Origin of the sequence: Psychroflexus gondwanensis ACAM 44, assembly GCF_000355905.1 — a bacterium.
In the GTDB taxonomy this organism is placed as follows: Bacteria; Bacteroidota; Bacteroidia; order Flavobacteriales; family Flavobacteriaceae; genus Psychroflexus; species Psychroflexus gondwanensis.
In genome coordinates this window covers 57,672-173,014 of the sequence record NZ_APLF01000001.1, presented here as the reverse complement: position 1 = coordinate 173,014, position 115,343 = coordinate 57,672, and the positions used below count along the sequence as shown (strand labels likewise).

The following is a 115,343-nucleotide window of genomic DNA, read 5'->3' as shown; positions in this document are numbered from 1 at the left end:
GATTGATTTTGCCTTTGGGTTTTCCTGAGGTAAAAATGCTGTAAGCTGCAGTAAAAATGATACTCACAGGAATTAGGAATTCGATAATTGAACTGTCGACCCGAATTAAATCGTAAGCAGAAAGGGCTAAGGATAAGACATGTCCAATGGTAAATAAGGTAACTAGCCAAATTACTTTTTTGCTTTGCTGAAATGTATAAGAAGCCACTAAAGCTGTGAGAAAAAGAACATGATCGTAAGCATTCCAATCTAAGACATGATCGAAACCAAGCTTAAGATATAACCAAAAATCCTCCATACGCTATCCTGTTTGTTTTAATTGACAAATCTAATTAAATATTGCTTCTGAATAAGGTCTAGAACCTCTAAACGAAAAAATAATAGACCTATGATTTCTACAAGTCTGAAATTTGTTTATTTTTGTCACCAAGGGGGATTAGCTCAGTTGGCTAGAGCGCCACGCTGGCAGCGTGGAGGCCATCGGTTCTCCCGAAGCGTCGGGACGATATTCTCCATTTTCCATGTTTCAAAATATATTTTTCAACACATATTATGAAAATAAAATTGATGCGAATTTTTTTCAATTATATTTGTACTTAATTAATACGGGGGATTAGCTCAGTTGGCTAGAGCGCCACGCTGGCAGCGTGGAGGCCATCGGTTCGAATCCGATATTCTCCACTCTTAAAATCCCTGAAGTCTCTATTTATAGGGCTTCAGGGATTTCTTATTTACCAATTTGTACGATTTTTGTACGATTGTTTGTCCTAAGTAAAAAATTCATTGCTTTATAATTGCTATTTTGATTTAAAAAAATTAACCATAATCAATTGTAAAATTAAATAATAATTTCAATTTAAATCAATCAGGACCAAACATTAACTTCAGTCTATTGTGATTCCAATAGATACTATAAGCCTAGCTTGTCAATAAAAACAAGTACATTTTTGTACAAGTCGAACTAATTGAATTGGGTAAGTCTTGTTTGATAAAAACTATGACAAATTCAGCTTTTTAATTTATGCTACACTATTGATTTTTTATCTTTAAGCTCTCTGTACCCTCTAAGCTTTTATTATCAGACGACTAAAACTCAACCTTCAACTTCAGTTGATTCATCACCAAGTCGTTGTAAGGGATAAGCTTTACACGCTGTAGTTGTGAGACTATGATACTTTGGTTAATCTTTAGCTTGCTAGCCAATGACTTAATAGCCTTTTTCTTCTCAATAGTATTGAGGAGTTTAAATTTTATTAATTCATCAATTGGGATATCTAAGTATTTTTTGGCAAACTCATCAGCTTCGGCTTCTTTATCATTGTCCTGTTTGATATCCTTTAATCCTTCCAAGAACACATCACTCTTTTTGTGTTTTAGGATGTGACCAAGCTCATGGAAAAAGCTAAACCAAAATGAATTATAATCTTTGTTCCTGTCTGTAAGTTGAATCATTGGAACTGACTTGTTGTTTATCCAACGTGCTGCACCATAAACGGGTGCTTTAGGGACAGAAGGAACCAAACATAGAGCTATACCCATTTTAGTACAAAGATGCTTTAAATCGTTTAACCACTCGTTGCTGGGATTACGGCAGATTTCTAAAATTTCCTCAATATGTTGAATTGTCCTTTTTTTATCAAATTCTTTTAAGTTTATTTTTTTGGCATCTAACTCTCCTAGACGTAACCATGTTGAAACAGCTTCTGGTGTAGAAGTGTACTTCAATTCAATTTTGAAACTTATAGACTCCTCGCAATAAATATCTTCCCACTGCTTTGGAGATGCTACCCCAAAAAACTTTAATAAAGCTTCGCTTAATATTGCCTTGTCTTTTGTGTCTGGTAAAAGTTTGTATTTTTTTAAATGTGCTGTTGGAAAATTTTTAATCCAATCCTTACAGTTTTCTAAAAATTCAAGGGTTTGTATTTCCAACACTTCTTGTTGATAAGATTGCTCCAAATTCAACCAAAAACTAGCAGAAACTCCTAAAACCATTTCCAACCTTCGAGCTGTTTCGTTGGTTATAGTAGTTTTACCGTTGATGAGTTCACTCATCTTACCTTTATTCTTACCCAAACGCTCTCCTAGTTCAGTTTGAGAAATTCCGAGAGTTTCAAAAGTTTCTAATATAGTGTCACCTGGTACTGTTAATAATTCTTTTTTGGCTTCTAAAATTGAGAGTTTCATCAGTTTTCTTTTTTTAATGAGGGTCTTCTACAGACTCGATTCTAATAATAGTAATATTTATTAAATCTACTCCACCATCTTCTAGGGTGGGAATTGGCTTATGGTCAAGACTAAATATTATTCTCCAATTATCTTTGATGTCTATAGACCATTGCCCCGCTCTTTCTCCCTTGTAGGGATGTAATCTTAATTGTGGTAATTCAGAAAGTACTTTGAGGTTATCCGCATTTACTATTTCGTTCTTTCTTTGCTTAATTTTTTTGGCTAGTTGTCCATAAGCTTTAATAAGCTTACGTTCATCATTGAAGGTTTTTTCAAGTTTTTTTGTTTTGTAGTTTAATTTCACCGCAAATATATAATATAGTTACCTATTTAGGGTAACAGTTATTTTTATTTAACTTTTCGCTACTGCATTTAGCCTACTAATACATTTCTAACTATTTTCCACAATCTCAATTTCCTCTTTCGTTAACCCATACAATTCATAAACCATCTGGTCAATCTCTGTATCTGTAGTGTCGATTTGAGCTTTAAGTGCAACAGCTTTTTTTTGTTCTTCAAGGAAGTAGTCTTCCCACTCAGCTTCTTGAGATAGGCTGAGTTTTATCTTTTTCTTTTTTAGTTCTTTTACAAATTCAGCATAACCTAACTCATGCCAATCTTGCAGTTTCCCAGGTAGTTTTTCTAATTCTTCTTGAAATTGACGTTGTAGCGAACGTTGGAATTTTGATGAAAGCTCTTGTAACTCTTTGTTCAAGGAAAGTATCAAGTTTACTATTTCAATATATGGTTTTGGATTTGATGGGATTTCAGGTAAAGGAAATGGCTTTAAATAATTAGTTTTGAACCTAAAATAGCCACCTCTCAACTCTGTGCCTGTATTTTTAAGAAAAAACCACATGACTTTTGAATTAAAAACCCCTAGATAGAATTTATCGTCTATTTCGAATTTTTCCTTTTTTACAAACGAGTAAATTGTAGTTGGATGATAATATTCACCCCTTTCATCATATGTCATATTACAACCTTTTGAAATTTCTTGCGTCATAATTTTTGGAGATTCAACACCTGAAATCCCTTGCCGTCTGCTAAATAAAAACCATTCATCATCATTATCAAATCTTCCCTTCTCTCTTTTTCGAAGAAATTCTTCATTGTTTTTCAAATAAATAGTTGCTAATGGATATTTGGCTTCTACTTCTTTAAATTTTAAAGGAACTGCTTTACTTTCTATAATTTTATAAGGGAAAAGTGTAAATAAACTATTTTTTATGTACTCATACTTTGAAATTTGGTTACCCTTGACAAAAGGCTTTAATATCCCAAACTCAATCTCAACTACTTTGTTTAGAATAGCTGAAAAGAATAAACCTGTTTCCCCATTATTACTAATAAACTCTAAGGTGAATAATTTATCTCCACCACTTGCTATTCCTTGAAATATTCTATCAAAAACGTCATTAACACTGTATGGCTGTTTTTTCATTTTATCAATAGTATCAAATACTTTTTGACTTTGTAAATCCCAATTGTTATTACTTAAATTTTCATATAGAATATAATCCCAATCAAATGGATTATTTATTTCCATTGGAGTGACTTTTTTGAAATGTACTTTGTCTTTTTTAGATTTATCTAAGTTGATTATACAGGTATAAGTGGAGGCATCTGCAAAAACCATTTCAGAGCCAAAGTGTAAAATACTTTTTACTGCTAGGTTTTCCATAAAAAATTGTCTTATACCTACTCCAAAATCAGTAACTAAAAATTTATGAGGTAAAATATATGATACAATCCCCTTCTTATTTATAAGGTCAAAGCTCCTTTCAATAAAAAGAGCATAAATATCATAGTTTGAAGTTGCAGATTGATATTTATTCTCATAAAAATCACACATTTCAGGATAACTTTCTATCAACCCCTGTTTTCTTAAATATGGTGGATTACCAATTACCACATCAAAGCCACCTTTAGCAAACACTTGCGAAAATTCTCTTTCCCAGTTAAAAGCCTTATCTCCTGCTACTTCGGGATCATCTATTAAGGAGTTACCGCATTTAATGTTATTGCTTAAGTCGTTAAGCTTACGGTTGGGTTGAGCTGTGCGTAACCACAATGAAAGCTTGGCAATTTCAACCGATTCATTATTAATGTCCACTCCAAACAAATTATTTTCTAAAATGCCTTTCTCCACATTGGGAAAGACTAAACCACCGCCCATCAGTTTAGTTTCCAATTCATCAAGGTACTGGTGTTCTGCAATTAAATAGTTTAAGGCTTCATTTAGAAACGCCCCAGAGCCACAAGCTGGGTCTACAACGGTAAGTTGTAATAACCACTCTCGGTAAGTGTTTAGTTTCTTTAATAAGTCTTTTTTAGTTTTAGTCTGTCTATTGGTATTATAGTCTTCTTCAACAAGATTAACCTCGGTTTTCTTTTCTTCACAAAGCTTTCCAATGGTATTTTCAACAATGTATTTGGTGATGTATTTTGGAGTGTAAAACACACCATCTTTTTTCCGTTTAGATAGTTTTACCTCAGTTGGATTTTCTTCCAGTTGAGTTTGAATTTCTTCAATCTCATTCAAAGAATTTTCAAAAATATGTCCTAGAATATTGACGTCAACTTCACTGGCAAAATCATATTCAGAAAGTTTAAGCGTGTACTTGTATAAAAGTTCATCATCAATCTTTACAAGATCTAGAACTTCATCTGGTTTAAATAGTCCCCCGTTGTAAGGATAAACATCATATTTCTTGCCTTTGTGTCCTGTGTTAAGATACCCGAAATATTTCTTGAACCTTTTATAAAGTGGAGCATAAGCATCCATTTCCTGAAGCTGTTTCCATTGCTTTAATATCATTCTTACCGAATTGGGTGGTAGTAAGTGCCTGTCTTCAGCAAAGAACAAAAACAAGAATCGATCAAGTAGTTTTTGAGATTTTTTGAATAGGAGTAGGGGTTCAAATTTTGGATTTAGCTCTACTAAATTATTAAATAGCTCTCTTTTGAATAGACTATAGTCTTTATAGAGCTGTTTAGTTGTAATTTCTTCCTGGTTATGAGAGTCATTCTTAATCTTTTTAGGAAGGTCACGGCTTATATTATCATAAGCCAAACACAGATAAAGCAAGCTAAATTCAGTTTCACTAAGCTCAAACAAATTAAAGGCTTGATGCTCTATAGCATTGTCTATATAGAATCTAAGTTTTTCAAAATTGGAGGTAATAACATACGTACAACCTGATTGATTGTTTTTATAACCAAAAGCTTGCGTTTCAACTTTACTTAGATCGGTGGTATTTGTGCCTTTAAGCTCAATGACACCCACTACTTTGTCCTTTACAACAATTCCGCCGTCTGCCTTTTTGCTGTCTTTAACGTTTTTAAGCTCCGTGGTTAAATTATAGTCGTTGGCAGGATTAAGAGTATAACCCAGAATGTTGACGAACAAATCCCTTAGGAAGCCCTCTTGATATTGCTCCTCTTTAGCATTTCTTATGTTCTCTTGAATGTTGGGGTCATGGAAGTGTACCTTATAAGCTTCCCACTTCTCTTTGAGAACCTTTTGATCTTGAGCATTAATATATTTTTCAATAACAGTGCTTTGGAATAACGCCATTGGATATTTAGTATTTCAGTATAGATTGAACCTCTAAAATACTAAACTTATTTAGCATAAAATAAGTGGATTTTTGTTTTGTGCAAAAACCCATGCTGAAACAAATAATTTAAATTTTTGAATAGCAAAACAAGTACCCTCAATTCTTTTATTAACTAGCCATCGTAAATCGTGATAGTAAAAGAGTATAAGAACGGTCTGCGTCTGAAACGCAGTCCTATCAATTGAAAATAAATAATATTTAATAATTAACATAAATAATTTTATATATAATAAAGTTATATGTGACCCTACTTTTATATATAATTCCCCTAAGAGCTAATGAACACTAGTGTTTAGAATGATTAAAAACGGAACATAAATTCAATTTATTTTAAATTAAAATTATTAAATAGAAAATTATATTTATTTTTTAACAACAAATCATTTTTTGAATATATAACATATACACGAGTTTTTATGGTGCTATATAAAAAAGAAAATGAAAGTAATAATTCCAGTTGAGGTTGAACAACAAATTAGATTATCGATTAATAATTATCCAAATTTTGATAATAATACAGAAATACAAAATATTAGACTATATAAATTACTGATTAGTCTCTGGTTCTTTATTTATGAACGACAGCAGAGAGACGACACTATTTTAAATTTACGAGGTTACACCAATATACACGTAAAGCACCTGAAAAAATTTAAAATCAATATAAATAAAAAGACTTATTCTTATAACTATCTATTAGGAGTGCTTATTACTTCGAAGCTGGTTAATAGGAATGGAAAATATAAAGTTGGGAATTTTACTCAATCTTATAAAATAAATACAAATGTATTAAATGGAAATTATGAGGAGGTTGAGGTCAATTTCGATAAATTAATTCATAAGCTTAAAAATAGAAAACATTGGGTCAGAAAATACTCTTCTTACAAAAAGCATATTAGAGACTGTTATGACGTTAAAGTTGATTTATCAGATTACGCATTGTGGCTAAGGAAGAACAAGGGTATAAAGCTTAAACCTATCATAAAAGAGGGCCTTGTATATCAAAGAACATTGAATGAAGAAAGAATTTTTGATTATTTGAATACCGCTTTAAAAGTGAATTTAGGCAACTTTTGGTTTACGATAAGTGAAGAGGGTAGGTTTTATAACACATTAACAAACATGAGTTATACAGCATTGCCTTTTATAAAATTAAAAGGTAAAAAGGTAATAGAAATTGATGTAAAAAATTGCCAACCCTTGTTATTGGCTACTATAATTAATAACGTAAAATATAAAAAAAATGTTGAAGAAGGTGTTTTTTATGATAACATGGCAAAGAAATTAAATATGAAAAGGGATAAATTCAAAGTGCTGAGCTACAAATTTATTTTCTTTTCAAACAAGAAATTAAATTCTGGAAAAATATATAATGCACTAAATAACCTCTATCCAGGTTTCATTGCTGAAATAAATAAATTGAGAGAAAAAATTAATATAAGCAGAGAATTACAGAAATTAGAATCACAAATAATGGTAGATGCAATTGGGAATATGGATTGTAAAATGATGCTACGGCATGACGCTGTGTTTGTATATAAGGAAGATTATAAGCATATACGTAGTCAAGTTAAAATGGAATTTTCTAAATTAGGTTTAAAAGTACAAATAAAGTGAAAAGAGTAAAACTTAAACTTTCCAATGCTCAAGTTTTGAGAGATACCAGATAACATTAATTAGATATGTTTAACATTATTAATACATCTTTAAGGCCACTATTTTTAAAACAATAAAAATTACCTAGATTTATACTTTGAACAAAATGGTGATAATACAACTTGTTGTTTTATCACCTCGTTGGTGGTAATAAAAACACACACCATATTTAAACTAAAATAACTACTTTTGCACAATGGAAAAAAATGTAAACATAAAAGTATCTGAAAAGCAATCTGATTCTTTTTCTCGTGAGTATGAGCACATAATGAAAACTTCTGAAAATACGGTTATTGTCGATGTTCAATGGGCTGAAAAAGGAGATTATTTCCAAAAACTTTCTATGTATGATAATTATACACCAGTTAAAACTTCTGGAGATACAACTTTAATTTCCGAAATTTAATATGCCAAATTGGAATGAAGTACTACTTGAAATCCATCAAGAACAGCAAAACGACCCTAACAAAAATCCTTTAGATACAGTTAGAAGAAAGTATTTAAAAAAAATATCCAACATAACAGATAGAAATACTATTGCTTATTATTCTGGCTGGTTGCAAAAACCAACTGCTCCTGATACTGCTGTAAATGACAAAGACAAGTCTGGATTTATGTTAGCTATTAACAAGTTAGATAAATCAAAAGGGCTTGATTTAATTCTTCACACTCCTGGAGGAGATATTGCAGCTACGGAATCGCTTGTAGATTATTTATATTCAATTTTCGGTAAAGATATTAGAGTTATCGTACCACAAATTTCTATGTCTGCGGGTACGATGATTGCACTATCTGCTAAAGAAATTCTAATGGGCAAACATTCAAATCTTGGGCCTATTGACCCACAAATGGGTGGATTAGCTTGCCAAGCTGTATTAGATGAGTTCAAACAAGCCAAAGAGGATATTAAACAAAATCCGCATTCCGCTTCATTATGGCAAGTGATAATCAGCAAATATCATCCAACATTTCTTGGAGCTTGTAAACAGGCAATTGAATGGTCGGAAAAAATGGTTTCTAAATGGTTAGAAGAGAATATGTGTTCTTCCAAAAAGGAAAAGGTAAAAGAAATTTTAAAAACTTTTGCAGACCATAAGAAACAAAAGTCTCATTCTCGTCATATTTCAAAAAAGGAATGTGAAGACATTGGATTAACAATAAGTTCATTAGAGGACAATCAAGATTTACAAGATGCGGTGTTAACAACTCACCATGCATTTATGCATACTTTTTCAAATACTCCTTCCGTAAAAATGATTGAAAATCATAATGGTGTAGCGTATATTGAAAATTCATTCCCACAACCACAAGCGAAATAATACTACCGCCAGTCGAGTAGATGAAGGGGAATTTCACTCCTAAACATCTCACAAAGTCGTATGTGAACCTCTCGATTCATTCGGCTCTTGTTATACACTCGATAAAGTCTTAACAAATTTAGACCAGTGTGTACCTCAAATTCCAAATGATAGAACAAATTTGAATAAGACTTTGTAATAAACCTAAGCCATTTTACAGCTTTGGTTTTGCTTCCTTTGAAGCGTTTATGACTGTTAAATATCAACCTGTTTATAAGATTATGTAAGATATAGTTATTTATGATGTGGTGGGTTTTTCGCAAATTCACAATCATTTGTTCAATTTAATATTATTCCTAATTTGATTTCTTAAAAATTCAACATTGAATACTCAATCTTTTTCTTTTCAATATACTTTTCCTGATTTGTATATATTTTAGGGTGATAAAGTCACATACTTTTCTATATTATATATTGTTTTTTTAATAATCTTACAGCAATTATCACTCGACGGACTACTAAGCAAAGTTTGCATTTATTTTTCACAACATCTCGACAGGGTCATAACTTTAGGCTATACGTTCTTAACGGTTAAATACCTTTAAATGATTAAAAAAGTAGTTTTTTAAAGTCTGTTTTAACTAATTTAGGTGACTAAGGCATAATTAATTTATGACTAAAAATAACGAAAGCAACTAAAGATCAAAGTATGTATCGCAAAGCTTTAAAAGCACCAACGGTAAGCCTTGGGGTACCCCAACACTTTACGTCATAGTTTTGCCACACACCTTATGGAACGGGGGACAAGTTTAAGACACATCCAGGCCGCTTTGGGTCAAAATAGCTCAAAAACCACAGAAATTTACACTCGAGTTTTAGCGATTAATAACAAAACAATAAAAAGTCCCTTGGATACTATGTATGAAAGTGTTAGTTTAGATGAAAATAAAACAACGTCCTAAATAGATATATACCCTATAATGAAGATTTGAATATGGTGTATACGGATGTTGGTAACAAGCTAAAAACAAAAAAATGAAAAAAAACGAATTCAAAGAAAAAAGCTCAGAGCAGTTAAAGTCAACTTTAAATATGTTTAAGGTTCTTGTAATATTTTTAGTTATAGCATTATTATTTTTAGTTGGAGTTTGTGTTTATGGGCTTTTAATGAAAGAAGATAAGTCTACATTTACAGCTCTTGCTGTTGCAAGTGGTGCAAGTATTACTCTGATTGCACCAATAGTAAAAATGAAAGAAATAAAATCTGAACTTAGAATGCGAAAGGAAAATAATTAAATTAATTTTAAGATTATAAATTGTTATTTTAATAAATCATAATTAGGGACATTTAATGAATTTTAAAGATATATTTCACTATGTAAGTTATTTGCAATATCCTTTAATGTTAGTCGCAATATTTTTTGCGATAAAGCCTTATTTAGAAGGAATTGAAAATTTTCAAGAAAATCCTGATATTATTTTTCAAAACACAAATTCTTTGTTGATTTTCATGGGACTCGCAATCAGCTTTTCATCATTGCAAGACACTACTAAAACACAAAATAAACTGTCAAAAAAAATCTGGGAAAATCCAAAGAAAGGGAAAATATTTATAGCTTTTATAAGTTCAATAATTTTACTATTATTAATATTTGGATTAATCGGATATTTCGCTAGTGAAACAAGTTTTTTAAAAGAAATATCCATTGGAATCATCGTTTTTGGACTTGGAATGTTTGGTTTTTTAAAAGCAGCAATTGAAATGTTCGAGAATCATAGAATCGACAAAAAATTAAAATCAATTAATCTAAATGAAAAAACGAAAATTGAAACTTTAGATAAAAATAAAGTAAACTATTAAAAATTTGACTGGAAAAAGCCAGTTACCAACATCTAGTATAGCCAATAGCTTCTATGCGCTAAATCCAAAGTTTTGGTACATTTATTAATGTAAAAAGATAAACTGAAAGGTAATCTTGTATTTGCACGCTACTGGCCATACTAGAGAACCGTTAGCAAACATTAACAACGAAAATCAGAATGGAAAGAAAATTACTATTATTTTTAACATTAATCACATCTATTATAATCAATAGTCAAGAAGTTATTTTTAATGAAAGTAGCGTGAATAATACTTCAGGATTAGCAATATTTGAAAATCAACTTTACGTTGCTGGGAGATTTTCAAACAATATTTACAAAATCAATCTTACCCCACAAAATGAAAATCCAGTAGTAATTTTAGAAGGCATAGATGGACCAAGCGATATTGAAATAAGTGAAGGAATTCTTTATATTTCGTTAAATTCAAATAACTCTAATTTAGATAAAATAATAAAGTTAGATTTAAACGAAACTAATCCAAATCCAGTGGAAATTGTTTCGATTGCAAATCCAGATGGAATTACAGTTTACAACAACAAAATTTATGTTAGTTCTGGAACTGATATTTTTACAATTGATTTATCTGTAAATAATCCAAGTCCAGTATTATTTTTAGAAGATGTGACTTTGTCTTCTGCGACTAACGGAGTATGTATTTATAATAATTCACTATTTGCAACTAATAATGCAATAGGAGAATTGGTTAAATATAACTTAAACTCTTCAACACCTTCAAAGGAAATTATATTCAATAATTTTAAAGGAAGAGGACTGACTGTTGGAAATAATAAAATATATTCAACGGGAGATTCGCCAACTAAAATATTTGAAATTGATCCAATAAATGAAACATTTACAGAAATAGCACAATCTAATATTCCTACAGGTTGGGACATTGTAACAAATTCTAATTCTATATTTATATCAAATTTGGAAGGCGGAGAAGTTGTCAAATTTAATTTTGCTAATTTGAGTGTTGAAAACTTCATAAGTGAAAGATTAATTATTTACCCAAATCCAACTTCTGAATTCATTGAGTTTAATGCAATATTTCAAAATTCGGAGATTGTAATTTATGATTTAAACGGTCGAATAGTAAAAAAAGTCAAACTAAAAAAAACTAACAAATTGAATATTTCAGACTTAAAAAACGGAATTTATATTATCCAAAAAGATAACGAAAGCATTGGGAAAATTATTAAGAATTAAAAAACGTTTGCTAATAACTAAGCATATGGCGTGCCGATAGGCCAACGCTATATGATTTGTTGACTGATCCGGGATTGCTGGTAAGGGGGAATTCGATGAGTTGGCAGGAACCTTACAAGAGGAGAAGGTTGTTTTTAGAGTGCTTTGCATCCCTTTATATTCAGTTGCTTATCTAAAGGAGATTCTTTTTAGGGAGATTGTTTTTTGTTATGTTTTTATTCTACCAATATAGGTGAAACAGAAACTTATGTTTCATAATAGGGTAGCCCTTATTTTACGATAACAAAATATTGTTTAAGTAGCTTGTTGGCTACGGCGACCAAGGCAAGCTTCTTTCTCGTGCCTTGTTAACAATACGCTCGCAGAGCTCTCTACAGGCCTTATTGTGTTTATAAGCATTGAAGGCAAATAAGAAGAGTAGGTTATGTAGTTTCTTGGAGAGATGAGAACCAAGCGAGGCCGTGATAATGTTTGCTTTTGTGTTAGATATAAAAAATTTAAAATAGTACTCCAAACTTATTGGGGGATAAACTATGTAAAGTCGAGTAGGAAAAGAAAAAATGCACCCCGAAACCTCTCGATTGTTCTACAGACAACAAAACATTAAATTTTAATGTCAAGCAGTTTTTTTCAACATCGCCATTTGTTCATGTATTTCCCTTGCGTAATTCATTGATTTCGGTAAATAATTTCTATACATTTTTTCGGTTGTATGCCCCGTGATTGATATAATGTATGAAGTCTTTATTTTGCCATAATAATTTGTAGCGAAAGACCTTCTGCCCACATGAGAGGAGATAAGATTATATTTTTCATATTCACCCTTAACTCTTCTATAGCCATCAACTCCTTCTATTTTTTGTAGTATTTTTCCTGGGATTTTTTGGTTTATCCCTGCAATTTTACAAAGTTCTTTAAGCTTTTTATTATACTTTGAATTCTGCATTTTTTTAGGAAAATTATTATTATATCTTTTTAGTATATTTATTACCTCTTGAAAAAGGGGTATCGTCATCCTTTTGTCTGTTTTTTGTTGAATAAAATTCATGTATCCAAAGCCGTCTTCCCACCATGTTTTTGAAAAGTCAAATTCCATAAAGTCTGAAACCCTCTGGCCAAGATTACAACTCAGCAATAGCCAGTCCTTGGTGGTTTGCATATCATTAGATAAATTTTTCATTTCTCTTATTGAATCTAACTCAGAATCATTTAAATATATAACGTCAACTTCTTCTTGTTCCACCTTCAAAAAGTCTAGTTGCGGATGTGTTTCTAGCCCATATTTTCGGGCATGCTTGCAATATGTCTTAATTAAGCCAATATCCCTGTGGATGGTGTTTTGTGCATATTTATTTTCTTTTTGATATTTCTCGAAATCATCTTTAAACCGCTCTCCTATATTTTTAATCAAAACTGTTTGATTTCTCTTTTCCTCATATCTTATGATTTTATTCTTCAGAACTCTATATTTTTTTTTAGTCGAATCTTTTAAATTATCACTTCTTACTTTAAGATAAAACTCAATATATTCAGTTAAAGCCCTTGGAATATAGTCATTAGAGTTAAAATAATATTGACTTATTTCTGTTTCAATCCAGGCTTTACTAAGTGACGTTTGGTCAGGTTTATTTGTAAATTCTTTTAGTATATGTTTTTTTATCTTGTTTAATTCTGATTTAGTCTCAAGCTGAAAATGTTCCATGTCGTAGTTTTCGATTTCACTTTTCGTATGATAATTTTCCCAGTAGTACTTAGATACTTCAACTTTAGTTTTTACCCAATATTGGAAATTTTTGCCTTTGTGAGAATGAAGGAATTTGAAGGATAATGGTCCCCTATCCTTAGTAGACCTGTAATAAAATTTAATTGTTGCCATCTTCTCGCTTTGAGACTTATATGGCTGTCACTTTAAAAGTTTGAGTTATTTTATAAGTTTAAGAGTTTTTAACAATGTCATTACTTTATTGTAAAATAAATACTCTTCAATAAAACAAGCATCAGTATTTACTCCCTTTCAAGTTCCATAGAACTATTTAAAAATATTTGCTAACCTCTACGGCTAAATCTTTGTTGCTTTTCCCCATATAGTTTAGGAACATTTTTTCAGAACTATGTCCTGTAATAAAGATAAGATAGGTTGTTGGGATTTTACCATAATAGTTGCTTGCAAATGACCTTCTCCCCACGTGAGAGGTAATAAGTTCATGCTTTTTATATACCCCGTCTTTTTTTCTATACTTAAATTTACCTGTACCTATTTTTTTCATTCTACTTCCTTTTACTAAATCATCTATTTTAGCGATTTTACATATAGTTTTGATGAGCTGATTGTACTTGTGAAAAAATATTGCTTTAGGAAATTCCCCATACCTTTTGTCTAAAATGTCCAATATTTTATGATGTAATGGTACAGTCATAATCTTATTTGTTTTTCTTTGGGTAAACTCAATAAATTTCTTTCCATTCTCTTCCCTTATCATTTCTTTATTAAATCGCATAAAGTCGGATATCCTTTGTCCACAAAAACAGCTTATCACTAGCCAATCTCTGGCTTCATCTAAATCTTGTGGTAAGTTATCTAATGATTCAATTTTGCTAAGCTCTTCAATGTTAAGATATATTTTCTCGATATTTTCTTTTTCAGTTTTCAAATTATCCATTTGGCTACTTACTTCAAGTCCCATATAACGTGCCTGTTTGCAAAAGGTCTTAATAAAAGCTAATTCCTTTTGAATAGTATTTTTAGCGTAACCTTCTCTTTTTTGATAATCAACGAATTCCTTTTTGAAGTCTTCATTTATATCTTTGACCGATAGTGATTCCTTCCTATAATTTTCTAGCCTTATTAATTTATTTTTGATAACTCTATACTTGTTTATTGAAGTAATTTTTAATTCATTTTTTCTATAATTGATGTAAAATTCTATAAAGTCAATAATATTTTCAGGAATATTTTTTATTTCCTTTGGATAATAAAAATCGTGAATAATTTTCTTTAACCAATTTTTGTCAATTTTTGAATTTTTGTTGTCATTAAACAATCTGATTACGTGGCTTTCAATATTGTTTAGTTCATTTTGAATTCTTGATTTTTCAAACGAGGAGTCTAAATCTTTAATCCTTTTTTTGAAGTGAACTTTTTCCCAGTATTTTCTTGTGATAATTAGTTTTGTTTTGGTTGAAAACACATAATCTTTTTCTTGGTGTCTAAACAGAAAACGCAATGTTAGAGCTGCTTCATTTCGATTTGATCTGTATAGAAAATTTACCGATGCCATTTTTGTCAATTTTGAATTTAATACTACCGTACAAAAAATAAAAAATGTACGATTTCTGTACGATTAGATTGAATTAACTACTATTAATAGCAACAAAATTGAATTGAAAAACAAGAGTGATTTAGGATAAGATACAGTAAAACAGGGGTTTAAACCGCTTCTGCTATTTATAGGAGAATGTCAATTTACTAAAAAAGTAGTCCGATATTCTCCACTTTATCTCAAAACCGCTTTTTTAAAGCGGTTTTTTATTTGATTTAAGGGAGAGTCATCAGTTTCCTCCGATGCTCTGGGGTTATATTTTTAAGTAAAGGGATATAATTATCCTCACCAAAAAAGATATTCCTTAAAGATTAAAAGCATTCCAACAGAAAGCACAAAACGATCTAGTTCAGAAATGATATACTTGCCCTCTGCAAAGAGTCTAAAATTATCTTTTGTAAACAGTTGAGCACCAAGTCCCAGATTGACTCCTAAATTTACAACTGCATTTCTTTTGCACCTATGCAAAACCATACTAATGACGATGTTTCTTAAGGTTCTTAAGCACAAACCTCCTAAGCCGTAGAATTTTATATTATTTCCTTTGGTAAGATCCAGATGTAAATTTGCAAGCCTAGATCAATACTATAAAAATTAATTATTGAAGAAAAGTGTTGTTTTTTATCTAAGTTCTTTCTGAAGTTTTCATGCTTGTTACAGGCGTTGAAATTAAATTCAAAATTTCACTTTTTAAGAAAAAAATAAAATTATTTTTATGAAAATTTTATACAATGAAGAAAATCGTTACAATTCTAATAGTGTTGGTGGTTCAAAGTTTAGTTTTTTCCCAAAATGATTATCCAGATATAGAACAATATACCAATAGACTGGAAGCTTTGGGTAAAGATTCCAAAGTAAAGCTTTCATCGATCACCAAAACTGACGGAGGACATGATATCTATGTTCTTAAAATAGGTACAGGAGATCTTGATAACAAACCTGCCTTTGCTGTTCTTGGCGGAGTGGAAGGGTACCATCTTCTTAGTGTGGAATTGGCACTACAATTTGCTGAACGTCTCATAAAAGATGAGTCTTCGGCCCTAGAAAAAACTACCTTTTACGTATTTCCTAACCTATCACCAGAAGCCTATTCTCAATACCACAAGCAACTAAAGTATGAGCGTAGAGGTAATACGGCAAGTTTGGATCACGATCGTGATGGAACCTCAAAGGAGGACCCTTACGAAGATCTTAATAAAGATGGTGTCATTACTCAAATGCGTGTTGAGAGTCCTTTAGGAAAATACACCTCCCACCCTCATGATTCTAGAGTCATGATACAAATGGACACCAGCTCTCAATCAACAAAACGTTACCTAGTATATTCAGAAGGAATTGATAATGATAAGGACGGGGAATTTAATGAAGACCTAGAAGAAGGCGTAGCTTTCAATAAAAGTTTGACTTATAACTTTCCTGCTTTTGAGCCGCTTGCAGGTGATTTTGCTGTTTCTCAAAAAGAAAGTAGAGCACTGCTCGATTATCTTTTTAAACAATGGAATATTTATGCGTTTATAACTTTTGGCCCTGCTAATAATCTGTCATCCCCACTTAAGTATAATGCCCAAGATGCTAAAAAGAGAATAGTGTCTTCACCTTCAGAAGGCGACGTTGCTATCAACAAAATGGTTTCAGAACTCTATAACAAAACCATTTCACAAAAGCCTTACCTGCAAGAGAATATGGGAACTGATGGGGATTTCTTTCAGTGGGCCTATTTCCATTTTGGGAGATTAAGCTTTAGTACCCCTGGATGGTGGGTTCCAGAAGCAAAAAAAGATTCTACAGCCACTTCAGAAACAAAAATTAAAGAGACAAAGGTTTCTAACTTTTTAAAATGGGCAGAACAAGAAAATCTAGATAACGTGTTTGTAGATTGGGAGAAAATTGATCATCCAGATTTCAAAAATCAAACGGTTGAAGTTGGCGGTGTAAAACCCTTTGTTATGGATAATCCTCCTTTTGGTAAAGTAGACAGTATAGCCATAGAGCACTCTCGTTTCATTTTGAAGTTAGCAGAGCAACAACCTCAACTAGAATTCCATAACCTAAAGGTCGAAAACCTAAAAGGAGGCCTTCAACGAATTACTGTAGATTTGTTAAACAATGCAAACCTTCCTACTCATTCCGATCTTGGTGAACGATCGCGATGGCTCAAAAAAATTAGGATTGAAATTGATGCCCCTAAAGACGATATCCTTGCTGGAAATAAAATTGAATTAGTGAAAAAAATGCAGTCTTTAGAAAGTAAATCCTTGTCTTGGATTGTGAAAACTAATGGAAAAGTAAACATAAAAGCGGGTGCTCCTCATACTGGCTTTACCGAATTGAACCTAAACTTATAAGCTATGAAAACGATTAATTACACCTCCATACTATGCTTCATTATAGCGATGACAATGGGTTCCGTGAGCGAAGCACAAGAAAAGTTTTTTAGAGCTATTGGCACCCCTCATGAACCCAAAGTAGAAGCTAGCTGGAATCGTTACAACACTTACGATGGGGTGGTAGATATTATGAAGAAAATAGCTAAGGCTTATCCAAAATTGGCCCGATTGGAAAGCATAGGCAAATCCTATGAAGACAGGTCTATTTACATGTTAACCATTTCTGATTTCAATACTGGAAATCCAGATGAAAAGCCTGCTATGTATATAGATGGAAACATCCATTCTAATGAAATACAGGGCGCAGAATTTTCTTTATATACCGCTTGGTATCTCACTGAAATGTTTAATGATTTAGAATTTATAAATCAATTATTAAAGGATAAAACCTTTTATATAGTCCCAACCATCAACCCCGATGCGAGAGATAACTATATGAAAGAACCTAACACGCCTCACTCTCCAAGATCTGGAATGCTAGTCTTAGACAACGATGGCGATGGCGAGGCTGGTGAAGATGGTTTTGATGATCTCAACGGAGATAATCATATTACCTATATGATTCGGAAATCGCCTACAGGCCGATTTATTAAAGACCCCCAAGATGAAAGACGATTAATAAGAGTTGCTGCAGAAGAACAAGGAGTCTATGAAATGCTTGGTTTTGAAGGAATAGATAAAGATGGCGATGGTGAGGTTAATGAAGATGGGATAGGTTACTATGACCCCAATAGAGATTGGGGTTGGAAATGGCAACCAGATTATGTACAACGTGGCGCTTATAAGTATCCTTTTAGTTTACCAGAAAATAGGGCTGTCGCAGATTTTGTGATGAAACACCCCAATATTGCAGGAGCACAGAGTTACCATAATTATGGGGGCATGATTTTGAGAGGTCCAGGAGCTGAAGAAGATGTCGATACTTACAATAAAGAAGATGTAAGAATCTACGATGCGATAGCAAAAAAAGGAGAGGAGATGATTCCAGGCTATCGATATCTAACCGTTTATAAAGATTTATACTCCGTATTTGGTGGTGAGTTGGATTGGTTTTATGGCGGCAGAGGAATTTACACTTACACGAATGAACTCATGGTCTCTTATCTTTATTTCCATAAAAATGAAGGAAGAGCCAACCAAGAAGAAGAGTTAAAAGTAGACAAGTATCTTACCTTTGGAGATGCCTTTGTAGATTGGAAGGAGTACAGTCACCCTCAATATGGCAGCATAGAAGTAGGTGGTTTTAAAAAGAATTTTGGCAGGGCTCATCCTGGTTTTCTTCTTGAACAAGATGCCCACAGAAATATGGCCTTCACTATTTATCATGCCTATCAAACTCCCAAATTAAGCATTACAGATGTTAAAGAGAAGAATCTAGGTAATGGTCTTAAAGAGGTGACCGCTACTTTATATAATGAAAGATTGATGCCTACACATAGTGGTCAAGATTTGAAATTCAAAATTGAAAGACCAGACCTGGTTAGTATTACCAATGCCAATGTTGTAGCAGGAATGATTGTAGAAGACGACGATTTTAATAAAGTTAAAGAGCAAGTCCATTCTCCTGAAACAATAAAAGTTCCAAATATTCCAGGAATGGAAACCGTAAAAGTAAGATGGATCATTTCGGGCGGCCGTAATTATAAAATAAATGTAGATTCTGCAAAAGGAGGGAAAGCAAGTTGGAGTAAATAATGCTAATCTAAACTTAAGCCACATCCTTAGAAGATTTGGTTTCATTACTTTTAAAATAAAAAATTAAGATGAGCATAAGCAAACCCTTTAATTTAACGAAATGGATAAAAGACAATCGAGACTTGCTAAAGCCACCCGTTGGTAATAAAAACTTATACAAAGACTCTGGAGATTATATTGTTATGATAGTTGGTGGACCAAATGCCCGCAAGGATTACCATTATAATGAAACTGAAGAGTTGTTTTATCAGTTGGAAGGACATATTGAAGTTCATATTCAAGAAGATGGGAAAAAGAAAACTATGGCTTTAGGGCCTGGCGACATGTATTTACATCCTGCTAAAGTTCCACATTCTCCAGAAAGACACGAAGGCTCTATAGGTTTGGTGATAGAGCGCAAAAGAATAAACTTGGATATACAGGATGGCTTATTATGGTATTGCGACCACTGTAACCACAAATTGCACGATGTTTATTTCCCTTTGGAAGATATTGAAAAGGACTTTTTGAGACACTTCAAAGATTTTTATTCCAATACCTCGCTAAGAACCTGCAATAATTGTGGGGAAGTAATGCCTGTAGATGAGCGATTTACAGTCTGAGCTATAGAGCTAAATTAAATTTACTAAATTCGCTACAAATCTTAAAAATATCAAAATAGTTATGAGTCATATTTCAAAAGAATTCGGCATCGATGAAGCTTTAAAGCAACTCGATGTGCAAAAGGAAAATAAAGGAACCTCTATAGGAAAAGATTTTTTTGCCAGTGGAGAAATGATAGAGTCGTTCTCTCCTGTCGACGGAGCTTCCATTGGAAAAGTACAGGCGACTTCGCAAGAAGATTATGAAAAAGTGGCGAGTACAGCTCACAAAAGTTTTAAAGAATGGAGGACTTGGCCGGCACCCGCAAGAGGAGAGGTCGTTCGCCAATTGAACGATGAGTTTAGAAGACTTAAAGCTCCATTAGGAAAACTGGTATCTTACGAAATGGGAAAATCCTATCAAGAAGGTCTTGGAGAAGTACAAGAAATGATAGACATCTGTGATTTTGCGGTTGGACTTTCTAGACAATTGCATGGTCTTACTATGCATAGTGAACGCCCTGGACATAGAATGTATGAACAATGGCATCCTCTTGGAGTTGTTGGTATTATTTCTGCCTTCAACTTTCCTGTAGCTGTTTGGTCTTGGAACACAGCTTTGGCTTGGGTTTGCGGAGATGCCTGTATTTGGAAAGGATCAGAAAAAACACCTTTAACTTCTGTGGCCTGCCAAAAAATAGCAGCAAGAGTATTTGAAGCTAACGGAGTCCCAGAGGGTATTTCTTCACTTATTACAGGAGATCACAACGTCGGGGAATATATGACCCAAGACAAACGTATCTCACTTGTTTCTGCCACAGGATCCATTAGAATGGGTAAGATTGTTGCTCAAGAAGTCGCTAAACGCTTAGGAAAATCTTTACTAGAGCTTGGAGGGAATAATGCCATCATTGTCACTCCAGATGCGGATATTAAGAATACCGTGATCGGTGCTGTTTTTGGAGCTGTAGGAACTTGTGGACAAAGATGTACCTCAACTCGACGTATCATCATTCATGAATCGATTTATGATAAAGTGAAAAATGCCATAGTTGATGCTTATAAGCAAATCCGAATTGGAAATCCTTTGGATGAAAATAATCACGTTGGTCCTTTAATAGATAAGGATGCCGTCAAAAATTATCTACATGCCTTAGAAGAAGTGAAAAGAGAAGGAGGAAAAATACTGGTTGAAGGTGGAGTTTTGGAAGGTGAAGGTTACGAGAGTGGTTGTTATGTAAAACCTGCTATCGCAGAAGCTGAAAATCACTTTGATATTGTTCAACATGAAACTTTTGCTCCAGTACTTTATATCATGAAATATACTGGAGAAGTTGATAATGCATTAGACCTTCAGAACGGAGTTGTGCAAGGATTATCTTCTGCAATTATGACTAATAATCTCCGGGAAGCTGAAATGTTCTTATCTGTTGAAGGCTCAGATTGTGGTATCGCAAACGTAAATATTGGCACCTCTGGAGCAGAAATTGGAGGCGCTTTTGGAGGAGAGAAAGAAACAGGTGGCGGAAGAGAATCTGGCTCTGATGCTTGGAAAGTATATATGAGAAGGCAAACCAATACCATCAACTATACTAAAGATCTGCCTCTAGCTCAAGGTATAAAATTTGATTTGTAAATCAATATATTCTTTTTCAGGGCTTTCATTATGATGAAAGCCCTGAAATTTTTATAAATTCAAATTTCTACTGTCACTTTTACTAGACTTATAAAGTTGTCCTTCATAAATTGTTAATTAAATGTTGTGAAGGTTTTTTTGTCGGCAACCAAAAAACAACTTAATTTGCATACTTATACATGCTATTTTGATTCAATTATTTCAGAAGAAAGAAGAAATTTATTTTTATGAGTGATGTGAAAGCGGCCATCACTGCCGTAGGTGGATATGTTCCAGACTATGTTCTTACCAATAAGATATTGGAGAGTATGATAGAGACAAACGATGACTGGATTACTTCCAGAACTGGCATTAAGGAAAGGCGAATACTGAAATTACCCCATCAAGGATCTTCTTTTTTAGGCATAAAGGCCTGTGAAGATTTGTTTAGTAAGGCTACAACTCGACCAGAAGAAGTAGATCTCGTTATTTTTGCAACGGCTACACCAGACATGCAAATAGCTTCTTCAGCTGCATTTTTGGCGACGGAAATTGGCGCCGTTAATGCATTTTCCTTCGACTTACAATCTGCTTGTTCAGGTTTTCTGTATGGTATGTCAGTAGCCTCTTCATATATTGAATCAAAGAAATATAAACACATTCTTCTAGTAGGCGCAGATAAGATGTCTTCCATCATAGATTATACAGACAGGAGCACGTCTATCATCTTTGGAGATGGTGGTGGTGCGGTATTATTTTCTGCAAATGAAGAAGGTTTAGGTGTTCAAGATGAGATTTTGAGAACTGATGGTGCTGGTCGCCAATTTTTAAAAATAGATGCTGGAGGCTCGTTATTACCTGCATCTGAAGATACCGTTAAAAATAAACAACATTTTGTGTTTCAAGATGGTAAAACTGTGTTTAAGTTTGCAGTATCGAAAATGGCAGATGTAAGTGAAGAAATTATGTTTAAGAATAACCTTACTGTAAAAGATGTAGATTGGCTAGTACCACATCAAGCAAATAAAAGGATCATTGATGCTATATACAAACGAATGGATATAGATTCTCAAAAAGTACTGATGAATATACAACGTTACGGAAATACAACTTCCGCAACATTACCATTATTATTAAGCGATTACGAAAAACAACTTAAAAAGGGAGATAATATTATATTTACTGCGTTTGGTGGAGGCTTTTCATGGGGCTCCATCTACTTAAAGTGGGCATATAATTCGTAACCCTAAAAAACCTAGAACTATGGATTTAAAGGAAATTCAAAACTTAATTAAATTTGTTGCAAAGTCTGGAGCAAGCGAAGTCAAACTCGAAATGGACGATATTAAAATCACCATCAAAACAGGAAGTGAAGATGATGGAAAAACCTATGTCCAACAAATGCCTATGGGCATGCCTCAGCAACAGATGCACCCGCAAGCACCCGCTTACAACCAACAGTCTCCTGCCCCTTCTTCTGAAGAAGTAGCACCTGCAAAAGCCAATGATGATGATAAGTACATAACCATCAAATCACCAATCATAGGAACGTTTTACAGAAAGCCCTCTCCAGACAAAAAAGTATTTGTAGAAGTAGGCAGTGAAATAAAAGAAGGAGATGTTCTATGTACAATAGAAGCTATGAAACTTTTCAATGAAATTGAAAGCGAAGTTTCTGGTAAGATTGTAAAAGTGCTTGTTGATGACTCTTCACCTGTAGAGTTCGATCAGCCACTTTTCTTAGTAGATCCATCGTAAATATTTTACGATTTGGATTTTATCTTTAACTAAAACAAACGTTCATGTTCAAAAAAATTCTCATAGCCAACCGTGGAGAGATTGCTTTACGTATCATCCGTACTTGTAAAGAAATGGGTATTAAAACGGTTGCAGTTTATTCCACAGCAGACAAAGAAAGTCTTCATGTAAGATTTGCAGATGAGGCTGTGTGTATAGGACCGCCACAAAGTAGCGAGTCTTATCTTAAAATACCAAATATCATTTCTGCTGCAGAAATCATTAATGCAGATGCGATCCATCCTGGTTATGGATTCTTATCTGAAAATGCTGCATTTTCAAGAATTTGCGAAGAACACGATATCAAGTTTATTGGTGCTACGCCAGAGATGATTGATAAAATGGGAGATAAAGCTAGCGCTAAAGCTACCATGAAAGCTGCTGGTGTCCCTTGTGTTCCTGGATCTGAAGGCATCCTTAAAAATTTCGAAGACTGCAAAAAGACTGCTAAAAAAATTGGCTATCCAGTTATGCTAAAAGCTACAGCTGGTGGTGGTGGTAAAGGTATGCGTGCAGTTAAAAGTGAAGAACAGCTAGAGACAGCATGGGAGTCCGCAAGACAAGAAGCAAAAGCAGGTTTCGGAAATGACGATATGTATATGGAAAAGCTTATTGAAGAGCCGCGCCATATCGAAATACAAATCGTAGGTGACCAAACAGGAAAAGCCTGCCATTTGTCTGAACGTGATTGCTCTATACAGAGAAGGCATCAGAAATTAACGGAGGAAGTCCCTTCCCCGTTTATGACAGACGAACTCCGAGAAAAAATGGGGAATGCTGCTGTAAAAGCTGCTGAATATATCAAATATGAAGGGGCTGGGACTATAGAGTTCTTGGTGGATAAGCATAGGAATTTCTATTTTATGGAAATGAATACACGTATTCAAGTAGAGCACCCTATTACAGATGAAGTGGTAGATCACGATTTGGTGAGAGAGCAAATTCTAGTTGCTTCTGGAGTTCCTATTTCAGGTAAAAATTACTACCCCAAATTACATTCTATAGAGTGTAGGATAAATGCTGAAGATCCCTTTAACAATTTCAGACCTTCCCCTGGAAAAATTGATACGCTTCATTTGCCTGGTGGTCACGGTATAAGAGTAGATACTCACGTATATAGCGGATATGTGATACCACCAAACTACGATTCTATGATTGCTAAGCTTATAGCAACTGCTCAAACCAGACCAGAAGCAATTAGCAAAATGAGGCGTGCATTAAGTGAGTTTGTGGTAGAAGGTGTAAAAACTACCATCCCTTTCCACGCTCAATTGATGGAACATCCAGATTATATTGAAGGGAATTATACCACAAAATTCATGGAAGATTTTGTCCTTAAAGATATTGTCAATGAAGATGAAGACTAACTATAGTTTAAAATCTAAAAAGGCTGCTTTTCTCAAAGCAGCCTTTTTTTATATCCAATTTTTTGGGCTCTGTAAAACCTTAAGTAAAATGTCCTCTTCAGAACCAGATGCTGGGTGGTAATTGTATTGCCACTGGACGTGTGGAGGAAGACTCATCAAGATACTTTCTATTCTACCATTTGTTTTAAGACCGAACAAAGTGCCTTTATCATGCACAAGATTAAACTCTACATAACGGCCTCTTCTTATCTCTTGCCAATTTCTTTGCTCTTTTGTGTAGGCTAGTGTTTTTCTAGCTTCAACTATTGGAACATACGCCTCCAAAAAGCGATCACCACAAGCAGTGACAAAATTATAAATCTCCTCTAAACTTCGCTTTGAGGTTGGTTTTAAATAGTCAAAAAACAAGCCTCCTACACCTCGAGCTTCATTTCTATGAGCATTCCAGAAATACCGATCACAATTGTCTTTATAATCCGAATACAGATGCGAACCAAAAGGATCGCAGGCCGATTTTGAAACTTTATGAAAATGGATGGCATCCTCTTCAAAAAGATAGTAAGGGGTTAAATCTTGTCCTCCTCCAAACCACTGGTCCACAACTTTACCGTGCTTATTATACATCTCAAAATATCTAAAGTTGGCATGGACAGTGGGTACCATTGGGTTTTTTGGATGAAGAACTAAACTAATTCCACAGGCAAAAAAATCACAGTCCTGAACATTGAAATAATTTTGCATAGCTTCTGGCAAATCTCCGTGAACTGCAGAAATATTGACCCCTCCTTTTTCAAAAACAGATCCATTTTCAATTACACGCGTTCGTCCTCCCCCTCCTTCTTTACGTTCCCAGATATCTTCAGAAAATGTTGCTGAACCATCTACAGTTTCCAATTTGCTAGTAATTACGTCTTGAAGGGCTGCTATATAATTGTAGAATTTATCTTTCATTTTGTGTTTTTAAAGTAATTGCAAAATAAAGATTTTAAAACCGAATTCATTGGTGTTTGTTAAGAATAGGATAAACTAAAATTCGCAGTTGCGATTAAAGGCAACTACCTTTACATTTATTGTAAACTATTTTAATATGAAATTTAATACCAAAGCTATACATGGAGGTCAACAAGATATTGATCCGGCTTATGGATCTGTTATGTCTCCAATTTATCAAACGTCTACCTTTAGTCAAAAGACACCTGGAAGCCATAAAGGTTTCGAATACTCTAGAAGTGGAAACCCAACCCGTTCTGCTTTAGAAAAATCGATCGCCTCTATTGAAAACGGTAAGCATGGGCTTGCCTTTGCTTCTGGACTTGCCGCAATAGATGCTATCATAAAAACTTTAAAACCTGGTGATGAAGTCATTTCTACCAATGACTTGTATGGTGGAACTTATAGATTATTCAATACAATTTATAAAGATTTCGGTATAAAATTTCACTTTATAGGGATGCAAAGTATGGACACTATTGAATCTTATATAACAAAGAATACAAAATTGATTTGGGCGGAAACGCCTACAAATCCAATGATGAATGTTGTGGATATTGAAGCCATCTCCAAAATCGCTAAAAAACATAAGGTGCTTCTTGCCGTAGATAATACTTTTGCAACCGCTTACTTACAAAGACCTTTAGATTTTGGTGCAGATATCGTTATGCATAGTGCTACAAAATATCTAGGAGGCCATAGTGATGTAATCTCGGGCTCTATAGTTGTGAATGACGATAAACTTGCAGAGCAACTGTATTTTATACAGAATGCAAGTGGAGGTATAGCAGGACCAATGGACAGTTTTTTGGTGTTGAGGGGTATCAAAACACTTCATTTGAGAATGCAACGCCATTCTGAAAATGGTAGAGCTGTGGCTGAGTATTTACAAAATCATCCTAAAGTTGAAAACGTATACTGGCCAGGACTTAAAGACCACCCTAATCATGACATTGCTAAAAAACAAATGAAAGATTTTGGAGGAATGGTTTCATTTACGACTAAAGGCAATTCTTATAAAGAGGCCATTAAATTTGTTGAAAACATAAAGGTTTTTACGTTAGCTGAATCTCTTGGAGGAGTAGAATCTCTTGCAGGACATCCTGCTAGCATGACTCATGCCAGCATTCCTAAAGAGGAAAGAGAAAAAATAGGTGTTGTAGATTCTTTAATACGACTTAGTGTGGGTATCGAAGATAAAGAAGATTTGCTAGAGGATCTAAAGCAAGCTTTAGGTTGATTTTTCGTTGAACGAGGATTAAAATTAAAAGACTTTTAATCAATACTGTAGCTATAACCAACAGTAAACCAAAACATCCAATCGTTGTATTTATTTTGCGAGCCAATAGGCTCTAGACCATCTACAAAATCTGAAACATAATAATGCCATCTTAATTCTGCAAAAATATCTGACTTTTTAGTTATTTTATATTTAGCCCCAGCTTGAAAATTTGCAGATAAGGTAATACTAGAATCATTAGAAAAAGCGGGATCTTCTCCTGGACCCGCTAAGAAAGTAGGAAATGTTGTTTCTGGTAAACCAAGTCCATCTTCTAGGGAAGTTTCAGCAACAGGAGAATAGAAAACGAAATTCAATCCAATACCTCCATAGGGCGTAAAGGTTCCAGATCCTCTTTCAAAGTCTCTTATTCGCATAAGATAATATTCTAAACCGGATCCTATTTCTAGAACATTAGCTTTCCCAGTCATAGATCTGAGTTGTAGACCTCCTAGATTATCTTTATCTGCAATAGCTCCAAAATGATTTAACGTAGTAGTGTGATATATTAAGGAAGATCTAACTTTAAAATGTTGCCTAGTATATTGAGAAATAAAATCTGAATAAGCGAAATTCATATAGTGATTAATCCCAAAACCAAAGCCAATATTTTCTCTTAAAGCCTCCCTATCACCTCTAAGACCATAATCCCCCCTAAAAGAAACAGGGCCTGCCATAATACCAACTTCATGATATATCTGTGCCTGGTTTTCGTGGGTTCCAAGGATTGAAAATAATAGAAAAACAATAATAGGATAAAGCTTGATTTTCATATACTGAAGTTAATTGCAAACAAATATAGAAAAACAAAACTTAAATGATAAAAAAAGTTTAATACAAGAGATGTAAGCTCTTAGAAGTCAAACAAATATTAATCAATTTTTATGTTATCTCTAAAATCGAAATTATATATTTGCGGAAACATTGAAAAATCATCTCTACAATAAGAATAACAAAATGAATAAAGAACTCGAAGAATTTTTAAATACTGTGTCTGATAGAAATCCAAATCAACCTGAATTTTTACAAGCAGTCCACGAAGTCGCAGAAGCCATCATCCCTTTTATGGAAGATCATCCAAAATATAAAAATCATAAACTTTTGGAGCGAATGGTTGAGCCAGAGCGCGTAATCATGTTTAGAGTAACGTGGATAGATGACGAAGGCCAGATACAGGTTAACAGAGGCTATAGGATTCAGATGAACTCTGCCATAGGACCTTATAAAGGAGGGCTTAGGTTTCACCCTTCTGTAAATTTAAGTATTTTAAAGTTTTTAGCTTTTGAACAAGTCTTTAAAAATAGCCTCACTACTCTGCCAATGGGAGGTGGTAAAGGTGGAGCTGATTTTGATCCTAAAGGTAAATCAGATAATGAAGTGATGCGCTTCTGCCAGAGCTTTATGACAGAATTATACAGACATATTGGTAACAATACAGATGTTCCCGCTGGAGATATTGGTGTAGGAGGTCGAGAAGTGGGTTATCTTTTCGGTCAGTATAAACGCATTCAAAATGAATTCACAGGTATTTTGACCGGTAAAGGTCAGTCTTATGGAGGGTCTCTTATACGTCCAGAAGCTACTGGATACGGGAATGTATATTTCACTAAAAACATGCTGGAAACTCAAGGAACAACATTGGAAGGGAAAACTCTTTTGATTTCTGGTTCTGGTAATGTTGCTCAATATTCTGCTGAAAAGGCTATTGAGTTAGGAGCAAAAATTCTTACCATGTCAGATTCTGGCGGTTACATTTATGATAATAATGGTATAGATAGAGAAAAACTTGATTTTATCATGAATTTAAAAAATGTCAAACGGGGAAGAATAGAAGAATATATAGAGAAGTACCCTTCTGCTAAATATGAAGAAGGTAAAACGCCTTGGCATGAAAACGGGGACATTGCAATGCCTTGTGCCACTCAAAATGAACTTCTAGAAGATGATGCACAAGCTTTGGTTGATAATGGTTGTATGCTTGTAGGTGAAGGAGCCAACATGCCATGTACGCCTGAGGCTATTGAAATATTCCATAAAAATAAAATTTTGTTTTCTCCTGGAAAGGCATCAAATGCTGGAGGCGTTGCAACATCAGGATTAGAAATGTCACAAAACTCTATGCGTTACAATTGGACTGCAGAAGAAGTAGATGCTAAACTCAAGCACATCATGAACGATATCCATGAAGCTTGTGTTACCTATGGTAAAGAGGAAGATGGTTATGTAGATTATGTAAAAGGGGCTAACATTGCTGGTTTTGTAAAAGTAGCTGATGCTATGATTGCACAAGGCGCCGTATAATCTAATTTTTTTATATATTATTGAGCCAGTTGAGGATAACTTCAACTGGCTTTTTTATTCAGAACTGATTTTTTTACAATAAATTCACCTTTTAATAAGTTTTAAAGCCCTAGACTTTATACCAATGAAGAATTTTGTTTTAATCTTTCTTATTTTTCCCTCTATCGTTTTATGTCAAGACTTTTCCGATCGGTGGAAAGGTTACTTCTCCTATTATAATATTACAGATTTAGATGAAAGCGGTAACAAGGTTTATGCTGCTGCAGAAAACGCCTATTTCATTTACGACATTCCTACTCAAACCCTCCAAACAGTCACCTCAATTGAAGGCTTATCGGGTAATAAAATTTCCAAAATATACCATTCTGAAAACTATGGCTTAACCTGTATAGGTTACGAGGATGGTCTTATTCAAATTGTGATGGATAACAACCAAAACATATTTTCGGTGGTTGACATTAGAGATAAAATTTCCATATCACCAAACAATAAACGGATCAACAATTTTTTTGAATTTGAAGGCAAACTTTATATTTCTACCGATTTTGGGATTGCTGAATATAGCCTTCAAAATTTAGAGTTTGAAGATTCTTTTTTTATAGGAACAAATGGAAGCCAAATTCAAATCAATCAGATTACCATTTTAGAGGGGAAAATCTACGCAGCCACAAGTCTAGAAGGCATTAAATCTGCAGATATTACAAGTCCTAATTTGATAGATTTTGAGGTCTGGCAAACCGAGTATACCGGGAATTGGAAAGGTGTTTTAAATTTTTCTAATACTATTTTTGGATTAAGAAATAACAATACAATTTCTACATTACAAAATGGAACTGCTTCTATTTTTAATGCTGTCGGTTCCAACGTTACTGGCTTCAACGTAAGTGGAGAGCAACTTGTTATCACTGCCGCCAATCAAGTCTCAGCTTATAATTCTGAACTTAATCTAGAAGCGTTTATTGACCAACTTCAAGATGCAGAGTTTTCCATTAACACTTCAGTATCCAGTAATGGACAATATTTTTTGGGGCATAGTAGTCTAGGCCTTCTCAATTTTCAAGACTCCAGTACAACCGTATTTTCAGAATTGAGTCCAGCTGGGCCTTTATTAAATAGGATTTTCAGTCTAGAAGCCACGGCAAGTGATCTTTGGGTCACTTTTGGGGAATACGATCAATTTTTAAACCCTTTCCCTTTAAATTCTAGAGGCCTTAGCCACCTTACAGAAGAGGAATGGATAAATATTGATGTGGAGAATTTAAATAATGCGAGAGAGCTTTCTAATGTCTCAATTGACCCGTCTAACCCCAATCGTGTTTTTGTAAGCAGCTTCTTCGATGGGCTTTTAGAGATTGAAAATAATGAACTTATCCAACAGTATGATTCTTCCAACAGTATCATTGAAGGAGTTCCTAGCAACATCAACGATAATAGGATAGGCGCTAGTGTTTTTGACAGTCAAGGTAATTTGTACTTTACCAATTCAATTGCAGAAAATCAGCTGAAACGCTTGAATGCTAATGGGGAATTTGTAAATATCGACATGTCGGACGGTTACTTAAATCCAACAGAAACCTCATCTTCAAAAATGGTCATCGATAATAATAACAATATTTTTATAGGAACTCTTAAAGATGGAGTAGTCGCTTACAGTCCAACTACAAACACCTCAGCTTTGATTTCTAGTAACATACAAGGCGTTGAATTTCCTGACACTTTCAATGCGAATCCTAACATTACAGCTTTAGAAATAGACCAAAATTCTCGTTTATGGATAGGTACTCAAGCGGGTTTAAGGGTGATGTCGAATCCAACTGCTATTTTTAATGAAAATCAAAATGTAAGAGTCTCTCCAATTATCATAGAAGATGTAGACGGTCTCCCACAAGAGTTACTTTTTGAGCAGTTTATAACCGATATTACTACGGATGGAGCTAACAACAAATGGATTTCTACGGCAGATTCTGGAGTGTTTCAAGTTTCTGCAAACGGTCAAGATATTTTAAATATTTTTAATGTCGATAATTCCCCGCTTCCTACAAATAGTGTAAGAACTGTGAGCATCAATCAATCTACAGGTGAAGTTTTCTTTGGGACTACGAGTGGGTTATTATCTTATTCTAGCCGAGTCACTTCAGGAAATGAAACTTTAGAAAACCTGAGAGCATATCCCAACCCCGTAAGACCGAACTACACAGGGCTTGTCATTATAGATGGCCTTACAAATGGTGCCAATGTGAAGATTACAGATGTAAGCGGTAATCTTGTGTTTGAAGAGTTTGTGGATGGGGGATCTCTTCAATGGGATACTAGGGCTTTTGGGAAGCATAAAGTAGCGTCGGGTGTATACTTTATTGTGGTAACAGGTGAGGATCAAATTGAAACGAAGGTTGGTAAAATAATGATTATACGATAGCCTAAAAAATGCAACTTAAAACTAAAGCCATTGTCATTTCAAATGTAAAATTTGGTGAGGCAGATTTAATAGTAAAATGTTTTACGCTTGAAAAAGGAGTGGTTTCCTTTATGCTCAAAGGAATTCGGAAATCGAAAAAAGGAAGAATGAGAGTCTCTTTATTTCAGCAATTGACTCTTTTAGAAATTGAAGCTACTTATAAAGAAAACAAAAATTTACAGTATTTAAAGGAAGTAAAAATAGATCATCCTTTACAAACTTTACATACAGATATTTTCAAATCTACCATTGTGATGTTTCTGGCTGAAGTTTTAAAAAGCAGTATCCAGGAAGAGGAAAAAAACGAAAGCCTGTTCCAGTTTCTGAAGGAAAGTCTTATATATCTAGATCAAGTAGACTCTATTAAAAATTTCCACCTACATTTTATAGTGAAACTAACTAGTTTTTTAGGATTTTCTCCAGATCAAAGCAGTACAGACTTTCCCTATTTTGATATGTTAAATGGTGTTTTTCAGCTGAAAGAATATAATATGTATTCTTTCAACAATACAAATTCAGTATTATTAAAAGAATTGATAAAACTCGAAAACTATGGTGGAGCTGAAAACCTAAAGCTTAATCAAGAGAGAAGAAAGAGTTTTCTAGACTTTATGATGCTCTATTATGAACTGCAATTGCAAGGGTTTAGAAAGCCCAAATCTCTGGAAGTCTTACAACAACTCTTTTAAACTATAAGCCCCTTTCTTTCTGAATTCGTTCATAGGCTTCTTGAACCTTATTGAACTTCTCTTGAGCACCCTTTTGATAGGCCTGGTCCATGTGTTGTAATTTATCCGGATGGTATTTCTTAGCCATAGTTCTGTAGGCTTTTTTAACTTCGGAATCTGAGGCAGATTTCTCGATTTCCAAGATTTTATAAGCATCGTCCGCAGATTTGAAGAACATGGCTTTTATACTTTCAAAATCGGAATGAGCTACACGAAGATTCTGAGAGATAGAGAGCAATACCTGAAGCTCTGCTTCAGAAACATGCCCGTCTGCATTGGAGATATTAAAAAGAAAATGAAGGATTTGAAGTCTCACTTCATAACGAACTCTTGGTCTAAGGTATTCACAAATTCTAGGAACGGAAATCTCTCTGTCTTTAATGACCTCATTAAAAGTTCTAAACGTTGCATTAGCTCTTTCTTTTCCATAAGCTTGAACAAAATACAACCTCACATAATCCATTTCTTTTTGGGTAACTTTGCCATCTGCTTTTATGACTAAAGAGGCCAACGAAAGGAGATTAAGTTCAAAATCTCCAGGGGAGACTTCTCCCTTTTGTTCTTGAAATACTTTTCCAAAGCCTCCGCCTCCCCCTTTGGAAGAGCTAGAAAAAATTCTGTCTAAAATAGAACCGATGATAAAGCCTAAGATCGCACCACCAAAACGCATGTAAAAAAAGCCAAGAATGGCACCTATCCACTTCAAATTATAAAATATTAGATTGCAAATATAAAATCATCGTTGTATTTATATCCAAAAAGTTATTGTTTTTAAGATAGATTAAACGATCACTAATAGAATTGAAATCATTGTGTTAAGACCAATAGAGATAGAAGACATTTTTTATACATTTGTATTTATAATGAATATAAATTAAAAATTAAGCATATGTATCCACCAGAATTAGTAAAACCAATGCAGCAAGAACTTACTGCTGTAGGTTTTAATGAATTAAGAAGCAAAGCTGATGTTGATATGGCTTTAGCCAAAGAAGGAACAACTTTGGTTGTGGTCAATTCAGTTTGCGGTTGTGCTGCGGCAAACGCTAGACCCGGAGCTATAAAATCTTTGAAAAATTCTAAATCTCCAGATCACCTCGTTACTGTTTTTGCAGGAGTAGATAAAGAAGCGACAGATGAAGCAAGATCTAAAATGATACCGTTCCCTCCAAGTTCGCCATCTATGGCACTTTTCAAAAACGGAGAGCTCGTTCACATGCTAGAAAGACATCATATCGAAGGCAGACCTGCAGAATTGATTGCAGATAACCTTATGGATGCTTATAACCAGCATTGCTAAAAAAATCAAATTTCTAAAAAGCCATTTTCATTGAAAATGGCTTTTTTTATAGCTGAATTTTAAATTTAGTTTAGCCAGATATTTATAAGTAAATCGTAATTTTAAGCCTTATACATTACAGCATTCAATTGATGAAAAAAGTCTTCTCCTATAGTCTTTCCGTTATATTCTATTTGTTTTTTGGTTTAACCCTTGTAGTTTTTCATGCCTACCAATGGATCGCGTTTAATGCCTTTGGTTATCAAGCTCACAAAAAAAGTGTAGATATTTTAAACTTTTTTCTACTGCGTTGTTTGAATATTGTGGGAACTCGTTTTCAGTATAATAATAGTTTTACTTTTGAAACAGATCGCCCACATATTATTGTTTGCAATCACCAAAGCATGTTCGATATTCCTCCAATTATTTGGTACATGAGGAAATTACATCCCAAGTTTATCAGTAAAAAAGAACTGGCAAAAGGTGTTCCCTCTATTTCTTATAATTTAAGACATGGAGGTTCTGTCCTAATAGATAGAAAAAATGCTGCGCAAGCTTTAGGAGAAATTAAAAAACTAGGAAAATACATATCAGAAACCAAGCGATCTGCTGTCATATTTCCTGAAGGTACCCGAAGCAAAACAGGGCAAATCAAAGAGTTTGCAAGCAAAGGTCTTACCGCTTTACTAGAGGCCTGCCCAGAAGCTGTAGTCGTTCCAGTTTGTGTAAACAACTCGTGGAAACTTCAACAAAACGGGATGTTCCCTTTGGGTGTCGGCGTGTTTTTAAAACTTGAAGTCCTGAAACCTCATGAGGCCAAGAATTTTAAAATCCCAGAGTTAATTGCACTTTTAGAAGAACAAATATCCAGTCAAGTCCAACACAATTAGATCTCAATTTATGTCAGATGCACTAGTTATTTCCAATACCAAAAACTTTGTCCAAGACAGTCTCAAAGATGCTGAAGGTGGTCACGATTGGTTTCATATTTTACGAGTTTATACCAATGCCAAACACCTTTTAAAATCTGAAACGGCGAACTCATTTATTGTAGAAGTAGCCAGTTTGCTTCATGACATTGCAGATTCAAAATTTCATGGAGGAGATGAGGAGATTGGACCACAAAAGGCACGCGTTTTCTTAGAGACTCAAACTATCGAGCAAAAAGATCTAGAGCATGTTATTAAGATTATAGAAAACGTCTCCTATAAAGGAGGGCATTCCCATAGTGACTTCCATTCTAAAGAACTAGAAATTGTTCAGGATGCAGATCGATTGGATGCTCTTGGAGCAATTGGTATCGCAAGAACTTTTAATTTTGGGGGATTCAAAAACAATCCAATTTACGATCCCAGTGTTCCTGCTCATCCCGAGCAAAGTAAGAAAGACTATAAAAAGTCTAATTCTCCAACCATCAATCACTTTTATGAAAAATTATTATTGCTGAAAGACAAGATGAATACAAATTCTGCGAAAGCAATTGCTGAAAAGCGACATAATTATATGGTTAGCTATCTAGATCAGTTTTATAAGGAATGGCATGGTGAGCTCTGAAGTTATCTAAGCGATAACACCTCATTTTCTGCAAGGATAAAAACATCTTCATTGTCTTCTGGCTCAATCAAAAAATGACCCGTAAAGGCCCCGAAGGCTGGTAAAATTAATTGGTATTTTTTTTTATAAAAACAAGATAGTTTTAGCTGTTGCTTTCCTTGACCTCTTAATCTATAACCAGGATGTAGATGTCCGCAGATATTCCAAAACCCCTGTTTTTCTTCAGGATGATGAGACAGAAATAAAGTATCTATGTTTAAAGATGGGACAACCTCAATCCCTAAATCTTCAAAATAGTAGGAAGGGATAATATCGTGATTACCCACAACCAAAGTCATCTTTATGCTTTGCTCCTTTACCCAAGCAGTAAATCTATCCCAATCTCTATTCTGAGTAGAATGGAATAAATCGCCCAAAAAAATAATGCCTTTCGGTTGAAATTCGTCAATCACACGATCTAATTTTTTAAAATTTTCCAGACTGACTTCATTTGGCAAGGCACTTCCATTTTTGCGAAAATGATCGATCTTCCCAAAATGAACATCTGCAATAAGAAGGACTTCCTTGGAAGGCCAATATAAGCTTCCACTGGAGTGCATGATAAACTGAGAATTGCCGTAGTTGAGATGCAAAGTTTAAGAATTAAGAATTTCAATAATTTGTGGTTTTCCGGAATACATAGCTTTTATTTTATCTACTTTTTTAAAGCTTATTTCCATTGACTTTTGGGTCAATTCATCTAAATTATTTTTTATTTTTAATATAGCAATGTCATGTTCTTTATCCTTTGATATGTATTCTATTAAAAGTGTTTTACTACTAGTTTGTATAATTTTATACTTAGAAATTATTGGGAAATGCTCAAAAATACCAGTAAAACTATGAACTATTAAGTTTTTACCGAAAGGGGTTTTAATAACATCAGTCTCCCTACCTATAATTTTTTTTAGTAATGGATAGTTGAATTTTTTATCTTTTGGATAATTAGATTTTTCTAACTTTATAGCTAGATCTCCTAGCTTATATCGTAAAAAGGGTTGAGCATAACTTGTTAGACAAGTAACTAAAACATGTCCTAGCTCCCCTTCATCAACTTCTTTACCATAATCATCCACAATTTCAATATAAACATGCGGCGAAGTAATGTAATAGAAAGGAGTGTCATATTTAGCGGCCATCAAAAACCCTTCTGCACAACCGTAAGTATCTAATATTTTTGGAGAAATAAAAACCTTGCTAAAGACACTTTCGTAGTGTTCAAAAAGCTTGTCTCCTAAAGAAATAATTGCATCGATTTTATGTTTTTTGTTATTTAAATCCATCCATTTTGCTAATTCGAAAATAGCAGATGGATAACCAATAATAAATTTTACTTTTTTACTCTTCAGTTTAAAATTTATGCGCTCAAAATCTTTATCGTCTAAAGAAAAAGCACTTTCATAGTTAATATTAAAAAAAAAGTCTTTTAAAGACTTAATAAAACCTCGGTCTGGTGAAATACCAAATTGAAGTGTAGGAATTCCCTCTTGATAACCTGTCCACTCAAACCAATGCCTTTGAATGGCCTGGTTATAATAAGTTAATTTATGCGTTGTATAGCTAAAAGACTGTTTGCCAGTACTACCACTACTGAAATTTTTTTTCAGTTTTTCTTTATCAAAATCTTTTGCAATTAGATCATCATGATTACTGTTGAGTAACTCTTTGGTTAAAACAGGTATTTTTTTTAGGGCTTTATAAGGATCTTCAAAATCAAGATCTAACTCAGTTTTATAATAAGGAACCTTTTCTGTAGAATATAGAAGAATTTCCTTAAGTCGTTCTTTTTGAATATACCGAAGTTCTTTTTCAGAAAGTTTGTCGAATTTTCTCCACTCCTTAAGATGAAGATTATAATTTCCTCCAAAGGCCAAGTCACCAAGAGGTACTATAACTTTTCTAAGTAATTTTGGATACATTTTCTTATAATTCGAATTCATCTTGATAATAAAAATAGTGTTTAATTAGTGAAGCAATTTACAAACATTTACTTTTGAAGCATAATCTTAGTTTATAAACTCATGAATGTTTTAATCCTTGGTAGCGGTGGTCGTGAACACACTTTAGCTTATAAAATAGCACAAAGCTCTTCTTGTAAAAGTTTATATGTTGCTCCTGGTAATGCTGGAACTGCTCAATGTTCTACAAATCTCGAATTGGATATTCTCAATTTTGAAGAGGTAGCTCAGGCCGTGAAAAAGAACCAAATTGATATGTTGATTGTTGGTCCTGAAGCTCCATTAGTGGAAGGGATTAAAGATTATTTTGACGATAGAAGTGAGTTCTCTTATTTGAAAATTGTTGGCCCTTCTAAATATGGAGCTTTACTTGAGGGAAGTAAAGAACGCGCTAAGGAGTTTATGAAAGCCCATAATGTCCCCACAGCAGCTTACCAAAGTTTTGATAAAGAGAGCTTAGAGGCTGGTAAAGTGTTTTTAACAACCATGAAGCCTCCTTATGTGCTAAAAGCAGATGGACTTGCAGGGGGAAAAGGAGTCCTCATTCTAAGTAGCCTTAAGGAGGCTCAAGATGAACTTGGAAATATGCTAACCAATAATAAATTTGGTAAAGCTTCAGAAAAGGTCGTCATAGAAGAATTTTTAAAAGGGATAGAACTAAGTGTTTTTGTATTAACCGATGGTAAACATTACCTCACTCTACCCAATGCCAAAGATTATAAACGTATAGGAGAAGGAGATACAGGGTTGAATACAGGCGGAATGGGGGCCATTTCTCCTGTTCCATTTGCCGATGATGCTTTTATGAAAAAAGTAGATGAAAAAGTCGTAAAGCCTAGTATAGATGGCTTAAACAAAGAAAGCATAGATTATACCGGATTTTTATTTATTGGTTTGATGAAAGTTGGCGATGAACCCTTTGTTGTAGAATACAATGTAAGATTAGGTGATCCGGAGACCGAAGTTGTTATCCCAAGAATTAAAAACGACTTACTTGACCTACTTTCAAAAACCTGTGAAGGGTCTATTTCTAAACTAGAGTTGGGCATAGATCCTAGATATGCTTCAACTGTTATGCTGGTGTCTGGAGGCTATCCTGAAGCTTATGAAAAAGGGAAAGTTATAACCGGTCTAGAAGAGATTAAAAATACAGAGGATCTATTTATTTGTCATGCTGGTACCAAAAGCAAAAACGATCAAGTTATAACTAACGGCGGTCGTGTAATAGCAGTTACTGCTTTTGATGATAATTTTCAAGCCGCTTTACAAACAGCCTATAAAAATGTAGAAAACATCAATTTTGATAAGAAATATTTCAGAAGAGATCTGGGACAAGACTTAGTTTAATTCCGCATCCTTTCCTAAAAATGAATGAGCCTTAATGCTTTTGTCTTCTTTATCGTTTTCATCAAAGTTTTTCAGTTGTTTCATCCAATAGAGAAAAGCAACAAAAACGATGAGTATGAAGAAGAAATTCAATCCATTAGCGGCCCACCAAGAATCCTCCTGTAGTTCTCTAAGAGCATCTAAAGGTAAAAACAAAACATCTTGAAATAAACTTGCAATACCTTCAAAAAAATCCTTCATGTCTGTAGTATATTATATTTACTTTGCAAAAGTAACAAATTAGACTATGCTAACAAGGTTTTTTAGTCATTCAAAACCCATTGCTTTTGTCATCATAAGCATCCTGTTTGCTGTGGCTTTTTTTATTGAAAATTTTCTATCGAATTCTGAAGAGGTGAGTACAAGCTTTGCGATTAATAAAATTGGCATATTAGCTGTTTTCTTATTCATCATTTTCTTACTCAATTTTTTGGTAAAACGCAATAAGATTCATAAATCAAATAGCTATGCAGTATCAAGCTTTGTCTTTTTAAGCATTGCCTTCCCAGAATTGTTAAGATCTTCTGAGTTTATTTTAAGCTACTTATTTTTACTCTTATCGATGAGAAAAATTTTAAGTTTAAAAACAAATAAAGCTGTAAAACAGAAGATTTTTGACTCTGGATTTTTATTGATGATCTCCATTCTCTTCGAACCTTTTCATCTCTTCTTCTTAATTTTCATTTATTTTGGAGTCATCATGTACGCCTCACAAAATTATAGACACTTCATCATACCTTTATTCGGTATGATTGTAGCTTTTGTACTTTATACCTCCTTTATTCTTATAGTTGAAAATAGCTTCGTCAATTACTCCATTTATCTCCCTCACTTTGGTGGTATAGAAAGTCTATTCACCAATTTTAAGTACAGTATTTTATTAAGCTTATCCCTATTGTTTTTATTATGGGTTATTATTCAATTTCCGAAGATTTACAATCGCTCAAAACTCCATGAAAGTGAGAGTATAACTCTTGTATTGGTTTTCTTGGTAGTATCTCTTGCAGTCCTTTTATTAAACAAGACTTTAATTTCCGTGGATATTATTTATCTTATTTTTCCTTTATCTATTTTAATAGGGAATTACTTCCAGTTAAAAACTACCAAAAAGTGGACAAAGGAGATTTTTTACGCTCTTATGTTGAGTGGTGTAGTTTTTTCTGCCATATATTAATAGAGTCAAGAACGTTTAAGCAAGTTTGTTTTAAAAACACTTGGTATATTTGCCTTAATTATTAAAAAGTCATCTTATGTTTTCAGAAAAATCAAATAGAATATTCATTCAGGTTATCGAAACTTATCACGTTAAAGACGAGGTCCATCAAGACTTTACCAATCCATTCGACAGGAAAGACTCCCTTATAGAGCATTTGCTATACAGAAAATGCTGGATAGATACGGTTCAATGGCATTATGAAGATTTAATAAGAGACCCCAATATTTCTCCTGAAGATGCTTTGGTTCTTAAAAGAAAAATTGATGCTTCCAATCAAGATAGAACAGATACCGTAGAATATGTGGACAGTTATTTTTTGGATTTATTTGATAGTGTAGAACCTAAATCTGATGCCAAAATCAATACTGAAAGCCCAGCCTGGGGAATTGACAGGCTTTCTATTTTAGCCTTAAAGATTTACCATATGAATGAAGAAGCTAACAGAACTGATGCTTCAGAGAAACATCAAATGACGTGTAAAGCAAAACTCAATATTTTATTGGAGCAACGAAAAGACCTGTCGCTTGCCATAGATCAACTTTTGGAGGACATAAAACTAGGCGATAAGTATATGAAAGTCTACAAGCAAATGAAGATGTACAATGACGATGAAATGAATCCTGTCTTGAGAAGTAAACGCTAACATGAAACATCCAAGCCACATTTTAGTCATACGCTTATCTGCTATGGGAGATGTGGCTATGACTGTACCAGTCCTAAAACAACTCCTAGAAACCTATCCAAAATTAAGAATCACTGTTCTCACAAAACCATTCTTCGCTTCCCTTTTTGAGCATTTAGATAGAGTTCAAGTGTTAAAAGCAGAAGTAAAAACTAAACATAAAGGGATTTCTGGACTTTGGGTATTGGCTAAAAGCCTTCATCGTCTAGAATTTGATTCTATTGCAGATTTACATAATGTTTTAAGGTCTCGCATTTTATGCGGATTTTTAAAAGTAAAGGGACATGACTATTACAGGATAGACAAAGGTCGCCCAGAGAAAAAAGCCTTAACACGCTCAGATAATAAGATTTTTAAGCCATTGAAATCGACACACAGGCGTTATGCAGATGTATTCAAGAAGCTAAATTTACCTTTAGATAAAACCTTTAAAATCGATAAGCAAAGACTCGCTCTTTCTAAGTCTATATCTACTTTTAAGGAATTAGACACCACTCAAAAATGGATTGGTATTGCCCCGTTTGCAGCACATTCTCCAAAACAATACCCTTTAAAACTTATGAAGCAGGTTATTGCAAAATTGAATGAAAAAGGCGTACAAGTTTTGTTATTCGGAGGAGGATCAAAAGAAAAAAAGCGCTTGGAGTCTCTCGCTAAAGATTTTAAGAAGTGTTATTCTATCGCAGGCAAGTTTAGTTTTCCTGAAGAATTACAGCTCATTTCTAATTTAGAAGTTATGCTTTCTATGGATAGTGGGAATGGGCATTTGGCAGCTATGTTTGGAGTAGACGTTATCACTTTGTGGGGGGCAACTCATCCGTATGCAGGATTTGCTCCCTATGGACAAACCGAAGATCAACAATTGTTACCCGATTTAAAAAAATATCCCTTGTTACCAACTTCCGTATATGGGAATAAAAAGCTAAAGGCCTATAAAAAAGTAATGCACGACATCACTCCTGATGAGGTCTTTCAAAAACTAAAACCTTATTTGGACTAGTCTATTAAAACAAAAAAGCTGCTTACAGATGTAAGCAGCTTTAAATAGTTGTAAGGCTTATTTATTTTCTGAATAGCGTTTTGCAACTTCTTCCCAGTTGATGACATTAAAAAATGCATCGATGTAGTCTGGTCTTCTATTTTGATAATTCAAATAGTAAGCATGTTCCCAAACATCCAATCCTAAAATAGGTGTTCCACCATGGCCTACATTAGGCATCAACGGGTTGTCTTGATTTGCTGTAGAGCAAACTTCTACTTTACCACCATTATGGACAGTTAACCAAGCCCATCCAGAACCAAATTGACCTGCAGCAGCTGTAGAGAAAGCATCTTTAAAAGCCTCGAAAGATCCAAAAGAATCATCGATAGACTTTGCTAATTCTCCAGATGGTTTTCCACCACCTTTTGGAGACATCACTTTCCAAAACAAACTGTGGTTATAAAAGCCACCTCCGTTATTTCTCACTGCTTTGTTGGATAGATCCAGATTGATAAGTATGTTTTCTATAGTTTTACCTTCTAAATCTGAACCTTCTAAAGCAGTATTTAATTTTTTGGTATATCCAGCATGGTGCTTACCATGGTGAATTTCCATCGTTTTTGCGTCAATATGTGGCTCAAGTGCATCATGAGCGTAATCTAATTTTGGTAATTCAAAAGCCATAATCTGATTTTTTTGTTAATATATTACAACCAAAAGTAAGTATTATGACTTTGTTTTTGGTTTTTTTGATGTTATTATTTACTTAAAACAGATTATATACGCTAAATCAAGAATCTTAAGTCAAGCCTCTGGGGAATGAAACGCTCTATAAGGTATTAAAAAGGGTTTTAGATTTTTAAAAGACTTTAGAATCAAATTTAATACCTTCCCATTAAAATTTAAATGATGTTGACAACGTCCAATTTTAGGATTTACAATGCTTCTGCAGGATCTGGTAAAACCTTCAAATTAGCAGAGCGCTACCTGAGCTTGCTTCTTTCTTCTCCCAAAAATAATAGCTTTCAAAATATTTTAGCCATCACTTTCACCAATAAAGCTGTTGGGGAAATGAAATCTAGGATTTTGGAGTATCTCTTGAGTTTTTCTGAAGGTAAAACCACTATGGAAGGTGACCCTATGCTCCTATTAATCCATCAAAGCACAGGCTTAACCAAGGAGCAAATTCAGAAGAAATCTAAAAAAGTTCTTAACGAAATTTTGAATAATTATGCCGCTTTTGAGGTCTCCACTATAGATGCATTTACTCATAGAATCATAAGAACTTTTGCGAAAGATTTAGGCCTATCTATGAATTTTGACATAGAGATGGATACCAAGCAAGTTTTGGAACTGGCTGTAGAACGTGTTGTTGAAAAAGCAGGAAAAGAGGAAGAGCTTACCAAAGTTCTCATTGATTTTGCTACAGAAAAAGTAGAGGATGATAAAAGCGGAAACATAAGTTTAGATATCATCAATGCCTCAAGCCTTCTTTTAAGTGAAAAGGATGAAGCATACATCAACCTTTTAAAAGAGTATAGTCTGATGGACTTCAAACAATTTAAAACTAAGCTTAAAAAAGAAGTTTTGTCGATCGATGAACATCTGCTTTCCATTGGAAACGCCTTTCTAAGTGAAATGCAAGATAATGGACTAGAGGCAAAAGATTTCAAAGGGAGTTATATCCCGAAATTCTTTAAAAAACTCACCGAGGATAGGGCTACGCTTACTTTTACTGCACAATGGCAAAGCACACTAGAAGATGAAGACACCTATGTCACCAAAAAGCTTAACGATGAGGTAAAGGCTAAGGTCTTTTCTATGAAAAGTTTTATTGTAGAAAAATTTGAAGCGGTTAGATCTCTTTATTCCAATAAGAAACTATATGAGAAAGTACACCGAAACATCACCCAATTATCTTTACTAGGTGCCGTAAAGGGGGAAATGGAACTCCTCAAAAACGAGCAAAACATAATGTTGATTTCAGATTTCAACAAAAAGATAAGTGAGGAAATAAAGAAACAACCCGCTCCTTTTATTTTTGAACGCTTAGGAGAGAAATTTCAGCATTATTTTATAGACGAGTTTCAAGATACCTCAAGACTACAGTGGAATAATTTGATTCCGTTAACGGGAAATGCCCTTTCCGCTTTATTTGATGACGAAAAACCCGGCACTTTAACTCTTGTGGGAGACGCCAAGCAATCCATCTACGCTTGGCGAGGCGGAGATGCTCATCAATTTATAGATCTTTCTCAGGGGAATTCTCCATTCTCCACAGATCCAAGCGTGGAAACCTTAAGTAGCAATTTTAGGAGTAGTAAGGCTATTGTTTCTTTCAATAATGATTTTTTTGAATTTGTTGGCCATCAGCTTAATGATGAGAAGCTAAAGATTTTGTTTAGCGAAGAACACCTAAAGCAAAAGGTGCATAAAACTGAGGAAGGATACGTTAATCTTAGATTTTTAGAAGCCTCAAGCAATGAGGAAAGAGCTGAAGTATACCCAGAAGAAATTCTAAAAATAATACTTCAAAAGAAAGAACAAGGTTTTCCACTAGGGGACATTTGTATTTTAATTCGACAAAAATCTGAAGGCATTGCGATTGCAGAATATTTAAATCAACAGAATATTCCAATAATTTCTTCTGAAACTTTACTGATTAAATCAGACGATCAAGTTCAGTTTGTTTTAGCTCTTTTACATGTTTTAAATGATGATAAAGATGAGCTGTCTAAAGCTGAGGTTCTAAAGGAAGTCTTGACAAGATTATCGTTTTCAGAAGAAGAGCATTTTACTATTTTAAGAAACACACTCCATAAAGAGAAGGACGTCTTCTGGGAAAAATTAAAGCAGTTCGGCTTCACTTTCGACCCCAAACACTTTCATACCCTACCCTTTTACGATGCCGTAGAATATCTCATCCATAAATTTCAAGTTGAAAGATTTGCAAGTGCATATCTCCAGTTTTTTCTTGATGAGGTTTTTGAATTCACGCAAAAGCAAAATGGAAATCTAAATGCTTTTCTAGGCTATTGGTCAAACCAAGGTAAGAGTAAAAGCATTGTGAGTACAGAAAGTGAAAATGCCGTACAAATCATGACCATTCATAAAAGTAAGGGACTTCAATTTCCGGTTGTGATTTTTCCTTATGCTAAGCAACAGATCGATTATACGGGGACTAGTCATCTTTGGGTAAAACTGCCAGAAAAATTCCAAATCCCCTTTGCTCTTATCACTAAACCTGGAAAAGATATAGATAACCCTAATTATACAGACAGCTATCTTGACTTAGTAAACGGATTAGAAATGGAAAACATCAATATTCTTTATGTGGCTTTAACCCGTGCGGCATCGGAGTTGTTTATCCTTTCAGAAGATGATAGAGATAAAAGTGGGAAAATAAAACTTAATACCTACTCAGGTTTACTTATGAGTTACCTAGAATCTAAAGGTGAAACCGTCCAGGTCTTAATTGAATATGAGTGGGGTAAAAGTACTCTACCTAAAAAGGGGCGAGTTTCTGAAGTAGAAAACATCAGTTTTAAATTTCATTCCCCTTCCCCGAGTCTTAGTTTAAATCTTGTAACAACTGCTGGAAAACTATGGAATGAGGATCTTGCAGACGCCCTTCAAAAAGGAAATTTGATTCATTCCCTTTTATCCAGGATACATATTCAAAGCGATATTAATGCATCATTAGAATGGCATTATACCAATGGATTTTTTGAAGAGGAGAAACTAGAAGTTTATAGAAAATCACTCAATAAAATAGTCACACACGATAAGCTTAAGGATTACTTTTATAGCGAATATGAGGTATGGAATGAGAAAGATATTTTTTTTAGAGATCAACTTTTAAGACCCGATAGGGTAAATATTAAGGACGGAAATGCTGTTCTGATCGATTATAAAACTGGAAAAGCATCAAATCAGCACATCAATCAGATCAATATGTATGCTGAATCTTTGATAGCTTTAAAATATAATGTTAAGAATAAACTGCTCGTTTATCTAAATGAATCTATTGAAGTAAAGATTGTTTAAATTTGCAGTAAAATGAAAATATATGTATTCAAATAAACTAAAACATCAACTTGCAGAAGAAATACAAAATATAAAAGATGATGGGCTATATAAAAAAGAGCGTATTATCACTTCTCCACAAGGAGCGGAAATCACTTTAGATTCTGGTAAAAGCGTTTTGAATTTTTGTTCAAATAACTACTTAGGCTTATCTTCTCACCCAGATGTGGTTAAAGCTGCAAAAGACACATTAGATACTCATGGTTTTGGGATGTCCAGTGTAAGGTTTATATGTGGAACTCAAGACATACACAAAACTCTGGAACATGAAATTGCTGAATTTTATGGTACCGAGGATACTATTCTCTATGCTGCTTGTTTCGATGCGAACGGAGGTGTTTTTGAGCCCTTGCTGGCCAAAGAAGATGCAATTATTTCCGATTCGCTCAATCATGCATCAGTCATTGATGGAGTGAGATTATGTAAAGCTGCTAGATATAGATATCAAAATGGGGACATGTCAGATCTTGAAGCACAATTAAAACAAGCCAAAGAAGACGGTGCTAGACATATATTAATTGTAACCGATGGTGTCTTTTCTATGGATGGCTTAGTTGCTCCATTAGATAAAATTTGTGATTTAGCAGATAAGTATGAGTCATTAGTTATGATTGACGAATGTCATGCTACTGGTTTTATAGGCGAAAAAGGAATTGGAACCCTAGAAGAAAAAGGTGTTTTAGGTCGTGTCGATATTATAACAGGAACCTTAGGCAAGGCCTTAGGTGGTGCTATGGGTGGGTATACAACTGGCAAAAAAGAAGTCATAGATCTTTTAAGACAGAGATCTCGTCCTTATTTATTTTCGAATTCTTTGGCGCCATCAATAGTAGGAGCTTCCATAAAAGTTTTTGATATTCTCAAAAATGACAATACTTTAAGAAAAAAACTTACAGAAAATACATCTTATTTCAAAAAACACATGAAAGATGCTGGATTTGATATTATTGATGGAGAATCTGCTATAGTTCCTGTTATGCTTTATGATGCTAAATTAGCCCAAGAAATGGCTGCTTTGCTACTAGAAGAAGGTATTTATGTGATTGGGTTTTTCTATCCGGTAGTGCCAAAAGGTAAAGCAAGAATACGTGTTCAGTTATCCGCTGCACATGACCAAAAACAGATCGATAAAGCAATTGAGGCCTTCGTAAAGGTTGGTAATCACTTAAAAATTATCGAAAGTTAATGCTTTTAGCGATTTTAATTTTACATTTGTTAACTATTGATAGATTTTATAATAAACTAAAACTAAAAAAACATGAAAAAATTGAACAAACTTTTTTTGCTACTCGCACTTTCTTTAGGAGTGTTCAGTATGCAAGCACAAGACGAGAAGAACCCTTGGGCTATTGTTATTGGAACTAATGCAGTAGATTTTTATGCTGCCGATAATGGAAATATTCCGGGAGAAATCTCAAGTGGAAGCTTATTTAGTGAATATTTTAACGCGGAGGATAATTGGAATTTTTTGCCATCAGTGTCTTACCTTGAAGTAAAAAGATATGTTGGAGATGGTTTTTCTGCTACATTAAACGGTTCGATAAACCAAATAGATCGACTAGGAGGTACTTCAGCTGCTGATTTAAGTTTTTATAACTTAGGGGCTGGCGTTCAATATAATTTCAAAAACCTTTTAAACACTACTGTTATTGATCCATTTTTAGGAGTTGGTGCAGGATATTATTGGTTAGATGACAACGGAGCTTCAACATTTGATTCAGATTTAGGTATTAACTTTTGGTTTAGTGACAACATTGCTTTCACAGTTAAATCTTCTTTTAAAACTGCTTTTGAAGATAGTAACTTCGACTATTTTCAACATTCTGCTGGTGTAACTATCTCATTTGGTGGAACTGATTCTGACGGAGACGGTGTTTACGATAAAGACGACATGTGCCCAGATGTACCAGGTTTAGCTGAATTTAACGGCTGCCCAGATTCTGATGGTGATGGTATTGTTGATAAAGATGATAAATGTCCTGATACTGCTGGATTAGAAGAATTTGACGGTTGCGCAGATTCTGATGGTGATGGTATTGCAGATCCAAATGATGATTGTCCAAACGAAGCTGGTTCTGAAGCTTTAAATGGATGTCCAGATGCAGATAAGGATGGAATAGCAGATAAGGATGATGAGTGTCCAAATGAAGCTGGACCAAAAGCAAACAACGGATGTCCTTATCCTGATTCTGACGGAGACGGTGTATTAGACAAAGATGATATGTGTCCAGATGTTGCTGGTACTAAGGCAAATAACGGTTGTCCAGAAGTCACTGAAGAAGTTCAAAAAGAATTGAATGAATATGCTAAAACCATCAATTTCGATACTGGTAAAACAACAATTACAAAAGATTCTGAAGAAGCTTTAGCTGCTATTATTTCAATTCTTGACGAATATCCTAATGCTAAATTTACAGTGGAAGGACATACTGACAGTGTTGGTAGTGATCAAAACAACAAAAGACTTTCTGAAGCTAGAGCGCTTTCTGTAAAATCTTACCTAGTTGAAAATGGTGTAGATGAATTTAGATTATCATCTGCTGGTTTTGGAGAAGAAAGACCAGTCGCAAGTAACGATACAAGATCTGGTAGAGCAGAAAACAGAAGAGTTGAAATTAACTTGAAAAAGTAACTTATTTAAAAAAATAATTTTTAAAAACACCCCATATCGGGGTGTTTTTTTATTTTTAACCTATGGAAAGTTTTATAGCTCATGTGGTTTCTCAATTACAAAATGTCAACTTAGACCATTGCCGGTTTATCCTACCCAGTCGAAGGGCTGCTCAAGCTTTTTCAAAAGAATTGTTACAGAGAAATCAAGGCGAAAGCTTTATCGTTCCACCAGTTCAAAGTATTGAAGAATTCATTGAAGATGTTTCTGAAGTAAAACTGATTAACAATTTAGAAACTTTATTTGAATTTTATAACATCTACAAAGACCATACAGACCCAAACCATCAAGAACCCATAGATCAAGTCTACAATTGGGGCCAATCTATTATTCAAGATTTTAATGAAATAGATCGATATCAAATAGATGCAAATCAGTTTTTTGGCAACCTTAAAGCTATAAAAGATATTGAACATTGGTCGAAATCGGATGTGAAAACAGAATTGGTCAAAAATTATATTCAATTTTGGGAGAGATTACCTAAGTATTACCAAGAATTAAAGGCTGACTTAAAGTCCAAAAACAAGGCCTACCAAGGTATGGCCTATCTTGAAGCTGTCAAAAACATAGAAGCTTATACCAAAAACTCTTCAAGGAATTTTTATTTAATAGGCTTCAATGCCTTAAATACCTGCGAAGAAGTCATTTTTCAGACCATTCTCAACCAAAATAGAGGGAAGGTTTTTTGGGATATCGACAATTATCTTTATGATAACCATATTGCTGGCATGTTTCTAAGACACTATTCAAAAACGTGGCCACATTATTCTCTAGAAAGTTTGGCCTCCTCAACCAATTCCTATCTAAATAAAAAAGAAATAAATATCTATGGAGTTCCTAAAAAAATAGGACAAGCAAAACTTGTAGGTGACCTTCTATCCAAAATGAGTGAGGATGAGCTCAATGAAACCGCTTTGATTTTAGGGGATGAGACCTTACTCCAGCCTATCCTAAATTCACTCCCAGAGAATATAAAAAAAGTAAATGTCACCATGGGTTTGCCTTTACACCAGACCAATATGGTCTCCTTTTTTGAGGTCTTATTCACAATAAGGTCTCAAAATGAAGATCGATTACATTTTAAAACACTGTTGGAGCTATGCGGGCATCCTGTTCTTAAAAAAGCATATCAAGAAGAGCTACAATCTATTGAGACCCGGATACATAAAAACAATATCATTTTTCAATCTAAAGAAGACTTCTTAGAGTCTTGCCAGTCTTTTGATTCTGATTTGCTAACAATTTTCAAGCTTAGTATCTTTATAAAAGATGGCTCTGTTAATGAATTTCTCAGTAATTGCCTAAAAATCATTGAGATTTTGAAACCAAATTTCTCTTCTGATGTCCTTCAAATGGAATATTTATTTGGGTTCAAAAAGCTATTCACAAAATTAAAGAATTTGATGGAGTCTTCAGAGTTAGTCAAAGACTTTAAGGTATTTCATCTCATTTATCTAGACATATTATCCTCAGAAACTCTAGATTTCGAAGGGTCTCCATACCAAGGGCTGCAAATAATGGGAATGCTGGAAAGTCGAGTATTAGATTTCAAAAATATTATTATTACCTCTTTAAATGAAGGCGTTTTACCTTCTGGAAAATCTCAAAACAGCTTTATCCCTTTCGATCTGAAAAAAGCCTATAAGCTCCCTACTTATAAAGAAAAAGATGCTATTTATGCTTACCACTTCTTTAGGCTTATACAGCGCTCTAGTCGGTGCCATTTTATTTATAATAATGCTACCTCAGGAATTGAAAAGGCAGAAAAAAGTCGATTTCTGACTCAATTGGAAATTTTTAAAGCCCCTCAACATTTGGTAAAGAACCACACTGCAGTTTCTAACACAGAGCAAAAGAAAACTGTTCTGAAAGAGGTTCGTAAAACGCCTCAAATGATAGAGAAATTGGAGTCACTTTTTCAATATGGTATTTCTCCATCTGCCCTTACAACTTACATCCGGAATCCCATTGACTTTTATCGCAGGTATGTTTTAGGCATTAAAGAGGTAGACCAAATCGAAGAAGATATTTCTTACAGGACACAAGGGACTGTTATTCATGATTGTCTGGACCTTTTGTATAGGAATTATATAGGCAAACCTCTAGACTCTAAGGATATTGACCAGATGCTTAAAGCATATCCTAACGTTATCAAGACTTTATTTGAAAAAAAGTTTCCTAAAGAGGCTCTTCAAAACGGTAAAAATTTAATTGATTTTGAAATTGCTAAACAACAAATCAAGCGTTTTTTAGTTCAAGAGAAGGAGCTTGTAAAGTCAAATCAAGTAAAAATTTTAGAACTAGAGAATGAAGCAAAAAAATTAATAACGATTGACGATATTGATTTTCCGATTAAATTGAAAGGAACCGTAGATAGAATAGATTTGTGCAACAACCAACTGAGGATTATCGATTATAAAACGGGCAGAGTTGAGAGTAAAGATCTGAAAATCCCCGAAAATTGGACTCATTTTGTCGATGATTATAAATATTCAAAAGCCTTTCAAGTCTTATTTTATTCTTTACTGAAAGAAGAAGACTTAGGAGAAAACGGGACGGCAGGAATCATTTCGTTAAGGAATTTAAAATCCGGATTTATGACGTGTTCTCAAACCAAAACAAATTTAAACTTGAAAGCACTTCTTCCAGATTTTAAAATTCAATTGGAATCTTTAATTTTAGAGATATTAAATCTCGAAACCCCATTTAAAGAAAAACTTGTTTAATCAAAATCTATCATGCGTTGGACTTTAACTCAAGAAGCCGATTTTCAGAAAGCTGAACACCTTCAGAAAGCTATTGGTGTGAGTCTGCCTATCGCAGAACTCCTCATTAAAAGAGGAGTCGAAACTTTTGAAAAAGCCAAAACCTTTTTTAGACCTAGTTTAGACGACCTCCACGATCCCTTTTTAATGAAAGGTATGGAAAAAGCAACTTCACATATTCTAGAAACCTTAGAAAGCAACAAACCTGTAATGGTATTTGGTGACTACGATGTGGATGGAACTACCAGCGTTGCTTTAATGACTACTTACCTCAAAAAATTAGGGTTTGATGTGCTAAGTTATATACCCGATAGATACGAGGAGGGTTATGGTATTTCATATCAAGGAATCGACTATGCCAAAGCACAAGGAATAGACCTAATCATTGCCTTAGACTGCGGTATAAAAGCTATTGATAAAATTGATTACGCGAAGTCGATAGGCGTCAATTTCATTATCTGTGACCACCATAGGCCGGGAGCTACTGTTCCAAACGCTATAGCTGTTTTGGATCCTAAACAAAATGATTGTCATTATCCTTACGATGAATTATGCGGTTGCGGAGTAGGCTTCAAACTCGTGCAAGCTTTACAAGCAAAACTCAATAAGCCACAACAACAGATTTATATTTATTTGGATCTTGTGGCTACGGCAATAGGTTCTGATATTGTCCCCATAACTGGAGAGAATAGAGTTTTAGCTCATTTTGGATTAAAAATCATTAACTCGAGAAACCGCCCTGCTTTTAAAGCTATTTTAGAAAACACAAAGAAAAGGGAACTGACTATTACCGATGTTGTTTTTATGATTGGTCCTCGTATAAATGCCGCGGGGAGGATGAAGCACGGTCTTTTAGCCACCGAACTCCTGTGTGAAACCGATTACGAAAAAGTAAAGGTCTTGGCTAAAGATATTGAGTTATACAACTCTAGCCGTAAAGAGACAGACAAGTCAATTACCAAGGAGGCTCTCGACATGATTAGGGAGCAAAAAGAAGAAGCAAGAAGCACCACAGTCGTTTATCAACCCCATTGGCACAAAGGAGTGATTGGTATTGTCGCTTCAAGGCTCACAGAAACTTATTACAGGCCTACATTAGTTTTCACAAAAAGTGGAGAAAAACTAGCGGCCTCCGCTAGATCTGTAAAAGGTTTCGATGTTTATGATGCTTTAGAGAGTTCTTCTGAATTTATTGAACAGTTTGGTGGACATAAGTATGCCGCTGGTCTAACTCTAGAAGAGAGACATTTTGAAAATTTCAAAAATAAATTCGAGGAGGTCGTAAAATCAACTATAGATCCTGAGCTTCTCATTCCAGAAATTTTATATGATTCTGAAATCGCTTTTGAAGACATCACCCCTAAACTTATTAGAATCCTCAAGCAGTTTGCCCCTTTTGGACCAAGAAATATGAAACCCACATTTGTCACTAGAAATATGTCAACAACAGGATTTGTAAAGGCCTTGGGAGAAGAAGGCTTACATTTGAAGGCGAACTTAATTCAAAATGGAATTGTATTTACAGCGATAGGTTTTGGATTGGGAGATAAAAAAGATCTGATGAAAAAAGATGAAAAATTTGATATTGTATATACTATAGAAGAGAATGAGTGGGATGGAAACATCACGGTACAACTGAATCTAAAGGATATAAAAAAACCAAGTTAGACACAATTTGCTAACTTTGAGGAAACTTATAGACATAACTAAATGTTGCAAGATATACTTTCAGGAATCCCTTTAGGTTTTTTTTTAGCCTTTATGGTGGGACCCGCTTTTTTCATTCTGTTAGAGACTGCAGCCATAAGGGGTTTTAAAGCTGCTTTTGCCTTTGATATAGGTGTTATTCTTGCAGATATTGTTTTTATATTTATCGCTTATTTTAGTACAAATCAATTACTTCGCAGTATAAAAGACGACCCTGGCCTGTTTATATTTGGAGGAGGGGTATTAACCATTTACGGACTTATCGCCTATATAAAAGCTAAAAACGCAACCTATACCAAAGCCGATTTTGAAGTCCAAAAGCTGAAGCGCAAAGACTATCTTGGAATTGTCGCTAAAGGGTTTTTGCTCAATTTTATCAATATAGGGGTTTTAGGATTTTGGCTAGGACTGCTTATCATATTCGGCCCCTCTTTAGAAATGGAAGCATCAAGGCTAGTTATTTTCTTTACAAGCATAATTGTGACGTATTTACTCGTTGATGTTTTAAAAATACTGCTAGCTAAAAAACTGAATAATAAGCTAACGCCTAGGCGAATCACATTATTTAAAAAGGGAATCAGTTTTCTGTTAATTATATTTGGATTGATTTTAATACTTAGAGGTCTCATTCCAAAGGAAATAGAGGAAATTGAAAAAAATTTAGAAAACGTTTCTTATAAAGTCGATGAGTTTTAGATGAAAAAAGCCCAATACTTATTGGGCTTTTTTATATCAGTTAGAAGAGGTGTCGAGCGGATTCGAACCGCTGTAGATGGTTTTGCAGACCACTGCCTAGCCACTCGGCCACGACACCTTTTTCGAAGACTGCAAATTTAAGAAATTTTTTTTATCCCCAATGCTAATCTAGGAATTAGATTCAATCCCTTTTTTTAGATAAAGTAATGTTGACATCCTCCACATCGCCTCCCAATGGTGGATTTACTTTTGCAACTTTTACTTTTGCCTTTTTCACCATCTCGAGTTCAGAGAATATTCTGTCTATAATGCGCTTAGCGACATGCTCCAGAAGTTTAGAAGCTATAGCCATTTCTTCCTTTACGATTTTATTGAGATGAACATAGTCTACTGTATCAGAGAGCTCGTCTGATTTTGCTGATATATCCAGATTTGCATCAACGCTTATATCCACTCTATAATCACTTCCTATTTTGGTTTCTTCTGGTAAACAGCCGTGATAGGCATAAACTCTTATGTTGTTTAAATTGATTGTGTCCAAAGGTTTTTTAAACAAATATAACCCTGCTTTCAATTTATCTAAACCATAAACGTATCTAGTTTCATAAATATTATTTAAATTTTAACACTTTAATAACAAGCCGCTCTGTAACATTTCTAACATTTACATGTCTTAATAGAAGTAACTACTCAATTATGATAGAAATTAAAGATTTGCATAAGTCCTACAAAATGGGAAAGAACTCTCTTCACGTGTTGAAGGGAATAAATTTTAACGTAGAAGAAGGAGAATTAGTTGCTATCATGGGATCTTCTGGGTCTGGCAAGTCTACTCTTCTTAACATTCTTGGAATGCTTGATGAAGCAGACCAAGGTTCATATACGTTAGACGGTGTGCCAATCAAAAACCTTAATGAGAAACTTGCCGCTCAATATAGAAATAAGTTTTTAGGATTTATCTTTCAATCTTTCAATTTGATTAATTATAAATCTGCTTTAGACAATGTAGCTCTTCCTTTGTTCTACCAAGGTATGAAAAGAGCAGAACGGATGGAAAGGTCTATGGCTTATCTTAAAAAAGTAGGTCTTGCAGATTGGGCGACTCATAAGCCTAATGAACTTTCGGGAGGGCAAAAACAAAGAGTTGCCATTGCAAGAGCATTAGCGAGTGATCCAAAAGTTCTACTTGCAGATGAGTTAACCGGAGCTTTAGATTCGAAAACATCTTATGAAATCATGGATTTAATCCAAAAAATAAATGATGAAGGTAGGACTATTTTAATAGTTACTCACGAGAAAGATATTGCTCAAATGACTAAGCGAATAGTGAACCTAAAAGATGGAGTCATTATAGATGATAGAAAAATAACCCAAGTAAGAGCAATGCAAGATGTTTAGTTTAGAACGTTGGCAAGAAGTGTTTGAAACCATTTCAAAAAATAAACTAAGAACTTTTCTTACAGGAGTTTCTGTAGCTTCTGGGATATTCATTTTAGTAGTATTATTAGGCGTAAGTGTAGGATTTCAAAATGGAGTTGAGAAACAATTTCAGAATGATGCTGAGAATATTATTAATATTTATCCAGGTTCAACCAGTATTGCTTATAAAGGATTTAATAAAGATCGGCGCATCCAACTTACAAATGAAGACTACGCTTTGGTCAATAGAGAAACCGATCAAGAAATTGAATTTGCCTCTTCTTTATATCAGATTTTTGCTGGTTTAGTATCTTACGGAAACGAATCAGGAAGTTATCGTGTAGAAGGAATTTTACCAGATTATCAATTTTTGGAGAAAGCAGATATTATAGAAGGGCGATTTATCAACATGAACGATGTAAAGGCTAAAGAAAAGTATGCGGTTATAGGAAACAGAGCCAAAAAAGACCTTTTTAAAGACAAGTCACCAATAGGCGAATACATAGAAGTATCAGGACTTAATTTTAAAGTTATTGGTGTATTCACGGATCCAGGTGGGGATAGAGAAGAAACTAGAGTCTACGTTCCTATTTCAACAGCTCAAATTGTTTTTGGAGCAGGAACAGATATCAGATCTATGGGCTATACTCTCCCTAAAGAAGAGAATTACGACCTAGCCTTAAAGCAATCTAATGCTTTTGCAGCCCAGATCGAACAAATGTTAAAATCTAAACTACAGATAGACCCTAAAGATGAAAGTGCATTATTTATAAGCAACAATATAGAAAACACTAAAGAAATATATCTGCTAATAAATGCTATGAAAATATTTTTCTGGGGTGTTGGTATTGCCACTTTACTAGCTGGGATTATTGGTGTAAGTAATATTATGCTCATTATCGTAAAAGAACGTACCAAAGAAATTGGGATTAGAAAAGCTCTTGGAGCTGAACCCCTTTCCATAGTAGGTATGATTTTGCATGAGTCTATATTTGTTACTTCCGTGTCTGGTCTATTTGGATTGATATTTGGCCTTGCCCTTTTAGAAATTGTAGGACCTTATATAGAGTTAGATTTTATTAGAAACCCAAGTGTAAACTTCAGTATTGCAGTTTCCACATTGATATTATTAATAGCAGCCGGAGCAATTGCTGGTTTCTTTCCCGCTTGGAGAGGAGCAAGAATTAAACCGATAGATGCATTAAGAGACGAATAATATGTTTAATAGAGACAAATGGAATGAAGTCATTGAGTCCTTAACGTCTAATTTATTTAGAACGATACTGACTGCCTTTGGAGTATTCTGGGGTATTTTTATTCTTGTGATTTTACTGGCTGCAGGGAATGGCCTAGAGAATGGAGTCAAACAGATATTTGATGGGATTTCTTCTAATTCCATGTTTATGTGGTCTCAGACAGTTTCTAAATCCTACAATGGCTTACCAAAAGGACGTCGATATAATTTTGAACTTAATGATGTTGCAGAAATTAAGAGAGAAGTTAATGGTCTAAAGTATGTTTCTCCAAGAAATCAGCTTGGAGGTTTTGGCGGAGATAATAATGTTGTAAGGGGCCTTAAAAGTGGTGCGTTTAACGTTTATGGGGATTATCCAGATATCCAGTTTCAAGAGCCAATGAAAATCTTAAAAGGTAGATTTCTAAACCAGAATGATATCGAAAATAAACGTAAAGTAGCAGTCATTGGGGAAGGTGTTATTAAAGGGCTTTATGATTTTGACGAAGATCCAATAGGTACTTATGTGAAAGTACAAGGAGTGAACTTCATGGTCATAGGCGTCTATAAAAAAAGAGGTTTAGGAGGAGGTAATGCCGAGGAGGACCAAAAACAAATTTATGTTCCATTCACAGCCTATTCTCAAGCCTTTAATATGGGGCAAACAGTAGGTTGGATGGCTATCACCGCAGAGGATAATAACTCGATTACCAAACTAAAGTCTCAGGTATTTGATATTATAAAAAGAAATCATAATATCGCTCCAGAGGATGATAGAGCCATTGGAAATTTTGACCTATTCGAACAATATTCAAAAGTTTCTGGACTTTTCATTGCGTTAAATGCTGTCGCCTATTTTGTAGGGATCCTTATTTTACTTTCAGGTGTTATAGGGATTAGTAATATAATGCTTATCGTGGTGAAAGAAAGAACAAATGAAATTGGAGTTAGACGAGCCCTAGGAGCAACCCCTTGGCAAATAAGAGGACAGGTTTTATTTGAATCTGTATTCTTAACAATTATTGCAGGTATGACGGGTATAATATTCGCAACTGGAGTGTTAGCAATAGTTAATGCACTCCTTCCCAAAGGTGCAGATATTCCGTTTGCCAACCCTAGTGTAGATTTAGTTACCGTCATTATAGCATTAAGTATACTCATCGTCTCAGGTCTTTTAGCTGGGTTTATTCCTGCTCAAAATGCAATACGCGTAAAACCTGTGGATGCCTTAAGAACCGAATAAAAAACAAACTTACCTAATAGTATTTAAACATGAAAAAAGTTGTCACCATTATTGTATTGCTAGTTATTGTAGCTCTTTTTGGAGGGTCTTTATATTACCTCTACCAAAAAAATCAAGAGAGTCCGGAAGTTTTTAAAACGGAAACTCCTACGACTCAAACCATTGTTAAAAAAACAATGGCTACGGGAACTCTTGTGCCAAGGGAAGAGGTTGATATCAAACCCAATATCTCTGGGGTTGTGGACAGACTCTTTGTAAAAGCTGGAGATAACGTGGAGGTTGGAGATATGATTGCTCAACTTAAAGTGGTTCCCAATATTACAAACCTGAACTCTGCAAAAAACCAAGTTAGACAGTCTAAAATCAATCTTGAAAACGAGAAAAAAGTTTTTAACAGGCAAAAAGAATTATATGAAAAGGGCGTCATCTCAGAAAATGATTTTGATCTTGCCAAGAATTCGTACGACAATTCATTGCAAACTGTAAAAGCAGCCGAGGAGAATCTTGAAATCATAAGTACAGGAACTACTCAGGATGCTGGAAATGCGGCTACTACAGAAATAAAGGCGAGAATATCTGGAATGGTCTTGGACGTACCTGTTGAAGTGGGAAACCAAGTTATTGAAGCCAACAACTTTAATGAAGGAACCACAATCGCTACTATTGCTAAAACAGATGATATGATCTTTCAAGGAAAAGTTGACGAATCTGAAGTAGGTAAAATAAAAGAAGGACTTCCTTTAGAAATTACTGTCGGAGCTATTGAAGATGAAACCTTCAATGCTATATTAGATTACATTTCCCCTAAAGGAACCGAAGAGAATGGTGCTGTTCAGTTTGATATCGAGGGTAGTTTAAAAGAGACTAAGGGGATTTTTATAAGAGCGGGGCTTAGTGCAAATGCTTCTATTATATTAGAACGATCTACAGATGTATTGGCGATAAGTGAATCTTTGGTGCAGTTTGAAAAAGAAACAAAAGAACCCTTTGTTGAGATCGAAGTTGGGAATCAGCAGTTTGAGAAAAAAATGGTAGAACTAGGACTAAGCGATGGAATAAATGTTGAAGTGATTTCTGGTGTTGAAGAAAGTGATAAAATAAAAGTATGGAATAGAGTTGAAGAACCTGTTGCTGGAAACCCTAGAAGAAGATAATTAAAGATGATGAAAATGAAACTTACCTTATCAATATTAAGCGTTATACTTTTAGGATGTTTTTCTGGTCTTAAAGCGCAAACCGATATACCTGCAAGTTGGACTCTTGAGGCTTGTGTAAAATATGCCATGGATAATAATATATCCATTAAGCAATCGATGCTCGCTCTAGAAACTGCAGACATCAGTAAAAGTGAAGCTATAGGAAACTACCTGCCTTCACTTAACGGGAATTCTAACAATACCTGGAACTCTGGTTTAACTCAGAATATAACCACAGGAGTGCTGGAGAGCCAAGTGACACGTAACTTTTCTGTAAATGCAACCTCAGGAATAACCATATTTGACGGTTTACGAAATTTAAGAGTATTCCAGAGAGCTAAACTAGAGCAGTTAGCAAGTCAGTATTCACTTCAATTGATGAAAGATGATATTGCTTTATTTGTCGCAAATGCTTATTTACAGATCCTAGTCAATAAACAGCAACTTGAAGTTTTGATAGAGCAGAATAATGTGACTCAAGAGCAAATTGAGCAAACACGAAAAACTGTAGAGATAGGGACTGCCCCTCAGGGAGACTTGTTAGAAATTGAAGCTATAAATGCAGACGAAGAACAGCAAATCATTGTCGCTGAAAATAATTTAAGAATCTCAAAAATCAGCTTAGCGCAAACACTACTTATAAAAAATTATAAAAATTTTGATATTGCAGATGAGGAGTATAATGTCCCTATCACAGATATTATGTCTAACACACCTGAAGAGATTATTGCAAAATCAAGGGAAGAGCGTTATGAAGTTAAAGTGGCAGAGCAAAATGTAGACTTAGCTATAAAAGATGTTCAAATAGCTAGATCCCAGCTTTACCCGTCATTAAGCGGTTTTATTAACTACAACACCAGGGAAACAGATAGAGAAAGAACAGTTCAAGCTGGTATAGATCCAAACAATCCCACCAGACAAATTGGAATTGTTGAGTCTACAGGAGGAGCTGTAGTCACTCCAAATTTTCAATTCGAAACGATAGGCCCAAGAGATTTTATAAACCAATTGTGGAGAAACGACGGTTTAACTTATGGTGTACAACTCGATATTCCCATTTTCAATGGTTTTGCAACAAGAAATTCTATTAAGAGGGCGGAAGTGAATACCAAACGTGCAGAATTTCAGTTGGAGCAAGCTGAGTTGGATTTGGAATCTAATGTATATCAAGCTTATGTTGATGCTCAGGGATCTGCTAAGGCCTATGAGGCAGCCTTAAAAGCTGTCGAGTCTCAGGAATTAGCTTTTGAATATGCTCAGCAACGCTTCGAAGTGGGTATATCTAACGCGTTTGAATTAAGTCAGTCTAAATTCAGATTAACCAACGCAGAGAATAGATTAATTAATTCTAAATACGACTATATCTTCAACTTAAAAGTCTTAGAATTGTTTTTTGGAATTCGAATTGTTGAATACTAAACCTTTATCTATTGAGTTTAATTCTTTGTATTGAAACCTCTACAACCAATTGTTCTATAAGCATTGGAAGAGATGGACAGCTGTTAGCCTTAAAGGAAATAAACAGTAAAAACTTTTCACATTCTGAACAGTTACATACATTTATCAAGGAGCTACTAAACTCCGAGGATATATCTATTAAAGAACTTAGTGCAGTTTCTATAAGTAAGGGGCCTGGTTCTTATACAGGTTTAAGGATAGGTGTTTCTGCAGCGAAAGGTTTAGCCTATGCCCTAAATATTCCTTTGATTTCTGTATCGACCTTGTTGTGTTTAGCAAAGCAGGTTGAAATCACTAAAGGACTTATTATCCCAATGCTAGATGCTAGAAGAATGGAAGTCTATTCTGAAATCTTTGATGCTAGTTTTGAAAGTAAGCGAGAAATTAAGGCTGAAATATTGGAGGAAACCTCTTTTCAAATTGAATTAGAAGCTAGTGAAGTTCACTTTATAGGAACTGGAGTGGAAAAATTTCAAGAAATCTGCCATCATCCCAATGCCCTTTTTCACAAAGAAAAACTTCCGTCTGCAAAGGAGCAATACCCTATAGCGAAACGGAAGTTTGATGATAATATTTTTGAGGATGTGGCTTATTTTGAGCCTTATTACCTTAAAGATTTTGTGAGCAACTAATTATTTTTCTTTACTCATATCATATAAATGTACATCGCGTTGTGGAAATGGGAAGGAAACTCCTGCATCTTCAAGTTCTGTTTTTAGCTTTTCGATCGTATCAAAGTGCAAACCCCAGTAATCGGCTTGATTAGCCCAGAATCGCAAAGACAGATCAACAGAGTTATCCCCTAGACCTTCTACATAAACGACGGGAGCAGGATCTTTTAAAACGCGCTCATCAGAATTGACAATATTTAATAAGACTTCTCTAGATTTTTTAATATCGCTATCGTAAGAGATTCCAACGGTCATGTTATTCCTCCGAGTAGGCTCATAAGAATAGTTGGTCACTTTATTATTACTCAATTGACCGTTAGGAATAATAACACGCTGATTATTAGTTGTTGTTAGTATAGTATAAAAAATACTGATATCGGTAACTGTACCTGATTCACCTTGTGCTTCTATAAAATCACCAACTCTATAAGGTTTTAAAACTATGATCAGTACTCCTCCCGCAAAGTTAGAAAGCGATCCTTGTAGAGCAAGACCAATAGCCAAAGCTGCTGCTGCCAATATCGCTGCAAACGAAGTGGTTTCTACCCCAAGTTTAGTAATGATGACAATAAACAAAAGGATATTGAGAACTACGCCCAAGATACTTAAGGAAAAACCTCTTACACCTGGGTCTACCTCGCGTTTTTCCATTATTTTTCTTAAACGCCCTATAATCAATTTGATAACCCATAACCCAAGAATCAGGATGACCAAAGCGGCGATTATACTAGGCAAGTAAGACAGAATCTTGTCTAAAAAATAGTTGGCGTATTCGCCCACACTGTCAATTGAAATGTTTTCCATAGTTTATAATTCTTTGCTAATATCAAATATATTAATTAATTGTTGAACCATTTTTAACCTCTCCCGATGGATCTGGATTCACGAAGGTTAATTTTCCAGAAGAATCTTCTGTCATTAAAATCATCCCTTCGCTTAAAGTGCCTTTTAGTGTAATAGGTTTAAGGTTGACAACGACACTTACTCTACGACCAATGAGCTCTTCTGGCTTATAATGCTCTGCAATTCCAGAAACTATAGTCCTATGATCTAAACCTGTATCTACTGTTAGCACCATCAGTTTTTTGGTCTTTGCCTTTTTCTCAGCTGTTAATATAGTTCCTACTCGCAGATCAAGTTTGGAGAAATCTTCAAAGGTAGCTACTTCTTTTTGAGGTTCTAGTTCAGACCCTTCTTTTTCGTTTGCTATTTTGGAAGCTTCAAGTTTATCCACTTGCTTTTGCATCTCCTCATCTTCAATTTTACTAAAGAGAAATTCAGCTGTATTGATGTAATGATTAGTAGGGAGTAATTCATCTAGCTTAGAAATATCATTCCAAAGTAATGGATCAGAAAAGTCTTCAAAATTGAGCATGGTTTTCAATTTTAAAGCGGTAAAAGGTAAAAAGGGCTCACTTAAGACCGCTAAAGCACTTGCAACTTGCAAAGCCACATACATAATAGTAGATGTGCGTTCTGGGTCTGTCTTTTGGAGTTTCCAAGGCTCTTCATCGGCTAGATATTTGTTACCAAGACGAGCCAGATTCATCATAATCCCTTGGGCTTCCCTAAAGCGGTACTTCTCGATAGAAGCCGCAATTTGTGAAGGAAATGTTTTAATATCCTCAAATACTTTGAGATCAGTTTCGCTAAAGTCAGAGGCTTTTGGCACTACTCCTTCATAATACTTATGCGTTAGAATCACCACTCTATTGATAAAGTTCCCATAAATGGCAACTAACTCACTATTGTTTCGGGTTTGGAAATCCTTCCAGGTAAAATCATTATCCTTGGTTTCAGGAGCATTTGCTGTAAGCACATACCTCAACACGTCTTCTTTACCTGGGAAATCTTTTAAATAGTCGTGCAACCAAACTGCCCAATTTTTAGAAGTGGATAGTTTACGGCCTTCTAGATTCAAAAATTCATTGGCAGGAACATTATCCGGTAAGATGTAGCTGCCTTCTGCTTTCAGCATCACAGGGAAAATAATACAATGAAACACAATATTATCTTTGCCTATAAAATGAACAAGCTTAGTGTCCTTATCCTTCCAATAAGGCTCCCAATCTTTGCCTTCCCGTTCTGCCCATTCTTTGGTAGAAGAAATATAGCCAATTGGAGCATCGAACCAAACATAAAGGACTTTACCTTCACCTCCTTTTACAGGAACTGGTATACCCCAATCTAAATCTCGAGTAACTGCTCTTGCTCGTAAACCTTCATCTATCCAAGATTTACATTGTCCGTAGACATTAGACTTCCAATCCTTTTTGTGATCTTTTAATATCCAATCTTTTAAGAAGCCATCATATTGATCTAAAGGTAAAAACCAGTGCTTGGTTGACTTTAAGGTAGGTACGTCTCCTGTAATAGCAGATTTTGGATTTATTAAATCTGTAGCATTTAAAGAAGAACCACATTTTTCACATTGATCGCCATAAGCTTCTTCGTTGCCACATTTTGGGCAAGTCCCTGTTACAAATCGGTCGGCTAGAAATTGATTGGCTTTGGCATCGTAAAGTTGTTCTGTCGTTTCTTCAATAAACTTTCCCTTATCGTACATGGTCTTGAAAAACTCAGTCGCCGTATCATGGTGGATTTTAGCAGAAGTTCTTGAATAATTATCAAATTGTATCCCAAAATCTTGAAACGATTGCTTGATGATAGCATTGTATTTATCGACCACATTTTGAGGACTTACCCCTTCTTTTTTGGCTTTGATAGTAATAGGAACGCCATGCTCGTCACTTCCACAAACAAAAGCAACATCTTCTCCCTTAAGTTTCAAATAACGAACGTAAATATCTGCTGGCACATAAACCCCAGCCAAGTGTCCTATATGTATAGGCCCGTTGGTGTAGGGTAATGCTGCGGTAACTGTATAGCGTTTTGGATTCTTCATGAGTCTAAAATTTCTAAAGCACAAATGTAATAAACCCCTTTACATTAAAAGACTAAGGCTATTGTATAATATGAGTGAAAAAGCCATTGAATTATATAGAAATAAATATATTTGAATCTAATCTAAAACGTCCAATTATGAAACTTATCTCAAAACTTTGCCTTACGGCGCTAATCCTAACGTTCTCTTTTTCATGTAGCAGTGATGACGACGCTACTCCTCCCATTGAAAATGAAAACTTTTTAAAAGTTGGAAATCAAGAATTTGAACTCAAGTCTGGGTTATATCAAACCGATACCTTAGAAGATGGGCTTTATGCTTTTGGAATTATTTTATACGACACCAACGTAAGTATAATAGATGGTGAGCCAACACCAGAAGACAATATAGTTAATGGTATTTCTTTTGAAATTTATACAGATAATAGTACTAAGCCAGACCTTGGTGAATACATTTTTACAGGAGCTTCCAATCCAGGCGTAAACACGCTTGCCGCAGCATCCATTTTATCCAATATAAATATTGAAAACCAAACAGGGCAGATTGTTGAAATTGAAGTTGGTATACTAGAAATTGTAGAAAATGCTAATGAGTATGTCCTTAATTTTACGGGTATTGATGAGGAGGATAATGAAATCTCGATAAACTTTAGAGGTCCTCTAACTTTAGTTGAAAATTAAACTATTGTTTCCTGATTTTTAAACTTCATCAATAACCCTCCACACTTATTATGAAAACCATTTTTATCACATTTTTCAGCCTCCTATTTGTATACCAAATATCCGCTCAAGATCAAAGTAACTTGGCCCCTGCAAGCGTGGAAAAATCAATTTACGGCGTCCAAATTGGGTTTCTAGGGGCTTGGCTGTATAGCGAAAGCCGACTTAATGATGAATTTGCCTTAAGAAGTCAAGTAGGTTTTGATTTTAGAGTAGAAGGTTTTAGAGAATTTGAGTCGTTTGGACCCAATAGTGACTTTTATGGAATATTCCATTTAAGCTTAGAACCCAGATGGTATTATAATTTAGACAAAAGACTAAAAAAAGGAAAAAACATCGATCGTAATAGCGGGAACTTTGTTGCTTTACTAGCCTCTTTAAACTTGGAAAGTGTGTCTTTTACAACCAATGATAGGATAAGAAGTTTAGATCAAATCAGATTTGTTCCCAAATGGGGAATTAGACGAAGTTTAGGTAAACATATTTCTTATGAAGCTGGTTTTGGATTTGGTTACGCTTTCTTCTTGAATAACACAGAAAGAACTGGGTTTTTTCCATTTAGGAATGAAAGAACTGGTGATTTTACAGCAGACATTCACTTAAGAATTGGATTTGATCTATAAAATTTACTACTTTTAAGTGATGGATTTATAACTTCTCGATACTTTTTTATGGCTTCAATTAAACCATAGAATTACTAGAGGTGATAAACAATTTACGAATTCGAATATGAGTCTTCCACCACCACTCCAAACTGGCGACCAAGTCGCCATTATAGCCACTGCAAGATGTATTTCTAAAGCAGAGATACAGCCTGCGATTGACCTATTAAAAAGTTGGGGGCTCAAGCCTATTTTAGGCTCTAGCATTGGTCTACAAGAGCACCAATTTGCGGGAAGCGACCAAGAGCGGGCTAAGGATTTTCAAGACCAACTGGATCATCCAGACATCAAAGCGATTTGGTGCGCAAGGGGCGGGTATGGTTCTGTAAGACTCATTGACCATATTGACTTTTCTAGTTTAAAAAAACAACCCAAGTGGATTATTGGTTATTCAGACGTGACGGCTATTCATCTGCATTTGCAAAGTTTAAGCTTTGCCAGTCTTCATGCCCAAATGGCGCTAGGCATTGAGATCAAATCCAGCTCTACCTCAATTCAGCTTCAAAAGGTGTTATTTGGAGATGATGCTAGTATCTACTCAAAAAATATTCATCCCTTACAAAAGAATGGAGTAGCCTCTGGTGAAATCATAGGTGGAAACTTATCTGTACTCTATTCCATATTAGGGAGTTCGTCTACTCCTAGCTTTGAAGGAAAAATCTTGTTCCTTGAAGATCTCGATGAATACCTTTATCATATCGATAGAATGATGCAAAGCTTAAAACGCAGCGGCGTTTTAAAGGTGATTAAAGGTCTTATTGTTGGGGGCATGACAGATATGAATGATAATACCATACCCTTCGGGAAAACCGCCGAAGAAACCATTTCTGAAGCTGTTCAAGATTATAATTATCCTGTTTGTTTTCACTTTCCAGCAGGACACACACATGCTAATTTGCCCCTTATTTTTGGTAAAGTCGCAAGACTTGAGGTGTCTTCGAGTCAAATTCAGCTAACCTATTAATCATGGCAGAGCACAATGAACTTGGGAAAAAGGGAGAGAAAGAAGCGGTAAAGTTTCTTCGAGCAAAAGGCTACACTATTTTAGAAACTAATTATGTCTACGATAAAGCAGAAGTCGACATTATTGCCAAAACGGGTGAAACCTTAGTGGTTGTGGAAGTCAAAACCAGAAGTACACCCGAGTTTGGAGACCCGCAAGATTTTGTAAAGCCCGCACAAATCAAAAGATTGGTAAAAGCCATTGATTTTTACATCAATGATAAAGACCTCGACCTAGAAGTAAGGTTTGATATTGTGGCCATTATTAAAAATAAATTAGGAGAACGTATAGAGCATTTGGAAGATGCTTTTTATTACTTTGAATAAATATAAAGAGGATGAGTGATGTTATTTTAAAAGTTAAGGCCCTTGGTTTTCATTGGGAAACTAAAGACCCTTTTATGTTTTGTGCTTTTCATCAGGATCAATTTCCGAAAGGAGAAGTCAATCTTGGTCCTTCCAAGGAAGGCTTAAAAGATCGGTTTTTGGGAAATGATTTTCATAAGAAAGACGGTTGGCGAATGTATCACGGGAAAGAAGTACCAGGATTTCCTTACCATCCCCATGCCGGTTTTGAAACTATTACTTTGGTAGAAAAAGGCTTTGCAGACCACTCAGATTCTATGGGGGCCAAAGGGCGATTTGGGCAAGGGGATGCGCAGTGGATGACCGCAGGTAAAGGCGTTTTACATTCTGAAATGTTTCCACTTATAAATCAAGACAGAGAAAATCCTCTTTTATTATTTCAAATTTGGTTGAATTTACCCAAGCGTTCCAAAAAAGTAGACCCTCACTACAAAATGCTTTGGCATGAAGATATTCCTATTGTTGAAGAAAAAGATGAGCATGGAAAAACCATAAGAGTTAAAGTTATCGCTGGAAAATACAAGTCAGAAAAAGCTTTGGATCCCACTCCAGATTCTCTGGCAGCAGAAGACAATACCGATATCCAAATCTGGAGAATTAGCTTAGAAGAGGGGGCGGAGTTTATACTTCCTACTGGAGAAGCCGAGAGTAACCGCATTTTGTTTTTTTATGAAGGCGATCAAATTAAAACCGAAGGGTTTGAGATTCCTGCTGGTCATTCCTTAGATCTTGAGGCGTCTCAAGAACTCAAGCTCGTGAATGGTAATAAAAAAGCTGAGCTACTTCTGCTACAAGGGAAGCCCATCAACGAACCTGTTGTTCAGCAAGGCCCTTTTGTGGCCAATTCTCCTGAAGAAATGCATGACATCATAAGAGAGTACCAACGCACCCAATTTGGAGGTTGGCCGTGGCCCAAAGCAGAATTTACGCACGGAGACAAAGGACGTTTTGCTTTATTTGCCGATGGAAATTTGGTAGAGAAATAAGAAACAGACTCAGAACTGCCTTAACTAGCAGCTCTGACCAAGCCCGACTGGCAAAAAGCATGCTCTCCAATGGAGAGATAAACAAGCATCTTGATATCAAGGTGTCGAGAAATTGAAGCATTTATTATGAAAAAAATAGTCCTCCTTTTAATTGTTAGTCTAAGTTTAATCTCCTGTGAGCATTTATGGAATAACGATGATGACGGTTTTTATTATCCATTTCCTGAGGAACCAATCACTTTATTTGAAATCAATATAGGGAGTTCTGGTGATAGTGTCGCAGAAACGAGCTTAGGCAATTTTGCGGACAACAGAAGTGCTGTTTTCCAAATTCGGGGTCAGCATTACACGATAAGTGAACTAGACCGAAATCCCGATACTGGAGAAATTATCTTTAGATACCAACCTCGTCGAGGCTTTGTGGGCGAAGATTATGTTGAAATCATCGCTCCAACAGATGGAGGTGGAAATCAAATTTTTGAAAGTAAAACTCTTGAATTTTATATTAAAGTGACTGATTGACAGAGATATTAAATCAATATCTTACGTAATTAAATATTATATTTGTACGTAAATTTATAATCATGGATAAAAAACTCACATTAAGTCTTAATGAGAATATCATTGAAACGGCAAAACGTTATGCAAAATCAAATAAAACCAGCCTTTCCAAATTAATTGAATCCTATTTAAATTCTATAACTGAAGAAAGAAAAGAAAGTGAAATTACTCCACTTGTAAAAAGCCTTAGTGGTGTTATATCCATACCTGATGATTTTGACGAAAAACAAGAGTATACTAGCTTTTTGATGGATAAATACAAATGAAAAGGCTGCTAATCGACACTAACATCGTCATAGATTTGCTTTCCAAGAGGAAAGAGTTTTATGAAGATGCTGCCCATTTATTTTCGAAGGCAGATAAGAAAGAATTAAACTTGTGCATTTCATCATTAACTTTTGCCAATACAAATTACATACTTACAAAATTGAAATCTTCGAAAGAATCAAGAGAGATTTTAAGAAAATTTAAAGTCCTCGTAGAGCTTTTGGTTTTGGATGATAAGATAACGGAACTAGCTCTAAGCGATGAGAATTTTCCTGACTTTGAAGATGGGCTTCAATACTATTCAGCTATAGAAAATGATATTGACATCATTATTACCAGGAATAAAAAAGATTTTAAAAATTCAAAATTACCCGTTTTAACGGCTAAAGAATATTTAGCAAGCACATAAAAATAATTTGTTTGAAAATTATAAATTTATCACCTTGTCTCAATGCTTCGGGAGTTTAAGGGCCTTCAAACTTATTAACAACACTATGGGATATGGGATTCTTAAATAAAAACTCCCTATTAGATGCATACAGTTAGTTTTATAACGATACACTTAACTGTTTTAAAAGATTTTGCTGATGGAAATTCGGTTAAAAAAAGCGAGATGAAAATCTCGCTTTTTTTTAATTATTCTTCCAGCTATCCCTCAACGTCACCGTTCTATTAAAAACCAGCTTATCTTCTGTAGACTCTCTGTCCACACAGAAATATCCTATGCGCTGAAATTGGAATTTGTCTTCCACTTTTGCAGACTTTAAGCTGGGCTCTACATAAGCTTTGCTGACCTGTAAAGAATCAGGATTCACAAAATCTAAAAAGTCTTTGTCTTTATCTGCCATAGGATCTTCCACAGAGAACAATCTATCGTAAAGTCTTACCTCTACTTCTTTGGCATGAGGAATAGACACCCAGTGCAGAGTTCCTTTCACTTTTCGTTGAGAAGCCTCTGTGCCGCTCCCGCTTTTTGTGTCTGGATCATAGGTACAATGCACCTCCAAAATAGTTCCATTTTCATCTTTCACTACCTCTTGAGCTTTGATGATAAAAGCGTTTTTCAAACGTACCTCTTTGCCTAATTTCAATCGGAAAAACTTACGGTTAGCTTCCTCTTTAAAGTCTTCTTGTTCAATATATAGTTCTCTAGAAAAAGGAACTTCACGTTCTCCAGCAGACTCATCTTCTTGGTTGTTTTCTGCAACAAGCCACTCTTCTTTTCCTTCTGGATAGTTAGTAATAATCAATTTCAAAGGATCCATCACACCCATTACTCGTGGTGCTTTTTTGTTGAGATCATCTCTCACACAAAATTCAAGATGCGCTACATCTATCATATTTTCTCGCTTACCTATCCCTATACTCTCAGCAAAATTGCGAATAGATTCTGGTGTGTAGCCTCGTCGTCGCAAGCCCGAAATAGTTGGCATCCTAGGATCATCCCAAGAATTAACGATGTTTTGCTCTACCAGTTGCGCTAACTTTCGTTTACTAACCACGGTATGGCTTAAGTTTCGTCTTGCAAACTCTCTTTGTTTTGGGACAAGCTCACCGGGTTGACTTACGCGATCGATGAACCAATTGTAAAGCTCACGGTGAGGTAAAAATTCTAGGGTACAAAAAGAATGAGAAATAGATTCTATAAAATCCGATTCCCCATGAGCCCAATCGTACATAGGGTAAATCTTCCAATCATCTCCTGTACGGTGATGTGCCTTGTGTAAACAGCGGTACATCACAGGGTCACGCATAATCATATTGGGAGAAGCCATATCAATTTTAGCTCGAATTACATGCGCTTTTTCGGGGGTTTCTCCATTTTTCATAGCTTCAAAAAGCTCTAAATTTTCTTCTACAGAACGCTGTCTATACGGACTGGCTGTTCCTGGCTGAGTTGGAGTTCCTTTTTGAGTCGCAATATCTTCAGACGATTGGCTGTCCACATAAGCATCACCCGCTTTAATTAACTCGACCGCCCAGTCGTACAATTTCTGAAAATAGTCTGAAGCATAACATTCCTCTGCCCATTCAAAACCAAGCCATTTAACATCAGACTTAATAGACTCTACGTAAACCGTTTCCTCTTTGATAGGATTGGTATCATCAAATCTTAAGTTGACAGGCGCATTATACTTTAAGCCCAAACCAAAGTTTAAACAAATTGATGAAGCATGACCTATATGCAAAAACCCGTTAGGTTCCGGAGGAAACCGGAATTTAAGATCACTTACTTTATAGTCGGTTTTCAAATCTTCTTCAATAATCTGCTCGATGAAGTTCAACGATTTTTTTTCTTCAGACATAATTAAAAATTAGATCGCAAATTTACTTAAAATCAATTTCATATCTAGAAGGGTATAAATAAGATTTTGAAGGGTTTATTCTGAATTTAGAAATCGTTTATTTTATACTAAAGTTAATGAGCTTAAGGCTGAAAAACTAATTTCAACCTTTGCCCATTCAGCTGTTCTTCTGAAGACTTTATACCAAAGTCAATTGGATGCCAAGGTCTCTGAGTTCTTGAGCCAAGGTGCTACTGATTCCAGAATCGGTGATAATGTGATGAATTTCAGAGATACCACAAATTTTTCCAAAGCCCTTTCGGTTGAATTTAGAGGAGTCTGCCAGAATAATAATTTTTTGAGCCGACTCAATCATCGTCTTATTCAGCATCGCTTCGCCTAGGTTTGTAGTAGTACACCCATAATTTATATCGATACCGTCTACCCCAAGAAATAAAAGGTTGCAGGAAATATTTTCCAAGATCGCCTGAGAAAAATGACCGGTCACCGATGAAGAGCTATGCCTTACATTTCCTCCCAACTGAAGGATATCGTAATAAGGAGACTTGGTGAGTTCTAGCGAAACATTAAGTGAAGAGGTGGTTACATTGAGATTGCCCTCAATATTTATAGCTTTAGCCAAGGATTGCATGGTAGTCCCAGATCCTATCATGATAGAGTCCTCTGGCTTGATCAATTTTACTGCAGCCTCTGCTATTGCATTTTTTTCTTTAATATGGATTTTTTCCTTTTCACTTACGTTCCTATCATTAATGTATGGATTTTCGAAAGTAGCGCCACCGTGAGTCCTAAAAAGAAGGCCTTTGTTTTCAAGCAGTTTCAGATCCTTTCTTATCGTTACGGCGGATACATTGAACATTTCACAAAGTTGGGAAACACCCACATAACCTTCCTTCTGTAATAAATCTAAAATAGCTTGATGTCGTTTCATTTGCATTTCACTTGGAAATTACAAATATAAAGGATATTAAAACACTAATGCCCGCTAGGCTTGTATTTATAGCTTAATCCCTTACAGTATTATCACCAATATAGTTTCATTAAGTTTCGTTTTATACTTATTTTTTATACTTATGCTTTCGTTTTATTATATTTTTATTATATTTGGTTTGTATTAGAAATAAAAAAAATGATAAAACAACAACTTTTCGACAGAAAACACCTCATTAAAAACGCAAAAAAAGTAAAGGAGTGGGATGTTATTATCATAGGGGGAGGATCCACTGGTCTTGGGATCGCTTTAGATAGCGTCACTAGAGGTTATAAAACTCTTCTTCTTGAACAGTTGGATTATGCCAAAGGAACGTCAAGCAGAAGTACTAAGCTTGTCCATGGTGGTGTACGCTATCTTGCACAAGCCAATTTTTCTTTGGTTAAAGAAGCCCTAAAAGAAAGAGGTTTACTAGAGCAAAATGCGCCTCACCTAGTTAAAAATCAAACCTTTTTAATTCCAAACTACACTTGGTGGGAAGGTCCTTATTATACCTTAGGCTTAAAAGCTTACGACTTTCTTGCTGGTAAATTAAGTTTAGGCGCTTCCAAGCATGTGAGTAAAAGTGAAACTATTCGTAAGTTAAAAACAATTAAAAGAGATAAATTGAGAGGGAGTGTTAGTTATCAAGATGGTCAATTTGACGATTCTAGACTCGCCGTAAATATTGCACAGACTGCCATTGAAAAAGGAGGCTCATTACTCAATTATTTCAAAGTCAATAATTTAACGAAAGACTCAAATAATAAAGTATCTGGTGTTATAGCCATCGATCAAGAAACTAAAGAGGAACATACCTTTAAAGGGAAAGCTATTATCAATGCCACAGGAGTATTTGCAGATGATATTTTGCAAATGGACAAACCAGGCTCCAAAAATAGAATACAACCTAGCCAAGGAGTACATTTAGTTTTTGATAAAGAGTTCCTTCCTGGAGAAGATGCTATAATGATACCAAAAACAGATGACGGGAGAGTTCTCTTTGCAGTTCCTTGGCATGACAAAGTGATTGTGGGTACTACAGACGAAATGGTAGATTCTCACACCACAGAGCCTAATGCGACAGAAAAAGAAGTTGATTTTATCCTTGAAACCTTCAACCGTTTTATAGATAAGAAAGCGACACGAGCAGATGTGAAAAGTATATATGCCGGTCTTAGACCACTTGCAGCACCTGAAGATGATGACGGAAAATCTAAGGAGATTTCTAGGGGGCATAAAATCCTAGTTTCAGATACTGGACTCGTATCCATTACGGGGGGTAAATGGACGACCTACAGAAAAATGGCAGAAGATACACTCGATAAAGTCATCGCTTTGAATAAGCTTCCCGAGAAGGAATGTGTAACAGAGCATCTTTTGATTCATGGCGCTATGGAAACTAAGGAAAGAGGAAATCACCTTTATGTTTATGGTACCGATCAAGTCCACCTTAAAACCTTAATACTAGAAGACCCTAGCCTAGGTAAAAAGATTCACCCCGACCTAGAGTTTCTAAATGTGGAAGTTTTATGGGCGGCAAGGCATGAAATGGCCAGAACTGTAGAAGATGTCTTAGCAAGAAGAGTAAGAGTTTTATTTCTAGACGCTAAGCGATCTATTGAAATGGCTCCTAAAGTTGCAGAAATTTTAGCAAAAGAGCTCAATAAAGATAAGCAGTGGATATCCAATCAAGTTGAAGACTATACTCAACTCGCTAAAGGATACATCATGTAATCTTTTAGCAAATCTAAAATACCAACCTTAATCAATAACCCTAAAACATTTAATTCTATGGAGAAGTACATTTTGGCCTTAGATCAAGGAACAACAAGTTCAAGAGCAATTGTGTTTAACAAGAAAGGTGAAATCTATTCTGTTGCTCAGAAAGAATTCACTCAATACTTTCCAAAACCAGGCTGGGTGGAACACGACCCTTTAGAAATTTGGTCTAAACAAGCGGGTGTTGCTGCTGAAGCAACAACCAAAAAAGGACTAAACGGTAAAAATATTGCCGCCATAGGAATCACCAACCAAAGAGAAACAGTTGTCATATGGGATAAACACACTGGAGATCCTATTTATAACGCGATTGTTTGGCAAGATAAACGGACTTCTGACTATTGTGACCAGCTTAAAGCAGACGGTAAAGAAAAGATGATACAAGAAAAAACAGGTCTTGTCATAGATTCATATTTTTCAGGAACTAAGATCAAATGGATTCTCGATAATGTTGAGGGAGCAAGAGAAAAAGCGAAAGCTGGTGATCTTATTCTTGGAACAATGGATTCCTGGTTAATTTGGAACTTTACCAAAGGAGAACTGCATGTAACAGACGTTACCAACGCTTCTAGGACCATGCTTTTTAACATTCATACTATGGACTGGGATGATGATCTCTTGGAATTGTTTGACATCCCCAAAAGCATGCTGCCAGAAGTTAAAGATTCAAGTGAAGTTTATGGGCATACCAAAACCACAGTATTTGCCTCCAAAATTCCTATTGCGGGTATTGCTGGAGATCAAATGGCTGCCTTGTTCGGTCAAATGTGTACAGAAAAAGGAATGGTGAAAAGCACCTATGGAACAGGCTGTTTTATGCTGATGAATATTGGTGATAAACCTATTATTTCAAAAAATAAATTGTTAACTACAGTTGCTTGGAGAATTAATGGTAAAACTGAGTATGCATTAGAAGGGAGCATTTTTATAGGAGGTGCCGTGGTCCAATGGCTAAGAGATGGTTTGGGAATCATAAAAAAATCCCGGGATATTGAAAGCTTAGCGACTTCTGTAGAATCTACAGATGGTGTATATTTTCTTCCTGCATTTGCTGGTATTGGTGCTCCATATTGGGATCAAGAGGCGAAAGGTACTATGTTTGGAATTACAAGAGGAACCACCGATGCCCATATTGCAAGAGCTTCTTTAGAAGCCATAGCTTACCAAACGATGGACATCTTAAAAGCAATGGAAGCCGATTCCGAAATCGATATAGAAGAATTAAGAGTGGATGGTGGCGCCACGGTTAATGACATGTTGATGCAATTTCAATCTGATGTTTTAAACACCACTACTGTAAGACCAAAAGTTATTGAAACCACTGCTTTGGGGGCTGCTTATTTAGCGGGATTGGCGGTTGGTTTTTGGAAAGATATGGAAGAAATTCAGTCTATTTGGAAAGAAGATGTCAAATTTCAACCGACAAAAGACCAAGATAAAATTCAAGAGGGTATCAAAGGTTGGTACAGAGCGATTAATGCCCTCCAATCTTGGAGTAAATCTAAGTAATTATGACACCATTTATAGCAGAAATATTGGGAACAGCTATACTTATTCTTCTTGGAGGAGGAGTGGTTGCTAGTTGCGTGTTAAAAGAAACCAAAAGCAGCGGTTCTGGGTGGATCGTTATTACCACAGGATGGGCTTTAGCTGTTTTTATAGGAGTATTTGTGGCTGCTCCTTATAGCGGAGCACATATTAACCCAGCAGTAACTTTAGCTTTAGCTCTTGAAGGAAGCTTTCCTTGGAAAGATGTGCCTGTCTATATTTTAGCTCAACTTATTGGAGCAATGATAGGCTCTGGAACGGTTTATGCCCTTTTTAAAGATCATTTCGATGCCTCAGATGATGCTGCAGGTAAACGGGCTATCTTTTGTACAGATCCAGCGATTTCGAATACATTCAGGAATTTATTAAGTGAAATTGTTGGGACTTTTGTACTCATCATCGCTGTATTTTATATCACTGGAGCAGAAATACAAAGTGAAAATGGTGTTCCCGTAGGACTTGGAGCTGTTGGCGCTATTCCCATTGCGTTTGTGGTGTGGAGCATCGGTTTATCCTTAGGAGGGCTTACAGGATATGCCATAAACCCTGCAAGAGATTTAGGGCCAAGAATTATGCACTTCCTCCTTCCTATTAAAGGAAAGACTCATAGCAACTGGTCATATTCATGGATCCCCATTATAGGACCATTTATAGGCGCAGCACTAGCTACTTTACTCCATTTAATGCTCAGCTAAAAACTACTTATGATGATTAATTTTATAAAAATAGTAGGACTTTTCATAGTCCTAATCACTACCGCTTTGTCTTACGGTCAAAGAGATTATGGGAGAATTCCAAATTTACCTAAAGAGAGTTTGGAGACCGAAGAAAGCAAAGACTCCTATCGCCCATTTGAATTTAATTTAACCGTAAAAAACATGCACTTATGGCGAGGGTATCGCGTGACAGATGAAGCTATGACCGCCGCTAATTTTTATTACCAATCCAAGAATGGAAAATTTAAAGCTGGACTTTGGGGAGGTGTAGGATTTGCAGGAAATTTTACTGAATTTGACTACTACCTGTCTTACGAGCACAACAACTGGACGTTTGCTATTTGGAATATCAATAATTCCACTGATTTTCCAGAGGCTCAAATTTTCAACTACGACAGAGCTGAAACCTCTCACTTTATAGATGTTTCTATAACTCATAGATTAGAACAAATCCCATTACAGTTTACTTGGAGTACGATAGTTCAAGGCCGGGATACCTATATCAATTCCAATGGCGACTTACGCAATGCTTTCACAAATTACCTAGAAGCTTCCTACATTGTGGCCGATGGTAAAGACTGGAATCTAAGTGTGTATGTAGGCGCTGCATTTTCATTTGTAAGTGATGCTCATTTTTATGGAGATGAAACCGGTTTCAACAATTTTGGACTATCTTATACCAAAAATTTAAAGATCCTAGACAAGTATACTCTTCCTGTAGCAACTACTGCCATGTGGAACAATTTACAAGATTATGGTGCTTTACAAGTCGCCGTTGATTTATTTTAACGCAGCTCACTAGATCAGAATATCGCGTCAGATCTCTTTTGATTTTGGGTTTCGAAAAATTTCAAGTGCAGAATACGTTAGCTCAAAAATGAGCATTCACTTCAACCTTTAGCTGGGCTTTTGAGATCTAATTGAAGGCACCACGAAACAATTTGAATAGTATTTTTTAGCAGTTTTTCGTCTCTACATGAAAAAATAAAAGCCACCTTCACTAACTGAAAGGGACTTTTAAAGTTTAAAATAGTAGATATTTATTTCAATTTTACCACCAAATCATCCGAATATACCATTATTCCAGAATTTAGTATAACGTCACTCACTTCTCCGTCGGCATTAGCAGTTACGGTGGTTTCCATTTTCATAGCTTCAATAATGAATAAAGGTTGGTTCTTTTTAACCTTGTCTCCTTTTTTCACCAGAACTTCAGTTAACGAACCTTGTAGCGGAGCGCCTACCTGTTTATCATCCGATTTATCGGCTTTTTGATGAACTACTTTATCAACCTCAACACTAGTATCTCTAACGAGGATATTACGAGTTTGACCGTTAACTTTAAAGAATACAGTCACCATTCCGTCTTCATCCGTTTCACCTATTGAAACTAACGTAATCAATAGAGTTTTTCCTCTATCCAATTCCACCACAATTTCTTCACCAGGGTCCATACCGTAGAAGAAATTTTTCGTTGGAATATTGAATACACTTCCGTACTTAGTATGATGGTTATAGGCGTCTGTGAAAACTTTAGGATAGAGTTTATAGGATAAGAAATCTTCAAAATCTAAGATTCTGTCCATTTCATCGGAGAACATATCTTGGAAATCTTTAAATTCTTTTTTCAAATCTACAGGAGCTAAATGCGCGTTAGGCCGGTCTGTATAAGGCTTTTCTCCTTTTAAAATTATGTTCTGAATTTTCTTTGGGAAACCACCTACAGGTTGTCCCAAGTCTCCCTTGAAAAAGCTAACAACCGATTGAGGGAAGGATAAGTTTTCACCATTTTCCAGCACATCTTCAATAGTCAAATTATTGCTCACAAGGTATTGAGCCATATCACCCACCACTTTTGAACTTGGGGTCACTTTAATAATGTCTCCAAAAAGCAGATTTACTTTGGCGTACATATCTGTAATCTCATGGAAACGATCTGCTAAGCCTAAAGATTCTGCCTGTGGTTTAAGATTGGAATACTGTCCCCCTGGGATTTCGTGAGTATAAACTTCTCCAGTTCCAGATTTTAGGCCAGACTCAAACGGGTAGTAATAAGTTCTCACTTGCTCCCAATAGATAGAATATTCATTTAACTTTTGGGTATTGATTTTATTTTCTCTAGGATGGTATTTCATCACCTCAACCAGAGAGTTAAAGTTAGGTTGAGACGTAAGCCCAGATAATCCCCCAAGCGCCACATCAACCACATCTACTCCAGCTTCAATTGCATTCATATAAGTGGATGCTTGCATGGAAGAGGTATCGTGCGTATGTAAATGAATTGGGATTTTAATTTCAGATTTTAAGGCTGAAATGAGCTCTGTTGCTGCTTTTGGTTTTAATAAACCAGCCATATCTTTAATGGCAAGGATATGAGCCCCAGCATTTTCAAGATCTTTGGCTAGTTGTGTATAGTACTTAAGCGTGTATTTGGTTCGGTTTGGATCCATGATATCTCCCGTATAACACATGGATGCTTCTGCGAGACCTCCTGTGTTTTTTCTAACATACTCGATACAGGGAACAATGGATTTCATCCAGTTTTGAGAATCAAATATTCTAAAAATATCTACTCCATTATTCCAAGATTCAGTAACAAAACGTTCTATCAAATTGTCTGGATAGGCCGTGTAACCAACCCCATTGGAACCTCTTAGTAGCATTTGTAATAAGATATTGGGCATAGCTTCCCTAAACATACGAAGCCTTTCCCAAGGATTTTCTTTTAAAAACCGCATACACACATCGAAGGTCGCTCCTCCCCATACTTCCATACTGAAGACTTCAGGATGATCTTTGGCAAAATTGGCTGCTACTTTTTGCATATCGTAGGTTCGCATTCTCGTAGCCAACAAGCTTTGATGCCCATCTCGCATGGTGGTATCTGTATAGTGAATTTTCTTTTCGTTACTTAACCATCTAGAAAACTCTTCAGGGTCCAATTCGGTTAATAAATCTTTAGTTCCTTTCTGATAAGAACTTTTTGGTGAGCTCTTAGGCACTTCTGGGATTAAGAACCTTGGATTTTTAATCGTGTTCTTTACATCTGCATTTCCATTCACGGTAATATCTCCTAGGTAATTTACCATTTTGGTCGCTCGGTTTCTCGGCTCCTTGATATCGAAAAGCTCTGGCGTATTATTGATATAGTTGACCGTGACTTTTCCTTCCCGGAAAGTGGCATCCTTTAGAATATTATCTAAAAAGGCCATATTGGTTTTAACACCTCGCACTCTAAACTCCGCTAGGGCACGACGCATTTTCTTACACGCATCGTCCAAAGTTCTACTACTTGCCGAAACTTTTACCAGCATAGAATCGAAGAACGGAGAAATCTTTACTCCCTGGTAAACACTCCCTGCATCTAGTCTTATCCCAAAACCTGAAGCACTCCTATAGGTAGAGATAATTCCATAATCTGGTTTAAAATCATTTTTCGGATCCTCTGTTGTGATTCTACATTGTACTGCAAAACCATTGACGGAGACCGATTCTTGATTAGGAAGGTTTATTTCTTCATCCGATAATTTATAATTATCGGCTATGTATAATTGTGTTTTGATGAGGTCTACTCCTGTGACCACTTCTGTGACTGTATGCTCTACTTGCACCCGAGGATTCACTTCTATAAAGTAAATGCTGCCATCATCATCCACAAGGAATTCTACCGTACCAATGTTGTTATAATTTACAGCTTTACAAATTTTGATAGCATAGCCGTAGAGTTTGTTCTTAACGGTTTCATCCAAGTCTTTGGAAGGTGCAAATTCAATAACTTTTTGATAGCGTCTTTGCACAGAACAATCCCTTTCAAATAAATGGAGGGTGTTTCCAAAATTATCTGCGACAATTTGTATTTCAATATGCTTTGGATTTTCGATGAATTTCTCCAAAAACACCGTTTCGTCACCAAAGGCATTTTTGGCCTCTCTTCTAGATTCACCATAAGCTTTTTCCAGCTCCCCCATGCTTCTCAGCACTCTCATACCTCGTCCGCCGCCACCAGAAGCTGCCTTGAGCATTAAAGGAAAACCAATTCGCCCAGCTTCCTCCGTTGCGATCTCTAAGGTGTCTAAATCTTTTTTATTGCTTTCTATAATAGGGACATCATTTTTAATCGCCACTTTTTTGGCGGTGACTTTGTCTCCTAAGGACTTCAGTACATCCACTTTAGGGCCCACAAATATGATATCATTATCGGCACAGGCTTGAGCAAATTTTGCATTTTCAGAAAGAAATCCATAGCCAGGGTGGATAGCGTCTACGCCATTCTCCTTAGCAACCCGAATAATCTCCTCAATATCTAAGTAAGGTTTTAAAGGTTCCTTATCATCTCCAACTTGATAAGATTCATCTGCCTTATATCTGTGTAAAGAATACCTATCTTCGTACGTATAAATACCAACAGTTCTTATACCAATTTCTGTACAAGCGCGAAAAATTCTTATAGCGATTTCGCCTCTGTTAGCAACTAAAACTTTTTTGATGTTCATTCTGTTTATCTTTAATTTGAAAATAATTCAGCTCGGCTTTAAAGTTATTAAATAAATTGGTGAGCCCTATTTTATTATTAATTTTTTAGAAAAAAAGAGATGAATTCTTTAGTAAATCCCTTATGAAAAATGCCTTGCTTACCCTAAATCATAAAGAACACACACTTTCTCAACTCACCAAAAAAGGAAAGATCAACCTTATTTTATTCTATAACACCTATTGCTTAGGTTGCACAGGAAGAGCAATTCCCTTTGCCTTCGAGCTTACTCAGCAGTTTCCAGAACTAAATTTAATCGTTATTCATACCAATTTTGGGAAACAGTCGTTTTCCAAGGTCGAAATTTTAGACATATTTACAACTAAGGCTTCCCCTTTTGAAATATACATCGATCCACATCAAAAGGTTTACGATCACTTTAAGGCAGAAGGGACGCCACACTGGATTGTTTTGGATAAAGAATTAGAAATTTTTAGAAGTATATTTGGCTCCCAACAACAATCTCAACAAAGGCTTTGGTATGCTTTAGAGTCTTTAAAGGATTAATTTTCAAAACACTCTATTTGTCTCTTGTTCTTGTATTTCCACGCTCTAGTTAAGCCTAAAGTAGTGGATGACTCACTTTTTTCATTTCTAAATTTTACAACACAATCATTAGTTTTAAAGAAGTTTTAGGCTTACACATTTTCGCTTTATGATAAATCTTCTTAAAAACAATTTTTTACCATTTAAAATGTCTGATTTAAATGTTCGATGCTTAATTCTCAATATACTGGATTTATTAGATGTTAATAATCTTAAGACTCCTTGCGGGCTCGAATTTAATGTCTGTTGTTCTTTTAGAGATAAGTTGAAATCCATGAAGTTTATATATTCGTTTACACTTTAGACAAAAATCGTTTTTTCAATATAATTTATGTGAAGGAAAAAATATTCCTTCACCTTTTCGCTATTACACTCAAAAAATTTATTTCAAGTCTTCTCTTTTTAGAATGGAATAAAAGATATAATTTACTAATTTTGTCATAAAGATTATTAATATTTTATTAAATATAAAGGGCTATTAAAACAGATATTAACACAATAGTATTACTGTGCTTCTCTATATTTTTTTGGAGTTGCACGAATGAAACTAATCGAGAGGAAAAATCTTTTTTATTTGAGGAAATTCCTATAGAAAAAAGTAAGCTCGATTTTCGTAATATGGTTACTGAGGATTCCGAACACAACATTATCAACTATATTTATTACTACAATGGCGGGGGTGTTGCAGCCGGTGATATTAATAGTGATGATTTACCAGATTTGTTTTTTGTTGCTAATACAGGTGAGAATAAACTCTTTATAAACAAAGGTAATCTAGAATTTGAAGACATCTCAGAACAAGCCAATATTCAAGGAAATGCAAGCTGGAATACTGGTGTAACCATGATAGATATTAACAACGATGGATTATTGGATATTTACGTTTGCGCTGTTTCAGGATTATTAGATTTTACTGGTCATAACGAACTTTTTATTAATAATGGCGATGGTACATTTACAGAAGACGCCAAATCTTATGGTTTAGATTTTAAAGGTTACTCAACCCAATCTTACTTTTTCGATTATGACAAAGATGGTGATTTGGACGTCTATATTGTGAATCACGCTGTACATACAAACTTATCTCACGGAAGAGCGGATTTAAGAAATGATAGAACTGCCAATGTTGGTGATGTTTTGTTAAGAAATGACAATGGTAAATTTACAGATGTTAGTGATTCTGCTAATATTTATGGTGGTATTAACGGTTACGGTCTCAGTGCTTCTATTGCGGATTTCAATAATGACGGTTGGGATGATATCTATGTTTGTAATGACTTTCATGAAGATGATTATTATTACATAAATAACCAAGATGGTACATTCAAAGAAAGTCTCGATGAAGCCTTTACCACTATTAGTAGATTTTCTATGGGCAGCGATGCTGCAGATATAAACGGCAACGGTTACCAAGATCTTATAACCTTAGATATGCTTCCGAAAGAAGAACGTGTTTTAAAGGAAACTGAAGGCGATGATGCTATGTTTAACATGCAGGCACATCTAAAAAAGTTGGGGTACAAAGACCAGTTCTCTAGGAATATGTTGCAGATAAATCAAACTGGAGACTATTTTATAGAAACTGCACTCTTAAATAAAGTTGCAGATACAGATTGGAGTTGGGCGCCTTTATTTGCTGATTTTAATAACGATACGCATCAAGATTTATTTATTTCAAATGGTATTTTAAGAAGACCAAATAGTTTGGATTTTAAAAAATATGTCTCAAGCGCTTTCAAAGGCAGAGAAGAAAGTGAGGGTCTAGAATGGCTATACAATTCCATTGACAAAATGCCAAGTGGTAAAGTAGCCAATGAAATTTTTGAAGGCAATTCTGAAATATTCAAGAATCAAACTGGAAATTGGATTAAAAATGAGCCACAGCTTTCCAATGGGGCAATTTACGTTGATTTGGATCTTGATGGTGATTTAGATCTGGTGACTAATAATTTTAACCAAGCAGCCTCTATTTTTAAAAATACTACGAACGGAAAGGCAAATTATCTTGACTTGAAATTCGAATATAAATCAACTAATAAAGAGGGGGTTGGTTCAAAGGCTCTAGTTTACAGCAATGGCAAGTCTCAATTAAAGCAACTATATAAATCAAGAGGGTTTTTATCTTCTGTTGAAGCTAAATTACATTTTGGCCTTGGCAAAACTAGTAAAATTGATTCTGTAAAAGTAATTTGGCCTAATAATGAATACATCGTAATTAAACAACCCGAGGCTAATGCTGCACTAAATGTAGTTTACCAAGAAGGTGGTCAGATTTATGATTATAGTAAAAATAAAGAAAAAAATATTATATTTAAAAAAGAAGACTTCATAAACTTTACTCACAAGGAAGATAATTATAACGATTTTGCTGAGGAAAAACTTATTCCATATAAAGTGTCTACTCTAGGTCCTGCTTTTGCTCTAGGAGATATAGATGATAATGGTTTTGAGGATATTTACATAGGAAATTCGGTCGGTAAACCCGCAATACTAATGCTTAATAACGGTTTGTCTTTTGAAAAGTCTGACCAACCTGAATTTATTGAAGATATTAATTTTGAAGACAATAGTGCCCTGTTTGTTGATGTAGATAATGATGGTGATTTGGACTTATATGTAGCATCTGGTGCCAATAAAAGTCCTAAATATAAAACGGATCGTTTATATTTAAATAATAACGGTAAGTTCACCAAAAAAGAGGGTTTAGTGCCAGAAGATCAATTCATTACCTCTACAGTAATTGCATACGATTATGATGCTGATGGGGATCAGGATTTATTCATTGGAAATTATTCTCAATTGGGAAATTTTGGTTTGATGGTAGATTCCTACATATTAGTAAACAACGGAAGTGGTCATTTTGAAAAAGATCAAAACTTCAAACTAACTTCTAAAGTAACTGATGCAAAATGGTATGATATTAATGAAGATGGGATAAAGGATTTAATCATAACAACAGAATGGGATCATCCTTATATTTTTATTAATGAGGAAGGAAAATTGAGGGAAATGAAGCTCCCAAATGAGCTCAACGGATTGTGGCAAACTGTAACAATGTATGATTTTGATAAAGATGGAGATAAAGATATATTATTTGGAAATTGGGGACTAAACACCAAATTCAACCTCAATTTTGATGGTCCTTTGATGATGTATCATTCAGATTTTGATAGAAATGGTGTAGAGGAAAGTATTTTGGCCTATAATAATGATGGAAAATATTATCCTTTAAACACTAAAGACGAACTTTCTTCTCAAATGAATGTCATCAGTAAAATTTTTACAGACCACAAAAGTATGGCTGGAAAAACTATTGAAGAAGTCATAACTAAAGGGTCTTTAAAACAGGCTAAAAGTTATAAAGTTGAGACATTAGCTTCTGGTTATTTATTGAATGAGAATGGGAAATTTGATAAGTTTATTCCTTTCGATAAAGACTTTCAATTAGCTCCTATAACTAGTTTTTTAGAGTTACAGCTTAAAAATGAAAATCAACTAGTTGTTGGTGGAAATTCCTTTAGAGTAAACACTTACCATGGCGCTTATAGTGCTTTAAAAGGACTTTTAGTCAAGGGCAAAGACCGCTATAATTTTGTCTCTGAATTTGGTATAGAACCATTCCATGACCAGATTAAAAAAATTGAAAGTCTGAAAATGAAAAGTTTCAACTTACTAATAGTTGTTTCTAATGACGGTGCATTAAGATGTTACTCCTATTAAATCTATAATATTTAAAATTAATTACTAAATGAAGGTAAAACGCTTACTTCTATTTTTACTTATCCTCTCTTGCTTGACTTCTTGTGAAGTAGAAAATGAGCCTATTATAATCCAAAGTGAAGATTATCACAATGCCATTGACAAACTTACAGAAGTAATGGTCCACGACATATTTTCTCCACCAGCAGCAAGTAGGTTGTATGTCTATCCTAGTATCGCGGCATATGAAACTCTCAATCAAAACAGTGAAGAATATCTGTCTTTAGCAACTCAACTCAATGGCTTAAAGCCCCTTCAGATTACTTCATACAAAGATAATATCAACTTAAATCTAGCAGCCTTAATTGCTTATCTAAATGTCTCTGAAGAGATGGTATTTAGCAAAGAAATATTTACAAATTATAAAGATAGTTTGTATACTTATTGGGACAACAACAACAAAAAAGAGTTTAGAGCCGCGAGGTCTTATGCCGAAGAAGTTTCTAGTCAAATTATCAAGTGGATGAAAGAGGATAGGTACGATAAAACTCGTACTATGTCAGTTTATAATATTTATTCAGATGATCCCTCCGTTTGGCAACCCACTCCTCCAGCCTATATGAATGGCATTGAGCCACACTGGAACAAATTGAGACCCTTTACTTTGGACTCAGCTTCTCAATTTAAACCTGCTCCACATCCCGATTTCTCATTGGAACCCGATAGTCAGTTTTATAAGGAACTAATGTCAGTTTATAAAATCAATAATGATATAAGAGAAAAAGGTAATGAGAGCGAAGAAATTGCTATAGCTCGCTTTTGGGATTGCAACCCTTTTGTTTCTGTAAACAAGGGTCACTATATGTTTGCAGAAAAAAAAATAACTCCAGGTGCTCATTGGATTGGTATTTGTAAAATTGCTTGTGAAAAAAATCAGACCGATTTTAAAAAGACCGTATACGCTCAGACCAAAACATCTATTGCTATAGCAGATGCTTTTATAAGTTGTTGGGATGAAAAGTATCGCAGTAATTTAGTTAGGCCTGAAACCCTTATCAATAAATACATAGACCCAGATTGGTTGCCAATATTACAAACACCCCCATTTCCTGAATATACAAGTGGACATTCCGTGGTTTCTAGTTCTGCTGCTGAAGTGCTAACAACTATTTTTGGCGATGATTTTGAATTTTTAGATACAACTGAAATACCTTATGGCTTGCCCGCTAGGTTTTTTAAATCCTTTAAGTCTGCTGCAGATGAAGCTATTATTAGTAGAGTTTTTGGTGGTATTCATTATGAATCTGCCGTTTACGAGGGAAAATCTCAAGGCATTTTAGTAGGCAAATTTGTGGATCAAAAAATTCAATTTTTGAAGTTTAACGATAAAGATAAGTCTCAGTAAAATTAAAATATTCGTCAATATTTCATACCAATTTTGGGAAACAGTCGTTTTCCAAGGTCGAAATTTTAGACATATTTTCAACTAAGGCTTCCCCTTTTGAAATATACATCGATCCACATCAAAAGGTTTACGATCACTTTGAGGCAGAAGGGACGCCACACTGGATTGTTTTGGATAAAGAATTAGAAATTTTTAGAAGTATATTTGGCTCCCAACAACAATCTCAACAAAGGCTTTGGTATGCCTTAGAGTCTTTAAAGGATTAATTTTCAAAACACTCTATTTGTCCCTTGTTCTTGTATTTCCACGCTTTAGTTAAGCCTAAAGTAGTGGATGTGTTTTAGAATATCTAAAAACGAACAAGCTTCAACTTTTTAAATACCAAGCCCTGCTAGGGATTTAAAAAGCACATTAAGTTTACAAAGGTTTTGCATTCAAAAATTACAGTAAATTCATTTATTTCTTAAAAGTTTTCCTAAAATTCACTTTATTTGTTTATTGAATGAGTGTAACAAATCTCAGATTAACCAACTAACCTTCAAAGTTTCACTATGAACATAAAACAATTCCTAAGTTTAGAATGGAAGCAATTTCGACGATCTTCTTTCTTTGAAAAAGGATTAGTTATAAAAATTTTGATGTTACTCGCGGCTTTATATTTTGCCAGCATAGCGATTTTGGCAGGGGTAGGAGTCTTCTTTATTTTCAAAAAAACCTTACCAGAAGAAGATCCTTTCAAAATGATCAACAACTTTTTAATCTACTGGGTTATAGGAGACTTGGCGCTAAGGTACTTTCTTCAACAATTACCAGTGCTGAATATCAAACCCATGTTGATTTTACCTATAAAAAGAAATGCGGTGATTCGCTTTTTATTATTAAAAACCTCCTTTTCGTTTTTTAATATTTTACCACTGCTTTTTTTTATTCCATTAGCCATTGTAATCATCGTTCAAGGTTATTCTCCATTCATGGTCGTGCTTTGGTTTTTGAGCATCCTCTCAATAAGCTTTAGCATTAACTTTCTAAATTTCATTCTGAATAAAAACAATCCTATTTTTTATGGAGTTATTGCCTTTCTAGCTTTAATTTCTGGAATGCAATATTTTGGAATTTTTGATATATCCCAGTATTTGGGGGTTGTCTTTTATTCTTTTTATAGTTTGGGGTATACACTTATTATTCCCGTATTCTTGGTCATTCTGCTATTCAAGGCTAATTACAGAATGCTTAAAAAGAATTTTTATGTGGACGGTGCAGTTCAGGGTAAAAAGGAAAGCTTCAGTAATTACAATTTAGAATTTCTGAATAAATTCGGAAAGTTGTCTATCTTTTTGAAAAACGATATAAAGATGATTACAAGAAATGCAAGGCCTAAACAAGTCTTGCTTATGTCCTTCTTCTTCTTGTTTTATGGATTGATTTTTTATACTCAAGATACTTACAGAGACCTTCCTATTGTTTTGGCATTTGCCTCTATTTTTGTCACGGGAGGGTTTCTTATTTCATTCGGTCAGTTGGTTCCCTCTTGGGATAGTGAATACTATAAGTTGATGATGAGCCAAAATATTTCTTACAAAAAATACTTGGAGTCCAAGTGGTATTTAATGGCCCTTGCTTGTGCAGCTTCCTTTGTGTTGAGTGCGCCTTATATTTATTTTGGTTGGGATATTTTTGCCATGATTGCTGCGGGGGCTTCTTTTAATATTGGGCTTAACTCTTTCATCACCCTTTACGGGGGAGCATTGAACAGAGTGCCTATAGAGCTTAATCAAAAAGCCAAAGCCTTTAGCAATACCCAAGGCTTTAATCCCACCCAACTTCTTATGAGTCTGCCTAAGCTTCTTGGCCCTATGCTTATTTTCTACATCCCTTATAAACTTATCAACTTCAATGCTGGCATCATTGCTTTAGCATTGAGTGGAGTCTTAGGCTTAGTCTTTAAGTCTTACTTTCTAAACCTTATAGAAAAGGTATATCAAAAGACCAAATACAAAACTATTTCAGCTTTTTCAGAAAAAAAATAAAACATATATATGGAAACCATTATCCACGTTCAAGACTTATCCAAAAGTTATAATGCAGATAAAATATTAGACATAGAGTCCCTTGATATTCCCAAAGGTCAAAGTTTTGGTTTGGTAGGAAACAACGGTGCAGGAAAAACAACTTTCTTTAGTTTGCTATTGGACCTTATCCCACCAACTACTGGACAAATAGAAAGCAAAGGCATCATCGTTAATCAAAGTGAAGAATGGAAGCCTTTTACCTCGTCATTTATAGATGAGAGTTTTTTGATTGGCTATCTTACTGCTGAAGAATATTTTTATTTTATTGGAGATCTAAGAAATACTTCTAAAGCAGAGGTGGATGAACTTTTGAGTGAATTTGAAGATTTTTTCCATGGCGAAATATTGAATCAAAAGAAATACTTGAGAGACCTTTCTAAGGGAAACCAGAAGAAAGCCGGAATAGTAGCAGCGCTTATAGGTCAACCAGAGATCGTGATTTTGGATGAGCCTTTTGCAAATTTAGATCCCACAACACAGATTCGGCTTAAAAGAATCATCAAAGACCTCTCTTCTCAAAATCATGTTACGGTACTTATTTCAAGTCACGACTTGATGCATGTGACCGACGTTTGTGAACGTATAGTTGTTCTGGATAAAGGACAAGTTGTAAAAGATATGAAAACCAGTGAGGCCACTTTGAAGGAGCTTGAACTTTACTTTGAGAGGTAACCTCTTTATTTTCAATTTCTGAGATAAAATGCATTTATATTTACCAAAACATACGATTTTCTTGCAAATCAAGTTATTAATATCTTAGAATTGTATATGCGATTAAAACTACCTTTATATCTCCTTGTTGGAATACTCATTCTGGTTTCTTGTTCAAGAAAAAAGGATAAATTCTTGAATAAGAATTTTCATGCCATGACGACTTACTACAATATAGTGTATAACGGTAATCTGGAGTTAGATCAAGGTCAGCGGGAGGTTGAAGCGGCATATATCGAAGACTATTGGAAGGTGTTGCCGGTTGAACGTATGGCCACAAAACAGAATCCTAAAAAGAAAAATAGTACCTCAGAAAATTCTTCTTTTGAAAATGCTGAAGAAAAAGCGACTAAATCTATTCAAAAGCACTCCATGTACATGGGAGGAAAAGAATACAACCCACAAATAGATGAGGCTTTCTTGCTTTTGGGTAAAGCACGGTATTACGATCAGCGTTTTGTGCCCGCTAAAGATGCTTTTAGTTTTATTTTGAATCACTATCCAGAAAGCTCTACCATCAACGAAGCCAAAATTTGGGTTGAAAAAGTAAATTTGAGACTGGAGTATTTTGAAATGGCTATCGTTAATCTAACTGAATTGGTCAATACGACTCAGCTTACCCCATTAGAGAGCTATGAAGCTACCTCCACACTAGCCCAAGCTTTCATTGCTGAAGACCAAACTCGCCAAGCTCTATCGCCGCTTAGTATTGCAATACAGAATGCTCCAGATGACGAAAAGAAGGGAAGGTTATTGTATATCAAAGGGCAACTGTATTCTTTACTAGGCCAGAAGGATAGCGCAAGAGTTAGTTTTGATGAGGTTATAGCTTTAAATAGAAATTCACCAAGGCGTTATATGATTCACTCTGAGTTGGAGAAACTGAAGCTTCAAGATTTAGATAATGCACTTTGGTATGAAACGGAGTTGGCATTTCAGGAGCTAGCAGAAAACAGAGAAAATAGACCTTTTTTAGATTTTATTTATTACGATAATGCGATGTTCAATTTAGCAAAGGACTCGGTTAATCTTGCAATTGAACGCTTCAATAAATCTTTAAAGCAGCAACCTAACGATAAGTATCTAAAAAGTCAAAATTATGTCAACTTGGGAGAGATTTATTTTGATAAATCTTCCTACGAAACCTCAGGAAAATATTACGATAGCACCTTAACCAATCTTGTGAACGGTAGTCGAGAATACAGACAAGTGAAACGAAAGCGAGAAAATTTGGAAGACGTTATCACTTTTGAAAAAATCGCTAAAGAAACCGATAGTATCCTCAACTTAGTAAAAGCCCCCGAGGAAGAACGCATCGCAATATTCAAAAGCTATATTGAAAAACTCAAAGAAGAAGAAAAAAGTGTATTTGCCAATAAAAGTTCCTCTTCGATTATTAATTCTAGGTTCGGTAGGCAAAAAAGTCAGATTGGCGGTGGACAAGTTAACTCGACCACTTTTTATTTTTACGATATTACTCAAAAACAAAGAGGGGAAGAGTCCTTTAGAAAAATCTGGGGAGATATAGAATTGGCAGACGACTGGAGAAGTAACTCTACTCAGAAAAAACTTTTAGACACTAAGGAAGACATAGTTCAGGAAGATCGCTTACGACCAGAGTACGATCCCCAAACTTATATTGCGATGATCCCTACAGACCAAAAAGTGATTGATAGCATTTCAGACGAAAGAAACCTTGCTTATTATCAACTGGGAATCATGTACAAAGAAAAGTTTAAAAAATATGACTTGGCGATTTCAAAACTCGAGACCTTACTTGAAAGTAATCCTGAAGAGCGTTTAATCTTACCTTCCAAATACTATCTTTTCAAAATATATGATGATCTAGGAAATACCAAACAAGCAAATTCTTGGAAAAATGATATTTTAAACAATCATTCAGATTCTAGATATGCCAGTATCTTAAGAAATCCAGAAGCCTATCGAAACGATGCGAATAACCCACAGAATATTTATTCTAGACTTTACAAAGATTATAAATCTGGTCAATATCAGCAGACGCTGGATGAAATAGAGACCTATACAAAGGTGTTTGTAGGAAACTCCATCTTGCCAAAACTAGAATTACTGAAAGCTAGAATTCTTGCAAAACTTGAAGGAGCTTTAGCATACCAAAAAGCGCTTAATTATGTGGCCTTAACTTATCCACAGTCCAAAGAAGGGAAATATGCTCAAAAACGATATACGGAACTAGAGCGAAAACCTTTTTCGACTGATTTTGACTTCAAGAAAGATCCTGGAGATCAATATATTTTAGTTTATAATTTTTTTAATGATAATATTGAAGAATCAAAATACGAAGAGTTCAAGTCAGATTTGGCCTTAGCTATTGAGGATGAAAGCGGTTTGGAATTGACCTTAAGTGAAGAAATTTATGATCAAGATCAAACTTTAGTTACTATTAAAGGTCTTAAAAGTAAATTAGGGGCACAAGGCTTAGCAGAAAAGTTTATTAATAATGCTAAAGTGAACAAAAATTTCACTTATTTTGTGATATCGCAGAAAAATTATAAAATTGCTCAGATCAACAAAAATCTGGACGAGTTTTTAAACAAAACTAATTAATATGTTTTCAGAAAAAAATAAACCCGTGAATAACTCAGACTTAACAAAAGAACAGAACAAAATTGCTCAAGGAACCGTTTTTAAAGGAAGTATAGAGTCCCAAGGCAGCTTTCGAATAGAGGGCAAAGTCATAGGAAATATTACAACTCCAGGAAAAATTGTCGTTGGTAAAACGGGCTATATCGAAGGAGAGATAGACTGTGAGAATGCCGATTTTGAGGGCGAATTTAAAGGACAGTTAAAGGTTAAATCTCTATTGACGCTAAGAGCTACTGCTAAGATCGAAGGGGATGTATTTGCAGACAAGCTTTCTATTGAGCCTGGAGCTACCTTTAATGCGACTTGTAGTATGAAAGGGGCTGTAAAATCTTTCACTGAAAATGCCAAAAAAGAGCGATCGGCCTAAACCTTGGCTTTATTTTTCTGGACTAGGTTTACAAATGGCAGTAACTATTGCTGGTTCCGTTTTTTTGGGAATCTGGCTAGATGATACCTTTATGGAATCTTCAAAATTGTTTACGATTATTATATCTCTTTTAGGTATATTTATTTCTATGATTCATGTCATCACTTCATTAAAACACTTTAAGGATTAGACTTTTTATGAAAAAAAAATTACAAAATCCTTACGTTTCTATTTTTCTGTTTTCAGCTGTTATTCTCTTGATCCATTATTCGATAGATTTAGTTTTTAAGGTTGTCACTTATTACTCATTGTTTTCTATTTATGTATTTCATATTATTTCTGCACTTGCAGTAGCAGCGATTGTTCAATTGGTATATAAAAAATCCCAAGATCATGCAGGCTTTGCTTTTATGGGGACTAGCCTTTTAAAAATGCTAGCAGCGATTTTATTTCTATTACCAGGATTTCTATCGGATGATAAACCAAGTTTTACCAATATTTTAAATTTCTTTATTCCTTATTTCGTGTTTTTGATATTTGAAGCCATTCAGGTCATCAAGCTTATCAATCAAAAGGAAACTCCAGCAAATTGATTTTTTAAATTCCTCATTGAGTGTTTTATCAGTTTATCTGCTGTTTGTTTCGCCGAGATTTGCTAGAAATTGTAATTTTTTATAAATTTTAATCTTACGAATTTGCCCTTGTAGTCTTGATTTTACGTAAAAGTTGGCTTTTCTTAAGAGAGCAAATATTTTTTTAAAGCTTTCATTTAAAATTAAAAAGTAAAAACTTACATTTGCACGAAATTTCGAATTGATACTAAGTCAACTATTTATGGCAACACACAAATCTTCAAAGATTACAGTGGCTTTAATGCTAATGCTCATTCTGAATTCCTTTGCTTCATTCGCTCAGCTAGACACTGAGGGGGTTGTTGATGAAAGCTTCAACCCAACAGAAATGATAATGCATCACATCGGTGATTCTCATGGGTGGCATTTTTTTGGTGAAGGGGAAGATTCTTTTACATTGCCATTACCAGTCATACTTTGGACAGATGAAGGAATTGCCACTTTTATGTCGAGTGAATTTCATCATGATGTCGAAGGAGAGTATGTAGTTGATGCTAATGGTCAGAAATTTGTAAACTACCACGAAAAAATTTATGTCTTAAACGAGGGTGAAGAACTTTTGAAATATGATGAAGAAGCTCACGCTGCGCTTAATGCAAATGCTACTTTCGATATTTCAATTACCAAAAACGTAGCTTCAATGCTTCTTACAGTAGTCTTGATGTTTATCCTTTTTATAGGCTTGGCAAACCATTATAAAAAATCAAAATCGGCTCCCAAAGGCTTTAAAAATATCCTTGAAACTTTAGTTATTTTTGTTCGTGATGAAATTGCACGACCACAGATTGGCGAAAAGAAATTCATGAAATTCATGCCCTTCTTATTAACGGTATTTTTCTTTATTTGGATTACAAATTTATTGGGCTTACTACCAGGAGCAGCAAACGTCACTGGTAATATTTCTGTGACTGTTGCATTAGGGTTGTTTACTTTAGCAATTATTATAGTGAATGGAAGTAAAGACTATTGGCAGCACGTTTTTTGGATGCCAGGTATTCCAACTGCAGTAAAACCAATTTTGGCCATTGTCGAAATTCTAGGAGTCTTTATAAAACCAATCGCGCTTATGATTCGTTTGTTTGCGAATATAACGGCGGGTCACATTATTATTTTAAGTCTAATAGGGTTGATATTTATATTAGAAAATGCGGGAGTCGCGTTCATATCTGTCCCCTTTGCCGTCTTTATTACAGTTTTAGAATTATTAGTTGCATTTTTGCAAGCATTTATATTTACCTTATTGTCAGCGCTTTTTATAGGGATGGCAGTGCAAGAACATGAACATCATTAATCTTTAATTTTTAATATTTATTTACTATGGAATTATTACACGTAGGTATTGCAGCTTTAGGAGCTGGTTTAGCAGTTTTAGGAGCAGGAATTGGTGTTGGTAAAATCGGTGGGTCCGCAATGGAAGCTATCGCTCGCCAACCAGAAGCTTCTGGAAAAATTCAAACCGCAATGATTATTGCTGCTGCACTTGTAGAGGGTGTTGCTCTTTTTGGAGTAGTTGCCGCTCTATTAGGTGTGTTGACCACTTAAAATGATGATAAACCCTCATACCCAACGGTTGGTTGGATGAGGGTTTTAATTTTTAGAATTTAAAACACTTATCATATATGGATTTAATTACTCCTGACTACGGATTATTTGTTTGGCAAGTTGTTGTCATGATTGTCCTTATTTTCTTATTAACTAAGTTTGCTTGGAAGCCAGTGATGAAGGCTGTTGGAGAAAGAGAAGCTTCGATTAATGATGCCTTAGATTCCGCAGAGAAAGCAAAAGAGGAAATGGCAAATCTGAAAGCAGATAACGAGAAATTGCTTCAGCAAGCCAGAGCAGAAAGAGATGAAATGCTGAAAGAGGCTCAAGACATGAAAAAATCTATCATTTCTGAAGCTACAGAGGATGCAAATGAAAAGGCTGAGAGAATTCTTGAAAAAGCTCAAATCACTATTCAAAGTGAAAAAAAGCAGGCTTTATTTGAAATCAAATCTCAGGTTGCAGAATTATCCGTTCAAATTGCAGAAACAGTTGTGAAAAAGCAATTGGACGATAAGAAAGAGCAAATGGCTTTGGTTAACAAAATGCTAGACGACGTTAAACTTAACTAACAATATCCTATGGGAAGTAGAGCGGCAGGAAGAAGATACGCCAAGGCAATTATAGAATTAGCACAAGAGGAGAATTTAGAAGATAAAGTTCTCAATGACTTTACGCTTATCCATTCCACAATCGATGAGAATAAGGACTTGAAGTTGATGTTATCTAGTCCACTAATCGAAGTGATTAAGAAGCAATCTGTTCTTTTAGAGGTGTTCAAATCAGTTCAACCTCTAGTTCAAAAGCTCATAAAAACACTCGCGACCAACAATCGCGTTGCGATTTTAGAAGAGATATCTGAAGAATATATTTCGCTTTACAACACACAGCATCATATCCAATATGCATCTGTGGTTACAGCTGTCGAAATGACTAAAGATATCGAAGAAAAAGTTCAGAATAAAATTAAAGAAATAACCGGATATACAGCAAATCTAACCAACCAAGTCGATGAATCTATACTTGGTGGATTTGTACTCAGGTTGAAAGATCTTCAATTTGATGCAAGTGTATCTACTAGTCTTAACCGATTCAAAAGACAATTATTATAATATTAAACGGTATGGATTTACCATTTAACACACAATAAATTATGGCTGAAGTAAACTCTGCTGAAGTTTCAGCAATCTTAAAAAAACAAATCTCTGGATTCGAATCTGAATCTTCACTAGACGAAGTAGGAACAGTTCTTCGTGTTGGAGATGGTATTGCCAATGTGTACGGGTTAGCCAACGCACAGTTAGGTGAACTTGTTGAATTTGAGGGAGGACTTAACGGTATGGTACTTAACCTAGAGGAAGACACTGTTGGTGTGGTTCTTTTAGGAAAGTCTAATGATATTAATGAAGGAGACTCTGTTAAGCGAACTAAGAAAATTTCTTCTATCCAAGTGGGTGAAGGTATTGTAGGTCGCGTGGTTAATACCTTAGGTGAAACCATCGACGGTAAAGGAGAGATTGAAGGAGAAACTTTCTTGATGCCTATCGAAAGAAAAGCGCCCGGAGTTATTTATAGAGAGCCTGTTACAGAACCAATGCAAACGGGGATCAAATCTATAGATGCTATGGTGCCTGTAGGTCGTGGACAAAGAGAATTGGTGATTGGTGATAGACAGACGGGTAAAACTTCTGTATGTATCGATACCATTCTTAACCAAAAAGAATTTTACGATAAAGGAGAGCCAGTTTATTGTATCTACGTAGCGATTGGACAGAAAGCGTCTACAGTGGCTGGTATTGCAAATCTTCTAGAAGAAAGAGGTGCATTAGCCTATACGACTATTGTTGCTGCCAACGCATCAGATCCTGCTGCTATGCAGGTGTATGCCCCACTAGCTGGAGCTGCAATTGGTGAATATTTTAGAGATACGGGTCGTCCAGCTTTGATTATATACGATGATTTATCTAAGCAAGCTGTTGCTTACCGTGAAGTGTCATTACTATTGAGAAGACCTCCAGGTCGTGAAGCCTATCCTGGTGATGTTTTCTATCTTCACTCCAGATTATTGGAGCGTTCTGCAAAAATTATCAATGATGATACTATTGCAAAACAAATGAACGATTTACCCGAAGCTTTAAAAGGAAAAGTAAAAGGAGGCGGTTCTTTAACGGCACTTCCTATTATTGAGACCCAAGCTGGTGATGTTTCTGCTTATATTCCTACCAATGTGATTTCGATTACAGATGGCCAGATTTTCTTAACGTCAGATTTATTTAATTCTGGGGTAAGACCGGCAATTGATGTGGGGATTTCAGTATCTCGTGTGGGAGGTTCTGCTCAAATTAAATCCATGAAAAAAGTAGCTGGTACTTTAAAATTAGATCAAGCTCAATATAGAGAATTAGAAGCTTTTGCTAAGTTTGGATCAGACTTAGATGCTTCGACTCAAAATACGATTGAAAAAGGAAAACGCAACGTTGAAATTCTAAAGCAATCGGAGGCCAGCCCTTACGCTGTTGAAGATCAAATCGCTATTGTTTTTGCAGGAACCAAAAACTTGATGAGGGATGTTCCTGTCAACAAGATTAAAGAATTCGAAAAAGATTATCTGTCTTTCTTAAACGGCAAGTACCGTGACGTCTTAGACCAATTGAAAGCGGGTAAACTAACTGATGAAATTACAGATGCACTCACAAGTGCTGCTAAAGAAATTTCCTCAAAATATAAAGCATAAAGCTTAATTTATGGCTAATTTAAAGGATTTAAGGAGTAGGATAACTTCGGTATCATCTACGATGCAGATTACAAGTGCCATGAAGATGGTTTCTGCTGCTAAGTTGAGCCGTGCACAAAATGCAATTGAGGACATGCGTCCTTATGCTGAGAAGCTCAATGAGCTTCTGCAAAGCTTAAGCGCATCTTTAGATAGCGATACAAATAGTCCTTACTCTAACGAAAGAGAAGTCAATAATGTATTAATTATTGCTATTTCTTCCAATAGAGGCTTGGCGGGTGCGTTTAATACAAACATTATCAAACGCGTAAGAAATCTGTCCTCTGAAGGATATCCAGGGAAGTCGATTAAAATTCTTCCTATCGGTAAAAAAGCGGGAGATATTCTTCGCAAATCCTTCGATATGGAGAAATCTTACAATACTGTGTATGATGATCTCTCCTATGATGCTGTTGCAGAAATTGCTGAACACCTAATGGATTTATTTAAAACTCATAAGTTCGATAAGATTGAATTGGTGTACAACAGCTTCAAAAATGCAGCCACCCAAATTATTACGACAGAACAATTTTTACCCATAAAACCTGCAAGCCAAAGGGCTGGAGAAGCTATGTCTAAGGACTATATATTCGAACCTAATAAAGCAGAAATTGTAGAAGATTTAATTCCTAAGTCTTTGAAGATTCAATTGTTTAAAGCGATTAGAGATTCTGTAGCTTCAGAACATGGGGCTAGGATGACAGCGATGCATAAAGCTACCGACAATGCTACAGAGTTGAGAGACGATCTTAAGTTGTCTTACAACAAAGCTAGGCAAGCTTCTATTACTAATGAGATTTTGGAAATCGTAGCAGGTGCAGAAGCGCTCTCGGATAGCTAATATTCTTTAAGATGAATACAACAAAACCTCTGTAAAGGGGTTTTGTTGTATATAAAAATCAAGCAAGTTATTTTCTTCTTGTTGACCTAATAATAAAATGTAATTTTGACGTTTTACCTTTAAATTTTGATATTGAGAACAGACTATCCTTACTTTGCCATAATAATCCTTTCTTTTTTAGTACTGACTTCTTGCAATGAAGATGTCGAAAAGGTATCCAAAAAGGAAACTATTCAATTGGAAGTTGAGAAAAAACCTGAGCCAAAAGTATATGGGTTTAAGTTGAGTGATTTTGAAGTTATTCTGGATACAGTAAAACGGGGCGAAACTTTTGGGGTTATCATGGACAGGCATGGAGTCACTCCAGGTCAAGTTTATCAAATTACACAAACCATCCCCGATTCTGTAATGAATTTTAGGCGTATCAATTACGGTAAGCCTTATATGCTTCTAAAGAGTAAAGATTCTACAAGAAAGGTTGAGCATTTTATATATCAAAAGTCCGTCATAAATTATGCAGTTGTCAGCCTAGACAGTATCCACGGTCTAGCAAAGTCCAAACCAGTTACAATTAAGCAAAAGACGACCTCTGGAGTTATTTCTTCATCGCTTTCAGCAGCTATAGACGAAGCGGGTTTAGATTATTTATTGACCAATAGATTCGCCGATATTTATCAGTGGAGTGTAGATTTCTTTAAACTTCAAAAAGGAGATCAATTTAAACTTATTTACAAAGAAAAATATATAGACGACACCATTTATGCCGGACTCGAGACCATAGATGCTGCAGTTTTAAAGCATAAAGGGAGAGAGTTTTACGCTTTCAATTTTGAAATTGATAGTCTTACTGGGCGCACAGATTTTTTTGATGAGGAAGCTGGAACGCTTAGAAGTTTCTTTTTAAAAGCTCCCCTAAAGTTTAGTCGTATCTCTTCAAGATACACAGGACGTCGTTTCCACCCCGTACAAAGACGGTGGAAAGCTCACAAAGGGACAGATTATGCAGCAGGAACAGGAACCCCAATCTGGTCTACAGCAGATGGTGTTATCACCAAAGCTAGTTATACCAGAGGCAACGGAAATTACGTTAAGGTAAGACACACCAATAAATACTCTACACAATACCTTCACATGTCCAGAAGGGCTGTAAAAGTTGGCCAATACGTTAAGCAAGGTGAGATTATTGGATATGTTGGACAAACCGGTCTAGCCACAGGACCTCATGTCTGTTATAGGTTTTGGGTGAACGGAAGACAAGTAGATCCTTACAAACAAGACCTACCAGATGCAGAACCCATGAAGGAATCTCTAAAGCCTTCCTATTTTGAATTCATCAAGCCATTGAGAATAAAAATTGATGAGGTTGATTATAAAAGGATTTTATAATTAGTTGATTTAAAACTTGTTAAAATTAGTCCCCCTTTTTTTTAAATAAACCTACTAGTTTGGGAATTTAGTATTAATTTCACCCCCGAATTTAAAACCAAATTTAATTTTTTAACAGTTTTTCTTAACATTGGCTTAATATTAGAACTTTAAATCTGGGTTTACTTTGCACCAAAATATAAACAAAAAAAACGTTTCAAATGAAAAAATTGCTACTTGGCTTATTCTTAGTGATGGGAGTGGGTATTTATGAACAAGGGGTGACTACTTCCTCTATTAATGGTAAGATCACAGACAATAATGACCAACCTCTTCCTGGGGCAAATATTATTGCTGTGCATACACCTACTGGAACACAGTATGGTGTTGTGACAGATTTTGATGGTTTCTACAGAATCCCAAACATGCGTGTTGGTGGACCCTACACTTTGAAAATCACTTACGTTGGTTTTGAAGAAATTTCTTTAAGTAATTTCTTTTTAAAATTAGGCGATTCAGAAAGAATTAGCAGACAAATGTCTGAGTCCGATAACGCCTTGGATGAGGTGGTTATCTCGGCTTCTAGAAATGGTATTTTCGATTCTGGACAATCAGGATCTAATACAAACATTTCTCAAAGACAGATTTCTAATCTTCCGTCTGCAACCCGATCTTTAGGAGATTTCATTAGAACAACTCCAGAAGCGCAAGTAGGAGAAAATGGAAGTATCTCTTTAGGTGGACAAAACAACAGATACAACGCTATTTATATTGATGGAGCGGTAAATAACGATGCTTTTGGACTTGCCGGTTCAGGAACCAATGGTGGACAAACTGGAGTAAGCCCAATCTCCATTGATGCGATTGAATCTTTTCAGGTTAACCTTTCTCCATTTGATGTGAGACAATCTGGTTTCGCTGGTGGATCTATCAATGCCATTACGCGTTCTGGATCTAATAATACAGAAGGTTCAGCATACTACTACTTAAGAAATCAAGACCTAGCAGGTAAGACACCTACGGGGATTAGCGAAGACAATAGAGAGAAATTGACAGACTTTACTGCAAAGCTTTTTGGAGCTAGAGTAGGTGGAGCGATTGTAGAAGATAAATTATTCTACTTTATCAACTACGAAAGACAGGATGAGCAAACGCCTCAACCTTTTGTCTTTGACCGTTACCAGGGAACTTCATCTGCTCAAGACTTAGCTAACTTAAAGCAAGGCTTGATTGACAATTATGGCTACAATCCTGGAGTTTTTGACAATAATACAACTAGCTTAGTAAGTGATAAGTTAATTGCACGTATTGACTGGAACGTAAATGATAAAAACAGCATTACGCTTAAGAATAGTTATGTAAATGCTGAAAATACAAATCCAAGACAAAGTAGTGATAGAAACATCAACTATAGTAATGCAGGCGTATTTTTTCCTTCAAGAACCAATTCGACAACACTAGAGTGGAGTACAACAAATGGGTCGGACATGTCCAACAACTTGATTGTGGCCTATACCGATGTATTGGATGATAGAAATCCAACTGGAAATCCATTTCCTAGGGTTAGAATATTTGATGGTCCTGCAGATATTGACTTTGGTTCAGAGGCATTTTCTACAGCTAACTTACTAGAGCAAAAAGTATTGAATATTACTAATAACTTCGAGCTTTATAGAGGGCGTCACAAGTTAACTTTCGGTGCAAACTTTGAATATTTTGATTCTAAAAACGTATTCTTTAGACAAAATTACGGTCAGTACGCGTTTAATTCATTGGAGGATTTTGAAACTTATTTAGACGATGTTGATGGAAACGAAGCACCAGCTAGATTTTTTGATAGAGGCTATTCCCTTCTTGGAGGTCTTGGTGATGACTCTTTAGGGGCTGCAGAATTTGCATATTCTCAATTAGGGTTTTACGTTCAGGATGATGTAGATTTAACCGATGATTTTAAAGTTAGTTTAGGTCTTCGTATTGATGTTCCATTTTTTGATGATGGTTTAGTTAACGATGACTTCAACACAAGAACCGTTGAGCTTCTCGAAGCTAATGGCAAAGACCTACAAGGAGCAAGGGTAGGTAAGGCTATAAAAAGCCAGGTTCACTTTTCTCCAAGACTTGGATTTTCTTGGGACGTAGGTGGTAATAAATCCACTCAAGTAAGAGGTGGTGTAGGAGTCTTTACCTCTAGAATTCCTTTAGTATGGCCAGGTGGAGCCTACAACAATAACGGTTTAACTGCCGGATTTGTTGATGAAAGAGCAATAGATGGAGACATATTTTTTAATGCAGACCCCTTCGACCAGCCCGTACAGCCAGGAGCTGAGCCAGGAACAGGTGCGAGAGGTGGACAAATCGATATCTTTTCGCCTGACTTTAAATTACCTCAGGTGGCTAAGTATAATATCGCAGTAGATCAAAAACTACCAGTTTGGGGTTTAATTGCCTCTGGAGAGTTTTTGTATAACGATGTATTAAATGCCATTTTTTATGAGAATTTAAACATTAGAGGTCCAGTAGGAAATCTTAATGGAGCAGACAATAGACCTTTCTATAATAGACGTGCCCTGATAGATGATGATTATTCTAGCGTCTTTTTAGGAACAAATACAAGTGAAGGCTATTCTTACAATGCTACGTTTAAATTAACGAAGCCTTTTGAAAATGGTTTTGCAGGTCAATTGGCTTACACTTATGGTGAGTCTTATAATGTTTTTGAAGGAACCTCTTCCCAAAACTCATCACAGTGGAGAAACCTAGAAACAGTAAACGGTAAAAACGCAAATCCAGGTATTCAACGCTCTAACTTTGCACTAGGATCTAGATTCACGGCTAACATGAGCTATGAGTACGAGTGGAATGACAATGTAAAAAGTACCGTTTCGTTATTTTATGCCGGTGAAGAAGGGAGTCCATTTACATATGTATACAATAACAGACCATCAAACCTTCTAAATGATGATTCAAGAGACAACGCTTTAATCTATATTCCTAGGGATGCTTCGGAAATTAATTTAGTTCCTTTACTTGATAGAGATGAAAATTTAATTGCAACTCCAGCTGAGCAGTGGGAGGCGCTTAACGGTTATATTAATTCGAGCGATTACTTAAGAGAAAGAAGAGGTGAATATGCAGCGCGTAATGGAGAAAGAGGGCCATGGAGTCATATTGTGGATCTTAAATTCTTACAAGATATCAGCTTGGATTTAAATGATAAGAAACATACGTTCCAACTCTCTTTTGATATTTTCAACTTTACAAATCTCATCAACAAGGATTGGGGTCGTAGACCATTTATCCCAGGTGGTATAGGAATATTAAATGTCGAAGAAGGTGGTCCAGATCCTGCGTTTAGTTTTAATTTAGAAGAATTTACTACAGAAGCAGATGTTGAAAACTTTGATGACTCAGGAATCCTATCTTCAAGATGGCAAATGCAAGTTGGTGTAAGGTATATCTTTAACTAACTCTTAAAAAGACTTTATCTTTTAAGCGAGATCCAAATTGGATCTCGCTTTTTTTTGCAATTAATTCAAATTTGTTGGTGCTTACATTTGGTTTTTTCTTGTAATTTTAGCCAAGTCTATGATTAACAAGCGCCTTCTTATTAAAAACCTACTCGCCCATAATGGGGAAAACAGTTTCTATGATAAAAAATTGCTTATAAACATAGGGAGTAAAGAGGGGAAAGCTAAATTTCTAAAACACGTGTGCTCCCTTTCTAACACCAATCCAATAAGTAATAGTTACATCGTTATTGGGATTGAAGATGAAAATAATAAAATCGTTGGGGTCGACTTTTTTGATGACAGTAAAATTCAAAACTTAGTGAATGCCTATTTAGAACACCCACCAATTGTGTCTTACGAAAACATTCAATTCCCGCATTTGCCCGACGATAAGGTGGTGGGGCTCGTGAGCATTCGTCCAAAAAGAGATCAGAGTATCTGCGCTTTGCGTAAAAATATCTGGAAGTATTGGGGAGGTACCGTTTTTATGAGAGAAGGAAGCATTAGCAAGCCCAAGGTCTTCGATATTGAAATAAAAGATATCAATTCTGAAATTGTTGCTGCTATTGAACAAAACTCTCAGAATAATATTGAATTAACCCTAGACGGTTTTCACGATTTCCTTTTAAACAGTAAAGATTTCAATCCCAGATATAAAGTCTTTAAAGAATACTTTGTCCTATGCTGGGCAGGAAAGCCAAAAACTGTTGGAGATAAAACCTTTTACTCTAGAGTCAACATTCAGTTGATCAATGAGCAAGTTAAATTGTTTTATTCTGATTTAGATGAAGTTGAAATTCAATATGACGAAGACAAGTTTCAAATTATAGAGTATGTACATTTGGGTCTTCAAAATCGATTCAATTATTATCCCTTAGAAAAAGTGATGATTCATTTCAGAGATAATATGCATTACGATATCGAGTCAAAGCTGATGTTTGAGCCTCCTCAATACGACCAAAAGACGCTAAGGCATTATCTCAACCACAACGACAGTCTTTTAAAAAAGCTTAAAAACAAGGTCGACCTAAATTCAGCAGAAAAAAGAGAGCTTGTAAATTTGTCTACGATTTACCTCATTGCTTACCTTAATGGGTTCGATTCTTCTCTAGAAAAGTTGGAGGAAGCTAAGCCTTTATTAAAAGCAATTCAGCCAAAAGCTTACCAACGGCTAAAAGACAACTTAAGAATTTTAAGAAAAATCAAATATAACTAGAATGAGTAGGACACTGGTGATTGGAGATATACACGGAGGTTTTAAGGCTTTAATTCAAGTCTTAGATCGTGCAAAAGTAACGAGTCAGGATCAATTAATTTTCCTTGGCGATTACGTCGATGGGTGGAGTGAAACTCCAGAACTTCTTTCGTACCTTATTCAGCTTAAGGAAGAGAGAGACTGTATATTCATAAGAGGCAACCATGATGACCTTGTTCTCGACTGGTTCAAAACAGGCAATTCCAATCCCAAATGGTTACAGCATGGAGGAGATAGCACTATGAAAGCTTACGAAACCGTAAATCCAACCCTGAAAAATCTCCATCAACGATTTCTAGAAAACCTCACCAACTACCATATCGATAGCAAAAACCGACTTTTTTTACACGCAGGGTTTGCCAATATGCACGGTCCAGCCTCAGAATTTCACGCCAATACAGTGTATTGGGATAGAACGCTCTGGGAAATGGTCTTAGCTATGGATACGTCTTTAACGCCCAGCGACCACATTTATCCAGATCGCTTAAAGTTATTTAATGAAATCTATATCGGCCATACGCCCACCACACGCATTGGAGAAACTAAACCCATGAACCTGGCCAATCTTTGGAATATCGATACTGGAGCAGCTTTTAAAGGCCCTATAAGCTTGGTGGATATAGAATCTAAGCAAGTATGGCAAAGTGATCCTGTACACGAATTATATCCTCAGGAAACCGGCCGCAATTAGGGATTCAAAATAGCTTTGATTTTGTCTTTAATTTTTTCAGAAGAAATGCCTGCAAGATCGTAAAGCTCTTTGGTATCCCCTTGTTCAATAAATTCATCTGGAATGCCGAGCTTATGAATACGACCTTTATAAGAAGAGGTTTGAGCATAGTCCAAGACGGCATCGCCAAACCCTCCTTTCATGCATCCATCTTCAATAGTGATGATGTTTTCGAAACGGTTAAAAACAGATTGAAGCATCGACTCGTCCAGCGGTTTTAAAAACCTAAGGTCATAATGTGCTATACTGAAGGAGTTATCGATGGTATTTAAGGCGTCTTCAACTTCGCTTGAAATACTGCCAAGGCTTAAAACAGCGAGGTCTTTTCCATCTCTAAGTTTCAGGCCTTTGCCTATCTCTATGGCTTTAAAGTCTTGCTTCCACTCTTTCACCGTTCCTCTACCTCTAGGATATCGAATAGCGATAGGATGTTCTAAACCTTTTGAGGCTGTATAAAGCATTTGACGCAGGTCAATAGCATTGCTTGGAGCAGCCACGATCATATTGGGAATACAGCGCAAGAAGGCCAAATCGTAAGCTCCATGATGAGTTGCGCCGTCGTTGCCTACTAGACCTGCTCTATCTATGCAAAAGATAACTGGTAAATTCTGAAGCGCCACATCGTGAATCACTTGATCGTAGGCCCTTTGTAAAAACGTGGAATATATCGTGCAAAACACTCTATGGCCTTGTGTTGCCATACCTGCTGAAAGTGTTACCGCATGTTGCTCGGCAATACCCACATCGAAAGCTCTGTCTGGAAATTCTTCCATCATGAACTTTAGGGAACTTCCCGTAGGCATAGCCGGTGTTATTCCTACAATAGACTTGTCTTTTCTGGCAAGTTCTAATAGAGTGAGTCCAAAAACATCTTGAAATTTTGGAGGTAAGTTTTGATCGTTCTTAGGTAAAACTTCACCAGTAGTTTTGTCAAATTTCCCTGGGGCATGGTAGCGCACCTGGTCATCTTCAGCTTGCTTTAGGCCTTTGCCTTTTTTGGTAATAATGTGAAGAAGCTTAGGGCCTTTTATGGTTTTAAGGCGCTCAAAAGCTTTGAGAAGCTCTGGTAAATCGTGACCATCTATAGGGCCATCGTAGCTGAAGTTAAGCGCTTCTATAATATTGTCTTGTGGTGGTTTTTTACCGATTTTAGCTTTGGTCAAATAGGTTTTGAGGGCTCCAACACTTGGATCAATTCCTATAGCATTGTCGTTGAGAATCACAAGTAAGTTGGCATTTGTCACCCCAGCATGATTAAGGCCTTCAAAAGCGATTCCAGAAGCTATGGAAGCATCGCCTATCACAGCAATGTGTTGCTTATCAAAATCTCCTTTTAGTTGCGAAGAAATGGCCATCCCTAAAGCCGCAGAAATCGAAGTGGAGCTATGGCCTACGCCAAAAGTGTCGTACGGACTTTCGTCACGTTTGGGAAATCCGCTAATGCCATTCAGTTTTCGATTGGTGTCAAACACCTCCCGGCGGCCGGTTAATATTTTATGGCCGTAGGCTTGGTGGCCCACATCCCAAACCAACAAATCCTCTGGTGTATCAAAACAATAGTGTAAGGCGATGGTGAGTTCAATAACTCCAAGACTGGCGCCCAAGTGACCTTCTTTGGTAGAAACGATATCGATGATGAATTCTCGAAGTTCTCTAGCCAACTGCTCAAGCTGATTGGGATCCAACTGCCTTAAGTCTTTAGGCGAATTGATGTTAGAAAGTAATTCTAAATGCATGGTACAAAGTTACCAATAAGAAATTGTATTTTCGATAGGTATGAATTTTTGATTATAAAGATTTGAAGTTAATTAAGTTTGAATATTATGCTTCAACATCGAGCGTAGTCGAGATGAAGTTTAAAACAAAAGGCTCTTACTCGAATCCAAATAGATATATTGTAAAGTCATAAAAACACCCCTTTTATCCTATGCTCACTCCTTTTGACGACCATTATTTTATGAAGAAAGCTTTGCAAGAAGCCCAACTGGCTTTTGATAAAGGCGAAATCCCTGTGGGAGCCGTGGTGACGCACAACAACCGGATTATAGCTAGAAGTCACAATCTTACCGAGCAACTCACCGATGTGACCGCCCACGCCGAGATGCAGGCCATAACCGCCGCTGCCAATCATATTGGTGGCAAGTATTTGAGAGGTTGTACACTGTATGTCACTCTGGAGCCCTGCCAAATGTGCGCTGGTGCTTTGTATTGGAGTCAGTTATCAAGATTGGTGTTTGCTGCTCCCGACCAGAGGCGCGGATACCGAATTCTAGGAACACAGCTGCACCCTAAAACCAAAGTCGATCATGGTATTTTAGAAGAAGAAGCCTCTAGACTTTTAAAAACCTTTTTTATTCAAAAACGAAATTTGAATTGAAGTGGTTTATAAGAAATGTTATTCTTATAAAAGATTTGTATTTATTGCGAATCCTTAGGGCCAAGCCCTAGCTCATTTACGGTTTGACCGTAAATTTAACCATTAATTTAATATTTAACAGTTAGGAATATATGAACTGTTTTTTTTTTATTAGTTTAGAGCAATAATTAATAAATCATGCCAATGTTCTTCTAATTTTAAAAAGGAAATGCCCTTCCGAAGAAAAGCATTTCACAAAACAAGCATTAAAAATTTCATACTCGCTGACGCTACAAGTATATGTATTTTTCATGAGATCTTTACTTAGGTGTTGACCTATGTTAACTAATCTGGCAAGATTTAAAATTGCAACACTTAAATTTTAAAAATTTAAAATCATGAAAATTTTATTGATGTCATTTTTGATGTTACCGTTATTTCTGTTTAATCCTTCTACAGTTGAATCCTCAGAAGAAATGCTTGGTGATAGTTGCACTGTTAAAACAAATTGTAATGGCGATGGTGATCCAGACTATGAAGGGGTAGTAGATTGCAAATACGCAGAAGACCTCGGTGATCAATTTGAAGATTCTTGTAGTTAATATTAATCAATGGCTGGAGATTTATTTTCCAGCCTTAATTTTTAAAACATGAAATTTTTTGTAATCATTATTTATTTAACTAGTCTAAATGTCTTACCCCAAACGGGCATAGTCAATTATGGCGAAGTCCAAAGTATGGAAATGGGTGCACCAATTGGTCCTGATTATAGGGCTATTTTGGTGTTTAACAAAGATAATTCTTTATACGTTACGAGAAAAGACTCTTTGGAAGGTGGTCATATACGAGAACAGAAGTCTTATCGTGCTTCTTCTAATAGAGGTTTTACAATAACTGTAGTGACCAACCCAATAGGCTTTCAATATTATTATAAAACAAAAGAAAACACTTTGTTTTCACGAGATTTAGGTTTTGATTATGTGAAGGATAACACTATAGACATTCCTTGGGACATAACAGAAGAGACAAAAATGATAGGAATTTATAAAGTTCAAAAAGCAACCGCCCACTTTAGAGGGCGAGATTATACTGCTTGGTTTACATCACAAATACCTTTGCCTTACGGGCCATGGAAGTTGGTAGGTTTACCAGGTTTAATTTTGGAAGCTTATGATACTGATAAAGAAATCTATTGGTATTTTAAAAATATAGAATACCCAACAAAGCAAGCATACCTTTTAAAACCTATTGACAACCCAAATGCTTCATGGATAAGTTTCCAAGATTATAAAAAAAATAGAATTGAAAAATCTTTGGACGCAAAAGCTGCTGGTAAAATGATAGCTGAAAATATAGGGTCATCGAAATCAAATTCTAAATTAAAAAAACTAGATGGTTATATTGAGGCCTTTATTGTTGAGGAATGAGAGTAATATAAACTAAAGAGATACTGTTAAAATCAACAATCAATATAACTATATGCTTAGTTTTAATTAAGTTTGGTTAAAATTAATATTATGAAATTCTTAATTCTACTATTAGCTATTTGCTCAACATTATTAACTGATGAAATTTCTGCCCAAACAGGCCTCGTAAATTATGGAGAAGTCCAAAGTATGGAAATGGGTGCACCCATTGGTCCTGATTATAAAGCTATGTTGGTGTTTGATAAAGATAATTCTTTATACGTTACGAGAAAAGACTCTTTGGAAGGAGAAAGTATTTATGAACAAAAATCTTATCGTGCTTCTTCTGGTAGAGGCTTTACTATAACAGTGGCAACTAACCCTGAGGGATTTCAATATTATTATAACCCAAACGACAAAACCTTGTATGCTCGCGATTTAGGGTTTGATTATGTAAAAGACAACACCATAGACATTCCTTGGGACATAGCAGAAGAGACAAAAATGATAGGAATTTATAAAGTTCAAAAAGCAACAGCCCACTTTAGAGGACGGGATTATACGGCTTGGTTTACGCCACAAATTCCTTTGCCTTACGGGCCATGGAAGTTGGTAGGTTTACCAGGTTTAATTTTGGAAGCTTATGATACTGATAAAGAAATCTATTGGTATTTTAAAAATATAGAATACCCAACGAAGCAATCACATCAGTTAAAATCTATTGACAACCCAAATGCTTCATGGATAAGTTTTAAAGAATACAAAGATTCTTTAATAAAGGATGCTGTTAGTGCAAGAGAAGCTGGCAGAATGATGACTGAAAATATGGGAGTTTCAAAATCAAGATCTAAGACTGAACGGTTAGATAATTATATTGAAGCCTTTGCTATTGATAAGTGAAATTACCTTTAAATACCTTTTACACACACAATTTAAATTAATAGTCATTATTTAAACTAAATCTGTTAAAGTTTAGAATGATAAAACTACGTACTTAGTTTTAATTAAGTTTGGTTAAAATTAATAGTATGAAAGTCTTAATTTTACTATTAGCTATTTGCTTAATATTATTAACTGATGAAATTTCTGCCCAAACAGGCATAGTAAACTACGGCGAAGTCCAAAGTATTGATATGGGTGCGCCTATTGGCCCAGATTATAGGGCTATGTTGGTGTTTAACAAAGACAATTCTTTATATGTGACTAGAAAAGATTCTTTGGAAGGTGGACACATTAGAGAGCAAAAATCTTTCCAAGTTAGTCCTGAGGCAAGGCATTCTATTACTGTTGCGACTAATCCCGAAGGTTTTCGATATTATTATACTCCAAAAGAAAAAATCTTGTATTCACGTGATTTAGGGTTTAAATACGTCAAGGATAACACCATAGACATTCCTTGGGACATAGCAGAAGAAACAAAAATGATAGGAGTTTATAAAGTTCAAAAAGCAACCGCCCACTTTAGAGGGCGAGATTATACCGCTTGGTTTACGCCACAAATTCCTTTGCCTTACGGCCCATGGAAACTAGTAGGCTTGCCGGGTTTAATTTTGGAAGCTTATGATACTGATAAAGAAATCTATTGGTATTTTAAAAATATAGAATACCCTACCAAGCACTCTTATTTACTCAAACCTATAAAAAATCCTAAGTCTTCGTGGATTTCTTATGAGGAACATAAAAAATTTCTAATCAAAGCTTTTCTTGATGCTAGAATGGGAGGTAGGATGATAGCAGAAAACATGGGTGTATCTGGCTCGAAATCGAAAGTTTTGAAAACAAATAGTTATATAGAAGTTTATGAAATTGAATAGTAATACAAACTAAACTTAATCCTTGATCACACTAAGCATACTTCTTAAACCTATTCGACTTATAGTTATATATTTAAGCTTATTGATGCCATTTTTGGCTCAGGCTCAAAAGCTAGATATTAAAGGTCAAGTCTTAGAAGTTGGATCAAATTTACCTCTCGAAGGGTCTAGCATCGTCATAAGTTCTTCTACAAATAAGTTTTTGGGGTACACCTATTCTACAGAAAATGGGAAATATGAGTTATCGATAAAAGCTGATGCAGATTCATTGTATTTAAAGGTGAGTAGTTTTGGTTATGAGTCGCAACACGTTTTAGTAAATACTACAGCAGGGCGAAATATTACTCAAAATTTCAGTTTAACTCCAAAAGTTGAACAGCTTAATACGGTGGTTCTTGAAACTGAAGAAAAAATTAAAGTCAATAGGGATACGGTAGCCTACAGAGTTTCTGCTTTTATTAACGAAACAGAGCAAACTGTTGAAGATGTCTTAAAAAATTTACCAGGTATTGAAATAGACGATGATGGAAATATAAAAGCACAAGGCAAAAGCATTCAAAAAATATTGATAGAAGGAGATGACCTTGCCGACAAAAATTATAAAACCATTTCCAAAAACCTTAGCGCCGATGTACTCAGCAAAGTTGAAGTCATCAATAACTATAGTGAAAACCCAGTGTTGAAGCAATTTCTAGATAGCGAAGCGGTGGTACTCAATTTAAAATTAAAAGATAAAGCCAAATCTATTTGGTTTGGAGCTTTAAAAACAGGAATCGGCAATGATAGTCGCTACGAAGTAGATCTTAATCTGGGGCTTATACGACCCGAGGTGAAACTTCTGGATTTGGGTAATATCAATTCAGTTGGCAAGCCAGCAGGAGAGCAACTCAATAATTACGTCTACCAGCAAATGGGGTTCAATGATTTTGATGAAAACTATAGTTTGGATCAAGATTCATTTTTGAACTTAAATCCAAACTCGATATTGATTGATGACAAATTTTACGTGGAAAATGAGAGTGTATCCAATAATCTCTTGGCCAATAAGACCATTTGGAAAGACAGTAAACTAAGAAATTCCTTGTTTGTGACAGCAGACCAATTTCAAAGTGATTATACCAATCTTACCTCCTATTTTTTACCAAACGAAACCATCAATTTTCAAGAAGACAATGCGTTTCAAACCAAAAACCTCAATCTTAGAAATGACTTTGAAATAAAACATTCTATAGATGAAGATCACTTTATCACCTTTCAAACTGACTTATCGGTTAATAATTCTGATGTGAATCATGAATTGCTTTTCAATTCTAGGGATAACATTGCTCAGGTTTTAGACGAACGTAACCTTAGCTTATCTACCAATGTGCACTTTACCAAAAAGATAACAAACGGAGCGCTCACTTTTTATGGCTTTACAGGAGCCAACCAAGACCAACAAGGGTTTACTATAAATCCAAACACCATTTCTCCAGACGAAGCCTCCAATTCAAGCAAACTCGAAACTGAAATAAAAGACAATACCGTTTATCAAGGTTTGGAAGGCAGTGCTATTTTTAAAGTTAATAAGCTGACGTATGCATTCAAAACGGGGATTTTAAATCAAGAACGCGATTTTAACCACATAACAAGCGATCGTGGAAGTACTACTAATAGTATTGAAATCGATAGTTTATCGGGAACAAATTCAGAAACAAGATTAAAATCTTTTGTGAGTTTTAAAACTCAGTATGAATTTATTCCAGACAAGCTTATTGCTGAAGGGGATCTCGAACTGTCCAATGTGAATTTAAGAACAACACTAGATTCTAGAAGCTTTCTGTTTTTTAATCCCAATCTCACTTTAAGGCTTAGGAAAACTAAACTGGGTAGTTTTACGATTAGATATAAGAAAATCAATGAATTGCCAACTTTAAGTGATTTGAACAGCAACTTCATCGTGCAAAATTATAGAAATTTGATTTTGGGTCTCAACAGGCTCGAAAGCATTTCCAGAAATCAATATTCTTTTAATTATATCTTTTCCAGACCCAAAAAAAGGATTTTGTTTGAGGCTGGGATCTCCTATTCTGACTATAATCAACAACTATCGGCAGATAATCTGTTGAGTGAAGGCTTGAACGTATCAAGGCGTTTATTTATTCCTGGGGGAAGTCTGTTGGCGGGAAGATTAGGCTTTACTACTTACTTATCCTTTGTAGATTCAAGCTTCAAAGTCGGTTATACTAAAACCGTTTTTGAAAATCCTTCAATACTAAATAGTGAGCTTTTCAATGTCACCAATGACAGCGACTTGTATTATTTTAGAGGGACAACCTATTGGGATGGGATTTTAAATTTTAAGTTCTCTGGAAGTATAAATTCAAATTCTGGAGAAATTGGCGAGTCAACCAATACGAATACGATTTATAATGGAAAACTTGAAACTGTATTAAGACTTTACGATCGGGTGTTTGGAAATTTCAGAAATGAAGTATTTGAAGTCAATTCTGAAACTTACCAAACGAGTAGTTTTAATTTGGAATACCGGCCAAAAGATAAATCTTACGTTTTTGGGGTAGATGCTCAGAACATTTTTGATACTAGGTCTTATACTTTTAGTTCCATCACAAATTTTCAAAGAGGCGACTTGGTCTATCGTGCGGTTCCACAGTATTTTATGGCGTATTTGAAATTTAGATTTTAAGAATTTACAGCATAATCCCATCCTAAAGTAAAGCTATATTTTAATAAAGAAACCTGCTCATCAAAGTTTGAAACTTCAAACTATCTGATCCAAGGTAAAGCCGTGCAATCAATAAGTCTATATTTAACTTGAATTTTTCAACTTCGAGAATACTCGATTTATAATGAATTTGACTTTTAGGAATCACATTTTCTGTTGTATCAGTTTTATAAAAGCGTATTGTGAAGACAACTTGGAGAATAACCGTTTTCCTGATTTTGAATTGACTAATGAAATGGTCTGCTATATGAAAAGTTTCGATTCAAGTATAGTAGCTCCGCTAAGAATCGAACTTAGATCTAAAGTTTAGGAAACTTTTGTTCTATCCATTGAACTACGGAGCTGTTATAGGTTTAAAATTTTCAAAGTTAATTGAAAAAGTTGAACTGAATATAAAAACCAACACGAACTATGAGATAGAAATTCTAGTCAGAAGGCAAGGTGTCTACCGACTTTTTCTTAATCAGATATAAGTACACCGGAAAGTGGTCACTATAGCCATTGGTAAATCCACCATCGGCAAAGGAGCGAAATGGGTAGCCTTTAAAGCGGCCTTTTGGATTTTGTAGATAATACGGATTAAAAATATTGGCCTGGTAAAGCGTATAGCTTGAGTAATCGGTGGTGTAAATTAAGGGTTTCGAGACCAGAATCATATCAAATAAATCCCAAGTATCTCTCCAAGCGATGGTGCCTATGCCTTTTTTAAAAAGCTTTTCAAAGGGATTATAGAGTCCCCTTATTCCTAAATTTTCTGAAAATTCTTTGGCTTCCAAAACCTCTTTTATACTTTCATTATAAGGGCCATCGTTAAAATCTCCCATGATTAGGATTTTCGCATAGGGGTCTTGGGTTTGAATTGAATCTTTAATTTTTTTAGTGAGTTTGGCAGCGTTAACTCGGTTGGGGCGGCTGCGTTTTTCGCCTCCTCTTCTAGAGGGCCAGTGATTTACGATAAAATGCATCTCTTCACCGTCCAATTTCCCCTTAACATAAAGCTGATCTCTCGTATACCTTCGCTTTGTTCTATCGGTATCGCTATACAGCACGAGTTCATGAGCCTTGGAGTGGATAGGCCTGAATATGCTTTTTCTATACAGCAATGCCACGTCGATACTCCTTGCATCCGGTGAGTTGTAATGGATTATCCCGTAATTGTAATTAGATAAGTAGGGGTCATTTACTACATCTTGCAACACTTTAAAGTTTTCAACTTCACATACGCCAATGAGTGCCGGTGCCGTTCCTGTTACATCAGACCCTAAGTCTGCAATGACTTTAGCCATATTTGTGACTTTAGCTTTGTAGACAGCCTCGCGTTCGCCTTCTGCAATTTCCATAATGGGAGAACTTTCATCAAATTTAGTGGGGTCATCTTCAGTGTCGAATAAATTTTCCAAATTATAAAAACCTATAGTATTGATAAGGAATTCTTCCGATTTTTCATTTGTCGATGACGGGTTTTGCACCGAGGAACAGCTGTATAAAAGGACTATAAATCCCAAAACTAGACTTCTAAATTTCAGATTTGAAATCATTTTATACTAATTACACATAAAGGATATTATATGTTTTAAATATAAAAATTCATCTAATTAATTACATTTGTAACTGAACTTAAATTCCAGTAATGAAAATAAAGATTGCCTTATTAGATTTAGCGCAAATCCTAAATTTAAGAGATAAGAACAATGAAAACATTATTAGTCATCTCAAAGAAACTTACCGAGATTTCAACTTTAAATTAATCGAAGATGTAGCTGAAATCGAAATAGATGACATTAATCTCATACCAGATGACATTCATAAAAATCTCATTGGTTTGTGCGAAAAAGGTGATTTTAAAAAAGCCTTATCTAAAGCAAAAAAACTACTACCATTATATCCATATTCTTCAGAGCTTAACCGAATTTTAGCACAAATTCATTTTGAAACTGATAATATGGCACAAGCCGAAGATTACTTGATTTCAGCTCTAAAATTAAATCCTAAAAATACGTATGCATTGATTTTAATGGGAAATCTTTATTATAAGAATTCCGATACTGCAAGAGCATTAAACTATTGGAATACTGCTTTAAAATTCGATCCAAACGATTATTATTCTTTATCAAACATTGGAAGTCTTTTAGCGCAACAAAACCATTTAACTGAAGCCAAAAACTTTTTTGAAGAATCAATTAAAGTGAATAATAAATTCCCAAATGCTTTGTATGGTACAGCACTGGTGCATTATAATCTAAAAGAGTTCGATAATGCTTTCGAAATGGTAATCAAGGCTATAAAATGCTCAAAACCTAAAGAAGAGGTCTATGAGAACGCCCAGAGGCTTTCAATTGAAATAGCAAAGGAATTAACCAAAAATAATTTAGCTGAAGTTGAATCGGATATTCATTATTTGAAAGATGATTTGATAAAAAAGACAGGTAAAGAAATCGATATTGAACTTTCAGAAAATATAGATACGCCTGCTAAATTAGAAGTGGCTGAGTATCACAATAGAGATCATCACAGATTGTTTTACAAAAAACTGGACTTAACTGTACCACACTTGATGCTACACGAGTTGTATCACCTTGAACTTATCGCTGAAGCTCGTAAACTAGAAAATAATTTTTTATTCACATCAAATCAATCACACCAAGATAAATTTTTTCAAAAACTAAACAATTATAAAACAGGGCTTCTAAAAAAAGGCATCCCTTCCGAAAATATAATAAAGCTAATTACATCCCTGTTCAATGGCTTAAATTCTCAGGTATTTAATACACCGATCGACTTGTTTATTGAGCATAGCATTTATAGCAAGCACAGCAAAGCAAGACCCATTCAATTACTGTCATTGTTCAAAATCATCTCGGATGGTATTAAAGCAACAACCGATAAAGAGGTGGTAAGAATGATGCCTAAAACCATCATCTCGAAATCAAAAGTTTTGAACTTAGTAAATGCCCTGTGGTACAAAGATTTTTACGGGATTGATTTAATCGCTGAAT

96 protein-coding genes, 4 tRNA genes and 1 pseudogene (2 of these 101 cut by a window edge) are annotated in these 115,343 nt (G+C 35.2%); 77 read left to right on the top strand and 24 right to left on the bottom strand.

Annotated features, from left to right (window positions below):
* Nucleotides 1–298: the 5' portion of a HupE/UreJ family protein gene (locus PGOND44_RS00790; protein ID WP_003434843.1), read on the bottom strand. The gene continues 281 nt to the left of window position 1, outside the view; 298 of the gene's 579 nt are visible here — the first part of the coding sequence; it begins with the start codon at nucleotides 296–298; its stop codon lies off the left edge, out of view.
* A 132-nt stretch (nucleotides 299–430) separates the two neighbouring features.
* Here PGOND44_RS00790 and PGOND44_RS00785 point away from each other — a divergent pair.
* Nucleotides 431–515, top strand: a tRNA-Ala gene (locus PGOND44_RS00785).
* A 92-nt stretch (nucleotides 516–607) separates the two neighbouring features.
* Nucleotides 608–681: transfer RNA gene (locus tag PGOND44_RS00780), tRNA-Ala, on the top strand.
* A gap of 405 nt (nucleotides 682–1,086) precedes the next feature.
* Here PGOND44_RS00780 and PGOND44_RS00775 read toward each other — a convergent pair.
* The 3 genes from PGOND44_RS00775 to PGOND44_RS00765 form a co-directional block, all read right to left on the bottom strand.
* Complete coding sequence (locus PGOND44_RS00775; RefSeq protein ID WP_003434841.1) at nucleotides 1,087–2,187, bottom strand: HigA family addiction module antitoxin; 1,101 nt, start codon at nucleotides 2,185–2,187, stop codon at nucleotides 1,087–1,089.
* A gap of 13 nt (nucleotides 2,188–2,200) precedes the next feature.
* Nucleotides 2,201–2,533 (bottom strand): type II toxin-antitoxin system RelE/ParE family toxin, encoded by a 333-nt coding sequence (locus PGOND44_RS00770; protein ID WP_003434839.1) that lies wholly within the window; start codon nucleotides 2,531–2,533, stop codon nucleotides 2,201–2,203.
* Nucleotides 2,534–2,620: 87 nt separating this feature from the next.
* The gene (locus tag PGOND44_RS00765; RefSeq protein ID WP_003434837.1) at nucleotides 2,621–5,809 is read right to left on the bottom strand and encodes an Eco57I restriction-modification methylase domain-containing protein; all 3,189 of its coding nucleotides are present in this window, start codon (nucleotides 5,807–5,809) and stop codon (nucleotides 2,621–2,623) included.
* Nucleotides 5,810–6,290: 481 nt separating this feature from the next.
* On the opposite strand from PGOND44_RS00765, the gene PGOND44_RS00760 reads away from it, so the two are divergent.
* The 7 genes from PGOND44_RS00760 to PGOND44_RS00730 all read left to right on the top strand — a co-directional run bounded on the left by PGOND44_RS00760 (nucleotide 6,291) and on the right by PGOND44_RS00730 (nucleotide 11,899).
* Nucleotides 6,291–7,469, top strand: coding sequence for a hypothetical protein (locus tag PGOND44_RS00760; RefSeq protein WP_003434818.1), 1,179 nt, complete (start codon nucleotides 6,291–6,293; stop codon nucleotides 7,467–7,469).
* A 235-nt stretch (nucleotides 7,470–7,704) separates the two neighbouring features.
* Nucleotides 7,705–7,914 carry a hypothetical protein gene (locus tag PGOND44_RS00755; protein ID WP_003434816.1) on the top strand — a complete coding sequence of 70 codons (210 nt, stop codon included), beginning with the start codon at nucleotides 7,705–7,707 and terminating at the stop codon, nucleotides 7,912–7,914.
* A 1-nt stretch (nucleotide 7,915) separates the two neighbouring features.
* A complete protein-coding gene (locus tag PGOND44_RS00750) occupies nucleotides 7,916–8,827 on the top strand; it encodes an SDH family Clp fold serine proteinase (RefSeq protein WP_003434812.1) in 912 nt (303 codons plus the stop codon).
* 770 nt (nucleotides 8,828–9,597) lie between these two features.
* Nucleotides 9,598–9,768 carry a hypothetical protein gene (locus tag PGOND44_RS16040; RefSeq protein ID WP_201764721.1) on the top strand — a complete coding sequence of 57 codons (171 nt, stop codon included), beginning with the start codon at nucleotides 9,598–9,600 and terminating at the stop codon, nucleotides 9,766–9,768.
* A gap of 73 nt (nucleotides 9,769–9,841) precedes the next feature.
* Nucleotides 9,842–10,102 (top strand): hypothetical protein, encoded by a 261-nt coding sequence (locus PGOND44_RS00740; RefSeq protein ID WP_003434806.1) that lies wholly within the window; start codon nucleotides 9,842–9,844, stop codon nucleotides 10,100–10,102.
* A gap of 55 nt (nucleotides 10,103–10,157) precedes the next feature.
* Nucleotides 10,158–10,667 (top strand): hypothetical protein, encoded by a 510-nt coding sequence (locus tag PGOND44_RS00735; protein WP_003434803.1) that lies wholly within the window; start codon nucleotides 10,158–10,160, stop codon nucleotides 10,665–10,667.
* A 179-nt stretch (nucleotides 10,668–10,846) separates the two neighbouring features.
* Entirely contained in the window at nucleotides 10,847–11,899 is a 1,053-nt protein-coding gene (locus PGOND44_RS00730) for a T9SS type A sorting domain-containing protein (RefSeq protein ID WP_003434800.1), read from the top strand.
* 269 nt (nucleotides 11,900–12,168) lie between these two features.
* On the opposite strand, the pseudogene PGOND44_RS16115 reads toward PGOND44_RS00730, so the two are convergent.
* The 3 genes and pseudogenes from PGOND44_RS16115 to PGOND44_RS00720 form a co-directional block, all read right to left on the bottom strand.
* A pseudogene (locus PGOND44_RS16115) lies at nucleotides 12,169–12,338 on the bottom strand (IS110 family transposase); the annotation flags it as partial.
* 177 nt (nucleotides 12,339–12,515) lie between these two features.
* A complete protein-coding gene (locus PGOND44_RS00725) occupies nucleotides 12,516–13,775 on the bottom strand; it encodes a phage integrase SAM-like domain-containing protein (RefSeq protein WP_003434798.1) in 1,260 nt (419 codons plus the stop codon).
* A gap of 157 nt (nucleotides 13,776–13,932) precedes the next feature.
* Nucleotides 13,933–15,177: a phage integrase SAM-like domain-containing protein gene (locus PGOND44_RS00720; RefSeq protein ID WP_003434795.1), complete on the bottom strand. Its 1,245-nt coding sequence runs from the start codon at nucleotides 15,175–15,177 to the stop codon at nucleotides 13,933–13,935.
* Nucleotides 15,178–15,950: 773 nt separating this feature from the next.
* Here PGOND44_RS00720 and PGOND44_RS00710 point away from each other — a divergent pair.
* The 7 genes from PGOND44_RS00710 to accC all read left to right on the top strand — a co-directional run bounded on the left by PGOND44_RS00710 (nucleotide 15,951) and on the right by accC (nucleotide 24,661).
* Nucleotides 15,951–17,564, top strand: a complete 1,614-nt coding sequence (locus PGOND44_RS00710) for a M14 family metallopeptidase (protein ID WP_003434790.1) — start codon at nucleotides 15,951–15,953, stop codon at nucleotides 17,562–17,564.
* A gap of 3 nt (nucleotides 17,565–17,567) precedes the next feature.
* On the top strand, nucleotides 17,568–19,301 hold the full coding sequence (locus PGOND44_RS00705) for a M14 family metallopeptidase (RefSeq protein ID WP_003434789.1): 1,734 nt from the start codon (nucleotides 17,568–17,570) through the stop codon (nucleotides 19,299–19,301).
* Nucleotides 19,302–19,369: 68 nt separating this feature from the next.
* On the top strand, nucleotides 19,370–19,903 hold the full coding sequence (locus PGOND44_RS00700; protein WP_003434787.1) for a 3-hydroxyanthranilate 3,4-dioxygenase: 534 nt from the start codon (nucleotides 19,370–19,372) through the stop codon (nucleotides 19,901–19,903).
* A gap of 61 nt (nucleotides 19,904–19,964) precedes the next feature.
* Complete coding sequence (gene amaB / locus PGOND44_RS00695) at nucleotides 19,965–21,518, top strand: L-piperidine-6-carboxylate dehydrogenase (RefSeq protein ID WP_003434785.1); 1,554 nt, start codon at nucleotides 19,965–19,967, stop codon at nucleotides 21,516–21,518.
* Between the two features lie 227 nt (nucleotides 21,519–21,745).
* Nucleotides 21,746–22,741 (top strand): beta-ketoacyl-ACP synthase III, encoded by a 996-nt coding sequence (locus tag PGOND44_RS00690; protein WP_003434783.1) that lies wholly within the window; start codon nucleotides 21,746–21,748, stop codon nucleotides 22,739–22,741.
* A gap of 19 nt (nucleotides 22,742–22,760) precedes the next feature.
* Nucleotides 22,761–23,255: an acetyl-CoA carboxylase biotin carboxyl carrier protein gene (gene accB, locus PGOND44_RS00685; RefSeq protein WP_003434782.1), complete on the top strand. Its 495-nt coding sequence runs from the start codon at nucleotides 22,761–22,763 to the stop codon at nucleotides 23,253–23,255.
* A 44-nt stretch (nucleotides 23,256–23,299) separates the two neighbouring features.
* Complete coding sequence (gene accC / locus PGOND44_RS00680; RefSeq protein ID WP_003434780.1) at nucleotides 23,300–24,661, top strand: acetyl-CoA carboxylase biotin carboxylase subunit; 1,362 nt, start codon at nucleotides 23,300–23,302, stop codon at nucleotides 24,659–24,661.
* Between the two features lie 48 nt (nucleotides 24,662–24,709).
* On the opposite strand, the gene hemF is transcribed toward accC, so the two are convergent.
* On the bottom strand, nucleotides 24,710–25,612 hold the full coding sequence (gene hemF, locus PGOND44_RS00675; protein ID WP_003434778.1) for an oxygen-dependent coproporphyrinogen oxidase: 903 nt from the start codon (nucleotides 25,610–25,612) through the stop codon (nucleotides 24,710–24,712).
* Between the two features lie 136 nt (nucleotides 25,613–25,748).
* Between hemF and PGOND44_RS00670 the strand changes: the two genes are divergently transcribed.
* Entirely contained in the window at nucleotides 25,749–26,891 is a 1,143-nt protein-coding gene (locus PGOND44_RS00670; protein WP_003434775.1) for a cystathionine gamma-synthase, read from the top strand.
* 35 nt (nucleotides 26,892–26,926) lie between these two features.
* Here the strand turns inward: PGOND44_RS00670 and PGOND44_RS00665 are convergent, their stop codons facing one another.
* Nucleotides 26,927–27,703: a THC0290_0291 family protein gene (locus PGOND44_RS00665; RefSeq protein WP_003434772.1), complete on the bottom strand. Its 777-nt coding sequence runs from the start codon at nucleotides 27,701–27,703 to the stop codon at nucleotides 26,927–26,929.
* A gap of 184 nt (nucleotides 27,704–27,887) precedes the next feature.
* On the opposite strand from PGOND44_RS00665, the gene gdhA reads away from it, so the two are divergent.
* The 3 genes from gdhA to recO all read left to right on the top strand — a co-directional run bounded on the left by gdhA (nucleotide 27,888) and on the right by recO (nucleotide 32,375).
* Nucleotides 27,888–29,231, top strand: coding sequence for an NADP-specific glutamate dehydrogenase (gdhA, locus tag PGOND44_RS00660; protein WP_003434771.1), 1,344 nt, complete (start codon nucleotides 27,888–27,890; stop codon nucleotides 29,229–29,231).
* A gap of 124 nt (nucleotides 29,232–29,355) precedes the next feature.
* Nucleotides 29,356–31,647, top strand: a complete 2,292-nt coding sequence (porZ, locus tag PGOND44_RS00655) for a type IX secretion system anionic LPS delivery protein PorZ (RefSeq protein WP_003434770.1) — start codon at nucleotides 29,356–29,358, stop codon at nucleotides 31,645–31,647.
* Nucleotides 31,648–31,655: 8 nt separating this feature from the next.
* Entirely contained in the window at nucleotides 31,656–32,375 is a 720-nt protein-coding gene (gene recO / locus PGOND44_RS00650) for a DNA repair protein RecO (RefSeq protein ID WP_003434769.1), read from the top strand.
* Nucleotide 32,376: 1 nt separating this feature from the next.
* Here the strand turns inward: recO and PGOND44_RS00645 are convergent, their stop codons facing one another.
* Nucleotides 32,377–33,120: a TerB family tellurite resistance protein gene (locus tag PGOND44_RS00645; protein ID WP_003434768.1), complete on the bottom strand. Its 744-nt coding sequence runs from the start codon at nucleotides 33,118–33,120 to the stop codon at nucleotides 32,377–32,379.
* A gap of 183 nt (nucleotides 33,121–33,303) precedes the next feature.
* On the opposite strand from PGOND44_RS00645, the gene PGOND44_RS00640 reads away from it, so the two are divergent.
* From PGOND44_RS00640 to PGOND44_RS00630, 3 genes are all read left to right on the top strand, one after another.
* Nucleotides 33,304–33,714 (top strand): BrxA/BrxB family bacilliredoxin, encoded by a 411-nt coding sequence (locus tag PGOND44_RS00640; protein ID WP_003434767.1) that lies wholly within the window; start codon nucleotides 33,304–33,306, stop codon nucleotides 33,712–33,714.
* Between the two features lie 131 nt (nucleotides 33,715–33,845).
* A complete protein-coding gene (locus tag PGOND44_RS00635; RefSeq protein ID WP_003434766.1) occupies nucleotides 33,846–34,583 on the top strand; it encodes a lysophospholipid acyltransferase family protein in 738 nt (245 codons plus the stop codon).
* Between the two features lie 10 nt (nucleotides 34,584–34,593).
* Nucleotides 34,594–35,247 (top strand): HD domain-containing protein, encoded by a 654-nt coding sequence (locus PGOND44_RS00630; RefSeq protein WP_003434765.1) that lies wholly within the window; start codon nucleotides 34,594–34,596, stop codon nucleotides 35,245–35,247.
* Between the two features lie 2 nt (nucleotides 35,248–35,249).
* Here PGOND44_RS00630 and pdeM read toward each other — a convergent pair whose 3' ends face one another.
* Nucleotides 35,250–35,879 (bottom strand): ligase-associated DNA damage response endonuclease PdeM, encoded by a 630-nt coding sequence (gene pdeM / locus PGOND44_RS00625; RefSeq protein ID WP_003434764.1) that lies wholly within the window; start codon nucleotides 35,877–35,879, stop codon nucleotides 35,250–35,252.
* Between the two features lie 3 nt (nucleotides 35,880–35,882).
* Entirely contained in the window at nucleotides 35,883–37,205 is a 1,323-nt protein-coding gene (locus tag PGOND44_RS00620; RefSeq protein ID WP_040555634.1) for a phenylacetate--CoA ligase family protein, read from the bottom strand.
* A 102-nt stretch (nucleotides 37,206–37,307) separates the two neighbouring features.
* Here PGOND44_RS00620 and purD point away from each other — a divergent pair, with 102 nt between their 5' ends.
* Nucleotides 37,308–38,591 (top strand): phosphoribosylamine--glycine ligase, encoded by a 1,284-nt coding sequence (gene purD / locus PGOND44_RS00615; protein WP_003434759.1) that lies wholly within the window; start codon nucleotides 37,308–37,310, stop codon nucleotides 38,589–38,591.
* On the opposite strand, the gene PGOND44_RS00610 is transcribed toward purD, so the two are convergent.
* Nucleotides 38,583–38,831, bottom strand: a complete 249-nt coding sequence (locus PGOND44_RS00610; protein ID WP_003434755.1) for a DUF6341 family protein — start codon at nucleotides 38,829–38,831, stop codon at nucleotides 38,583–38,585. The two genes, purD and PGOND44_RS00610, sit on opposite strands and share 9 nt — an antisense overlap.
* A gap of 46 nt (nucleotides 38,832–38,877) precedes the next feature.
* On the opposite strand from PGOND44_RS00610, the gene PGOND44_RS00605 reads away from it, so the two are divergent.
* From PGOND44_RS00605 to PGOND44_RS00595, 3 genes are all read left to right on the top strand, one after another.
* Nucleotides 38,878–39,804, top strand: a complete 927-nt coding sequence (locus PGOND44_RS00605; RefSeq protein ID WP_003434752.1) for a DUF6427 family protein — start codon at nucleotides 38,878–38,880, stop codon at nucleotides 39,802–39,804.
* Nucleotides 39,805–39,880: 76 nt separating this feature from the next.
* A complete protein-coding gene (locus PGOND44_RS00600; RefSeq protein ID WP_003434747.1) occupies nucleotides 39,881–40,489 on the top strand; it encodes a DUF4254 domain-containing protein in 609 nt (202 codons plus the stop codon).
* A gap of 1 nt (nucleotide 40,490) precedes the next feature.
* Complete coding sequence (locus tag PGOND44_RS00595; RefSeq protein WP_003434745.1) at nucleotides 40,491–41,528, top strand: glycosyltransferase family 9 protein; 1,038 nt, start codon at nucleotides 40,491–40,493, stop codon at nucleotides 41,526–41,528.
* Between the two features lie 57 nt (nucleotides 41,529–41,585).
* Here the strand turns inward: PGOND44_RS00595 and PGOND44_RS00590 are convergent, their stop codons facing one another.
* Nucleotides 41,586–42,194, bottom strand: a complete 609-nt coding sequence (locus PGOND44_RS00590) for a superoxide dismutase (protein ID WP_003434744.1) — start codon at nucleotides 42,192–42,194, stop codon at nucleotides 41,586–41,588.
* A gap of 222 nt (nucleotides 42,195–42,416) precedes the next feature.
* On the opposite strand from PGOND44_RS00590, the gene PGOND44_RS00585 reads away from it, so the two are divergent.
* The 6 genes from PGOND44_RS00585 to PGOND44_RS00560 all read left to right on the top strand — a co-directional run bounded on the left by PGOND44_RS00585 (nucleotide 42,417) and on the right by PGOND44_RS00560 (nucleotide 53,435).
* Nucleotides 42,417–45,557 (top strand): UvrD-helicase domain-containing protein, encoded by a 3,141-nt coding sequence (locus PGOND44_RS00585; RefSeq protein WP_155943772.1) that lies wholly within the window; start codon nucleotides 42,417–42,419, stop codon nucleotides 45,555–45,557.
* Nucleotides 45,558–45,579: 22 nt separating this feature from the next.
* Entirely contained in the window at nucleotides 45,580–46,782 is a 1,203-nt protein-coding gene (gene kbl, locus PGOND44_RS00580) for a glycine C-acetyltransferase (protein ID WP_003434738.1), read from the top strand.
* Nucleotides 46,783–46,854: 72 nt separating this feature from the next.
* Entirely contained in the window at nucleotides 46,855–48,228 is a 1,374-nt protein-coding gene (locus PGOND44_RS00575) for an OmpA family protein (protein WP_003434736.1), read from the top strand.
* Between the two features lie 62 nt (nucleotides 48,229–48,290).
* Nucleotides 48,291–50,993: a PD-(D/E)XK nuclease family protein gene (locus PGOND44_RS00570; protein WP_003434731.1), complete on the top strand. Its 2,703-nt coding sequence runs from the start codon at nucleotides 48,291–48,293 to the stop codon at nucleotides 50,991–50,993.
* Nucleotides 50,994–51,005: 12 nt separating this feature from the next.
* Nucleotides 51,006–52,700, top strand: a complete 1,695-nt coding sequence (gene recJ / locus PGOND44_RS00565) for a single-stranded-DNA-specific exonuclease RecJ (RefSeq protein WP_003434728.1) — start codon at nucleotides 51,006–51,008, stop codon at nucleotides 52,698–52,700.
* 42 nt (nucleotides 52,701–52,742) lie between these two features.
* Complete coding sequence (locus tag PGOND44_RS00560; protein ID WP_003434726.1) at nucleotides 52,743–53,435, top strand: LysE family translocator; 693 nt, start codon at nucleotides 52,743–52,745, stop codon at nucleotides 53,433–53,435.
* A 47-nt stretch (nucleotides 53,436–53,482) separates the two neighbouring features.
* Here the strand turns inward: PGOND44_RS00560 and PGOND44_RS00555 are convergent.
* Both PGOND44_RS00555 and folB read right to left on the bottom strand, forming a co-directional pair.
* Nucleotides 53,483–53,553 (bottom strand) — tRNA-Cys (locus tag PGOND44_RS00555).
* Between the two features lie 63 nt (nucleotides 53,554–53,616).
* Nucleotides 53,617–53,976, bottom strand: coding sequence for a dihydroneopterin aldolase (folB, locus tag PGOND44_RS00550; RefSeq protein WP_040555646.1), 360 nt, complete (start codon nucleotides 53,974–53,976; stop codon nucleotides 53,617–53,619).
* 155 nt (nucleotides 53,977–54,131) lie between these two features.
* Between folB and PGOND44_RS00545 the strand changes: the two genes are divergently transcribed.
* Genes PGOND44_RS00545 through tsaB form a run of 6 tightly spaced genes read left to right on the top strand, consistent with a single transcriptional unit; the run spans nucleotide 54,132 to nucleotide 60,617 of the window.
* A complete protein-coding gene (locus PGOND44_RS00545) occupies nucleotides 54,132–54,833 on the top strand; it encodes an ABC transporter ATP-binding protein (RefSeq protein ID WP_003434715.1) in 702 nt (233 codons plus the stop codon).
* Entirely contained in the window at nucleotides 54,826–56,070 is a 1,245-nt protein-coding gene (locus tag PGOND44_RS00540) for an ABC transporter permease (RefSeq protein WP_003434712.1), read from the top strand. The genes PGOND44_RS00545 and PGOND44_RS00540 overlap by 8 nt, the downstream gene beginning before the upstream one ends.
* 1 nt (nucleotide 56,071) lies before the next feature.
* The gene (locus PGOND44_RS00535; protein ID WP_003434708.1) at nucleotides 56,072–57,331 is read left to right on the top strand and encodes an ABC transporter permease; all 1,260 of its coding nucleotides are present in this window, start codon (nucleotides 56,072–56,074) and stop codon (nucleotides 57,329–57,331) included.
* Nucleotides 57,332–57,360: 29 nt separating this feature from the next.
* Nucleotides 57,361–58,485, top strand: a complete 1,125-nt coding sequence (locus tag PGOND44_RS00530) for an efflux RND transporter periplasmic adaptor subunit (protein ID WP_003434706.1) — start codon at nucleotides 57,361–57,363, stop codon at nucleotides 58,483–58,485.
* 9 nt (nucleotides 58,486–58,494) lie between these two features.
* Nucleotides 58,495–59,946, top strand: a complete 1,452-nt coding sequence (locus tag PGOND44_RS00525) for a TolC family protein (RefSeq protein ID WP_003434703.1) — start codon at nucleotides 58,495–58,497, stop codon at nucleotides 59,944–59,946.
* Between the two features lie 11 nt (nucleotides 59,947–59,957).
* Complete coding sequence (tsaB, locus tag PGOND44_RS00520) at nucleotides 59,958–60,617, top strand: tRNA (adenosine(37)-N6)-threonylcarbamoyltransferase complex dimerization subunit type 1 TsaB (protein WP_003434700.1); 660 nt, start codon at nucleotides 59,958–59,960, stop codon at nucleotides 60,615–60,617.
* Here tsaB and PGOND44_RS00515 read toward each other — a convergent pair whose 3' ends face one another.
* Nucleotides 60,618–61,460 (bottom strand): mechanosensitive ion channel family protein, encoded by an 843-nt coding sequence (locus tag PGOND44_RS00515; protein WP_003434697.1) that lies wholly within the window; start codon nucleotides 61,458–61,460, stop codon nucleotides 60,618–60,620.
* A 31-nt stretch (nucleotides 61,461–61,491) separates the two neighbouring features.
* Nucleotides 61,492–63,561, bottom strand: coding sequence for a methionine--tRNA ligase (metG, locus tag PGOND44_RS00510; protein ID WP_003434695.1), 2,070 nt, complete (start codon nucleotides 63,559–63,561; stop codon nucleotides 61,492–61,494).
* Nucleotides 63,562–63,698: 137 nt separating this feature from the next.
* Here metG and PGOND44_RS00505 point away from each other — a divergent pair, with 137 nt between their 5' ends.
* The 8 genes from PGOND44_RS00505 to PGOND44_RS00470 all read left to right on the top strand — a co-directional run bounded on the left by PGOND44_RS00505 (nucleotide 63,699) and on the right by PGOND44_RS00470 (nucleotide 68,533).
* Entirely contained in the window at nucleotides 63,699–64,241 is a 543-nt protein-coding gene (locus PGOND44_RS00505) for a hypothetical protein (RefSeq protein ID WP_003434693.1), read from the top strand.
* A 50-nt stretch (nucleotides 64,242–64,291) separates the two neighbouring features.
* A complete protein-coding gene (locus PGOND44_RS00500) occupies nucleotides 64,292–64,903 on the top strand; it encodes a hypothetical protein (RefSeq protein ID WP_003434691.1) in 612 nt (203 codons plus the stop codon).
* 106 nt (nucleotides 64,904–65,009) lie between these two features.
* Nucleotides 65,010–65,906 (top strand): S66 peptidase family protein, encoded by an 897-nt coding sequence (locus PGOND44_RS00495; RefSeq protein WP_003434688.1) that lies wholly within the window; start codon nucleotides 65,010–65,012, stop codon nucleotides 65,904–65,906.
* 2 nt (nucleotides 65,907–65,908) lie between these two features.
* On the top strand, nucleotides 65,909–66,271 hold the full coding sequence (locus PGOND44_RS00490; RefSeq protein ID WP_003434686.1) for a YraN family protein: 363 nt from the start codon (nucleotides 65,909–65,911) through the stop codon (nucleotides 66,269–66,271).
* An 11-nt stretch (nucleotides 66,272–66,282) separates the two neighbouring features.
* Nucleotides 66,283–67,296, top strand: a complete 1,014-nt coding sequence (locus PGOND44_RS00485) for a pirin family protein (protein ID WP_003434683.1) — start codon at nucleotides 66,283–66,285, stop codon at nucleotides 67,294–67,296.
* Between the two features lie 126 nt (nucleotides 67,297–67,422).
* On the top strand, nucleotides 67,423–67,818 hold the full coding sequence (locus tag PGOND44_RS00480; protein WP_003434677.1) for a hypothetical protein: 396 nt from the start codon (nucleotides 67,423–67,425) through the stop codon (nucleotides 67,816–67,818).
* 62 nt (nucleotides 67,819–67,880) lie between these two features.
* The gene (locus tag PGOND44_RS00475) at nucleotides 67,881–68,123 is read left to right on the top strand and encodes a DUF6364 family protein (RefSeq protein ID WP_003434674.1); all 243 of its coding nucleotides are present in this window, start codon (nucleotides 67,881–67,883) and stop codon (nucleotides 68,121–68,123) included.
* Nucleotides 68,120–68,533, top strand: coding sequence for a type II toxin-antitoxin system VapC family toxin (locus PGOND44_RS00470; protein ID WP_003434673.1), 414 nt, complete (start codon nucleotides 68,120–68,122; stop codon nucleotides 68,531–68,533). Before PGOND44_RS00475 ends, PGOND44_RS00470 begins: the two co-directional genes overlap by 4 nt.
* 223 nt (nucleotides 68,534–68,756) lie before the next feature.
* Here the strand turns inward: PGOND44_RS00470 and PGOND44_RS00465 are convergent, their stop codons facing one another.
* Both PGOND44_RS00465 and PGOND44_RS00460 read right to left on the bottom strand, forming a co-directional pair.
* Entirely contained in the window at nucleotides 68,757–70,430 is a 1,674-nt protein-coding gene (locus tag PGOND44_RS00465; protein WP_003434671.1) for a glutamine--tRNA ligase/YqeY domain fusion protein, read from the bottom strand.
* 178 nt (nucleotides 70,431–70,608) lie between these two features.
* Nucleotides 70,609–71,361 (bottom strand): DeoR/GlpR family DNA-binding transcription regulator, encoded by a 753-nt coding sequence (locus PGOND44_RS00460; RefSeq protein WP_003434667.1) that lies wholly within the window; start codon nucleotides 71,359–71,361, stop codon nucleotides 70,609–70,611.
* A gap of 198 nt (nucleotides 71,362–71,559) precedes the next feature.
* Between PGOND44_RS00460 and PGOND44_RS00455 the strand changes: the two genes are divergently transcribed.
* From PGOND44_RS00455 to PGOND44_RS00440, 4 genes are read left to right on the top strand one after another with little or no spacing between them, the layout of a single operon-like run.
* A complete protein-coding gene (locus PGOND44_RS00455) occupies nucleotides 71,560–73,137 on the top strand; it encodes a glycerol-3-phosphate dehydrogenase/oxidase (RefSeq protein ID WP_003434664.1) in 1,578 nt (525 codons plus the stop codon).
* Nucleotides 73,138–73,194: 57 nt separating this feature from the next.
* The gene (gene glpK, locus PGOND44_RS00450) at nucleotides 73,195–74,691 is read left to right on the top strand and encodes a glycerol kinase GlpK (protein ID WP_003434662.1); all 1,497 of its coding nucleotides are present in this window, start codon (nucleotides 73,195–73,197) and stop codon (nucleotides 74,689–74,691) included.
* A 2-nt stretch (nucleotides 74,692–74,693) separates the two neighbouring features.
* Complete coding sequence (locus PGOND44_RS00445) at nucleotides 74,694–75,425, top strand: MIP/aquaporin family protein (protein WP_003434660.1); 732 nt, start codon at nucleotides 74,694–74,696, stop codon at nucleotides 75,423–75,425.
* A 9-nt stretch (nucleotides 75,426–75,434) separates the two neighbouring features.
* Nucleotides 75,435–76,235, top strand: a complete 801-nt coding sequence (locus PGOND44_RS00440; protein ID WP_236611952.1) for a hypothetical protein — start codon at nucleotides 75,435–75,437, stop codon at nucleotides 76,233–76,235.
* A 251-nt stretch (nucleotides 76,236–76,486) separates the two neighbouring features.
* Here PGOND44_RS00440 and PGOND44_RS00435 read toward each other — a convergent pair whose 3' ends face one another.
* On the bottom strand, nucleotides 76,487–79,939 hold the full coding sequence (locus PGOND44_RS00435; RefSeq protein ID WP_003434657.1) for a pyruvate carboxylase: 3,453 nt from the start codon (nucleotides 79,937–79,939) through the stop codon (nucleotides 76,487–76,489).
* A 122-nt stretch (nucleotides 79,940–80,061) separates the two neighbouring features.
* Here PGOND44_RS00435 and PGOND44_RS00430 point away from each other — a divergent pair, with 122 nt between their 5' ends.
* The 19 genes from PGOND44_RS00430 to PGOND44_RS00340 all read left to right on the top strand — a co-directional run bounded on the left by PGOND44_RS00430 (nucleotide 80,062) and on the right by PGOND44_RS00340 (nucleotide 104,007).
* Nucleotides 80,062–80,484 (top strand): TlpA family protein disulfide reductase, encoded by a 423-nt coding sequence (locus PGOND44_RS00430; protein ID WP_003434655.1) that lies wholly within the window; start codon nucleotides 80,062–80,064, stop codon nucleotides 80,482–80,484.
* A 657-nt stretch (nucleotides 80,485–81,141) separates the two neighbouring features.
* Complete coding sequence (locus PGOND44_RS00425; RefSeq protein ID WP_003434652.1) at nucleotides 81,142–84,243, top strand: VCBS repeat-containing protein; 3,102 nt, start codon at nucleotides 81,142–81,144, stop codon at nucleotides 84,241–84,243.
* A gap of 28 nt (nucleotides 84,244–84,271) precedes the next feature.
* The gene (locus PGOND44_RS00420; RefSeq protein WP_003434649.1) at nucleotides 84,272–85,627 is read left to right on the top strand and encodes a vanadium-dependent haloperoxidase; all 1,356 of its coding nucleotides are present in this window, start codon (nucleotides 84,272–84,274) and stop codon (nucleotides 85,625–85,627) included.
* Nucleotides 85,628–86,178: 551 nt separating this feature from the next.
* A complete protein-coding gene (locus PGOND44_RS00415) occupies nucleotides 86,179–87,654 on the top strand; it encodes a DUF5687 family protein (protein ID WP_003434647.1) in 1,476 nt (491 codons plus the stop codon).
* A gap of 9 nt (nucleotides 87,655–87,663) precedes the next feature.
* Entirely contained in the window at nucleotides 87,664–88,368 is a 705-nt protein-coding gene (locus tag PGOND44_RS00410; protein ID WP_003434644.1) for an ABC transporter ATP-binding protein, read from the top strand.
* A gap of 96 nt (nucleotides 88,369–88,464) precedes the next feature.
* Nucleotides 88,465–90,993 (top strand): type IX secretion system periplasmic lipoprotein PorW/SprE, encoded by a 2,529-nt coding sequence (porW, locus tag PGOND44_RS00405; RefSeq protein ID WP_040555629.1) that lies wholly within the window; start codon nucleotides 88,465–88,467, stop codon nucleotides 90,991–90,993.
* A 1-nt stretch (nucleotide 90,994) separates the two neighbouring features.
* A complete protein-coding gene (locus PGOND44_RS00400; RefSeq protein ID WP_003434637.1) occupies nucleotides 90,995–91,399 on the top strand; it encodes a bactofilin family protein in 405 nt (134 codons plus the stop codon).
* Nucleotides 91,374–91,589, top strand: coding sequence for an AtpZ/AtpI family protein (locus PGOND44_RS00395; protein ID WP_003434634.1), 216 nt, complete (start codon nucleotides 91,374–91,376; stop codon nucleotides 91,587–91,589). The genes PGOND44_RS00400 and PGOND44_RS00395 overlap by 26 nt, the downstream gene beginning before the upstream one ends.
* Nucleotides 91,590–91,596: 7 nt before the next feature.
* Nucleotides 91,597–91,992 (top strand): DUF6168 family protein, encoded by a 396-nt coding sequence (locus tag PGOND44_RS00390; protein ID WP_003434631.1) that lies wholly within the window; start codon nucleotides 91,597–91,599, stop codon nucleotides 91,990–91,992.
* Between the two features lie 241 nt (nucleotides 91,993–92,233).
* Complete coding sequence (gene atpB, locus PGOND44_RS00385; protein WP_003434629.1) at nucleotides 92,234–93,322, top strand: F0F1 ATP synthase subunit A; 1,089 nt, start codon at nucleotides 92,234–92,236, stop codon at nucleotides 93,320–93,322.
* A gap of 26 nt (nucleotides 93,323–93,348) precedes the next feature.
* Nucleotides 93,349–93,573 (top strand): ATP synthase F0 subunit C, encoded by a 225-nt coding sequence (atpE, locus tag PGOND44_RS00380; RefSeq protein WP_003434627.1) that lies wholly within the window; start codon nucleotides 93,349–93,351, stop codon nucleotides 93,571–93,573.
* Between the two features lie 77 nt (nucleotides 93,574–93,650).
* The gene (locus PGOND44_RS00375) at nucleotides 93,651–94,145 is read left to right on the top strand and encodes a F0F1 ATP synthase subunit B (protein WP_003434626.1); all 495 of its coding nucleotides are present in this window, start codon (nucleotides 93,651–93,653) and stop codon (nucleotides 94,143–94,145) included.
* A gap of 9 nt (nucleotides 94,146–94,154) precedes the next feature.
* Nucleotides 94,155–94,685 (top strand): ATP synthase F1 subunit delta, encoded by a 531-nt coding sequence (gene atpH / locus PGOND44_RS00370; protein ID WP_003434623.1) that lies wholly within the window; start codon nucleotides 94,155–94,157, stop codon nucleotides 94,683–94,685.
* A 41-nt stretch (nucleotides 94,686–94,726) separates the two neighbouring features.
* Nucleotides 94,727–96,307: a F0F1 ATP synthase subunit alpha gene (gene atpA / locus PGOND44_RS00365; protein WP_003434620.1), complete on the top strand. Its 1,581-nt coding sequence runs from the start codon at nucleotides 94,727–94,729 to the stop codon at nucleotides 96,305–96,307.
* 10 nt (nucleotides 96,308–96,317) lie between these two features.
* Nucleotides 96,318–97,187 (top strand): ATP synthase F1 subunit gamma, encoded by an 870-nt coding sequence (atpG, locus tag PGOND44_RS00360; protein ID WP_003434604.1) that lies wholly within the window; start codon nucleotides 96,318–96,320, stop codon nucleotides 97,185–97,187.
* 132 nt (nucleotides 97,188–97,319) lie between these two features.
* Nucleotides 97,320–98,573: a peptidoglycan DD-metalloendopeptidase family protein gene (locus PGOND44_RS00355; RefSeq protein ID WP_003434601.1), complete on the top strand. Its 1,254-nt coding sequence runs from the start codon at nucleotides 97,320–97,322 to the stop codon at nucleotides 98,571–98,573.
* Nucleotides 98,574–98,773: 200 nt separating this feature from the next.
* Nucleotides 98,774–102,019, top strand: coding sequence for a TonB-dependent receptor (locus tag PGOND44_RS00350; RefSeq protein ID WP_003434598.1), 3,246 nt, complete (start codon nucleotides 98,774–98,776; stop codon nucleotides 102,017–102,019).
* Between the two features lie 118 nt (nucleotides 102,020–102,137).
* Nucleotides 102,138–103,277, top strand: coding sequence for an ATP-binding protein (locus tag PGOND44_RS00345; protein WP_003434594.1), 1,140 nt, complete (start codon nucleotides 102,138–102,140; stop codon nucleotides 103,275–103,277).
* A gap of 1 nt (nucleotide 103,278) precedes the next feature.
* On the top strand, nucleotides 103,279–104,007 hold the full coding sequence (locus tag PGOND44_RS00340) for a metallophosphoesterase family protein (RefSeq protein ID WP_003434591.1): 729 nt from the start codon (nucleotides 103,279–103,281) through the stop codon (nucleotides 104,005–104,007).
* Here the strand turns inward: PGOND44_RS00340 and PGOND44_RS00335 are convergent.
* Complete coding sequence (locus tag PGOND44_RS00335) at nucleotides 104,004–105,782, bottom strand: 1-deoxy-D-xylulose-5-phosphate synthase (protein WP_003434588.1); 1,779 nt, start codon at nucleotides 105,780–105,782, stop codon at nucleotides 104,004–104,006. The two genes, PGOND44_RS00340 and PGOND44_RS00335, sit on opposite strands and share 4 nt — an antisense overlap.
* A gap of 191 nt (nucleotides 105,783–105,973) precedes the next feature.
* Between PGOND44_RS00335 and PGOND44_RS00330 the strand changes: the two genes are divergently transcribed.
* The 6 genes from PGOND44_RS00330 to PGOND44_RS00305 all read left to right on the top strand — a co-directional run bounded on the left by PGOND44_RS00330 (nucleotide 105,974) and on the right by PGOND44_RS00305 (nucleotide 112,308).
* A complete protein-coding gene (locus tag PGOND44_RS00330) occupies nucleotides 105,974–106,423 on the top strand; it encodes a nucleoside deaminase (protein ID WP_003434586.1) in 450 nt (149 codons plus the stop codon).
* Nucleotides 106,424–106,815: 392 nt separating this feature from the next.
* The gene (locus PGOND44_RS00325) at nucleotides 106,816–107,004 is read left to right on the top strand and encodes a hypothetical protein (RefSeq protein WP_155943771.1); all 189 of its coding nucleotides are present in this window, start codon (nucleotides 106,816–106,818) and stop codon (nucleotides 107,002–107,004) included.
* Between the two features lie 48 nt (nucleotides 107,005–107,052).
* Complete coding sequence (locus tag PGOND44_RS00320; protein WP_003434580.1) at nucleotides 107,053–107,829, top strand: GLPGLI family protein; 777 nt, start codon at nucleotides 107,053–107,055, stop codon at nucleotides 107,827–107,829.
* 90 nt (nucleotides 107,830–107,919) lie between these two features.
* Nucleotides 107,920–108,708: a GLPGLI family protein gene (locus PGOND44_RS00315; protein WP_003434577.1), complete on the top strand. Its 789-nt coding sequence runs from the start codon at nucleotides 107,920–107,922 to the stop codon at nucleotides 108,706–108,708.
* 128 nt (nucleotides 108,709–108,836) lie between these two features.
* Entirely contained in the window at nucleotides 108,837–109,622 is a 786-nt protein-coding gene (locus PGOND44_RS00310; protein ID WP_003434574.1) for a GLPGLI family protein, read from the top strand.
* A gap of 22 nt (nucleotides 109,623–109,644) precedes the next feature.
* Nucleotides 109,645–112,308, top strand: a complete 2,664-nt coding sequence (locus tag PGOND44_RS00305; protein ID WP_155943770.1) for a carboxypeptidase-like regulatory domain-containing protein — start codon at nucleotides 109,645–109,647, stop codon at nucleotides 112,306–112,308.
* A gap of 311 nt (nucleotides 112,309–112,619) precedes the next feature.
* Here the strand turns inward: PGOND44_RS00305 and PGOND44_RS00300 are convergent.
* A tRNA-Arg gene (locus tag PGOND44_RS00300) sits at nucleotides 112,620–112,691 on the bottom strand.
* 81 nt (nucleotides 112,692–112,772) lie between these two features.
* The gene (locus PGOND44_RS00295) at nucleotides 112,773–113,885 is read right to left on the bottom strand and encodes an endonuclease/exonuclease/phosphatase family protein (protein ID WP_003434569.1); all 1,113 of its coding nucleotides are present in this window, start codon (nucleotides 113,883–113,885) and stop codon (nucleotides 112,773–112,775) included.
* A gap of 92 nt (nucleotides 113,886–113,977) precedes the next feature.
* Between PGOND44_RS00295 and PGOND44_RS00290 the strand changes: the two genes are divergently transcribed.
* On the top strand, nucleotides 113,978–115,343 hold the 5' portion of the coding sequence (locus tag PGOND44_RS00290) for a tetratricopeptide repeat protein (protein WP_003434567.1). It continues 575 nt past the right edge of the window; 1,366 of the gene's 1,941 nt are visible here — the first part of the coding sequence; it begins with the start codon at nucleotides 113,978–113,980; its stop codon lies off the right edge, out of view.

Bases quoted from the DNA above. Each gene is read 5' to 3' on its own strand.
- PGOND44_RS00775 (WP_003434841.1), bottom strand. From the start codon at position 2,187: ATGAAACTCTCAATTTTAGAAGCCAAAAAAGAATTATTAACAGTACCA.
- PGOND44_RS00765 (WP_003434837.1), bottom strand. From the start codon at position 5,809: ATGGCGTTATTCCAAAGCACTGTTATTGAAAAATATATTAATGCTCAA.
- PGOND44_RS00760 (WP_003434818.1), top strand. From the start codon at position 6,291: ATGAAAGTAATAATTCCAGTTGAGGTTGAACAACAAATTAGATTATCG.
- PGOND44_RS00755 (WP_003434816.1), top strand. From the start codon at position 7,705: ATGGAAAAAAATGTAAACATAAAAGTATCTGAAAAGCAATCTGATTCT.
- PGOND44_RS00750 (WP_003434812.1), top strand. From the start codon at position 7,916: ATGCCAAATTGGAATGAAGTACTACTTGAAATCCATCAAGAACAGCAA.
- PGOND44_RS16040 (WP_201764721.1), top strand. From the start codon at position 9,598: ATGGAACGGGGGACAAGTTTAAGACACATCCAGGCCGCTTTGGGTCAA.
- PGOND44_RS00740 (WP_003434806.1), top strand. From the start codon at position 9,842: ATGAAAAAAAACGAATTCAAAGAAAAAAGCTCAGAGCAGTTAAAGTCA.
- PGOND44_RS00735 (WP_003434803.1), top strand. From the start codon at position 10,158: ATGAATTTTAAAGATATATTTCACTATGTAAGTTATTTGCAATATCCT.
- PGOND44_RS00730 (WP_003434800.1), top strand. From the start codon at position 10,847: ATGGAAAGAAAATTACTATTATTTTTAACATTAATCACATCTATTATA.
- PGOND44_RS00725 (WP_003434798.1), bottom strand. From the start codon at position 13,775: ATGGCAACAATTAAATTTTATTACAGGTCTACTAAGGATAGGGGACCA.
- PGOND44_RS00720 (WP_003434795.1), bottom strand. From the start codon at position 15,177: ATGGCATCGGTAAATTTTCTATACAGATCAAATCGAAATGAAGCAGCT.
- PGOND44_RS00710 (WP_003434790.1), top strand. From the start codon at position 15,951: ATGAAGAAAATCGTTACAATTCTAATAGTGTTGGTGGTTCAAAGTTTA.
- PGOND44_RS00705 (WP_003434789.1), top strand. From the start codon at position 17,568: ATGAAAACGATTAATTACACCTCCATACTATGCTTCATTATAGCGATG.
- PGOND44_RS00700 (WP_003434787.1), top strand. From the start codon at position 19,370: ATGAGCATAAGCAAACCCTTTAATTTAACGAAATGGATAAAAGACAAT.
- amaB (WP_003434785.1), top strand. From the start codon at position 19,965: ATGAGTCATATTTCAAAAGAATTCGGCATCGATGAAGCTTTAAAGCAA.
- PGOND44_RS00690 (WP_003434783.1), top strand. From the start codon at position 21,746: ATGAGTGATGTGAAAGCGGCCATCACTGCCGTAGGTGGATATGTTCCA.
- accB (WP_003434782.1), top strand. From the start codon at position 22,761: ATGGATTTAAAGGAAATTCAAAACTTAATTAAATTTGTTGCAAAGTCT.
- accC (WP_003434780.1), top strand. From the start codon at position 23,300: ATGTTCAAAAAAATTCTCATAGCCAACCGTGGAGAGATTGCTTTACGT.
- hemF (WP_003434778.1), bottom strand. From the start codon at position 25,612: ATGAAAGATAAATTCTACAATTATATAGCAGCCCTTCAAGACGTAATT.
- PGOND44_RS00670 (WP_003434775.1), top strand. From the start codon at position 25,749: ATGAAATTTAATACCAAAGCTATACATGGAGGTCAACAAGATATTGAT.
- PGOND44_RS00665 (WP_003434772.1), bottom strand. From the start codon at position 27,703: ATGAAAATCAAGCTTTATCCTATTATTGTTTTTCTATTATTTTCAATC.
- gdhA (WP_003434771.1), top strand. From the start codon at position 27,888: ATGAATAAAGAACTCGAAGAATTTTTAAATACTGTGTCTGATAGAAAT.
- porZ (WP_003434770.1), top strand. From the start codon at position 29,356: ATGAAGAATTTTGTTTTAATCTTTCTTATTTTTCCCTCTATCGTTTTA.
- recO (WP_003434769.1), top strand. From the start codon at position 31,656: ATGCAACTTAAAACTAAAGCCATTGTCATTTCAAATGTAAAATTTGGT.
- PGOND44_RS00640 (WP_003434767.1), top strand. From the start codon at position 33,304: ATGTATCCACCAGAATTAGTAAAACCAATGCAGCAAGAACTTACTGCT.
- PGOND44_RS00635 (WP_003434766.1), top strand. From the start codon at position 33,846: ATGAAAAAAGTCTTCTCCTATAGTCTTTCCGTTATATTCTATTTGTTT.
- PGOND44_RS00630 (WP_003434765.1), top strand. From the start codon at position 34,594: ATGTCAGATGCACTAGTTATTTCCAATACCAAAAACTTTGTCCAAGAC.
- PGOND44_RS00620 (WP_040555634.1), bottom strand. From the start codon at position 37,205: ATGTATCCAAAATTACTTAGAAAAGTTATAGTACCTCTTGGTGACTTG.
- purD (WP_003434759.1), top strand. From the start codon at position 37,308: ATGAATGTTTTAATCCTTGGTAGCGGTGGTCGTGAACACACTTTAGCT.
- PGOND44_RS00610 (WP_003434755.1), bottom strand. From the start codon at position 38,831: ATGAAGGATTTTTTTGAAGGTATTGCAAGTTTATTTCAAGATGTTTTG.
- PGOND44_RS00605 (WP_003434752.1), top strand. From the start codon at position 38,878: ATGCTAACAAGGTTTTTTAGTCATTCAAAACCCATTGCTTTTGTCATC.
- PGOND44_RS00600 (WP_003434747.1), top strand. From the start codon at position 39,881: ATGTTTTCAGAAAAATCAAATAGAATATTCATTCAGGTTATCGAAACT.
- PGOND44_RS00595 (WP_003434745.1), top strand. From the start codon at position 40,491: ATGAAACATCCAAGCCACATTTTAGTCATACGCTTATCTGCTATGGGA.
- PGOND44_RS00590 (WP_003434744.1), bottom strand. From the start codon at position 42,194: ATGGCTTTTGAATTACCAAAATTAGATTACGCTCATGATGCACTTGAG.
- PGOND44_RS00585 (WP_155943772.1), top strand. From the start codon at position 42,417: ATGATGTTGACAACGTCCAATTTTAGGATTTACAATGCTTCTGCAGGA.
- kbl (WP_003434738.1), top strand. From the start codon at position 45,580: ATGTATTCAAATAAACTAAAACATCAACTTGCAGAAGAAATACAAAAT.
- PGOND44_RS00575 (WP_003434736.1), top strand. From the start codon at position 46,855: ATGAAAAAATTGAACAAACTTTTTTTGCTACTCGCACTTTCTTTAGGA.
- PGOND44_RS00570 (WP_003434731.1), top strand. From the start codon at position 48,291: ATGGAAAGTTTTATAGCTCATGTGGTTTCTCAATTACAAAATGTCAAC.
- recJ (WP_003434728.1), top strand. From the start codon at position 51,006: ATGCGTTGGACTTTAACTCAAGAAGCCGATTTTCAGAAAGCTGAACAC.
- PGOND44_RS00560 (WP_003434726.1), top strand. From the start codon at position 52,743: ATGTTGCAAGATATACTTTCAGGAATCCCTTTAGGTTTTTTTTTAGCC.
- PGOND44_RS00545 (WP_003434715.1), top strand. From the start codon at position 54,132: ATGATAGAAATTAAAGATTTGCATAAGTCCTACAAAATGGGAAAGAAC.
- PGOND44_RS00540 (WP_003434712.1), top strand. From the start codon at position 54,826: ATGTTTAGTTTAGAACGTTGGCAAGAAGTGTTTGAAACCATTTCAAAA.
- PGOND44_RS00535 (WP_003434708.1), top strand. From the start codon at position 56,072: ATGTTTAATAGAGACAAATGGAATGAAGTCATTGAGTCCTTAACGTCT.
- PGOND44_RS00530 (WP_003434706.1), top strand. From the start codon at position 57,361: ATGAAAAAAGTTGTCACCATTATTGTATTGCTAGTTATTGTAGCTCTT.
- PGOND44_RS00525 (WP_003434703.1), top strand. From the start codon at position 58,495: ATGAAAATGAAACTTACCTTATCAATATTAAGCGTTATACTTTTAGGA.
- PGOND44_RS00515 (WP_003434697.1), bottom strand. From the start codon at position 61,460: ATGGAAAACATTTCAATTGACAGTGTGGGCGAATACGCCAACTATTTT.
- metG (WP_003434695.1), bottom strand. From the start codon at position 63,561: ATGAAGAATCCAAAACGCTATACAGTTACCGCAGCATTACCCTACACC.
- PGOND44_RS00505 (WP_003434693.1), top strand. From the start codon at position 63,699: ATGAAACTTATCTCAAAACTTTGCCTTACGGCGCTAATCCTAACGTTC.
- PGOND44_RS00500 (WP_003434691.1), top strand. From the start codon at position 64,292: ATGAAAACCATTTTTATCACATTTTTCAGCCTCCTATTTGTATACCAA.
- PGOND44_RS00495 (WP_003434688.1), top strand. From the start codon at position 65,010: ATGAGTCTTCCACCACCACTCCAAACTGGCGACCAAGTCGCCATTATA.
- PGOND44_RS00490 (WP_003434686.1), top strand. From the start codon at position 65,909: ATGGCAGAGCACAATGAACTTGGGAAAAAGGGAGAGAAAGAAGCGGTA.
- PGOND44_RS00485 (WP_003434683.1), top strand. From the start codon at position 66,283: ATGAGTGATGTTATTTTAAAAGTTAAGGCCCTTGGTTTTCATTGGGAA.
- PGOND44_RS00480 (WP_003434677.1), top strand. From the start codon at position 67,423: ATGAAAAAAATAGTCCTCCTTTTAATTGTTAGTCTAAGTTTAATCTCC.
- PGOND44_RS00475 (WP_003434674.1), top strand. From the start codon at position 67,881: ATGGATAAAAAACTCACATTAAGTCTTAATGAGAATATCATTGAAACG.
- PGOND44_RS00470 (WP_003434673.1), top strand. From the start codon at position 68,120: ATGAAAAGGCTGCTAATCGACACTAACATCGTCATAGATTTGCTTTCC.
- PGOND44_RS00465 (WP_003434671.1), bottom strand. From the start codon at position 70,430: ATGTCTGAAGAAAAAAAATCGTTGAACTTCATCGAGCAGATTATTGAA.
- PGOND44_RS00460 (WP_003434667.1), bottom strand. From the start codon at position 71,361: ATGAAACGACATCAAGCTATTTTAGATTTATTACAGAAGGAAGGTTAT.
- PGOND44_RS00455 (WP_003434664.1), top strand. From the start codon at position 71,560: ATGATAAAACAACAACTTTTCGACAGAAAACACCTCATTAAAAACGCA.
- glpK (WP_003434662.1), top strand. From the start codon at position 73,195: ATGGAGAAGTACATTTTGGCCTTAGATCAAGGAACAACAAGTTCAAGA.
- PGOND44_RS00445 (WP_003434660.1), top strand. From the start codon at position 74,694: ATGACACCATTTATAGCAGAAATATTGGGAACAGCTATACTTATTCTT.
- PGOND44_RS00440 (WP_236611952.1), top strand. From the start codon at position 75,435: ATGATGATTAATTTTATAAAAATAGTAGGACTTTTCATAGTCCTAATC.
- PGOND44_RS00435 (WP_003434657.1), bottom strand. From the start codon at position 79,939: ATGAACATCAAAAAAGTTTTAGTTGCTAACAGAGGCGAAATCGCTATA.
- PGOND44_RS00430 (WP_003434655.1), top strand. From the start codon at position 80,062: ATGAAAAATGCCTTGCTTACCCTAAATCATAAAGAACACACACTTTCT.
- PGOND44_RS00425 (WP_003434652.1), top strand. From the start codon at position 81,142: ATGGTTACTGAGGATTCCGAACACAACATTATCAACTATATTTATTAC.
- PGOND44_RS00420 (WP_003434649.1), top strand. From the start codon at position 84,272: ATGAAGGTAAAACGCTTACTTCTATTTTTACTTATCCTCTCTTGCTTG.
- PGOND44_RS00415 (WP_003434647.1), top strand. From the start codon at position 86,179: ATGAACATAAAACAATTCCTAAGTTTAGAATGGAAGCAATTTCGACGA.
- PGOND44_RS00410 (WP_003434644.1), top strand. From the start codon at position 87,664: ATGGAAACCATTATCCACGTTCAAGACTTATCCAAAAGTTATAATGCA.
- porW (WP_040555629.1), top strand. From the start codon at position 88,465: ATGCGATTAAAACTACCTTTATATCTCCTTGTTGGAATACTCATTCTG.
- PGOND44_RS00400 (WP_003434637.1), top strand. From the start codon at position 90,995: ATGTTTTCAGAAAAAAATAAACCCGTGAATAACTCAGACTTAACAAAA.
- PGOND44_RS00395 (WP_003434634.1), top strand. From the start codon at position 91,374: ATGCCAAAAAAGAGCGATCGGCCTAAACCTTGGCTTTATTTTTCTGGA.
- PGOND44_RS00390 (WP_003434631.1), top strand. From the start codon at position 91,597: ATGAAAAAAAAATTACAAAATCCTTACGTTTCTATTTTTCTGTTTTCA.
- atpB (WP_003434629.1), top strand. From the start codon at position 92,234: ATGGCAACACACAAATCTTCAAAGATTACAGTGGCTTTAATGCTAATG.
- atpE (WP_003434627.1), top strand. From the start codon at position 93,349: ATGGAATTATTACACGTAGGTATTGCAGCTTTAGGAGCTGGTTTAGCA.
- PGOND44_RS00375 (WP_003434626.1), top strand. From the start codon at position 93,651: ATGGATTTAATTACTCCTGACTACGGATTATTTGTTTGGCAAGTTGTT.
- atpH (WP_003434623.1), top strand. From the start codon at position 94,155: ATGGGAAGTAGAGCGGCAGGAAGAAGATACGCCAAGGCAATTATAGAA.
- atpA (WP_003434620.1), top strand. From the start codon at position 94,727: ATGGCTGAAGTAAACTCTGCTGAAGTTTCAGCAATCTTAAAAAAACAA.
- atpG (WP_003434604.1), top strand. From the start codon at position 96,318: ATGGCTAATTTAAAGGATTTAAGGAGTAGGATAACTTCGGTATCATCT.
- PGOND44_RS00350 (WP_003434598.1), top strand. From the start codon at position 98,774: ATGAAAAAATTGCTACTTGGCTTATTCTTAGTGATGGGAGTGGGTATT.
- PGOND44_RS00345 (WP_003434594.1), top strand. From the start codon at position 102,138: ATGATTAACAAGCGCCTTCTTATTAAAAACCTACTCGCCCATAATGGG.
- PGOND44_RS00340 (WP_003434591.1), top strand. From the start codon at position 103,279: ATGAGTAGGACACTGGTGATTGGAGATATACACGGAGGTTTTAAGGCT.
- PGOND44_RS00335 (WP_003434588.1), bottom strand. From the start codon at position 105,782: ATGCATTTAGAATTACTTTCTAACATCAATTCGCCTAAAGACTTAAGG.
- PGOND44_RS00330 (WP_003434586.1), top strand. From the start codon at position 105,974: ATGCTCACTCCTTTTGACGACCATTATTTTATGAAGAAAGCTTTGCAA.
- PGOND44_RS00325 (WP_155943771.1), top strand. From the start codon at position 106,816: ATGTCATTTTTGATGTTACCGTTATTTCTGTTTAATCCTTCTACAGTT.
- PGOND44_RS00320 (WP_003434580.1), top strand. From the start codon at position 107,053: ATGAAATTTTTTGTAATCATTATTTATTTAACTAGTCTAAATGTCTTA.
- PGOND44_RS00315 (WP_003434577.1), top strand. From the start codon at position 107,920: ATGAAATTCTTAATTCTACTATTAGCTATTTGCTCAACATTATTAACT.
- PGOND44_RS00310 (WP_003434574.1), top strand. From the start codon at position 108,837: ATGAAAGTCTTAATTTTACTATTAGCTATTTGCTTAATATTATTAACT.
- PGOND44_RS00295 (WP_003434569.1), bottom strand. From the start codon at position 113,885: ATGATTTCAAATCTGAAATTTAGAAGTCTAGTTTTGGGATTTATAGTC.